Here is a 99,012-nt window from a genome sequence, read left to right as displayed (position 1 = left end):
CCATGAGGACGGCCGCGGGGATGAAGCCCACCAGATAGCCGCCGGTCGGCCCGAGCACTTGTGCCCAACCGCTGGCCCCCTTGGAGTAGAACGGCAGTCCCACCGCCCCGAGCAGGACGTAGGCGAGCTGCCCGGCCACTCCACGCACGGGCCCGAGCGCGGCGGCCGTGAGGACGACCGCGAGCGTCTGGCCCGTGATGGGCACCGGGGAGCCCGGCACCGCGATGGCAACCTGCGCGAGCAACGCGGTGAACAGCGCGGCGCCAAGCACGAGCGCCCCATCATGGACGCGCGTGCGTGCGAAGACGTCGGCGAGGACGCGAGGCGGTGGAGAACCCATGCCCGCGCTCAATGCCGTCCCACCAGGGAGGAGTGCGAACAGCGGGACGACTCGGAGGGGCGTGGAGACACGAACCGATGCTCAACGAGGACGAGCTCCGATGCAAGACTCCACCCGGGCAAGGTGCCGTCCGTGAGCACCTCGGTGGCCAAGTCATCCGGCCTGGCGCTACGTCACTGCCCACGGATGAACTCGAAACGCCCGGCCCCAGAGAGCCTCGAGTACATCAGGTCGATGTGACCGTCGTTGTCGAGGTCGGCAAGGTCGGCATTGGCTTCTGCAAACCCCGACATCGGACTGGCGCCGACGATCGTGTTCGACGCGTCGAGTGAGATGGCGTTGCTCAAACTGGCAACGCTCCGGAAGTAGATCCCGCTCATGTTGTTGTAGAGCAGGCGGTTTTTCGGAGCGAAGTAAACCATCGGGGTCCCGGAGTTGCTGAGGTCCGCCACAATGGGAGTACCGCTGACTTGCTCGACCGGCATGGTGATGCGGCTCGACAGGAAGGTGTCATCCGACGCATTCGACTGCAGATACACGCCGTCAGTCGAGTTCCCTTGGGGAATGACCACGAGATCCGGCTTTGAGTCCTCGTTCAGGTAACCGGTTGAAAAGAACCCCATCTTCGGGACAACGTGGCTGACTCGCTCCGAGTTCGAGAAGGAGTTCGTGGCACTCTGCCTGTAGATGTGAATCGTGGCATCGTCGCTGCTGTCTCCCACGATTCCGACAATGTCGAGACGTCCGTCGTCGTTCATGTCGGCAATGCGAACCTGGGTATAGCGCTGAGCCGTACTGGTCACCAGCTCACTCTCTCGAGAGAATCTGCCACTGCCAATGCCCCGGTAGATGGTGATCCGGTAGGTCGCGTTCTGGACGCCGCCGACCAGGACCAGATCCAGGATCCCGTCGCGGTCGAGATCCGCCACGGCGAGGTCAGTCGCCTGTTTCTGGTAGTCGGCCGTTCCGTCGGTATCCTCGACGCAATCCGGGGAACCGAAGATTCCTCCGAAGTTGAGCATCAGGCAGATCCCTGCCTGATAGCTGCTCTTGCTGTAATAGGCGAAGGCGATGTCGAGGAATCCATCGCCCTGGGCATCGAGAAACTGTAGACCCATGATGAACGGGTAGTCAGAAGCAAGGCGGGCATCGAAGGCGTACTGCTGGGTGCTGGGGTTGTACTTGTAGAGATAAACCCCGGCGCCCACGCTGTTTCCGAAGCCATCCATGCCTGCGGCGTAGATGAAGTCCAGGTATCCATCTCCGGTGTAATCACCAATGGCGCGCGAGAGGTCCGGCCACACGCGATAGTGGCCATACGTCGAAGAGGGGTTGAACGTCTGGGTCGGTATGTAGCTGGTATTGGGCACCGACACTGACGCATGACCATAGGAGCTCCGGGCAAGGCCATTGTCATGAAGCTCTGTCTCGTACAGGCCGGCCCGGGAGGGGAGGCTCACCACGCCAGAGGAACTGACGGCCGAGCTGTGGACGACGGAGTGGGAGTAACGGTCCCGGAACCGCAGCTGCAGGTTCGAGGGGGAACTCGCGTTCCGATAATCGATGGTGACGTTGTCGTCGGGGGCTCCGGAAATGTTTTTCGAGTAGAGCCTGAAGTGGGTGTCGGGTTGGAAATCCGCCGTCACACTCTTCGCTTCATCCATCGTCACGGTGCAACTGCTCGTGCCGCTGCACCCACCTCCCAACCACCCGGTGAAGGTGGAATACCTCCCCGGCGTCGGGCTCAGTGTCACCGTGCTGCCGTTCGGGAACAAGGCCACACTGGCAGTGGCCGGGTGGCTGATTCCGCTTGGTTCGGAGGAGACGGAACCTGTACCGGCCCCTGTCAGGGAGACGCTGAGCGAGTGCAATACCGCACTACAAGCCGCATTGCATGCGGAGCAGCTCGATTGGCCGTTGGGGCATACGGGCTCGGTGACCGTGTTGCCGTCATCGCAGGCTTCAGAGCTGCTCCGCACTCCATCTCCGCAGACAACAGGCGGAGCTGGCGAAGGCGGAGCTGGCGGCTTCTCGTGGGTACAACCTGCTGTGAGCAATGACAGTCCAGCTGCCAGAAAGAAGAGAAGCTGCTGTGCCTTCGGTTTCATCCGGTTGCCCCTTGGTATGAGAAGCCTTGGGTTGAGCCGCCCTTGCCTGGTGTGAGCCGAAGCTTCACGGCGGCAACTTCCCCTCGCCCCTGCCGCGGAAGCATAGTCCCGCCGAGACGCCAGAAGCTCCGAAATGAGGATGTTCGAAGTGTAGGATCTCCAGGGGCAGGCCGCGTCCCAACTCGCCCGCCCCCGCCAGCAGCGTGGCCAGGTTCTCCCTCACCGCATCGTACAGCACCGTCCCCTCCGGCTGCCTCTGCCGGTACTCCCACCCGCGCTCCTCCACCTGCCCCTCCCCCGCCACACCTCGCCAGGGCTCACGCTACGGAACTCTGACGCTCATCGCTCACCCCCCTGGCGCGCGAGACCGTATGAGCCTCCAGGCGAGGGGCATCCCCAAGCCGGCGATGGTTGCCTTGAGCAACCCACCGGGGAGGAAGGGCAGGAAGCCCTTGTGCAGGGCCGTGGCGAGGTCGAGCGGGGCCGCCACGCWGAGCCAGGGCACGCCRATGGCCAGGATGACGAGCTGGCCAGCGAGGAAGAGCGGGATCGCCTTCCACGCCACCCTGTCAAAGCCGTGCCGCGCCGCGAGGCCCATGAGGACGGCCGCGGGGATGAAGCCCACCAGATAGCCGCCGGTCGGCCCGAGCACYTGTRCCCARCCGCTGGCCCCCTTGGAGTAGAACGGCAGTCCCACCGCCCCGAGCAGGAYGTAGGCGAGCTGCCCGGCCACTCCACGCACGGGCCCGAGCGCGGCGGCCGTGAGGACGACCGCGAGCGTCTGGCCYGTGATGGGCACCGGGGAGCCCGGCACCGCGATGGCAACCTGCGCGAGCAACGCGGTGAACAGCGCGGCGCCAAGCACGAGCGCCCCATCATGGACGCGCGTGCGTGCGAAGACGTCGGCGAGGACGCGAGGCGGTGGAGAACCCGTGCCCGCGCTCAATGCCGTCCCACCAGGGAGGAGTGCGAACAGCGGGACGACTCGGAGGGGCGTGGAGACACGAACCGATGCTCAACGAGGACGAGCTCCGATGCAAGACTCCACAGTTGACGGCATTGGCTTCTCCAGCCACGAGGCCACAGGGCGGACTGCGCCGGCGTATGCGTATACTGGGCTCATCAGCGTGGCACACTGATAGGCGATTCGCTTGCGCAGCCGCGCGCGGCCCTATGAAATGCCATTGTCATCCCGCCCTCCATCCAGACCCGGCATGTCCCAGCCCACCTCCCATGAACCGAGCCCGGACCTCTTTCCCGGCCTCGAGATCAGTCCACGCATTCACATCCTGGTCCTGCCCACCCCACCGGACTTCCACTGTCCGCACTGCCAGGCCCATACGCCGTTCAACTTGTACTACGCAGCGCCGGAGGCGCTCGAACCCCAGGTGCGCGCCGCCTTCGACAAGGCGACTCGCGCGTTGCGTGCCGATCGCTGCGATCACCAGGACTTCCACTGCCGGGGCTGTGGCCGCGCCGTCCGCGTGGTGTACATGGCGTGCGAGATCGCGATGTCGTCGTACCTGTACCATCCCCGGCGGGTCCTGATCGGACCCCCGCGCGGGTGAGAGGTCGGGATCGATCTGGTGTGGGCAGGGACCCGTCTGCCCGGACGTGTCCGCGTTGGAGCAACCGTGAGCGGGCGCGCCTCAGGTGAGGCTGAAGATCTTCCGCCCCTTGAGTGGAGTCATGTGCTCCACGTGCAGCCCCGTGCCCCGCGCGAGGAAGGCCAGGGCCTCCTCGAGCCGGGGGAAGCTCGCCCGCTCCTCCCGGACGTACTCGTCCATGGCGCACAGCCGCTCGGGCACTTCCCAGAAGTACGCCACGTAGGAATCGCGCACCTTCTGGAGGGCCATCCCGCCGATCCAGTACTCCCCGTCGCGTTCGAGCTCGAAGTCCTTGCCGACCTGTTTTCCCGCCTCGACCCAGCCGCGCAGGCGTTCAGGGGATTCCATCTGACCCTCCATCACTCCATGTCCTCCAGTTCCTTGCCCTTGGTTTCGCGGATGAAGACGAGCACGAAGACGAACGAGGCCATGGCGGCGGCGGTGTAGAGCCCATAGGCCAGCCCCAGGCCCGCGGTGCGCAGGCTGGGGAACGTGGCGGAGACGAGGAAGTTGGCGACCCACTGCGCCGAGCCCGCGAGCGCCAGCGCGCGGCCGCGAATCCGGTTGTTGAACATCTCCCCGAGCAGCACCCACACCACGGGCCCCCAGGACAGGCCGAAGCAGAAGACGTAGAGGTTGGCGGCCACCAGGGCGATGGGCCCCGCCGGGCCCTGGAGGACGGGATTTCCCGCGGCGTCCTCACCGGCCGTGCCGAACAGGTACGCCATCACCCCGAGCGTCAGCGCCATGCCCACCGAGCCAACGATGAGCAGCGGCTTGCGCCCGAAGCGATCCACCGTGGCGATGGCGATGAAGGTAGTGACGATGTTGGTGACGCTGGTGATGACGGTGATGGCCAGCGAGTCGCTCTCCGAGAACCCGACCGCCTGCCAGAGGACGCTCGAGTAGTAGAAGATGACGTTGATTCCGACGAACTGCTGGAAGACGGACAGTCCGATGCCCACCCAGACGATGGAGAGCAGCCCGAAGCGGCCCCGGAGGTCCGAGAACCGGCTGGTGTGCTCGCTCGAGAGGCTCCGGCGGATCTCCTCCACCTTGGCCTCGGCGGCGCGGCCGATGATGGTGCGGAGCACGTCCCGCGCCTTCTCGTCGCGCTGCTTCGCGACCAGGTAGCGCGGGGACTCGGGAATCATGAGGGCACCGACGCCATAGAGGATCGCGGGGGGAAGCTCGGACAGGAGCATCCACCGCCAGGCCGCGAGCCCGAGCCAGAAGGGATTCCCGGCGGAGCCACCCGCGCCGGCGGCGACGCCGTAATCCACCAGCAGCGCCGAGAAGATGCCGGTGACGATGGCCAGCTGTTGGAGCGATCCGAGCCGTCCGCGCAGGTGGGCCGGAGCGATCTCCGCGATGTAGGCGGGGGCAATGACGCTGGCGATTCCCACCGCGACGCCGCCCACCGCGCGCCACAGGCTGAAATCCACGAGCCCGAAGGCAAGTCCCGAGCCCAGTGCGCTCACGGCGAAGAGGACCGAGGCGACCACCATCGTGCGGATGCGGCCCAGGCGATCCGCCAGCTGCCCGCCCATGAACGCCCCGATGACCGAGCCGACGAGCGCCGAGGACACGGAGATGCCGATGGCCGCGTCACTCGCCTGGAAGGTGGACTGCAGGGCACCGACGGCCCCATTGATGACGGCCGTGTCGAAACCGAACAGGAATCCCCCCACGGCGGCCACCGCGGCAATCATCACGACCTTCAGCGATGAGCCTTCCGCAGCCACCATTTCGGGGCGCACATCCGCCATGCGGACCTCCCGGAGCGCCCCCAACATCCGCACTCCGGGCCCGCCGTCACCCCTCGAAAGGAAGCGGATGTTCTCCGGTGGAAAACGACCGTGAGGCCGCAGGGCTCGAGAGGCCTCCTCGAGAGGGCTCCTGGAGAGGGCTCAAGGTGTCACGGCGGCGGCGAACCGGCGCTTGCCTTCGCGAATCGTGAGAATGACGGCGGGTTTCACCGGGTTGCGGTCCGCGTCCAGGGTGAGGGAGCCCGTGGCGCCGGGGTGGTCCTTGGTGCTCACGAGCGCGTCGCGGATGTCCGGGCCAGAGAGCGACTTCGCCCGCTCGATGGCCGCGAGCGCCACCTTCGCCGCGTCGTAGCCCAGCGCGGAGGCGGCCTCGGGAGAGCGGCCATAGCGCTCGCGGAACGAGGTGATGAAGCGCTGGAGCTCGGGGGCGGGGTTGTCCTCGGCGTAGTGGGACGAGTAGTAGGCGCCCTCCAGCGCGCCGCCCGCGAGCTCGAAGATGCGGTCCGACTCCCAGCCATCCCCGCCCAGCAGCGGCAATGTCAGGCCCATCTCGCGCGCCTGACGGGCGATGACGCCCACCTCGCTGTAGAAACCCGGCAGGTAGAGGGCCTGGGGCTTCGCCTTCTTCACCGCCAGCAACGGCGCGCGGTAGTCCGAGTCCCCCTTCGCGTAGCTCTCCACCGCCACCACCGTCCCGCCCAGCTTCTGGAAGGCCGCGATGAAGGCGTCGCTCAGGCCGAGCGAGGAGGCGTTCTTGCTGTCGTGCAGCACCGCCACGCGCTCGAGCTTCAGGTTCTCCCGGGCGAAGCGGGCCATGGCACCGCCCTGGAAGGGATCGATGAAGCAGGTGCGGAAGATGAAGTCGCCCTTCTTCGTCACATCCGGGTGGGTGGACGAGGGCGTCACCATGGGCACCCGGGCGGCCTGCACCGCGCCGGCGATGGCCAGCGAGCCGGACGACGTCACGTCTCCGAGGATGAGCACCACCTTGTCCTGCGTGAGGAGGCGTTTGGCCGCGGCCACGGACTCCTCGAGCTTGCCCTGGGTGTCATAGGCGCGGAGCTCCACCTGGCGGCCCTTCACCCCGCCCGCGGCGTTCACCTGCTCCACGGCGAACTGGATGCCATCGCGCACCACCGTGCCGAACGAGGCCTCCGAGCCCGTGAGGCTCCCCAGCATGCCGATGACGATGGGCCCTTCCCGTGCCGGCACGCGTTGCTCCGGCGTGGCGGGAGCGGAGGGCGGCGGCGGTGGGGACTTCCGCTCGCAGGCGAGGGAACACAGGGCGACGGCGGCGAACAGGGGAAGGAGGCGGTGCATGGGGCTCTCGAGGGGCGCACTCTGTCACGGACGCCTCCGGCGGGCACGGTCCCGCCAGACTTGTCCAACAGTTGGACAAGTTCGTGAAGAGCGCGGCCGGGAGCACGCTCAAGCGGCTCCGCGTTCGCGACCCTCCGCCTCGCGGGAAGGCTTCTCCGAGAGCCCGTCCCGGTGGATGGGGAACTCGATGCGCAGACGTGCCCCGCCCTCCGGGCGGTTGCTGGCGGAGAGCGCGCCGCCGAACTGCTCCACCAGCTCGCGCGACAGGGTGAGGCCCAGGCCGGTGCCCTTGTCGGGGCTCTTGGTGGTGAAGAAGGCCTCGAAGAGCCGGGTCAGCACCTCGGGGGAGAAACCGGGTCCGTTGTCCTCGACGAGCAGCACCACGCGCTCCTGCTCGGCGCGGCCGATCAACCGCACCTCGCTGCCCGGCACCGGGTGGGACTCCAGCACGTCTCCGGCGTTGATCAGCAGGTTGAGCACCACCTGCACCAGCCGTTGCCGCACGGCGAAGATCTCCGGCAGGTCCGCGGGCACGTCCACCTGCAGGAACGACACGTGCTTCAACCGGAGCGAGGCCAGCTTCAGGGCATCGGCCGCCACGTCCGCCAGCGAGCACGCCATGGGCTCGTTCTCGTCCATGCGGGCGAAGCCCCTCAGGTCCGAGACGATCTGCCGGATGTGCTGGATGCCCACGCGCGTCTCGGCGAGCACCTCGGCCAGCTCCTCCCGGTCGAACTCCCGTGCCTCCAGCAGCTCGGTGTGCACGAAGTTGACGTTGGAGCCCACGTAGGCGAGCGGGTTGTTGATCTCATGCGCCACGCCCGACGCCAGCCGCCCGACGATGGCCAGCTTCTCCGACTGGGCCCGGCGGTGCTCGCTGAAGGCCAGCGCCTCGAGTGACTCGCGGCGGGCCCGCTCGATCCGGGCCTGCTGCTCGGCCCGCAGGGCATGGAACGTCTGGTAGGAGAAGTACGCCGCGAGCAGGACGATTCCCCCCACCACCGAGAGCCAGGTGAACGCCTGGATGGGGGTGTGGCCGTCCCTCCACAGGAGCAGGGCGGTCCCAGTGAGCCCCACCCCGCCACAGACGAACACGGAGCGCACGTGCCGCCGGTAGATGAGGGTGATGGCCATGGGCAGGACGGGCACCATGACGAAGTAGGGGCCGTCCACGCCGCCCATCTCCACGGAGAGCCCCAGGACGCAGAGCGTGGAGAGCAACACGTTCAGGTCGGTGAGCGGGGTCACCCAGGACAGGGGCACCCCACGGATCAGGTACGTGTAGCCCAGCAGGCTCGTGGCCCACGCGACACGGATGCCCAGCATCCAGGGACTGAGGTAGCCCAGGTAGAGGGAATCCACCCCCCAGAAGGCCAGGACGACCGCGCAGAGCACCCAGACGACACGGGGGCTCCACACGCCCCTCCGGGGGACGGTTTCGGGCTGCTCCAGCTCGGTCTCGGTGGCTCGGCGGAGGGAGGTCACGGGGAGGGCGAGGTCCAGGGCGGCGACAGCCGGGTGATCCGTTCAGGTCTCAACAAGGCTAGCACACAGGCAGCCGGGCACCCGCGTCCCTCCCCTGCCCCACGGTGCGCTTCATCCTTCCTTGACTCGGTAGGGGTCCCTCTCTAGGTTGAATCTCTTCTTCACCCAGTACTTAGCGAAGGAAGTTCCCCACCATGGCTCGCGTCACAGTCGAAGACTGCCTCCCCCTGGTCGACAACCGCTTCGCGCTCGTGCTGCTGGCGGCCAAGCGTGCCCGTCAGCTCATGGCCGGCGCCCGCCCCATCATCGACACCTCGAAGAACAAGCCGCCCGTGCTCTCCCTGCGCGAGGTGGCCACCGGTCACGTGAAGTTCGACCGGGACGTGCGCGAGGCCCTCACCGGCAAGTACTCCAAGGACCAGAAGGCCAACGGCGCCTAGTCTCCGGAGCCCTCCGGGCGTAACAGCCCGGACAGGGCGAGGCTGGCTCCCGCGCGCAGCAGCATCCTGGCCGCGCGCGCGGCGATGGCCTTCTCGCCCTTGTAGCCCAGCAGCGCCGCCACCCGGGTCAGCGGTACCCAGCGCGTCTCGTCCACCTCCACCCGGTGCCCCGCGTGCTGGATGTCTCCCAGCACCCCGGACTGGTAACGGAACAGGTAGAAGTGCACGCGCTTGAAGATGCGCTGGCCGCGGAACTGGTAGACGTAGCGGATCTCCCCCAGCGGCGCGACGAGTGTGGCCTTCAGGCCGGTCTCCTCCCACACCTCGCGCACGGCCGTCTGCTCGGGAGTCTCCCCCGGGTCCACATGCCCCTTGGGAAGCGCCCACAGGGAGCGGCCGTGGGGCCGGATGACGGCCACCTCCAGCTCGCCCCCCTGCTCTCGGATGACTATTCCTCCGGCGGACGCCTCACGGGGCATGGCCACAAGTTAACCGATGCCCGGCCGCCGCGGTCAGGAGACTTGTCCGAAGTGCCTCAGCTTGGCTTCTGCCCCCAACCGGTACGCGTAACGCAGGTCCGTCAGCAGCCGCTCCAGCCGCCGCCCCGTCACGTGTCCCATCAGCCGGGTACAGAAGTTGCGCGACAGCCGGTTGGCCTCCTCGTACCGCCAGCGCTCCGCCTTGGACAGCCGCTCCCGGTAGGACACCCGGTCGAACAGCCTCCTCAGCAGCTCCTTCGCCCACGCCCCCACCCCATCCCCCCACCGGTGCAGCAGGCACAGGGCGAACTTGTCCACCTCCGCCTGCGCCTCCAGCTCCAGCAGGGAGACGGTGCGTCCATGTGTGGCAGTGTGCGCCACATAGAGGAAGTGCGAGACGCCCTCGGCGAGCTGGCAGAAGCCGTCCAGCTCGGACTCCAGCAGCGAGTCCACGGGGCCGCTCTCGTAGGGCTTGAGGCGGTGGAGCAGCGCGGGGGCGAGGTAGAGGGCCATCTCCAGCTCCCCCTCCGATTCAGAGACGAGCAGTTCCTCCTCACTGCGCCCGGTGGCGCCCAGCTGGACGGCGGCTTCCCTGTCCACCACGAAGCCCTCCGCCCGGGCGGCGCAGGTGATGCCGTAGATCGCCTCCAGGTGCTCCTGCACGCGGCCGATCATGTCGTGGCTCCCGGCTTCAGTTCGGCAGGCCCTTGGGCATCACCAGGCCGGCATCCACCAGCACCTGCTCCAGCTTGTCGTTGCCGGTGCGCACCCAGCTCTCGTACACCTTGAGGGCACCGGAGGGGCCGTTGTGCACCAGCCCGCGCGCGGCGATCTCCTCCAGCACGTCCACCAGGGCGCGGAAGCGGGCGCTCAGCTCCCGGTAGACGGCGGCGAAGCCCGCGGCGGGCGCCAGGTCCGCCAGCTGCCCGTACGCCGCGCCGCCCATCTGGATGTAGTAGTCCTGGCCCACGGCGCTGTCGCGCAGCGCGCTGGAGAAGAAGCCGGCCTGGTAGAGCGACACGTCCCCCAGCCGGCGCAGGGTGCGGATGCGCTCGTCGCGCTGTTGCTGCAGCGAGCGGTGGTAGAGCACCGCGAGCGGCTCCTGCTCCTTGCGCCCGTCCTCGCCCTTGCTGAACAGATTGTCGGTACAGGCGAACTCGGACAGCAGGTTGACCAGGTAGAACTCAGTCGTCTCCCCGACAGCGAGCTTCTGGCGCCGGATGACTTCTTCCAACAGCGCCTTGAAGAACTCCTTCAACGACGGGGCCGTCACCAGTTGACTCATGGACTCTCGACCTCCAACGCCCCCGAGGGTTTTCGGGCCGGGGACGCCACGTAAAAGTTACCAACGCCCCCCGACACGCGGCAAAGAGACCCCCAGTCATTCCAAGCACTTACGCTGGCACTCGCCCCTCGCGACTGCCAGAAACCGTGCAACGCCACCTCCCTCCGGCCCCCGACGTCCACAGGAAGACAGAGAGGAAAAACCCAATTGTGACGGGGATTTGGCGCGTCCCCTCCCCGCGGTCCCGGCTCGCTTGACGGGTCGACTTCGCTGGTTATTATCCCGCGCGCTCGCTGATTGGCACTCGCGAGGTGCGAGTGCTAACGGCCCGGGCCATCAGGCCCTTATTCCCCAACCCCCAAGAGCGCTCCGTACGCCGGGGCGCCCCAGCTGAAGGAGACAGACCATGAAGATTCGTCCCCTGCAGGATCGTCTGATCGTCAAGCGCGTGGCCGAGGAGAACAAGACCAAGGGCGGTCTGTTCATCCCCGACACCGCCAAGGAGAAGCCCCTCGAGGGCCACGTGCTCGCCGTGGGCAACGGCAAGGTGCTTGAGGACGGCAAGGTCCGCCCGCTCGACATCAAGGCTGGCGACACCATCCTGTTCAGCAAGTACGCGGGCACCGAGATCAAGATCGACGGTGAGGAGCACCTCATCCTCCGTGAGGAGGATGTGCTCGGCGTGATCGAGAAGTAATCCCCTCCCCCGCTCCTCAACCCCTACCAAAGGAAGCATCCAAAATGGCGAAGGACATTATTTTCGACGTCCGCGCGCGCGAGGCCATTCTCCGCGGCGTGAACATCCTGGCCGACGCGGTGAAGGTCACCCTGGGCCCCAAGGGCCGCAACGTGGTGATCGAGAAGTCGTTCGGCTCGCCCACGATCACCAAGGACGGCGTGACCGTCGCCAAGGAGATCGAGCTCGAGAACAAGTTCGAGAACATGGGCGCGCAGATGGTGAAGGAGGTTGCCTCCAAGACCTCCGACGTGGCCGGTGACGGCACCACCACCGCGACCGTGCTGGCCCAGGCCATCTTCCGCGAGGGCGCGAAGCTGGTGGCCGCCGGTCACAACCCGATGGACATCAAGCGCGGCATCGACAAGGCCGTGGCCGCCATCGTGGCCGAGCTGAAGAACCTGGCCAAGCCGACCAAGGACAAGAAGGAGATCGCCCAGGTCGGTACCATCTCCGCCAACGGCGACACCACCATCGGGCAGATCATCGCCGATGCGATGGAGAAGGTCGGCAAGGAGGGCGTCATCACGGTGGAGGAGGCCAAGGGCCTGGACACCACCCTGGACGTGGTCGAGGGCATGCAGTTCGACCGCGGCTACCTCTCCCCGTACTTCGTGACGGACCCGGAGCGCATGGAGGTGGTGCTGAACGACTGCCTCATCCTCATCAACGAGAAGAAGATCTCCTCGATGAAGGACATGCTCCCCATCCTCGAGCAGGTGGCCCGCTCCGGCAAGCCGCTGCTGATCATCGCCGAGGACATCGAGGGCGAGGCCCTGGCCACCCTGGTGGTGAACAAGATCCGTGGCGTGCTGAACGTGGCCGCGGTGAAGGCGCCGGGCTTCGGTGACCGCCGCAAGGCCATGCTCGAGGACATCGCCACCCTGACGGGCGGCCGGATGATCGCCGAGGACCTGGGCATCAAGATGGAGACGCTGACGCTCCAGGATCTGGGCAAGGCCAAGCGCATCACCATCGACAAGGACAACACCACCATCGTCGACGGTGCGGGCGCGCAGAAGGACATCGAGGCGCGCGTGAAGCAGATCCGCGCCCAGATCGAGGAGACCACCAGCGACTACGATCGCGAGAAGCTCCAGGAGCGTCTGGCGAAGCTGGTGGGCGGCGTGGCCGTCATCAACGTGGGCGCCGCGACCGAGACGGAGATGAAGGAGAAGAAGGCCCGCGTGGAGGACGCGCTCAACGCGACCCGCGCGGCCGTCGAGGAGGGTGTGGTGCCCGGCGGTGGCGTGGCCCTGCTGCGCTGCTCCAAGGCGCTGGACACCCTCAAGGTGGACGCCGGTGAGAAGTTCGGCGTGGACATCATCCGCCGCGCGGTCGAGGAGCCGCTGCGCCAGATCGTCGGCAACGGCGGTCTCGAGGGCAGCGTCATCGTGAACAAGGTCAAGGAAGGCACTGGCTCGTTCGGCTTCAACGCCGCCACCAGCGTCTACGAGGACCTGCTGGCCGCCGGCGTCATCGACCCGGCCAAGGTGAGCCGCTACGCGCTGCAGAACGCGGCCTCCGTTGCCTCCCTGATGCTGACCACCGAGGCGATGGTGGCCGAGCGTCCGAAGGAGGAGAAGGAGATGCCGGCCGGCGGTGGTATGGGCGGCATGGGCGGCATGGGTGGTATGGGCGGCATGGGCATGTAGTCGCCCCGGACCCTGGAGCGCGGGTGCCTCCCGCGCTCCGGTGTCTCCGGACGGCCTCCGGTTCCCTCGTGGAGCCGGGGGCCGTTCGCGTTTCGAGGAGCCGGGCATACGCCGGGTGGCGTGGCGTCTCCCTCCCCCTTAGGTTGGAGAAAGACACGAGGAGGACATGTGAAGCCCGTGAAAATCTACACCACCACCTACTGCGGCTACTGCGTCCGGGCCAAGGACCTGCTGACGCGCAAGGGCGTGAAGTACGAGGAGTTGGACGTCACCGGTGACGACGAGATGCGCTCGAAGCTGGTGGAGATGAGCGGCGGCCAGAGGACCGTGCCGCAGATCTTCATCGGCGACACCCACGTGGGTGGCTACTCGGATCTCGCCCGGCTGGAGAGCGAGGGGCGGCTCGAGCCGATGCTCCAGGCCTGAGTCCCGGCCGCGTTCCCCGGGAGCAGGCGGCCAGCCGTGCTCCCTGGGCGTCTCCCTTCCCCCGTGAGCAGGTTGCCCGGAGCAACGGCTCATTGCACGGAGGTGGACGATGGCAGAGACAGGGGAACAGGCCACGGGAACCAAGGACGAGAACTACGACGTCATCAGCGTGCTCTACCACTGTCTCAAGGGCGCCTCGGATATCGGCCAGTACATCGAGGACGCCGAGCAGAGCGGTGACCAGGAGCTGGTGGACTTCTTCCGGGACTACCAGGAGGCCCAGAAGGACCTGGCCGAGCGCGCGAAGAACCTGTTGGGCGCGCGGCTGGCCCGGACCGAGGGCGTGAAGCGCGGCACGGACACGGGCTCCCGCGGCGGCAAGACGGTAGAGGCCAAGGGCACGAAGAAGGCCAGCCGCTCGGCCGGCGCACCGACCAACGCCCAGGTGAAGTCCGGCGGCAACGAGTCGGATGACCTCGTGGACGAGCAGGCCAAGGAGTCCTTCCCGGCCAGCGACGCACCCGCCCGGTATTAGCGGGCCCTGAAGCACCGATGAAGCAGGCGCGCCCGGGAGAGGGCTCTGGACCCTCCCGGGCCGCTTCTTTTCTACAGCCGCTTTTTTTTACAGCGGCCCTGATGCCGCGGCCCGCACAGTCAGACACTAACGCTTGCTCCCGCCGTATTAGCCCCATAAACAGGAAACTCCCGCGACGCTGGCGGAAGTACCCAGTCCGCCGCCCCGGGTGGAGGGTCTACGCCAATGATCGACGACAGGCCGGAGGTCACCCAGACCGTGCAGAGCCCCGAGGGGCGCTCGACACGGATTCAAGTGCGTGACTGGACGGTGGAGGTGGTGGCTGGCCCGGACAAGGGCAAGAAGGTCACCACGCAGGATGCGCTGCTGCGCGTGGGCTCGGATGTGGCGAGCGATCTGGTGCTGAGCGACCAGACGGTGAGCCGCCGGCACATCGAGCTGGAGCGCACGAACAAGGGAATCATCGTGCGCGACCTGGGCAGCCGCAACGGCACCTTCCTGGATGGCCATCAGGTGATGCAGGCGCTGTTGCAACCGGGTGACAAGGTGATGCTGGGCAAGACGAAGCTGGCCATCAAGCAGGAGGCGCGCGCCACCGAGGTGGAGGTGACGGGCGGGGCGGATGCCTTCGGTGCCCTGGTGGCGTCCTCGGAGAAGATGCGCGTCGTCTTCGCGCAGCTGCGGGGCATCGCCCGGGAGGACATGAACCTCCTGCTCGAGGGCGAGACGGGCACCGGCAAGGAGCTGGCGGCGCGCGCGGTGCACGAGCACTCGCGGCGGCGGCATGGCCCCTTCAAGGTGGTGGACTGCAACCTCATCACCGAGGAGAAGGCCGAGCGCGAGCTGTTCGGCGGCCTGCGCTCCAACGGCGATGAGGCCGGCAAGGGCGTCTTCGAGGCGGCCCAGGGCGGCACCCTCTTCCTGGACGAGGTGGGCGAGCTGCCGCTGTCCCTGCAGCCCAAGCTCCTGCGCGTGCTGGAGTCGCGCGAGGTGCCCTCGCTGGACGGGGCGCCGGTGCCGGTGGACGTGCGCATCATCGCCTCCACGCACCGCAACCTCGAGGAGGACGTGCGCCAGGGCCGCTTCCGGGCGGACCTCTACTACCGGCTGGCGGTGGCGCGTGTGCGCCTGCCCCCGCTGCGTACCCGGCGCGAGGACATCCCCGCGCTCGCCCAGTCCCTGCTGCGCGGCCTCAAGTCCTCCTTCGAGCTCACCTCGCAGACGCTCGCCCTCTTCGAGGGCTATGACTGGCCGGGCAACGTGCGCGAGCTGCGCAACGTGCTGGAGCGCGGTGCCCTCATGCAGGAGACGGGCAACGTCAGCTGGCTGGACTTCATGGCCCAGCCCGAGCGCAAGGAGGAGGGCCAGCAGCCCACCACCAGCGTGGCCGCGCTCGTCACCGGCATGCCCTACCACGAGGCCAAGGACCGGGTGGTGGCGGACTTCGAGCGCCTCTACTTCGCCGAGGTCATGCGCGTGTCCAACTTCGACATGAAGACGGCCGAGCAGCACACCGGCCTGTCCATGCAGAGCCTCTACCGCCTGCTCAAGAAGAATGGGCTGCGGTTGAAGGATCTCAAGAATGCCGAGGGCCTTGATAAATAGGCCCTCGCTTTTCCCCAACCCCAAGGGAGTTTCCCAAGATGATGCGCCGTATCGCCATCGCCTCCGTCCTCGCCGTCACCGGCTGTGCCGGCATGCAGGAGGCCCAGAAGAAGCCGGCGGGCCCGACCACCACCGAAGAGCGGATGCGTATCACCAACCAGCCGCCCTTCGACGTGGCGGTGTGCCAGTCCAAGGCCCTCACCCTGCCCCAGCCCCCCAACGAGGGAGTCCTCGTGGGCGCGCTCCTGCTCACCCGTCCCGAGGTGATGGAGTGCCTGGTGGACCCCAAGTCCCGCGGTGAGGCGGAGAACACCCGCGTGGTGGTGAAGACCACCATCAATGATCAGGGCGGCACCCACGCCATCACCGGGGAGAACCTCACCCCCGAGGGCACCGCGTGCATCCAGAAGGTGGTGGACACGCGCGTGCCGCTCACCGCCCTGGCCGCGGGCGCCCAGCCGGTGACGTCCGAGAGCACCTTCGTCCACGAGGTGGGCGGCAGCGCCAGCGTCAAGTTCGGCATCAACCCGGGCTCGGACTTCTCGGGCACCGTGCGGCTCGCGCAGGACTCCTGGTGCGAGTGCTACGCCCCCTTCGGCATGAAGATTCCCCCGCAGCTCAAGGCCACGGTGGACCTGAAGAAGGGCACGCCGACCCCGGCGGAGATCGTCTTCGATCCCGTGGGCACCCCCGAGGGTGACCAGCTCACCGCCTGCCTCCAGGCCAAGATGATGGCCCTGCCGGCCAACATCGAGGTGACGGAGCTGAAGTTCCCCTACCGCTTCACCCACTTCCACTCGCAGGCGTCCGAGATGTCGGCGGACATGTCGCCCGAGCTGCGTTTCTACCAGTTGGATCTGCTGCGCAATCAGCGCGCCGCCAGCACGGCCATGGCCTTCGGCGCTCGCGCCACCGCAGCGGAGATCTACGAGGCGGTCATCGCCAAGTTCCAGAAGACGCCGCAGAAGAAGCAGTACGATCTGCTGCCGGAGCTGACCACCAAGTGCAACACGCTCGTCGAGACCTCCAAGGCGTCGGTGGACGCGCTGTCCGCGCAGCTGCAGGCGGAGCAGCAGTCGCTGGCCAACGTCCAGGAGCTCAAGGCCAAGGACGCGGCCTGGGGTGAGCTGGAAGGCAAGCTGCAGGAGGGCGTGACGGCCACCGAGCAGGACGTGAAGAGCGCCGAGGAGCGCCTCAAGGCCGACCAGGGCGCCTGCCCGAAGGTCAACTACAAGAAGTGACACCCGGGGCCCGGTAATGGGCCTGGCATGACGAAGGCGCGGCGCCCTCCCGACGGGTTCCGCGCCTTCTGTCTTTTCACGGTGCGGAGGCGCCGACGGGCACGTCGCCGAGCTCGAGCGACTGGCCCGCCATCAGCGCCACCGTGCGGTCCGCCCGGGCTCCGTTCAGGCTGAAGATGAACAGCGTGTGAGTGCCCGCGGGCAGGCCCTCGACGAGGAAGCGGCCATCGGCCCCCGAGACCGCATGGAAACGGGATGCCAGGTCCACCGAGACGAAGACGGACGCACCCGCCAGCGGGGCACCTGTCGTCATGTCCACGGCCCGGCCGCTGAGGCGGGCCATGTCGCCCAGGAGGATTTCCACCTCGGCGCTCGCACCGGGCGCCAGCGTTACCTCCGCCTTGCCCCGGGCTCCATCCCGCGAGCGAGCTTCCAACTTCACGCGCTCGCCCGGTACGTCCTTCACCTCGAAGCGATCCGCGGGGAACTCCTGATCGCTCCACATCCACGGGGACGAGCCCGGCTCCCGCGGTAGCACGCTGAGGGTGAAGCCTCGCACGGGAGCGCCGTTGGCGCGCACCACGCGGCCACGGATCGAGGCCGCGGGCTGAAGCCTCACCACCACCTCCTGTCCGGCCCTCGCCTCCTGGACCTGGCCGATGCGCCCGCCGTTGCTCGCGCGCACCGTGAGGGTGGCCCATTCCGAGATGGCGTGCTGGAAGCGTCCCTCCACATCCGAGCGCGCCCAGAAGTGCGGCATGTCCAGATCCGCGGGGCCCTGTCCGATGACCATGGCCGAGGGCGAAGGCGAGCCATCCGGCTCGAGCACGCGCCCGCGAAGCAGGTTCCGCGTGTTCTCGGGCGCCTCGAGCGTCAGCTCCACCCGGACCGTCTTCCCCGGCTCCACGGACACCGTCACCGGCTCGCTCGGAGCGAGGCCGTCATCCTCCGGGTACCCCGCCATGATCTCATAGGGGCCCGGAGGAAGCTGCATGCGGAAGGTGCCCGAGCTCCCCACCTCGGCGGTTCCGCTGTCCCCATCGGTGAGGATGCCCGAACGCTCCGGGTAGGCGTACACCTGGACCGGTTTGTCGGGCCACCGGCCCGAGGCCAGGCGGACCACGCCCTCCAGCGTGCCCGTCTCCTCGAGGGTGAAGTCCGCCCGTGCCGTGCGTCCCTCCTCGAGGAACAAGGAGTGGCCCTGCCCGGCCGACGCCCCCTCGCGATGCGCGAAGAGAGCCACCCGTCCCGAGGCGAGGCCTTCCAGCCGGTAATGCCCTTCGGCGTTGGTGCGGGCCTCGGCAGGGGTGCTGCTCAGCCCCTCGGGCGCCCAGCGATCGCTGACCACCACCCCCACACCCGCGAGGGGATGACCCGCCACATCCCGCACCGTGCCCTCCACCGCTCCCGTGCCCGCCAGCTCGAATTCCACGAGGAAACGCTCGCCGGGTGCCAGCGTCAGTCCCTGCCGGATGGCCTCGGAGAAGCCCTTGGCGGCCACCACCCCGTCGTAGAGGCCGGGAGCGAGGCCCTCCACGGTGAAGCGGCCCTCCGCATCCGTCACCGCGCGGCCCGAGTCCCCATTGGCCCCCGCGGGGCTGATGTCCACGGTGGCGCCCACCACGGGCGCCTGGCTCGTACGAGCCACCACCCGGCCCTCGATGAGCGCGCTCGCGCCGAGTCGCACCCGCACGTCCCGCACCGTCCCTCCAGCGGCCACCACCACCGGCGTGTCCAGCGCGCCCGCCTCGTCCCCCCGGCGCGCGGACACCGCATGCGTCCCAGCCTCCACCTCCGCGGAGAAGCCACCGCCCTGCCCCGTGGTGACCACCCGCTGGGTGACGCCGCCACTGACCCGTACCTCGGCGCCCGGCGCGGGCCGGCCCTCGGCATCCATGACGAAGCCCTCGATGATGCCCGCCCGGGAAAGGGCGATCTCCAGCGGCCCCTCCGCGGGGATGCGCACCTCGACCAGCAACTCCGGTCCATGTCCCGGCGCCTCGGCGCGCAGCATCCAGGTGCCGGCGGCCAGCCCTTCCACCCGGAAGGAGCCCCGGGCATCACTGTGGGCGAAGACCCGCTCCTCGAGCGGCGCCTCCACCTCCTCCCACGGCTTCAGCTTGCGGCCATGGGCGATGAGGGAGAGTTCCACCAGGGGCAGGGGCTCGCCGGTGCCCTTCACCACGGTACGCCCGGAAAGGCTGTGTCCTGCCTCGAGCGTCAGCCGCAGACGCGTGAGGGCCTCGCCCTGGGGGCGCACCACGTCACGTGATTGCGTGGCCAGACCCGGGGCCCGAGCGGTCACGAGGTAGCTCCCGGGCCGCGAGGGCAGCCGCACCTGCCCGCGCGCATCCGTGGAGCCCGAGCCCGCCAGACGCCACGCCGCCTCTCCCAGGTTGGGGTCGCGAGGGCCTCGCCAGTACAGCCGCACGCTGGCACCCGGCACGGGCCGCTCCTTCGCGAACACCTCCACCAGCAAGACGCCATCGGCCTCTGTGGCGGGGTGCTCGAGCGGCGGGGTGCCGGCCTCCTCCGGGATGGCGCGAGTCTCCGGTTCCCCGGAGCGCTCGGGTCGGAACACGCGCTCCGTCCGTCGCGGGCTGGAGGCCATGGCCGGGGCGTCACCGGAGGGTGTCTGGGCGTCTCGCGAGTGGAGGGAGAGGAGCAGCAGCCCGAAACCCAGCCCCAGGGCCACCACCGCCGCGAGCGTGCGCTTGCGCATGGGGCGGTTCTACCAGACCCCACTCTGAAGCCATGGCAACGTGCGCTCGCGGGCACGCGGTGAGCCTCGCGGCCATCGGATTCCACACGAGGATTGTCCAGAGGCCAGCGGTGGTTCAGAATACAGGTCACGGGTGGCGAGGGACGCCGCCCCACGAGTCCCCGGAGGCAACCATGAACGCTCCCATTGATCTTGCCGTGGTTGACGCCCTGTTCGCCCAGGAGGCGCGGGCCGCCTAGCCGGCCGGAAGATCCGACGCAGCGTGGTCCCGCTCCTTGCTGGGCGCCCTTGAATCCCCAGGTGCGCCGCAGGCACCGCTCTGCCCGGAGTTCTTCCCAGTGTTCCTTGAATCCCTCGGTTGGAGTACCGACCTCACCCACGCTTTCTCCCAGTTCCTCACCCAGACCTCTCCTCCCCTCGTCCCCGGGCGCGTCGTGCGCCAGGAACGCGGACTGCTCACCCTGCAGACATCCGAGAAGACCGTGCTCGCGCGGCCCTCGGGACGGGTCCTCCACCACGCGCCCGGCGCCGAGGCCCTGCCCACCATCGGAGACTGGGTCGCACTGCGGCTCCCTCCCGGCGAGGGCGAGGCCCTGATCCATGCCGTTCTCCCCCGCCGAGGCGTCCTCATGCGGCGCGAAGCGGGCCACGAGCACACGGCTCAACCCATCGCCGCCAATCTCGACGTGGTGTTCCTCGTGACGGGGCTGGATGGCAACTACAACCCCCGCCGCATCGAACGGGCGCTCACCCTCGCGTGGAACAGTGGAGCCACGCCCGTGGTCGTGCTCAGCAAGGCGGACCTCGAGCCGGAAGCGGCCACCCGGGTGCTCGAGGTCCAGGCACTCGCTCCCGGCGTGACCGTCCTCGCACTGAGCACGTACACCGGAGAGGGGCTCGAGGCGCTGCGAGCCCAGCTCCCGGCCGGTAGGACGGGCGCGCTGCTCGGCTCCTCGGGCGTGGGCAAGTCCACCCTCGTCAACCACCTGTTGGGCGAATCGCGGCTGGCGACCCAGGCCGTCAGCCTCGAGGACGACAGGGGCCGCCACACCACCACCCACCGGGAGCTGTTCCTGCTGCCGCACGGAGGGCTGCTCATCGATGGGCCCGGCATGCGCGAGCTCGGGCTGTGGGGCGAGGAAGAAGGGCTCGAGCACGCCTTCGCGGACATCCTCGAACTTGCCGAGGGCTGCCGCTTCCGGGATTGCACCCACCAGCGCGAACCTGGATGCGCGGTTCGCACCGCCCTCGAGACCGGAGTGCTCTCGAAGGAGCGGCTCGCCAGCTACGAGAAGCTGCGGCGCGAGCAGGCCTGGCAGGCCCGGCAGTCGAGTCCCACCGCGCAACGCGAACAACGCCGTCACGAGCGAAACCAGACCGTGATGGGGTGGGAGTACTCGCGCGCCAAACGGCGAGGGAAGTGAAGCCCGCCGAGCGCGTGTCCTGAAACGGCGAAGGCGCGGGACCTGGACCCAGGTTCCGCGCCTTCTCACAGAGGGGAATCCGGGAGCCGGATACCCTCACCCCGTCCCTCTCCCGAGGGGAGAGGGGTGGTTTTGACGGCTGGGGTGGTGGGCCGCGGGTGTTACGCCGCCGTGATGTTGTCGTTGGCCGCCTTCGCCTCGCGCAGCTTCACGCTCACCAGCTTGGAGATGCCCGGCTCTTCCATCGTCACGCCGTACAGCGTGTCCGCCACTTCCATGGTCCGCTTGTTGTGCGTGATGAGGATGAACTGCGACTGCTTGCTCATCTCCTTCACCATGTCGTTGTAGCGGCCCACGTTGCCCTCATCCAACGGGGCGTCGACCTCGTCCAGGAGGCAGAAGGGCGTGGGCTTGATGAGGAAGATGGCGAAGATGAGCGCCACTGCCGTCAGCGCCTTCTCGCCGCCCGACAGCAGGTTCATGCTCTGCAGCTTCTTGCCCGGCGGCTGCGCCACGATCTCCACGCCCGGCTCCCCACCCTGCCCTTCGTTCGTCAGCACGAGGCTCGCCCGGCCGCCGCCGAACAGCCGCGGGAAGATGGCCTGGAACTTCTCGTTCACGATGTCGAACGTCTGCTTGAAGCGCTCCCTGCTCGATGCGTCGATGCGCCGGATGGCCTCCTGCAGCTTCTCCATCGACTCGGACAGGTCCTTCTTCTGCGTCAGCATGAACTCCGAGCGGCTCGTCAGCTCCGCGTGCTCGTCGATGGCCGTGAGGTTGATCTCCCCCATCTTCTCCACCTGCGCGCGCAGATCCTTCAGCTCCTGCTCGGTCTCCTCGCTCAGCGACGGCAGCAGGTGGTACTTGTGCACCTCCTCCTGCAGCTCCGCTCCGTGCCGCTCGCGGATGCCCGCCACCAGGTGCTCCAGCTCCAGGGCGATCTCCCGCTCGCGCAGGGTGATCTGCGACAGGCCCTGGGTGAGGCCCTCCAGCTTCGTGCGCAGCTCACGCAGCGCGTTGTCCTGCTCGCGCACCTCGGTGGACGCCGAGCCGTGCGCCATGCGCCGCGACTCCAGCACGCCGGCCGTCACCGCCAGGTCCTCGGCCTTCTTGGCGCGCTCGGCCTCCGTCTCGGCGATGCGGCGCTGGAACTCCTCCACCCGCGCCGAGCCCTCGCGCACCGTGGACTCCAGCTTGCGCACCCGGTTGGCCATCTCCTCCTTCTGGGCCAGCAGGCTCTCCAGCTCCTTGCGGGCGGCGTCGCCGCGCTCGCCACCGGCGGCCACCTTCACCTTCAGGGTGGTGAGGTTGTTCGTGGCCGTCTCGGCACGCTGCTTGAGCGACTCCAGCTCGCCCACCAGCTGCTTCACGCGCTCCTCGCGCGCCTCGCGGTCCGCCTGGCCGTGCGCCACCTCGCCCCGGCTGTTCTCCTCCTCGTGCGCCAGCCCGTCGTACATCTGCGTGAGCTGCGCCTCGTCGGCGTCCAGCGCCCGGAGCCGGTCGCGCACCCGCGCCAGATCCTCGCTCGCCTTGTGCAGGTCCTTCTCCTGGCTGGCGAGGCTCAGCTCCTCGGCGTGCTGGTTCTTCGCCAGCCCCTTGAGGACGTCCTCCGTGTCCCCCATCTGCTTCTGCAGGGTGTAGTGCCGGGTGAGGATCTCGTTGTAGCGCTCCTCGACCCGGGCCACCTCGGAGGCCAGCTCGACGATCTCCCGCTTCTTCTGCAGGGCGCCCACGGCGACGCCCTCGCGCTCGCCGCCAATGATGGTGCCATCCGGGCGGAACACCTCACCGTCCAGGGTGACGAGCGTGCACGTGGAGCCCTCGGCCTCGGCGTACGCCCGGGCCACGGCCAGGTCCTCCACGATGACCACGTCCCCGAGGAGCAGCTGCACCACGGGCTTGAGGGCCTCCTCGCACGTCACCTCGTCGAGGGCGCGGGCCAGCACACCGGCGCGGGACACATCCGGCTGCACGGCGGAGGGAACGCGCTCGGGGACGGGCACCGGCAGGAAGCTGCCGCGGCCCTCGAGGGCGGACTTGAGGTACTCCACCAACTCCACGCCCTTGTCGCGGCTCTCCACGACGACGTGCTGCAGCCGCTCACCGAGCACGGCCTCCACCGCGCGCTCGTAGCGCGGCGTGGTGGAGATGACGTCCGCCACGAGGCCGAAGATGCCCTGCTGCCGGGCGTCCTCACCGGCGCGCACCATCACCGCGCGCACGCCCTTGTCGAAGCCCTCGTAGTCCTTCTGGAGCGCCTCCAGCGAGGCCAGCCGGCTGCGCTTGTCGCTCAGCTCCTCGCGCAGGCCGATGACCTGGACCTCGTTCTCCATGAAGGCCTGGCGCGTGCGCATCAGGGCCTCTTCCTCGTGGCCCTTGCGCTCGGCGAGCTCCAGCGACAGGTGGCGGCTGTCCTCCACCCGGCGGGCCACGTTCTGGCGCGCGTCCTCGAGCTGCTTCTCCTGCTCGCGCAACGCATCCGCCTCGGCGCGGTTGCGGGCGCGGCGGGACTCCAGGTCCGTCTTCTGACGGGCCAGGTTGACGAGGTTGCTCTCGTGGTTGGCCAGGCGGCTCGCCACGGTGACGACGGCGGCCCGCTCCTGCTCCAGGCGCAGGGAGATCTCCGCCTGCAGCTGGCTCACCCGGCGCAGTTCCTCCTGCGCCACCTTCATGGCGACCTCGTCCTCCTTCCACGAGCCGGCGATGTTGCTCAGCTCGGACTCGCGGGAGGCCATGGTCTCGGCCAGCTCGGACTGGCGGGAGCGGACGTTGTGCAGCTCGGTCTCGGACTGCGCCACCCGGGCGCTCGTCTCCTCCAGGTCCTTGCGCCAGTAGGCCAGGTCCTGGTCCGCGCGCTGCACGTTGCTCTCCAGCGTGTGCACCTCGGCGGAGAGCTTCTGCAGTGCCTCGGTCTCGGACTCCAGCGCGGTGCGGCGGTTGGTGATGATCAGCTCCAACTCGCGCATCTTCTCGAGGTTCTCGCGCTCCTCGCCGCCCAGGCTGTTGAGCTTCTCCACCGACACCTTGGACTCGGCGTGCAGCGCCAGGAAGCGGTGCGAGGCCGAGTGCAGATCAATCTCCTTCATGCGCGCCTTGAGCTTCTTGTACTTCTCGGCCTTCTTGGCCTGGCGCGACAGGCTCTCGATGCGGCGCTCGAGCTCGCTGGTGATGTCGGTGACGCGCAGGAGGTTGGCCTGGGTGGCCTCCAGCTTGCGCTCGGCGGCCTTGCGGCGGGACTTGTACTTGGTGACGCCGGCGGCCTCTTCAATGAGGTTGCGCCGGTCCTCGGGCTTGCTGGAGACGATAAGGCCCACGCGGCCCTGCTCGATGATGGAGTAGGCCTTGGTGCCCACGCCGGTGCCGAGGAAGAGCTCGGTGATGTCCAGCAGGCGGCAGGTGGTCTTGTTGATGAGGTACTCGGACTCGCCGCTGCGGAAGAGGCGGCGCGTCACGGTGACTTCCGGCAGGCCCGAGAGGTGGGCCGGGAGCACGTCCGTCTCGTCCACGTGGAAGGTGAGGGACACCTCGGACATGGACAGGGGCGGCTTGGACTCCGAGCCGTTGAAGATGACGTCCTCCATGCCGCGGCCACGGAGGTTCTTGGCGCTCTGCTCGCCCATCACCCAGCGGATGGAGTCCACCACGTTGGACTTGCCGCACCCATTGGGGCCGACGATGCCCGTCACGCCGTCATCGAACGTGAAGACGCTGCGCTCCATGAACGATTTGAAGCCGGTGATATCCAGGCGCTTGATTCGCATGTGAAACGTGCTCCCGAGTGGTGGGCGAGCGGGCGGAAAAGCGTTCCGGAGGCCGAAAAATCGGCCTCGGAGCGATCAGACGAGTAGCACGCTGGATCTCAGCCGATCAAGCATGACCCTGCCATGCGTGACACTATGCGAGCAGGCAAGCATGGCGCCCACCGGCCTGGCGGACAGGGGGCTGTCAGGGCGAGAACAGACCCTACCCTTCCTCAACTGATTCCACAGGCGGCCTGGGTTCAGGCCCCTGCCTGCTCACTCGCTCCTCGTGTGAGCGCTCGCGGCATAGCAGGCCGGTCTGACATGGCCGTTTTCACGTTACGTCCTGCTACAGGTCCGAACATCGAAGGTCGGCTCCCGCGAGCGTCCGCGTGCGCAGTGGGCCCGGGCGCTTGTGCACCACGTTGTACACGGCTCGGGTCCACGGTCCTCAAGTGCCGGGATTTCCAGCAGTGCACATTCCTGGCCCGTCCACTGCAGTACAGGGCGGCATGTTCTCACTCACGACATCCCTCGCCCTGGCGGCCGTGCTGACCCTCGCCCCGCAGGACGCCACGCCCCCCGAGTCATCGGTCCCCGCCGCGACGGAATCACCCGCCCCTTCCATGTCCGCGCCCGCCGAGGCCACCGCACCCGCGGAGTCCGGCAAGCGGGAGCTGTCCCGCATCACCTTGAAGGACGGGCAGGAGCTGCACGGCGTGGTGGTGCGCCAGGACAGCCAGGTGGTGGTGTTGGAGCTCGCGGATGGCGATCGAATGGAGCTGCCGGCCCGGCAGGTGAAGGACATCGCCGTCGAGCGCAACGCCCAGGTCCGCGACAACGGGGAGATCTGGTTCCAGGATCCCAACCGCACCCGCTACCTCTACGCCCCCACCGGGATGATGCTGCGCCAGGGCGAGGGCTACTTTTCCCAGAAGGAGCTCTTCTTCTCGTCGCTCAACTACGGCCTGACGGATCACATCACCGTGCAGGCGGGAGCGGTCGTCCCGGCCTGGCTCCTGGGCGCTCCGGGCTTCAACTTCATCGGAGGCATCAAGGTGGGCGGCTCGGTGGGGGACAGGCTGCATCTGGCCGCCGGTGCGCAGGGCCTCTTCCTTCCCGGGATCGGTGGCATGGGGGGTGCCGTGGGCTTCGTCTTCGGAACGGCCACCTACGGAACCCCGGATGCGCACCTGTCCGTGGGCCTGGGCAAACCCTTCACGCTGACCAACAGCGGGGGGAGCCTCGACAGCACCATCATCACCACGCTCAGCGGCAACCTCCGGCTGAGCCAGCGGGTCGCGCTCGTCACGGAGAACTGGCTGATGCCCACCTTCATCGAGAGCGGCAACAGCCAGCTGCCGATGATCAACTCCCTGGCGGTACGCCTCTTCGGGGAGAGCTGGGCGGTGGACCTCGGCGGCATTCGCGTGCCGGGCCTGTCCCTCCCCATCCCCTGGGTCGACTTCGCCTACAACTTCGGCTGAGCCGGACAGGACGGCTCAGGAGGCCTCGGGCACCGCCGCCGTCACCGGAGGCTTGGGGCTGGCCTGGGGCTCGACGGTCACCCGCACCACGCGCGGCCCCTCCACCTCCTCCACCTGGATGCGCCACATGTCCAGCTTGAGCGAGTCCCCCTTCTCGGGGATGCGTCCCAGCCGGGCCATGATGTAGCCGGCGATCGTCGTCACCTCGACGTCCTCGTCGTCGACCTCGAACGAGACGTCCAGGCGGTCCTCCAGGTCATCCAGCTGGGCGGTGCCCGGCAGCTCGAAGCGGCCGCCCGGCAGGGCGCGCACCTCGTCCACCCGCCGGCCCAGCTCGGCCACGTCGCCCACCACCTCGGCCACCACGTCCGCGAGCGTGACGAGCCCCGAGGTTCCACCGTGCTCGTCCACCACCAGGGCGATCTGCCGGCGGCGGCGGCGGAACTCGGTGAGCAGCTGCTCGAGCGTCACATGCTCCGGGATGTAGAGCACCGGGCGCTGCACCTGGGCCAGACTGCGCAGCTCGCCCTTGGAGAGGAGGAAGAAGAGGTCCTTCACGTTCACCACCCCCTCCACCTCGTCCATGTTGCCCCGGGCCACCGGCAGCCACGTGTGGCCCGCCGCGCGCGCGTCCGCGACGCACTTGTCCAGGGGCTCCTCCACGTCCAGGAACTTCACCTGGTTGCGCGGCACCATCACCTGGCGGGCCGTCTTCTGGGCCATCTCCAGCGAGCGCTCCAGCAGCTCCGCGCGCGCCGTGGTGATGGCGCCCGCCTCCGCGGAGCTGTGGAGGATGACGCGCAGCTCCTCCTCGCTGTGGGCCTCCTGCGACTCGTGGGCGCCGTGCAGCCCGGCCACCCTCAGCAACCACGCCGCCACTCCATTGAGGAGCCAGATGGCCGGGTAGAAGATGAAGTAGAAGAGCCGCATGGGCAGGGCCACCCCCAGCGTCGTGTCCTCGGCGCGCTGGATGGCGAAGCTCTTGGGCGCCAACTCCCCCACCACGATGTGCAGGAAGGTGATGATGGCGAAGGCGATGGCCACCGCGAGCGTGTGCGCCAGCGTGGGCCCCGCGGCCTCGGGCACCACCCGCGTCAGCACCGGCTCCAACAGGTGGGCGAACGCCGGCTCACCCAGCCAGCCCAGCCCCAGTGACGCGAGCGTGATGCCGAACTGCGTGGCGGAGAGGTAGGCGTCCAACTTCTCCACCATCTTCAGGGCGGCGCCAGCACCCGGCCGGCCCTCGTCCACCAGCGCCTGGAGGCGTGTCTGGCGGACCTTCACGATGGCGAACTCCGTCGCCACGAAGAACCCGTTCGCGAAGACCAGCAGGATCGCCAGCCCGAGGAAGACCCATTCCATAGAGAGAGCTCAGACGCTCAGAAGAGCGCCTCGAACTCGGGGTCGCCCTTCAGAGCGTCGAACATCGTATCCGTGGCCAGCCAACCCTGCACTTTCTGGCGATCAGCGGCCACGGCCTTTTGCAGGTAGGACAACGCTTCGGCCCGCCGGCTCCAGAGGGCGTACAGGGCGGCCAGGTTGTAGTTGAGCAGCAGATCGTCCGCGTTGAGGACGCGCGCCTTCTCGTAGGAGCGCTCGGCCTCGGCGTAGAAGCCCTTCTGGGCGTAGCAGATGCCCAGATCCAGGTGGGCCTCGAAGTTGTCCGCCTCCAGCCGCACCACTTCCTTCAGCTGGTTGATGGCCGAGCGGTAGTCCCCCTCGTCCATGAGCAGCGCGGCGAGCTCGTGCCGGGGGAAGGCGTCCTGGGGCTCCAGCTCGATGGCCGTCTGCAGCTCGCGCATGGCCTCCTCGATCCGGCCCTGGTCCGCGTAGGTGAGGCCCAGGTTGAGGTGGGCGTCCGGGTACTCGGGGTCCAGCTCGATGGCCTCCCGGTACTCGGTGACGGCCATCTCGGCCGCGTGGGAGGACAGGAAGCAGGCGAGGTTGTAGTGCGCGGTGGGGCTCTCCGGCTCGAGCTTGAGCGCGGTGAGATACTCCCCGAGAGCCTCGCGGAAGAGCTTCTTCTCCGCGTAGACGGTGGCGAGGTTGTCGTGCGCGTGGGCGGAGTCGGGATCGAGCTCGATCGCCTTCTTGAACTCCTTGATCGCCTCATCCAGCCACCCGCGGTCGGCCAGTTCGATGCCACGCGAGTTGTGCTCGTCGGAGAGCGCGATGTTGTCCTTTTCCCTGGCCATGAAGTCGCGGGGCAATGTACGCGCCGCCTCTCTGGGGGCGCAAGGAAGAGTCAAGCTGCCCCGAGAGGGTCCGCCCCGAGGGAGTACGGCGCTTGAGACGGGTACTCGCCCCCTCCCCTGGAGAGCAAGGGAGGAGGCGGACGGCGAACTACTTGCGGCGCTCGCGAGCGCGGCGGCGCTTGAGGGCCGCCTTCTTCGTGGAAGCGCGATTGGACAGCTTCTTCTTGCTGCGGTTTCCCTTCTGGGCAGGCATCTTCTGGTACTCCGTATAGGCGGAAGTGGGCCGCATTGGCACTGGCGGCAGCGAACCGCCCTTTTTTCACGCTCCCGGCCCGGAAGTCCACGGAATTTCTTGACCCCGTCCGGCCTTGCCTGTGGCCGGACAACGGGGCACAACCCCCACCCAGACCGATGATTGACAAACTCGAAGAGGTGGAGCGCAAGTTCGAGCGACTCACCGCCGACCTGTCCAACCCGGACATCATCTCCGACACGGCCAAGCTGCAGCGGGTCTCCAAGGAGCGCGCCGGCCTGGAGAAGCTGGTGGAGTCCTTCCGCGCCTACCGCAAGGTGCTCGCCGACCTCAAGGAGGTCGAGGCCTGGCTCGGCAGCTCGGACCCCGACGAGAAGGCCTATGCCCGCGAGTCCCTGCCCGGCCTCAAAACCCAGCGCGACGAGATGGAAGCGGAGCTGAAGATCCTCCTGCTGCCCAAGGATCCCAATGACGACAAGAACGTCATCCTGGAGATCCGCGCCGGCGCCGGTGGCGACGAGGCCGGTCTGTTCGCCGAGGAGGTCATGCAGATGTACCTCCGCTACGCCGACCGCAAGGGCTGGAAGGCGGACATCATGGACATGAGCCCGGGCAGCGTGGGCGGCGTCAAGGACGTCTCCATCATGCTCGCGGGAGACGGCGTCTACAGCCACCTGAAGTACGAGTCGGGCGTGCACCGGGTGCAGCGCGTGCCGGCCACCGAGGCCCAGGGCCGCATCCACACCTCCACCATCACCGTGTCGGTGATGCCCGAGGCCGAGGACGTGGACATCAAGCTCAACCCGGCGGACATCGAGATGCAGGTGATGCGCTCGACGGGCTCCGGCGGCCAGAGCGTGAACACCACCGACTCCGCGGTGCGCCTCATCCACAAGCCCTCGGGCATCGTGGTGAAGTGCCAGCAGGAGAAGAGCCAGACGAAGAACCGGGCCATGGCCGAGCGCATGCTCCGCGCCAAGCTCTACGAAATCGAGCAGGAGCGCATCCGCAACGAGCGCGACTCCATGCGCCGCGGCCAGGTGGGCACCGGCGACCGCTCGGAGAAGATCCGCACCTACAACTTCCCGCAGGATCGGCTGACGGACCACCGCATCGGCCTCACGGTGCACAACCTGCCGGCCATCATGGGCGGCGGGGTCGAGGACGTCATCACCGCCTGCCGCACCCATTACCAGGCCGAGGCCCTCAAGCAGCAGATGGGCGGGGGCCCCGGCGCGAGCGCATGAGCGGCGAGAACTGGACCGTCCGCAAGATCCTCACCTGGACGACCCAGCACTTCGAGAAGCGCGGGGTGGACGCGCCCCGGCTCACCACCGAGGTGCTGCTCGCCCACGCGCTGAAGACGACCCGGGTGCGGCTGTACGTGGACCTGGATCGGCCGCTGGAGAAGACGGAGCTGGCCACCTTCCGCGCCCTCATCGAGCGGCGCATGGCGGGCGAGCCCACCCAGTACCTCACCGGCGTGCGGGAGTTCTACAACCGCCCCTTCAAGGTGGACGCGCGGGTGCTCATCCCCCGGCCGGAGACGGAGCTGCTGGTGGAGGCCGCCCTGCACAAGCTGCCCAAGGACGGCCCCGGCCTGGCCCTGGACGTGTGCACCGGCTCGGGCTGTATCGCCATCAGCCTGGCGGCCGAGCGTCCCCAGGCCACCGTGATGGCCACGGACCTGTCCGCGGACGCCTGCGCGCTGGCCCGGGAGAATGCCCAGGCCCTCGGCGTGGCCGAGCGGGTGACGGTGCTACAGGGCAACCTGTATGCCCCCCTCCCCCCGGACGCCCGCTTCGATGTGGTGGTCTCCAACCCGCCCTACATCGCCACGACGGAGATCCCCACGTTGTCGGCCGAGGTGCGCCGCGAGCCCCACATGGCGCTGGACGGCGGACCGGACGGGCTGGTGCTCATCCGCAAGGTCATCGAGGGGGCCCGGCGCGTCCTCAAACCTGGCGGGCTGCTTGCAATGGAGATTGGCGAGACGCAGGGCGAGGCCGTGAAAGCCCTCCTCCAGGCCGCGGGTTACGCCGACGCGCGCGTGGAGAAGGACCTGGAGCGGCGGGATCGCCTCGCATTTGGGACACAACCCGTGGCTGTCTAGCCACGGGGTGAGACGGAGCAGATGGACAAGATCATCGTGAAGGGTGGCCACCCGCTGCAGGGCGAGGTGGTCGTGTCGGGCGCGAAGAACGCCGCGCTTCCCATTCTCGCCTCGGCGCTGCTGGCCGATGGCAAGAGCGTCTACCGCAACGTGCCGGACCTGGCCGACGTGGTCACCATGCTCAAGGTGCTGGAGACCATGGGCTGTGGCACCGCGCGGCTCACCGGCCGCCAGAAGGACATGTGCGAGGTGGCCATCGAGGGGCCCATCACCCCCGAGGCCCCCTATGACCTCGTGAAGACGATGCGCGCCTCGGTGCTGGTGCTCGGCCCCCTGGTGGCCCGCTTCGGCCGTGCCCGCGTGTCCATGCCCGGCGGCTGCGCCATCGGGGCCCGCCCCATCGATCAGCACCTCAAGGGCCTCAAGGCCCTGGGCGCCGACATCACCCTCACCGAGGGCTACGTCGAGGCCCGGGCCAAGCAGCTCAAGGGCGCCACCGTCAACTTCGACGTCATCACCGTGACGGGCACGGAGAACGTGATGATGGCCGCCGTGCTGGCCAAGGGCCGCACCGTGCTGGAGAACTGCGCGCGCGAGCCCGAGGTGGAGGAGCTCGCCCGGGTGCTCAACAAGATGGGCGCCCGCATCCAGGGCGCGGGCACCTCCGTCATCACCATCGACGGCGTGGACGCCCTCCAGCCGGTGGAGCACGCCATCCTCCCGGACCGCATCGAGGCCGGTACGCTCATGGTCGCGGCGGCCATCACCGGCGGTAACGTGCTGGTGAAGCACGCCCAGCCCGAGCACCTCGAGTCCGTCATCCTCAAGCTGCGCGAGACGGGCTGCACCATCACCGCCGAGGAGAAGGGCCTGCGGGTGAAGGGCCCCAAGGTCGTCAACTCGGTGGACGTGAAGACGACCGAGCACCCCGGCTTCCCCACGGACATGCAGGCCCAGCTGATGGGCCTCATGACGGTGGCCAACGGCACCTCCGTCATCTCGGAGAGCATCTTCGAGAACCGCTTCATGCACGTGCCGGAGCTGCACCGCATGGGAGCGGACATCACCATCCAGGGCCACACGGCCGTGGTGAAGGGGGTCAAGAAGCTGTCCGGAGCCCCCGTCATGGCCACCGACCTGCGCGCCAGCGCCTCGCTCGTGCTGGCGGGACTGCGCGCCGAGGGCAAGACGGAGGTGGCCCGCATCTACCACCTGGACCGGGGATACGAGCGCCTGGAGCGCAAGCTGCGCAAGCTGGGGGCGGATATCCGCCGGGTCAAGGCCTGAACCCGGGCCTGGGGGGCTCCCAGGGTTGCGTGTGTGAACACATCGCAGCGCTTGGGTTGCATCTGAAAATTCATGCGACCTATCATTCCCTGAACGCCCTGGGGCCAATGGCCCCGGGACGCCCCAACGGGAGCGCTGCTCCCCCCTACAGGAGAATGACCCGCCCCATGAATTGCCCCGGTTGCAGCGTCGAGATGGCCGATCTCGAAGGGGACCATGAGACGTTGCGAAAGTGTGGAGATTGCGGCGGACTGTGGATCGACGTCGCGGATCTCAACCGGATCCTCCTCCACAACAACCTCCCCGGGCTGGAGAGCCAGGGCGGGAAGGTCGACGCGGAGGCTCTCACCGGCCAGTGCCCCGAGTGCCAGGTAGACCTGATCCGGGTGGACGGCGGTGACCGTCAGCACCCGCTTCACTACGATACCTGCGAGTCTTGCGGCGGCATGTTCCTGGAGTCGGAGTTCGCCGACGCCACGGACGCCAAGGTCGCCGAGCAGGAGATCATCGACTTCTTCCGCCACTTCAGCGCGAAGAAGAAGAGCGCCCTCGGCTGAGGCTCCCCTCCCGAAGGCGTCCCTCCACGCTCCACCCCCTCCGGGCCCGTCGTACCTACGGGCCGGGAACACCTGAGTTCCGTCCTCCCTCCATTCCCGTGCCGGGATGAAAGCGCCAGCTTGTCTGTTGGCGAACCTTGACACCCGGGCGCCAGGGGATTGAGTAGGCACCCGAATGCCAAGAGGGAACGGAATGCGACGTCTGGGGTGGGTGTGGCCGTGGGCACTTCTGCTCGCCGGCTGCCCGAACGGTTGCTCCAACAAGGACACCGAGGTAGCGGACGCCGGACCGGTCGTCACCGGGCCCGAGCTGCTGAACGAGAAGGAGCCCAACGAGCGGCCCGAGCAGGCCCTCAGCCTCGGCCGGGACGCGACGGTGAGCGCCAGCCTGGGCGCGGATCCGTCCAAGCCCGACGAGGACTGGTACCGGCTCGTCCCCGCCAGCCCGCGCGTGGCGGACGTCAGCGTCACCGGCCTCCCCGGCGGAGACGTGCTGCTGGAGGTGTACGACGCCCCCGGCATCCGCAGCGCGAGCATCAACAGCGGAGGCGACGGCAAGCCGGAGCGCTTCCCCAACCTCTACGTGGAGCGCGAGCGCTGGGTGCGCGTGGCCTCGGCCCGCAAGGGCACCGGCGGCGCCTATACGCTCGAGGTGCGCTACCACTCGCCCGAGGATGGCGTGGAGCGCGAGCCCAATGACCGCGCCGTGGACGCCACGCCGATGCAGTTCGGCCAGGCGGTGTCCGGCTTCATCGGGCACGCGGCCGACGAGGACTGGTACCGGCTGGAGCTGCCCGAGCCCCCCGCTGGCGCCACGCCGCCTCCGGCGCCCGCCCCTGCCCCCGCCCCCATGCCGAGCCCGGCGGACCCCACCGGCGCCCAGCCGCCCCCCACCGAGGGCCAGCCTCCGGCGCCCGACCCCACCTCCAATCCCGAGGCAACGGCCAACGCTCCCGCCGCCGAGGGAGACCCGGCCGCGGCCGGTGCACAGGCACAGCAGCCCGGAGGCTTCCAGGTGCCCGTGCCCGTCCCCGGCCAGGGAGATCTGCAAGCCGCGCCGGAGGAGCCTCCCGCGATGGCGCTGAAGATCGAGCTCACCGGCATCGAGGGCGTCCGCACGGAGCTGTCGGTGCTCTCGGCCGCGGAGGCGCCCCTCTTCGTCACGCCCAGGGGCAAGGAGGGCGAGGGCTATTCACTGCGCAACATCGGCGTGAGGGCGAGCGATCGCGTGGTGTACATCGTGGTGAAGAGCGGCTGGGTGGGCACGGGCAAGGAGGCCAAACGGGGCTTCAACTCGGAGAAGCCGTACACGCTCACCGTGACGCAGGAGGAGGCCGGCGCCAACGCGGAGCTGGAGCCCAACGACGAGCTGTACAAGGCCACGACCCTGCCGACGTACGGCTACAAGGAGGGGTTCCTCTCGCCCAAGGGCGACGTGGACAACTTCGTCCTGAAGTCGGCCGAGCCGGTGCTCGCCAAGGTGGAGCTGTCCGGCGTGGAGCGCATGGACCTGGAGCTGTCCGTGGTGGCGCCTCCCGAGGGCGAGGGCCAGAAGGAGACGGTGCTCCAGCGCGCCAACGATGGCGCCATCAAGGAGCCCGAGCGCCTCAACAACGTGGCCTGCCAGGGCACCTGCTACTTCCGGGTGCAGAGCGCCTCGCGCAAGGTGGACAACAAGTGGGTGCGCGACTACGAGAACGCGGACCAGCCCTACCGCATCTCGGTCACCACCGTGCCGGACGATGGCAGCCAGGAGCGCGAGCCCAACAACACCACGGACCGCGCCATGGACATCACCCCGGGCAAGGCGGTGCGCGGCACCGTCTATCCGCTCAAGGACGTGGACTACTACCGGTTGGACCTGTCGGACCGGCCGGTGCGCACGCCCATCAAGGTGACGCTGCTGGGCATCCTCAAGGTGGACGTGGGGCTCTACCTGCACCGCCTGGGCGAGGACGGAAAGCTGTCACTCGTGCAGACGTCCGATCGCGCCCGAGGGGACCAGCCCGAGGTCATCCGCTACAGCGCCGAGCCCGGCGTCTACGTCCTCGAGGTCCGCGACGCGCGCAACCGCGAGGCCAACTTCCAGGATGCCTACCAGCTGACCATTGAGGAGGGCGAATAGCCCCCTCGATCTTCTCGTTGACAAGCCGCGTGCGGGCCCCTACTTTGAGACTGCTTGCGACGCGGTGGTAGCTCAGCTGGTAGAGCACGAGCTTCCCAAGCTCGGGGTCGCCGGTTCGAACCCGGTCCGCCGCTCTGTGAGGCCGGCAATGTCTCGGACGTCCGAGGGATTGCCGGCCTCTCGTTTTTCTGGGCCAGAATGCGCCCCATGCGCATTCCCGCTCTTCTCTCCACCCTGCTCGCGGTGCTCCTGCTCGCCTCCACCGGATGCGAGGACAACGGAGGCAATGGCCCGGGAGACCCATCGGCCGACGGTGGGACCACCGGCAGTGGCGAGCCCCTCCCCGGGCTGAAGTCCATCAGCGTCGAGCCCGCGGACCAGGTGCTCCTCATCGAGGCCGGGAAGACCCCCGCCTCGCTCACCTACAAGGCCATCGGCACCTTCGACAGCGGCGGGACGCGCGACATCACCACGCTGGTCCGCTTCTCGGTGGAGAACGGCTTCATCGGGGGCTTCTCGGGCAGCACCTTCACCACCTACAAGAACCAGGGAGGGGTGACGACGATCTCCGCCCTCGCGGGCAGCGTGCGCGGGACGACGCAGGTGTCCGTGAAGCTCCAGGCGAGCGTGAAGGATCCAGCCTCCACCTCACTGCCCGAGGACCCGGCGGGCCCCTTCGCCGGCCCTCCCAGTGACACGCGCAAGCCGGACTTCGTCTACCCCAATGACGGCGTGCTCATGCCGCCCAACATGCGCGGGGCGGAGCTCCACTTCCTGCCGGGCAGCGGCAACACCCTCTTCGAGCTGTCGTTCCAGAACGCCGTCACGGACCTGAAGGTCTACCTGCGCTGCACCCAGCCGCTGAACGGTGGCTGCATCTACCGGCCGGATGACGCCACCTGGCTGTGGCTGACCCAGACCAACCGCGGCGGCGAGCCCGTCTCCATCACCCTGCGCGGCACCAACGACGCGGGCGTGCAGGTGGGCACGTCCACGCCGCTCTCCGTGTCCTTCGCGCGCGATGACCTCACCGGCGGCCTCTACTATTGGACCACCTCCAACGGCTCGGCCATCATGCGCTTCGACTTCTCGAGCGCCTCGCAGCTCATGGGCGAGAAGTTCGCCGGTCCCGAGGTCGCCAACGGCGAGTGCATCGGCTGCCACGCGCTGTCGCGCGACGGGAAGAAGCTCGTCGCCGAGGCCAACGGCCAGAACTCCGGGCGCCTCGTGCTGATGGACGTGGCCAGCAAGACGCTGCTCGTCCCCTACAACGCGGGCGCCAGCTCTCCGGACAAGAGCATCTTCGAGTCGTGGAACCCGGATGGCTCGCAGTACGTGGGCGTCTACGCGGACTCGGGCGCCACCGACTTCAACCTGATGCTCTTCGACGGCAACAACGGCAAGAAGGCGCAGAGCCTCACGGGCACGGGCAGCAGCACCAACCCGGTCAGCCACCCGGACTGGTCCGCGGACGGGCAGAAGATCGCCTTCGTGATGATGGGGGTGAAGGGCACCAACCAGCGCTTCGGCAAGGGCGCCATCCAGATGGTCAGCCGCACTGGCTCGGGCTGGAGCGCGCCGGTGACGCTCGCGCCCGCCGTGGACGGCAAGAACCGCTACTACCCGGCCATCTCGCCCGACAACTCGTTCCTCCTCTTCAATGAGTCCACCTGCCCGAGCGGCACCTCCGGGATGGACTGCAACGCGGACAGCGATCCCTCCGCGCGGCTCTTCGCAGTGAAGGCCGAGGCGGGGGCTCCGCTCATCGAGCTCGCCCGCGCGAATGCTCCCGGCAAGCGCGACACCGGAACGAACCTCACCAGTTCCTTCCCCAAGTGGGCGCCCTTCCTCTACCAGCGCACGCGGGAGCCGAACTCGCGGCTGCAGTGGTTCACCTTCTCCTCCAGCCGCCGGTACGGACTGCGCAACCCGCTTCCCGGTGGAGATGAGAACCCCAACGGCACGCTGCTGTGGATCTCCGCCGTGGACCCGGACAAGGTGGCGCTCGGCGAGGACCCGAGCTACCCCGCCCTCGTGCTGCCCTTCCAGGACATCACCACGTCCAACCACATCGCCCAGTGGACGAAGGAGATCATCCCCGTCATCCGCTGAGGCAGGACGCTCCCCTCGGGGAACCCGTCACACCTGGCCGGTGTCTCCTCCCTCTCCCGAGGAGGAGTCGCCGGCCATGTCATTTCCCGAGCCCTTTCGAGCATCCACCCTGCCCTGGAGTCCAGCCAGGGAGGCGGGGGGAATTTCCTCTCTCGGCCAGTTGCTCAGAGTCCGCGTGAATTCATCCCGTAGCCGCCTGCCCCTCAGCCGTTCAGCCATCCTCTTCATCGTCGCCGCGCTGCTCCTCCTGGCCCAGTACGCCATGGCCGCCGAACCCGCTCCCGCCGTGGCTCCGTCCACGCCCGTCGAGCTGGTCTCCCGTGGTCACAGCGGTGCCCTGCGCGCCGTAGTCGTGCCTCCGGGCGAGACGCTCCAGCCCCACTTCGCCATTCGCGAGGACGTGAAGGAGGCCCGCTGGTTGGCGCTGGGCTCGGATACCCAGGCTCCCGCGTCCATCTCCAACGAGGGCTGGAAGGCCCCGGCCCAGCCCGGCGTCTGGCGGCTCGCTCCCGCCATGCTGGGGGCGGAAACCAGCCCGCACGCCGTCATCACCCCCGTCCATTTCGACGGCTCGAAGACGCAGCTCAACGGCTACCGCATCGGCCGCTGGCCGGCCCGCACCGCTGGCCGCTCCGGCCGTTATGCCCCTCCCGAGCTCCTCATCGAGGTGACGCGCGAGAACCAGGACTTCGCCGTCTCCGAGCACTTCAAGCTCCGGCACTTCCTCACCAAGGACCAGGCCAACGTCTGGCCCAAGTACCTCGTGCTCGACCTGCGTCTGGTGGACAAGCTGGAGCTCGTGCTCCAGGAACTGCGCGCCCAGGGCCATCCCGCCAAGGGGCTCCATGTGATGAGCGGCTTCCGCACACCCCAGTACAACGGGCCCGGTGAGAAGGGCCGCGCGAAGTTCAGCCGCCACACCTACGGGGATGCGGCCGATGTCTGGCTCGATGACGATGGCGATGGGCAGATGGATGACCTCGATGGCAACGGGCGCGTCGACGTGAAGGACGCCGAGGTGCTCGCCCGCGCCGTGGACCGCGTGGAGCAGCGCGTGCCCGAGCTCATCGGTGGCTACGGCGTCTACCGCGCCAACCGCGTCCACGGGCCCTTCGTGCACATCGACGTGCGCGGCACCCCGGCCCGCTGGAGCAAGCGCTAACCGCGCACCCCTCCGCAGGACGCTGGCGACTCGCCCGCCGCGGGCACCGGCTTCACCGCCAGCGCCCGCCGCACCGCCGCGTCCTGGCGGTACACGTCCGGCCGGAACTGCACCCGGCCCTCCGCGTCCACGAAGCTCGTCCAGTACAGCAAGTACACCGGCACCGGCTCCGGTAGCTCCACCCGCCGCTGCTTGCCCCCGGCCTTCGCCATCGCCGCCGCCAGGGACTCCTCCGTCCAGCCCTCGTGGCCCCGCAACAGGAAGTCCGCGAGCTTCGCCGGCTCGGACACCCGGATGCAGCCGTGGCTGAAGGCCCGCCGCGCCTCCGCGAAGAGCTTCGGGTTCGGCGTGTCGTGCAGGTAGATGGAGAAACGGTTGGGGAACATGAACTTCACCCGGCCCAATGGATTGTCGCTCCCCGGGTCCTGCTCGAAGCGGTAGGGCAGCGACCCCGCCTCCAGCCCTTTCCAGTCCACCGTCGCCGGATCCACCGGTTCCCCCGTGGCCCGGTCGTACGTCGTCAGCCCCATCCGCGCCGCCGCCCCCGGATCCTCCTGGAGCTTCGGCAGCACTTCCTCCGTGGTGATCTGGCTCGGCACGTACCACGTCGGATGCAGCACCAGGTACTCCACCTCGTCCAGCATCACCGGGGTGCTCCACTCCTGCTGACCAATGATGACCGGCATCCGCAGCGCCGTCTGGCCTTGCTCCACCGCCTCCAGCTCGAAGGCCGGCAGGTTCACCATCACGTGCCGCGTCCCGAACTCCCTCGGCGCCCAGCGCCAGCGCTCCAGGTTCACCAGCAACTGCGCGATGCGCTCCTCCACCGGCACCCGCAGCGCCTCGAGCGTCTCACCGCCCACCTTCCCGTCCACCGCCAGGCCGTGCCGCCGCTGGAAGGCCTTCACGCCCTCCTCCACCCGCGCGTCGTAGAGGTCCTCGGGAACGGGCTTCTTCGGAGACTCCGGAGCTGGCGCCTCCATCGCCGCGCGGACGAGGTCCCCCACCAGCGCCGTCACGCCTACTCCCGATGCGCCCGGATAGAGCAACCGCTCCTCCGCGGACGGAGGCAGATCTCCCGTGGCCCGCAGCCGCTCGCGCAGCACTACCACCCGTGGATCTTTCATGCCCCGCTCGAGCGGCATGCCCTCCGGCACCAGCGGCCATCCCCCCGCGGCGGCCAGGGCCCGGTAGCGCGCGAGCGCTTCCCTCAACCGCACGAAGCCCTCGTTGCGCGGGGAGAGGCTCCGCAGCGTGACGGCCATGTCTCCACTCGCGAGCGTTCCCTCCAGCACCGCCGCCAGCACCACCGCTCCCGGTGGCTTCGTGCTCCACCGCGTGCCTCGCGAGGACACCTGCCCGGACAGCAGATGCGTCGCGTAGGTGAGGAAGCTCGACGTCAGCCCCAGCTCCACTTCCACCCATGCGTCCCCCGGCTCTCCGTCCAGCGTCAGTTGGCGCAGGGCCTCCGCGAGCTCCACGCGCCGGTAGCGCTCCGGCCACAGGCCCTCCGTCTCCGCTTCACACAGCGCCGCGAGGTACTCGCCCGCCTGCGGCCGCAACGCACCGTCATAGGAGAACCACGCCGGCAGGAAGCCCCGCGTCTCGTAGAAGAGGAAGAGCGCCTTGGAGGTGTCCCTGGGCTCTCGCGCCAGCCGGGCCCGTACCTCGGCCTCGAAAGGAGCTGGAGCGGGAGTTCCCCCGGCGGCCAGGACGGGCGTCCCGAGGAGCAGGCAGCACAGGAGGGCAGTCCAGAAACGCATGGGACGACGGTAGGCACCCCCGCGGTACGAGGCAGGCGAGCAGGCTCGCCCGCTCGCTCACCTGACCGCCCACGTTGGCCACCACCCGGCCAATCAAGCCTTGACTGAACGTCCTTTCAGTCACACTCTGGGAGTGTGAAGCCCCGTCCCATCTCCAACCCGACCAACCCCTGGGACACCACCGCGGTGGAGTACCTGGACGAGATTCCTCCCGCCAAGCTGGAGGTGCTCGAAGACCACAGCCGCGAGGTGCTCGGGCGCAACGACAGCCCCGACGTCGGCTTCACCTGGAGCGTCAATCCCTACCGGGGCTGCCTCCACGCCTGCGCGTACTGCTACGCGCGGCCCTACCACGAGTACCTCGGCTTCGGCGCCGGCACGGACTTCGAGACGAAGCTGGTGGTGAAGCCCCAGGCCGCGGAGTTGCTGCGCACGGCCTTCGAGCGCAAGAGCTGGAAGGGAGAGACGGTCGCCTTCAGCGGGGTCACCGACTGCTACCAGCCCCTCGAGGCCTCGATGCGGCTCACCCGCGCCTGCCTGGAGGTCTGCGCCGAGTACCGCAACCCGGTGGGCATCATCACCAAGGGGCCCCTCATCGAGCGCGACCTGGACGTGCTCACGACGCTCGCGCAGGAGGCCCGGGTGTCGGTGTGCATCACCCTGCCCTTCCATGACGAGCAGGTGGCTCGCGCCATGGAGCCGTACGTGGCCACGCCCCGGCGGCGTCTACAGACGATCGAGCGGCTGGCGGCGGCGGGCATCCCGGTGGGCGTGGCGGTGGCACCCGTCATCCCCGGGCTCAACGACGAGGACATGGTGCGCGTGCTCACCGCGGCGCGCGAGGCCGGCGCCACCCGCGCCTTCTACACGCTGCTGCGGCTGCCGGGCCCCGTGCAGGCCGTCTTCGAGGAGCGTCTGCGCGAGAAGCTCCCCCTGCGTGCCGAGCGGGTGCTGCACCGCATCCGCGAGACGCGTGGGGGAGCGCTGAACGACGCGCGCTTCAAGGTCCGCATGCGGGGCGAGGGCCTCTACGCGGACACCATCCACCAGCTCTTCAACACCACCGTGCGCCGTGTGGGGCTCAACGGTGAGTGGCCCTGGGATGGGGCGGAGAAGGAGAGCACCTTCCGCCGCCCCATGAAGCCGGGCACGCAGCTCAGCTTCTTCTGAGCGCTACCAGACCTCGCAGCGCTGGGCAGCCGGGCGCACCATCTTCGTGCCTTCCTGGCACTGGAAGGCCTGCTGGAACTCCTTCAGGTTCCCCAACGGGCCGTTCACCCGCCAGTGCGGAGGGGAGTGCGGATCCACCATCGCCATCTGCCGCGCGTACGGATCCCGGTACTTCGAGCACCACGACTGCGCGTAGCCCAGGAAGAGCTGCTGGCTCGGCGTGTAGCGGTAGCCATTCACCTGCTTCGCCGCCTCCGGATCCTTCGCCAGCCACGCCTCCATGGCCGCGTGCGCCAGCTTCAGGCCGCCCAGGTCCGCCACGTTCTCGCCCAGCGTCAGCGCCCCGTTCACCTTCAGCTCGTCGATGGCCGTGTACCCGTCGTACTGCTCCTTCACGCAGGCCACGCGCTCGCGGAACGCCTTGTCCGAGCCCGGCGTCCACCAGTCGCGCAGGTTGCCCTCGGCGTCGTACTGGCGGCCCTCGTCGTCGAAACCGTGGGTGATTTCATGCCCCACCACCATGCCCATGGCCCCGAAGTTCACCGGTGCCGTCGCCTCGCGGTTGAAGAACGGAGGCTGCAGGATGCCCGCCGGGAAGATGATCTCGTTGAGGGCCGGGTTGTAGAAGGCGTTCACCGTGGGCGGCGGGATGATCCACTCGTCCTTGTCCACCGGCTTGCCGATCTTCGCCAGTTGCCGGGCCTGCTCGAACGCCGACGCGCTCACCCACGAGCCCAGGAACGAGCCGCGCTCCACCTTCAGCGCGTCGTAGTTGCGCCACTTGTCCGGGTAGCCAATCTTGTTGGCGATCTTCCGGACCTTCACCAGCGCCTGCTCGCGCGTGGGCGCGTCCATCCACGCCAGCGAGTCCAGGTTGCGCTCGAAGGACTTCTCGATCTCCATCACCATCTGCAGCGTGGTCGTCTTGCCATCCGCGCCGAACGTCTTGGCGATGAAGGGCTGCGCCAGCGCCTCGCCCAGCGCGTTGTTGGTGAAGCGCACGCACTTCTTCCAGCGCGGCACGTCCTCCTTGGCGCCCGTCAGGTTCTGCGAGGTGAAGCGGAAGCGCTCCTGCTGGAAGGCCTTGGGCAGCGCCGGGACGACGCTCAGCACGTAGTGCGCCGTCAGGTACGGCGTCCACGTCCCCGGCTTCGCCGTCTTCACCAGCCGCTCCACCTCCTTGAAGAAGGGAGGGTGCGTGACGTTGATCGTCTGCAGCTCCTTCGCGCCCGCGGCCGTGAAGTACGCGTCCCACGGGAAGGCCGGCGCCTCCGCCTTCAGGCCCTTGCGCTCCAGCCGGTGGTAGAGGTTCTTCGGCTCGCGGCGCTCCACGCGCGTCAGGGACGCCTTCGCCAGCGCCGTCTCCGTCTCCAGCACCGACGCCGCGCTCTTCGCCGCCTGCTCCGGCGTCTCGCCCAGCAGCACGAAGAGGTTCTTCAGGTGCTCCCCATAGGCCGTGAGCAGCCCCTTCGATTTCTCGTCATCCTTCAGGTAGTAGTCCCGGTCCGGCAGCCCGAGCCCGCCCTGGTCCATCTCGCCAACCACCTGGCTGGCGTCCTTCAGGTCGTTGTTGGAGCTCAGATGGAAGAGCGGGAACACGCTGCGCGCGTGCATCGTGCCCACCACCTGGGCCAGATCCTTCGCGCTCTTCACCGCCGTCAGCTTCGCCAGCTCCGTCTTCAGCGCGGGCAGCGAGGCCTCCACCTGCGCCTCGTCCATGCAGGCGCCGTAGTAGTCACCCAGCTTCTGCGCATACGGCGTCCCCTCGGGGGACTTGCCCGTGGACGAGGCCTCGAGGATCTCCCGGAGGATCTCCTCGTTGCGCGCGGCGATCGAGTCGAACCCACGCGACCAGCGCGGGCGATCCGCGGGGATCTCCGTGTTCTTCACCCAGTTGCCGCACGCGTACTCGTAGAAGTCCTCGCACGGATTCGCCTGCTCGTTGAGCGCCGCGCCATCCAGTCCGGGCGGCAGCGGCTTCGCCTCGGGCGCCGGCTGCTCCCGCGGAGGCGGAGGGGCCGGGGGCGTGGGCGCGGGCTCCGCCGTCTTGCAGGCGGACACCACGAGGCAACAAGCGGCGAGCAATGCCTTTCTCATCCAGTGTTTCTCCCTGTGGGAAATCGAAGCGGGCCGCACCCTACCCGGCACACGGCCCGCCGCAACGTCTGGATGACACGGACTTTTCAACCCGGGACGTCCGATACCCTCACCCCGTCCCTCTCCCGGGGGGAGAGGGGTCCTGTGCTCGGTGGAGCGACGGCGCCCGGGTTACAGCACCGGGTTCATTCCTTGCCCAGCATTCCGTCCCGGAGGCTCTCGTCCACCGGGTTCTTCCCCAGCCACACCGAGAAGAGCGCGTCCGAGAAGTCCTTCCCCTCCACCGAAATCTTCTGCCCGCCCTTGCTCTCGATCGTCGTGCCCTTGCCCGGCACGTACGTCAGCAGCAGCTCGTCGCCCTTCTTCACGTCCGGAATCGCCGACGTGAACGTGTCCAGCCGCTGCTGCAACGCCGGCAGCTTGTCCTTCGAGTTCTTCTTGAACCCATCGACGATCGCCTCGGTGATCGCCTTCTTGTCCAGGTCGCGCAGCATCGACATGCGCACCCGCTTCACCTGGTCCGACTCGACGACCTGCTGGGCACTCTGCGACGGGCTCTCCACGTACATGCCGGCCGCGTACACGTTGAAGACCAGCTTCTTGCGCAGGCCCGCGCCATTGAGCTTCAGCTCCTTCCCCTCGACCTTGAGCGTCTCGGGGAACTGCACGCCCGCGACCTCCTTGGCGGCGGCGGGCAGCGCGAGCACAACGGCCATCACGACGGCGAACAGCGTGGTGTTCTTCATGACCCCTCCTGACAGCGTGGAGGGGCGAACCCTAACCGTTCTTCCGGACGAACTCCTCCATGAAGGACACCAGCGCCTTCACGTTGTCCACGGTCACCGCGTTGTAGGTGGACGCCCGGATGCCGCCCATCGTCCGGTACCCCTTGAGGCCCACCATGCCCGCCTTCTTCGCCTCGGCCACGAACCGGTCATCCAGCTCCGGCGTGGGCAGCTTGAAAACCACGTTCATGTACGAGCGCGACTCGCGCTCCACCGGCGCGTGGTAGAAACCCGCGTGCTTGTCGAGCGCCCCATAGAGCAGCTCGCCCTTCTCGCGGTTCCACGCCTCCAACCGTGCCAGGCCTCCCACCTGCTTCGCCCAGGCCAGCACGTTGCGGCACAGGTAGATGGCCAAGGTCGGCGGCGTGTTGTAGAGCGAGTTGTTTTCCGCGTGGGTCGAGTAGCGGAAGATCTTCGGGATGTCCTTGCGGCCGCGGGCGATGAAGTCCTTGCGCGCCACGGCGATCAGTACGCCCGAAGGGCCGAGGTTCTTCTGCGCCCCCGCGTAGATGAAGGCGAAGCGGCTCACGTCCATGGGCTTCCACAGGAAGTCCGAGCTCATGTCCGCCACCAGCGGGACGTTGCCCACCTCGGGCCAGCGGTGCCACTGCGTGCCGTAGATGGTGTTGTTGCTCGTCAGGTGGACGTAGGCCGCGTGGGGGTCCACCTGCAGCTCGTCCTGGCGGGGCACGCGCACGTAGCGCTTGTCCGGCAGCACCGTGGTGGCGGCGATGCGCGCCTGGCCCACCAGCTTCGCCTCCTCATAGGCCTTCTCGCTCCACACCCCCGTCATCAGGTAGTCCGCGCTGGCGCCCGGAGGCAGGAAGTTCATAGGCACCTGGGCGAACTGCTGCGACGCCCCGCCCGTGAGGAACAGCACCTGGTGGGTGTCCGGAATGCCCAGCAGCTCGGTGAGCAGGGAGATGGCCTCGTTATGGACGGACTCGTACTCCTTGCCCCGGTGGCTGTGCTCCATGATGGACATGCCGGAACCCTGGAAATCCAGCAGCTCCTCCCGCGCACGCTCGAGGGCGGGCAGAGGCAACCCGGCGGGTCCGGCGTTGAAGTTGATGACGCGCATGGTCGAGTCCTCACGAAAATGAACAACCGCCCGGACATTGTGCCCCACGCCCCCCCCAGGGGAAGCGGGAAGAGCGGCGTCCGTCCACCTGGCGGCGTGTGGCCGCTGTGCCACCGGGGGGGTCCATGAGCCGGGTAGATTCCTCTCGGGGGCTGACGGAGTGGGTGGTGCGGGCCATGCGAGGGGAGGCACCCGCATTCAGCGAGATCTACCGGCGGACCCGGCCCCTGGTGGCCCGATTGACGGGCAGTTTCGCCCCATTGGACGCGGATGAGGTGGAAGACGTGATTCAGGAGACCTACGTGCGCGCCTTCAAGGCGCTCCCCCGGCTCAAGGAGCCGGCGGCCTTCGAGGCCTGGCTCCTGTCCATCGCCCGCAACCGGGCCCGCACCCGCCTGGAGCGCAAGGGCCAGAAGCGCCGCATGGACGAGGAGATCTCCGATCCCCAGCCGGAGACCGCCTCCGTGGTGCCCGAGGCGCTCCAGCTCGAGCGGGACATGGCCGTGGTGCGCCAGCTCATCGCCGAGCTGCCCGAGGGCGAGGAGAAGAAGACCGTCTACCTCTTCTACGTCGAGGGCCAGCTGTCCGCCCGGGAGATCGCCGAGCAGCTCGGGGTAGGCAAGAGCGCCGTGACGATGCGCCTGGAGCGGTTCCGGGCCCGAATCAAGCAGGAGCTGCTCCGGCGCGTGCTCGCCGGACGGTGGGAGTAGTCCGCATGAGACACCTGGATACCGAAGCCCTGCGCGCCCTGACCGCCGGTGAGCCGGAGGCGGTGGCGTACTTCCGCGAGCACCTGGAGCACCCGTGCGAGGCCTGCATGGACTTCCTGGCGAAGACGCCCGGTCCCGGCCTGCTCGATGGGCAGGTGGACGCCCTGTTGCTCCACCTCGCGCCCGCCCGGCAGGAGGAGCCCCGGCTGGACGAGGTGGGTTACGCCCGCGTCCGCCGGGGCCTGCGCGAGCCCGCCCGGCCCTGGAGCAGGGTGGCGGCGGCCCTGGCGGTGGCGGCGGGGCTCTCGGGGCTCTTCGTCCTCACCCGCGACCAGGTGCGGCCTCCCAGTGAGGCGAAGGGCGCCTGGGATGGGGTGAAGGGCGTGGGCACCCTCGCGCTGGAGACCTCCGTGGTGGCCCGCGAGCCGGATGGCCACCTGCGCCGGATGGATCCGGGCGGCAGCGCCTCGGACCAGGACGTGCTGGTGCTGCGCTACCACGCCACCGAGGCCGGCGAGGCCCTCCTCTTCCAGCGGCGCGCGGACGCCGAGCCCGAGCTGCTCGGCCGCTTCCCCCTCTCCGCCGGTACCCATGAGCTGGAAGGCCCCCAGGGCCTCGTGGGCATCAGCCTGGAGGGCGAGTCCGGCCCCCTCACCCTGTGGCTGGTGGGCTTCCCCTCGGCCCAGATGCCACCTCCCGAGGAGGTGCGCGAGGCACTCACCCGCGGCGACATGGGGGAGCGTCCGGTGCTGGCCATCAGCCGGTTCGATCTCCACGTTCGCGGCGAGACAGGGCAGAATCCTGGCCCACGGTGAGGCAACTCGTCTTCACGTTGCTGGTGGTGCTCGCGGCCTGCGCGAGCCCGGGCTCGCTCGAGAAGGGCGGCAAGGGCGGACTCGTGTCCGTGAAGGTGGACGAGCGCGCGCTGTCCACGGCCTATGCGCCCCGGCGCCTGGCGCTGCTGGTGGGCGTGTCCCAGTTCCAGGACGCGCAGTGGAGGAACCTGCGCTACGCCACCAAGGACGCGGAGGACCTGGCCGCGGCGCTGAGGGACCCTGCGCGCGGCCACTTCGACTCGGTGCGCGTCCTGTCGCGCCCCGAGGAGACGACCCGGGGCGCCATCCTCGCGGCGCTCCGCCAGTTGCGGCAGGAGGCCACGCGGCCGGATGACGTGGTGGTGGTGTACTTCTCCGCGCACGGCACGCTGGCGCGCGACGGCAGGGGCGAGCTCAAGCGCTACCTGGTCACCACGGACGCCTCGTTCCGGGCCATTGCGCAGACGGCCCTGCCCATGGACGAGCTGAAGTCCGAGTTCGACCAGTTGCCCTCGCGCCGCCGGCTCATGGTGCTGGCCACCTGCCACAGCGGCAGCGGCAAGTCGCTGCTGCCCAAGGAGCTGGAGGCCGAGCTGGCCGGCATCAAGTCGGGCTTCTACGCACGTCCGCTCGAGGAGTCGAGCCGGGCCTCCATGGTGTTCGCCGCCTGCGACTGGGGCGAGACGGCCCGCGAGGACGAGGAGCTGCGCAACGACATCTACACCCACTTCCTCATCGACGGGCTCAACGGCGCGGCGGACCGCAACTCCGACGGCGCCGTCACCGCCACCGAGGCACATGACCATGCGCGCCGCCGCACCTACGCCTTCACCCAGGGGCGGCAGCGGCCCTCGGCGGAGATCCTCGAGGTGGGAGCGGATCCAGTGGTGCTCTCCGGCCACATCGACCGGACGGGCCGCCCGGAGCTCTTCTCGTACAACCCCCGGCTGGACGGCTTCACGCTGAAGGTGGACGGAGAGCCGCGCACGGAGCTGCCCGGAGGCACCGCGGTACCGCCGGGCCGGCGCACCGTGGAGCTCACCAAGGGGGACGACGTCCTGCTGCGCGAGGTGGTGGACATCGCCGCGGGCGAGCGGCTGCCGCTGGAGCGCCTGCTGTCGGAGAGCTTCCCGAAGCGCTCGCTGTCGGTGATGGGAGGCATGTTCTCCTTCGTGGACGCGCGCAGCCGGAACGAGCTGCTGCCCGCCTCGCCGGAGCTGGCGCTGGTGCTGCGGCTGGAGGAGCGCCCGCTGCCGGACCTGAGCCTCGTCTTCGACCTGAGCGGTGGCCGGGGGCGCCAGCAGCTCCACCTGGTGCCCGGCACCTCGGTGCCCTTCACCTACACCTCGCTGTCCATGGGGGCGGCGGTGCCCTACACGTGGCGGTGGGAGCGGCTGTCGCTTTATGCGGGCCCGCGTGTGGCCGCTTTGTTCCTCCAGCGGTCCTTTCAGACGGAGGCCTTCTCCGGAGGGCAGCAGTACTTCACCGTCAGCCCCGGCGTGGTGGGTGGCGTGGCGTGGCGGATGGGCGAGCGGCTGGAGCTGAGCGCGCAGACGCAGCTGATGGTGACGTACGTGGTGGTGGATGGGCAGGGACAGGCCGTGGGCTTCGCCGGCGGATGGGCCGGAGTGGGATACCGCTTCTGATGCGTCAGACCACCTACAGCGTGATGATGGCCCTCGCCCTCGTCGCGAGCGCATGCGGGGGTTTCGACAACACCCCCTTCCGGACGGGCACCGTGCGGGGCCAGCTCACCGAGGCCGACCCGGTGGTGGCCCTGGTGTCGCTGGTGGGCTACCCGGACCTGCGGAGCACCGTGGCCTCGGACGGCACCTTCGTGCTGGAGCGCGTGCCGGCCGGCCCGGGCGAGCTCTTCATCGTGGCCTCCGCGAACAAGGCGGTGCGCCTGCCGGTGATGGTGCCCGGAGGCGGCTCGGCGCGCCTGGAGGACGTGGTGCCCCGCGCGGCCGGCTTCCTCGTGCTGCGCGTGCACCCACCCGGGCACCAGCCACTGGTGGAGGGATGGGCGTCCGTGACGGGCATTCCCTTCCAGCGGCAGCCCCTCGCGGAGGACGGCACCCTGCGAGTGGGTCCCCTCCCGGAGGGCTGCTACACATTGGAGGCCTCCGCCACCGGCCTCCCGGTGAGGAAGACCGAGGCGTGCGTGAAGGAGAGTGAGTCCAAGGAGGTCAGAATCCAGCTCCCCAACGCGGACGGCTCGGACGGCGACGAGGACCGCGTCAACCGCGGCTGCGGCATCACCGGCTGCGAGCACGGCACCCTGTGCGCGTCGGATGGCCGGTGCGTGGAGTGCATCACCAACGAGCAGTGCGCGCCGGGCCTCACGTGCCGGGACGCGCGGTGCCAGGCCCCGCTGCCTCCCAACGCCACGGAGCGCGGCCCTTCCCCTCCTCCGTGACGCTCGGCTGACCGCACGGCAGACAACACGATCTGGCTCTCAGGATGTGGGAAACCGTGTGACGACTGCACTCTCTTTGCGGCGGCGTTTCAAGCTTGTGCTGTGGATGGATGCCCAGCAGGGCACCATCCACGAAGCACGCGCCAGACGTCGGAAAGAGAGTTACGCTAGCCGGCCATGTGGAAGAAAACCTGGCTCATCGGCATCCTGGTGGCAGCGGCCACGCTGTCTGGTTGTTCCTGTGGTCCCAATCCCAACGGTCCCGACGGCGGTATCACGACGGACGGCGGACCCAATGACAAGCCGGATGGTGGTGGCAACGGAGCGGACGGCGGCGACGGGGGTCTGGACGACGACCCCACGCTCGGCTCGCTGTCCATCAGCCCCACCAAGCCGCTGGTCACCGTTTCGGGGAGCACCGCCGCCTCGCTGAAGTTCACGGTCATGGGCACGTACTCCGATGGACGCACGGAGGACGTGACGGACAAGGCCACCCTCAGCATCGACGATACGCGGCTGGGTCTCTTCCTCGGGTCTACCTTCAACTCGAGCACCACCGTGGGTGGTACCAGCTTCGTTCGCGCCCGCATCGGCACCAAGTCCGTCTCCACCGACATCACGGTGAAGCTGGACCAGAAGGTGTCGGATCCCACGGTGCCCAGCGGCTCCTCGCCGGTGCCCGCCAACCCGGGAGACCACTTCGGCGGCACGGTGGACGCCTCGCGCAAGCCGCAGATCGTCTACCCCAACCACGGCGTCATGGTGCCGCCCAACCTGGGTCAGTTGGAGATCCACTTCCTGTCGGGTCCCACCAGCAACACGCTCTTCGAGCTCCAGTTCACCAACACCATCACCGACGTGCGCGTCTACCTGCGCTGCTACCTGCCCAGCGGTTTCACGCCGCCCTCGGGCGCGGTGCCGTCGGGTCAGCGTGGCTGCATCTACACGCCCGCGGAGAACGTGTGGAAGTTCCTGGCCGAGAGCAACCGCGGTGGCCTGCCGGTGCGGCTCATCGTGCGCTCCACGGATGACACGGGCTCGGGCACGGTGGGCGTCTCCGACCCCATCTCCATCCAGTTCGCCCGCGCGGAGATCAAGGGCGCCCTCTACTACTGGACGACGTCCGGCGGCACCGGCGTGATGCGCTATGACTTCGCCGGGACCGGCGCCGCGACCGCCACGGCCGCCCTCCGGGCCAGCAACATCAACACCAGCGTCAGCTGCGTGGGCTGCCATGCCCTGAGCCGCAACGGCAAGAAGCTGGTGGCCGAGGTGAACGGCCAGAACGACGGCCGGCTCGCGCTGATCGACCTGTCCTCCTTCAATGCCGCCACGGACAAGGTCAACCTGGCGCAGAGTGGCACGAAGCTGAGCAACTTCGAGTCGTGGAACCCGGCTGGCACGCAGTTCGTCGGCGTCTACGCCGACAGCGGCTCCAGCCGCTACACGCTGAAGCTCTTCAACGGCGACACCGCCGCCTACGAGGGCGAGATCGCCGGGACCGGCACCTCGACCAACCCCGCCAACCACCCGGACTGGAGCGCGGATGGCAAGACGATCGCCTACATGTCCATGGGCCAGGCCGGCACGAACCAGCGCAGCTTCAGGGGCTCCATCAAGATGGTGACGGAGAAGACGGGTGGCGGCTGGAACGAGCCGGTGACGGTGGTGCCGTCCCAGAGCGGCCGCAACCGCTTCTACCCGGCCATCGCGCCCGACAACTCGTTCCTCGTCTACAACGAGTCCGTGTGCCCCTCCGGTGATGCACACACGGACTGCAACGGCGACACGGACCCGTCCGCCAGGCTGTGGGCCGCGAAGCTGGAGACCAACGCGACGCCGGTGGAGCTGGCCAACGCCAACAAGGGCGGCGTGATGGACAAGACGACGACCAACCTGACCAACAGCTACCCGAAGTGGAGCCCCTTCGTGACGCGCGGCAACAGCGGCGACACCAGCCGGCTCATGTGGGTGACGTTCTCCTCCTCGCGTAAGTACGGCCTGCGCCAGCCCGTCACGGCCTCGGGCGAGAACCCCTGGGGCACCCTGCTGTGGATGGCGGCGGTGGATCCGGACAAGGTGGGCTCGGGCGATCCGTCCTACGCGGCCTTCGCCCTGCCCTTCCAGGACATCAACACGTCCAACCACATCGCCCAGTGGGCCAGCTACCTGGTGAGCAACGGGTGCCGTACGGATCTGGAGTCGTGCGGCAGCGGCGCCGGCACCTGCTGCAACGGCCTGCAGTGCGTGCAGCAGAACCAGGATCCGCCCATCCCCTGTGACGTGGATGGGGCCTGCCTGTGCCAGGCGATCCCCGTGTGCAAGCTGTCCTTCGAGGCGTGCTCGACCGCTTCGCCCTGCTGCGAAGGGCTGCGCTGCCTGGACAACGCCACCGGCGGTGATTGCGCGGGCGGCAGCTGCACCTGCACCCCGCCGTGCTCCGGCTTCGGTCAGGCGTGCGGCGCCGTCTCCGCGTGCTGCGATGGTCTGAAGTGCGTGACCGGCACGAGCGGCAACAACGTCTGCCAGCCGGACATCAAGTAGCGGTACCGGCTCCGGTGCACACCGGAGCCACCCCCCACCGGGTGGAAGCCCTCCGCCCGGTGGGGCCTCAAGGCGACAGGACGAGGCCGTCCGCCACGCACGACTCCACCGCGGCGCGGATGCCGGCCTCGGCCACGCCGGTGGCCGCCGAGACCTGGGACGGCGTGAGTCCCTCCAGCGCCATCTTCACCGCCAGCAGCGAGCGGTCGTTCGCGGCCAGGAACATCGTCACCAGCCGCTCCGGATGACGCCACAGCAGCGCCATCTCCTGCCCCGCCTCCGGCTGTCCCCTCCCCTGCCGCCGCACGTACGCGCAGAGCTGGAAGGGGTGCTCCAGCACCGCCAGTGTCGGGTTCACCGTGAGCCGCTCCACCCGCTCCGGCACCGGCTCCAGGGACGTGTACACCGCGAAGTCCGTCCACTCGAAGCGCGCCAGCGCCGGCAGGAAGTCCGGCAACCCCCGCCGTGCCGCCTCGTCCGCGAGGAAGCCCGGGAAGCCCTCGCCCAGGTGGTTCATCTCGAAGGAGCGCGAGGGGCTCGAGGCCTCGTACGCCCGCACCAGTTCCTCCCACCGCCCCGCGTCCACGCCCGCGCGCGTCAGCGGGTAGAGCTTCTCCAGCGTGGACGTCACATGGTGGCGCACCATCCACCCGTAGAGCGCCACCCGCGAGCGCGGCGCGTCCCAGCCCGGGTGCGCCGTGTACAGCCGCTCCAACGCGTCCGGCTCCTGCCGGGTGAGGTACTGCTCCATCGAATGGAAGAAGCCACGCAGCCCCGGTTTCATCGCGCCTCCACCTCCGCCAGCACCGCGCGTGCCCGGTCCGCCTCGTCCAGCACCGCCTCCAGCGAGGGGATGTCCTGGTCCCACTCCAGCAGCGTGGACACCGGGCCCGTGCGCTCGAGCACGTAGCGGTACAGCGACCACACCTCGTCGCAGACCGGCGCCCCGTGCGTGTCGATGATGACGTCCGGCTGCTGCTCGTGGCCCGCCAGGTGGAGCTGCACCACCCGCTCCAGCGGCAGCGCGTCCACGAAGGCCCTCGGGTCATACCCGTGGTTGCGCGCGTTCACGTAGACGTTGTTCACGTCCAGCAGCAGGCCGCAGTCCGCCTCCTCGGCCACGTGCCGCAGGAAGGTTGCCTCGTCCAGGGTGCCCCCCGGCATGAGCGCGTAGTAGCTCGGGTTCTCCAGCAGGAAGGGCCGGCCCACCCGCGCCTGGACCTCGCGCACCCGCGGCACCACGTGCTCCACCGCCTCCTCCGAGAAGGGCAGCGGCAACAGGTCATGCAGGTACGTGCCCCGCAGCCGCGAGTAGCAGAGGTGATCCGAGAAGAAGGGCGCGTCCACCCGCTCCACCAGCGCCTTCAGCCCCGAGAGGTAGTCCTCGGCAAGCGGCTCCGGCCCGCCGATGTTCAGCGCCACCCCGTGCGGCAGCACCGGCCAGCGCTCCACGCACGCATCCAGCGCGCGCTGCGGACGGCCGCCCAGGGTGAGGAAGTTCTCGGGGATGATCTCCACCCAGTCCAGGGCGCGGGAAGTCTCCGGGAGGCGCGCGTAGAACTCGCGCCGCAACCCGATGCCCGCCCCGAGCGGCTTCAGTCCATGTCTGCGCGCGTAGCTCACCGGCACCTCGGCTCCTGGAGAAAGAAACACGGTCGGAAAAAGACACGGGCGGCGGGAAGAGGCCCCAGCCGCCCGGAAGACAACCCCGAGACTCCGGGGGCTATTCGTTACTGCGGCTTGGTGGCGCCACCACAGCCGCCGGCGCCGCACTTGTGCTCGCCACCCTTCTCCTCGGTGGTGCCGGCCTTCTGGCCGCTGCACTGGGCCTCGCCACCCTTCTCCTGGCTGGCTGCCGCGGTGCCCGGCTGCTCGGCGGGGGCCGCCGACTTCGACGTCGCACAGCCCGTGGCGAGCGTGCCGAGGGAGAGGGTTCCAACGATGGCGGCCATGGTCTTGATGTTCATGGTGTGTCCTTTCACTGCGGGGGTGGAACGGCTGCGAGAAGCTCGCGCGCTGTCATACGCACGACGGATTCGCCGGTTACAGGCCCCTCACCGCGGAGCCACCAGGGCGTCCCGCAGCGAGCTGTCGCGGGCACCCGCCAACCTGACTCCGTCCGGCGCGGGCTCCACGCCGAGCGCTTCTAACAGAGGCGCCAGCTCGGCCAAAGCAGGCCGGGGCAGGTGGCGGGACAGCACCTCGCGGAAGAGTGGCCGGCCGGCGACGGCATCCACCGCCGCGCCGAATGCATCGAAAGTTGCAGCCGGGCCGGACTCGGCGAGCCGCTCGAGCACATCATCGAGGCTGCGCGTGTTGCCGGAGACGCGGCGCAGCTCCACGTCCAGGTGCAGGGCGACGAGCGCGCCCGTCCAATAGGTGCCCATATAGGAGTCACCCCGGGTGACGACATCCTCCATGGTCCGCGAGCCCACGGCGTGGCGCGCCCGCTCGAAGCCGGCCAGCAGCTCGCTCCACGCGCGCTCCGGCGTCTGCCTGCCCGAGCGCGCCCGCGCCAGCTCCGTGTAGTAGGTGGCCAGTCCCTCGGACAGCCACGCGACGCGCGGAAGGATGGGCGGATGCGCCAGGTGGAGGAGCTCGTGCACGGCCACCCAGTCGCCTGTGAAGGCGTCCGGCTCCGCGTCCTGGCCCACCAGCAGCGAGATGCTCGGCGGCATGCTCCACAGCACCATGCCGAAGGGAACGGGATCCTCGCGGGCCGGCACGGTGACGAGGCTCACGGTGGCGCGGGGGTACGGGAAGGAGCGCCGCACCGTCAGCACCTCGCGAGCGGACCGCTCCAGCCACGCACAGAGGGCCGCGTCGTCCATGTGTGACGGGCGGCCGAGCACCGCCACCTCCAGCACGCCCCCCGGCAGGCTCACCGTGCACCGCCGCCCACCGAAGGCGTGGAAGCCCGAGTTCACCAGATCATCGCCGCGCAGCTGGTAGACCCCGTTCGCGTCCGGCGCCCAGGGCAGCAGCGCGTCCACGCCCTCCACCACGAGCTCGGCGCGCTGCTCCACGCCCACCGAGCGCGGGCGCAACAGCCAGGCGCGGCCCGCGAGATGCCACGCATCCCCCTCGCCCAGGCCGGTGAAGAAGCCCGCGTGCCGTCCACGGGCCCTCGCGTCCAGCGGGTAGCGGTAGCGCAACGAGCGGGTGTCCGGAGGCACGAGGACGTGGCCCTCGGCGGACACCGGCAGCTCGCGCTCCGAGCCATCCCGTCCGAGAACGAGCACCCGCTCGACGCCGCCCGGCTGGGTGAAGAGGAAGTCACGCGGAGCCCCCTCTCCTACCCGGAGGATGTCCACCTCCAGCGCGTGCCGGGGCTCGCGGACATAGGTGACGTGGTAGCGCAGGAGGCCCGGCTCCTCGGGGGAAGGCGGCGGGCGCACGGGGAGACAGGAGCACAGCACCCCGAGCAGGGCGGCCCATGCCACGAGGGAGAGACCCGGCCTGGACGGAGGCATCGTGAACCCCTTGGACTCCGGGTGAAGCGCGGACCATGCGACCCGTCCACGCGCTCCCATGGAACCACGGAGGGAGACCGTGCAGCCCCTCCGACGCACCGCCCCCGTGTTGGTAAACGCTATAGGTAAAATCTTGACAACCAGCGGCCTGTACTGTGGTACTAGGCACGGCATCACACACCGAGCTCTGTAAAATCAACAGCTTACCCGCTATTGAACATGCGGGGACGTGAGGCGGGGCCCTCGAGGGTTCCCTCGAGAACAGGGGACTCCGCCCCCGAAAACGTTGATTGCAAATCGGTAAAAGCCTCCACACAGTGGCCGTGTCGGAGGGATTGGGTAGTGGGAGAAACACCTCCCCTCCAGGACGCGCAGAGATGAACGAGAACGCACTCAACGCGAACGTGGGCCTGAAGCTGCGCAGTCTGAGGCTCGCGCGGAACATCAAGCAGACGGACGCGGCGAAGGACCTGGGGGTCTCCCCGGCGTACCTGAACCTCATCGAGAAGGGCAAACGGGTGATGCCCTTCCCGCTGCTGTGGAAGGCCCTGCGCTACTTCGATCAGGACCCCGAGCAGTTCATGTCCACGCTCGGCGAGGGCCGGGTGGACGAGGCGCTCGCGAAGCTGCTGGACGAGCCGCTGCTCAAGAGCCTCGACATCGATCCCGAGTCGCTGCAGAGCCTGTCGGCCGAGCCGAAGCTGGCGGGCACGGTGGCGGCGCTCTTCAACCTCTACAAGAACACGCGCACCCAGCTGGAGAACGTGCTGGCGCAGCTCAACGCCGAGGAGCAGGCACGCACGCAGGCCGTGCCGGGCAGCTCGTCCGGAGCGGGCCTGCGCTTCGACTACTCGCCCTTCGACGAGGTGAGCGACTTCCTCCAGACGCACCACAACTACTTCCCCGAGCTGGAGGAGCAGGCCGAGGCGCTGCGGCGCGACTTCAAGCTGGGACGCCTGCTCACCAGCCAGCAGCTGGTTCCGCTGCTGGAGGAGCGTTTCGGCTACCGGGTGCGCTTCGAGTCCGCGGTCAGCGGCTCCTCGGTGGTGCGCCGGTTCGATCCCGAGACCCAGGAGCTCATCCTCTCGCCGGACCTGACGGAGCAGCCGCTCAAGTTCCAGCTCGCCGCGTCCATTGGCCTGATGGTGCTGGACCGGGAGAAGCTGGTGGAGCGGATCGTGGGCGCGATGCGCACGCGGCACGCGGAGACACATCGGCTCATCAAGGTGAACCTGGCCAACTACTTCGCCGGCGCGCTGATGCTGCCGTACGGGGACTTCTTCAAGGAGGTGGAGCGCACGCGCTACGACGTGGAGCTGCTCTCCAACCTCTTCGGAACCACGTACGAGACGGTGGCGCACCGCCTGTGCAACCTGTCGGATCCCAAGCGCAAGGGCCTGCCCTTCCACTTCCTGCGCTCGGACATCGCCGGCAACATCTCCAAGCGCTACAGCGGCACCGGCATCAAGTTCGCCACGGGCGGAGGCTCATGCGGCAAGTGGGCCGTGCACCTGGCCTTCCTCAACCCGTCGCAGATCACCCGGCAGTACTCGATGATGCCGGACGGCACCTCGTACTTCTGCTTCGCCAAGGTGCAGCTGCAGCCGATTGAAGGCTCCATCGTGCGCGGCACGGCCTATTCGATTGGACTGGGGACGCACGCGGAGAACGCCAAGTACCTGGCGTACGGGCTGCCCACCACGGATTTGCGCAAGGACGCGGTGCCGAGCGGCATCTCGTGCCGCTTCTGCGAGCGCACCGACTGCAACCAGCGCGCGGCGGCCAGCTACCGCTTCGCGTTCTCCTTCGACGAATACACCAAGAAGGATTGCTTCTTCTCGCCCCTGCTGGTGCACGAGGCCGGGCGCGGCAATGGCGAGCACCGCAACGGAAACGGGGACCCGGGCCGTGCGGATTCGCTGGACAAGCAGCCCCGGCGACGCAACAAGGGCGAGGAGCACTGAGCCCCACCATGAGCCTCTCCGATTCCGAACGCGCCCACATCCAAGAAGCCCTGAAGAACCAGCGCAACGCGCTCGCCGTGACGCGCATCACCGGAGACCCCGGGGAGATCGGCAAGGGGCTGGTGCACCTGGCCGAGCTGCACGGCATGCTCGAGGACCATGCCGAGAGCCGCCGCCACTACGAGGAGGCGCTGGGCTTCTTCGAGACGGCCAAGGACAAGTACGGCCAGGCGCAGGCGCTCTTCGGACTTGGGGTGGTGAGCGCCAACTTCGAGGACCACCGGCGAGCCATCGAGCACATCGCCGGAGCCACGGCGCTCTTCAACGAGCTGAAGGATCAGGAGAACGAGGCGCTGTGCCGTGCGGCCATCGGCGAGTCGCTGCGTTCCCTGGGCCAGGCGAAGGCGGCCGAGGAGAAGTACCAGGAGGCGCTGCTGCTGTACCGGCAGGCGAAGAACGGGCCGCGGATTGCCCAGCTGCTGCTGGACATTGGAGACATCCGCATGGAGGCGGGCGAGTACGAGGCGGCGCGCAAGCGCTTCTCCGAGGCACTGCCCCTGCTGGAGAAGGAAGAGGATCCGGAGCCGCTGGCGCTGTGCCGGCTGTTGCTGGGCGAGGCCGAGGGCCTGCTGGGCAACCACGAGGCGGCACGTCCGCACCTGCGCGCGGCGGCGGAGCTGTACGAGCAGCTGCACGATCACGCCTACGAGGCGCGGGCGCGGTGGGACCTGAGCATCGCGTGCACCTTCGTGCAGGACTGGAAGACCGCGCGAGCCGAGATCGAGGCGGTGATTCCGCTCTTCGAGGAGCAGGGACGCGCCGACGACGTGGCCAAGGCCCGGAAGGTGCTGGCCCACTTCGACGCGCGCGGGGTGTGACGCGGCAAGCCTGCCGCTCGTGAGCGGGCGATGTCCGTGAGTGCCGCTATCGACTCCCGCGTGGGTTTCCCCTCGCGAGCGGAGCCTGTGCCAGGAGGCGCTGGGTGCCAAGAGGGGTGGCTCTGCTGACATGCATGCTGCTCGTGGGGTGTAGCAGCACCTCCCGGGGCGTACTTCCAGCCACCGGGCAAGCAAGGTTCTGCACCTACCTCCCAAGCAGCGGCTTTGAGCAGGCAGAACAAGGTGGAGCACCTGCCGCAGCGACTGCGCCGGGGATGGGTTCGCCGAGGGCTCCTCTTCCCCATTCCCCATCACCGCTTCGAGGACTTCCTGGCGGAGGCACAGGAGATGGTGTGCCCCGCGGCATGCTCCGCCCCGGTGCCGCAAGGCGGCACGACCGCGGCAGGAGCAGGCACTGGCGCTGCGGCAGGAAAAGCCCTGGTCACGGGCGGCGCGGTCGTCGCGGCCGCGGGCAGTGTTCTGCTGCTTTGCTTCACCATCAAAGCGGTCGTGGACGGTGAGCAGACCCCCATCGACATCGCGGACAAGTTCTACGGCACACATTTCGGAGATGTTTCTGGATGGGTTCAAGGCTGGTATCCCCCAAAGGGCTCCGCGCATCCAGCCACCGTCGAACTGGAGGTCCTCATTCACCAAGCGCCTGACGGCACAGTGGAAGTGACGACAAGCGCGCCCCCGGCCCAACCTGGATCGGTGGCCTCACCCCGCGCTCCTCCCAGTGAATGGCCAGATGCGGAATCCAACAGGGAAAGTAAAAACAAACGCGGTCGTCTCTATGTGACCTACAGGAAGCGCAACAAGAAAACCAACCTTTACTATGCTGGCCGGACCAGCATGATCGTCGATCTCGGCCTGCCCCTTGAACTCCAGGCACAGTTGGCCCTTCGATTCCGAGACAGAAATCATCATATTGATGAGAACGAAGACCCGAAGGATACCTCATTTGCTCAAGCACAACTTGATGTATTCGGCATTGGAACCGCTATCGACTACAATCTGCGGTATGATGATCCAGCGTATTGGCGGATTCGCGGAAGAGAGCAGCAGTTGATGGATTCCCATGGAGGCGCCCAGTCCGACACGGGCAAGCCCCATCGAACCGAGAACGTCGTGCGCGCCGTGGCAAAAGACAACCCGCGGGGCAGACGGTTTCACGATGCTGCCACGATTCGCTGGGGCGAACTTCACCGTTACACAGGATACTAGGAGATGAGACCAAGGCATAAACCAGGTTCATTCTGGAGGATTCCCCTCCCAGACGGCTCCTTCGGCTATGGAAGGGCTCTCGAATTGCATTTCGATGCCTTCTACAATTACAGAACCACCAGTCCAGACTCGGACCTGGACAGGATCGCATCCAAGCCCGTTCTTTTCAGGATCATGGTCAAGCACCCCTATCCAAAATCATGGGAAATCATTGGGCGGAGAGAAATCGAGGAACGCCTGGCGCAACCCATCGTCCAATTCAGAATGGAATTGGGTCCACTCCGGCGCTGTTGGATTTTCGATACCCTCGGCAATTCGAGAGAGGCATCTCCCCAAGAATGTATTGGGCTTGAGCCGGCGGCTGTCTGGGAGTCCCACGGTGTCGAAGAACGTCTGCTCGATGCCTTCATGGGGCGGCCCAACGACGGTTTGATACACATGTGGAAGGAGTTGGAGTAGCAGAGTACCGTTGGAGGCAACGGGCTCCTCCATGTTGCACGTGTCGCAGCCTTGCTTCAGGCGGACTTTGTGCCGCTCTGCCGTGGCTTGGGCCGTCGGCCTCACCACCACGCCCGGATGGCCTGGTGCTCAACGCCTCTCGGCATCACCCGGCCACCTACAAAGGCTTGAGGGCCTCATAGTACACGGAGTGGGGCCGAGTCTTCCGGCCACCCACCTTCGGGTTCCCGGTTTTCACCCCTCCACGCAGGCCGATCACCGGCCCATCGGTTTTGGACCCCATGTCAGCCGAGCGTCTGGTGGTGTCCGCAAAAGCGCGAGCTTCTCAAATGAGCAGAGCGCACAGACAGGCGTCAGGTGTCGCTGAACGGGGAGAAGCACGGGAAGATGAACCAGCCGGAATGAGTGCGCTCCCCTTCGCCGACACTCACCGCCCGATCCCATCACCACCCGCGCAGGAGAAGCATGACAGGCTCCTGAAGAAGGAGCTTCAGCAGCCTGTCAGAGGATGAAGCCCATCCCTCAGGCGTGGAGTCCCGCGCCCACGGCCACCGCGAGCAGACCCAGCACTCCGGCGGCGTAGAGCGCGTACTTCCACTCGCCCCGGAGGCCCAGGCTGGTGCCGGCCACCACCAGCCGCACCACGGGCGTCACCAGCAGCGCCGAGGCCGCGCTCTTGCGCAGCACGTCGATGGCCACGTGCACCGTCTCGGAGTGCGGCAGGAACTCCAGCCCCAGGGACGCGAGAAAAAGCGCTCCGCTACAGAAGGCGCCCCCCCGGAGGAGCCGCGAAATCCACTGCTCGCCCGCCTCCGCGCGCCTCACTCGCGCCGGAGTGTCCGCCACCCCTGGAATGACGGGCACCTCGGAGGCCGCTCGATTCAGTGGAGGTGCCGTCTTCGCTCGGACGGCATCCTCCAGGTTGATGGGAATGGCCCCCGTCACCACGGAGGATGCTGCATGGGTCATTTCGGCAGTATCGGCCACAGTCCCTCCCCCCCCTTCCACAGCATCTGGGCCGCCACCACCAGCAGCACCAGAGCGAACAGACGCCGCAACACCGAGGTGGGCACCCGCGGCATCAGCCGGCTGCCCACGGACGCACCCGCCAGCACCCCCACCACCAACGGCGCCACCAGGTCGAGCTTCACGTGCCCGCGCCAGGCGTAGGCGGCCACGCTCGCCGCCCCCGTCACGCCGATCATCAGGTTGCTGGTGGCGCTGGCCACCTTGAAGGGCACCCCCATGCCGTAGCTCATCAGGGGCACCTTGAGCGGACCCCCGCCCACCCCCAGCAGCGCCGACAGGCTCCCGGCCACGAAGGAGCCGGAGATGCCCAGCGGATAGTTGGTGGGCACGTACGTCTCGGGACACTGCTCCGGCCGCGGGCTCGCCAGCAGCATCTGCGCCGACACGTAGAGGGTGAAGAGGCCGAACACCAGGGCCACCCACGCCGGCGCCAGCAGGCCCGCCACCAGCCCTCCGACGATGGCCCCCATCACCGTGGCCAGCTCCAGCGTCAGCCCGAGGCGGATGTCACTGAGCCGGCGCTCCACGTAGCTGGCCGCCGCCCCACAGGAACTGGCCACCACACACATGAGGCTCGCGGGGACGGCGTCCTCCAGCGGAACCTTGAAGCCCAGTACCAGGGTGGGGACGAGGATGACCCCTCCACCTACACCCAGCAGTGCGCCCGTGAGTCCCGCGAGGACACCGGCGGATATCAAGAGGAGAAGCGTCATACCCACGAAGAGGATAGGGGCCGCCTCGCGGATCGGATAGCGGCATTCCCCTTGACGTCCGATGCTCGATCGGCCGGTTGCTCTTCGTGCGGCGAGCGCTTATGCGGCGCATGCACCAATGGTGCCTTCGGGGAACTCCTGGAGGAAGCGCGCGCGGGCACGCGGAGTGAAGATGCCGCGCGCCATGTACGCCAGCAGACGCCGCAATACCCCGCGGGCCTGCTCCACCGCGAGCTCCACCTCGGCGGCGAAGTCGAACGAGTCGTTGCGGTACAGCTCCTGGAAGCTGAGCTGTGACCAGGCAGGCAGGGCGCGCATCCGCCCCAGGGGGCTGGAGAGATAGAGCCCCGCGAGGTAGAGGCCCCGCGCCCACCCGTCCAGCTGTTGTTTGGTGGGCGCTTGTTGCAGCGTCTCCTGCGAGGCCAGCCGCACCAGCTCGTAGATGCCGCGGCCGATGCCCTTCACCGGGAAGCCGGCGCTCTTGGTCACCTCGAACTTCGCGCGCAAGCGCGGGCTGCCCACCAGATCCACCCCGTGCAGCTCGCGCAGGTAGAAGAGCGTCTGCGTCCATTCGATCTGCCGGTGTGCCGCGAGCGCGTGCTCGCCCCGGCGCCGGTGGCGTACCACCAGACTGTCCACCCGTGGATGGAGCGCGCGATCCAGGGACAGGTGGGTGAAGTAGCCGGCCAGCAGCGCCAGCCCGGCCTCGGTGCCCACCAGCGCGCCGGCGGCCACGAGCTCGGCCATCTTCAGGCCCATGCCCACGGGCGCCTTCTCATGGTACAGCCGCGCGAAATGGGGCCACTCCTGCCCCGAGTAGCAGGCGCTCAGTCCGCCCCGGATCCCCTCGCACAGGGGCAGGTCCGGCAGCGCCGCGCCGAAGCGCGCGTAGGCCAGGTCCTCGGTCAGGGCCCGCGCGAAGTCCTCGGGCAGGTCTCCCGGGTTGGCCGCCAGTCTTTCGATCGCCGTGAGGTGCAGCAGCAACGAAGGCATGGGCCACGACGTAGCCACCCGGCCGCGTCCATGCAATGACGGAATGCTCGACCGTTCTTGCCTGAAACACTCATGGCGCTACAGTCGCGACCCCCTATTTCCAGGAGCCCGTGTCCCTCATGAACTACAGCTTCATCTCCGGCGAGGCCGCCCGCGCGAGCGGTGAGCTGCTCGTGATTCCCCTCTTCGAAGGCGAGACCGGGGACAAGCCGCCCGCGGCGCTGGCCGGTGCCGACACGGCCTTCGAGGGCCGGCTGCTCACCGCCGCCACCCAGGAGGGCTTCAAGGGCAAGGGCGAGCAGAGCTTCGTGACGCATGCGCACGGCAAGCTCGAGGCCGAGCGCGTGCTGCTGCTGGGCCTGGGCTCGCGCAACAAGTACAACCCCGAGGTGCTGCGTCTGGCGGCGGGCCGTGCCGCGAAGACGGCCCAGCGGCTCAAGGTGCGCACGCTCGTGTTCTCCGTGCCCGAGACGCAGGACGCCATCGCCGCCCTGCGCGCCGTGGTGGAGGGCCTGGAGCTGGGTGCCTACCGCTTCGAGCGCTACAAGTCCTCGGCGAAGGAGGAGAAGAACGCGCCCAGGCTGACCACGGTGCGTCTGGCGCTGCCCGGCGGCGTGGAGAAGACGAAGGAGCACGATCAGGCGGTGGCGCTCGCGCAGCGCGTGGCCGAGGCCACCAACTGGGCGCGTGACCTGGTCAACGAGCCCCCCAACGTCGTCAACCCGGAGGCGCTCGCCCGGGCCGCGCAGGAGATGGCGAAGGAGGCCGGCATCAAGATCACCGTGGGCGGCCGCAAGGAGATCGAGCGGCTGAAGATGGGCATGTTCCTCGGGGTGGCGCAGGGCAGCATCAACGAGCCCAAGCTCATCCACGTGGAGTACACGCCGAAGAACGCGAAGCACGCGAAGAACGCCCCGGTGGCGCTGGTGGGCAAGGCGATCACCTTCGACTCGGGCGGCCTGTCGCTCAAGCCCTCCGACTCCATGATCGAGATGAAGACGGACATGGCCGGCTCGGCCGCGGTGCTGGGCGCCATGCGCGTCATCGCCACGCTCAAGCCGCCCTTCCCCGTGCACGCCTTCATCGGCTCCTGCGAGAACATGCCCTCGGGCAACTCGTACCGGCCCGGCGACATCCTCACGTCGCGCCTGGGCAAGACGGTGGAGATCACCAACACGGACGCCGAGGGCCGCCTGGTGCTCGGTGACGTGATGGCGTGGGCCACCGAGCACAAGCCGGCGGTGCTGATCGATCTGGCCACGCTCACCGGCGCGTGCGTCGTCGCCCTGGGCAACTACATCGTGGGCGCCTTCGGCGATCACGACGGCACGATGAACGACGTGCTGGACGCGGCGCGCGCGGCGGGCGAGGAGATGTGGCGTCTGCCAGTGAGCGAGCTGCAGAAGGACGCGCTGCGCTCGGATGTGGCGGACATGAAGAACTCCGGCGAGCGCTGGGGCGGCTCCATCAACGCGGCCCTCTTCCTCAAGGAGTTCGTCGGTGACACGCCGTGGGTGCACCTGGACATCGCCGGCCCGTCGGTGAGCCCCAAGGAGCGGGGCTACCTGGGCAAGGGCGGCACGGGCGTGGGCGTGCGCACGCTGGTGGAGTACGTGCGGCGCCGCGCCAGCCAGCTGGAAGGGAGCGAGGCCACCGAGGCTCCCGCTTCCAAGCCGGCACGCGGCGGCAAGTCCAAGGCCTGAGCCGGACTCAGGTCTGCTCGGGGGCGATGGGCAGCGGGCGGACGCTCTCGAAGAGGGCGTTCACCACCTGCGGCACATCGTCCGGCGCGGTGGCCGGCCAGGTGGCGAGCATCATGAAGACGCGATCGGCACCGCCGTCGCGCACCACCACCCGGCCCCGCACGTTGTCACCGACGGAGAAGTGGAAGCCCACGGCGCTGTCGGACATGGGCAGCGGCTCGGGCTCGCTGGTGACGAAACCGGGCTGGCTGCGCAGGCCCATCGTCAGCCGCTCGGCGAACTGGGCGGGCGAGGCCACCGCGGGCGCCACCTGCAGCACCACCTGCGCGCCGCTGCTCGGGTCACGCAGGACGACGGGGATGGCGAGCCCCTCCGGGGTCTGCTCGTCCGTCTGATCCAACTGCCACGTCCCGCCGGGCTGGATGAGCTCGAAGCCCATCGTCTGGTCCACATAGCGCCGGGAAGCCAGGTCCTCGGCGTCCATGGATTGACGCTGGGCCGACACACCGGAACCACCCGTCCCCGGCCCGGAGGGCTCACGCACCGCCTGCTTCGCCCCGCTGCACGCAGTGCACAGCGCGAGCAAGCCCCACCCCAACAACCGCCTTGCGTCCATGTGTTCTCCCCCGGCCGGATGGCCTTGGGAGCAACCTGGGGACGGTGGCCAGGAGCGGCCAGGGGATTGTCCAATCCCGAATGGGCCGCTGTCAGACTGTGGAAACTTCCTCGGCGATGGAACGCGCGGCGCTCAACGGATCGGCCGCGGTGTGGATGGGGCGTCCCACCACGAGCAGATCCGCGCCCGCGCGCACCGCGAAGGCCGGCGTCTCCGCGCGGCTTTGATCTCCCTTGGCGGCACCGGCGGGGCGGATGCCGGGCGTGCACAGGAAGGGCGTGGGGCCCAGCTCGCGGCGGAAGGCCTCGGCCTCGCGGGGCGAGCACACCAGGCCATCCACCCCCGCGCCCACGGCCAGCCTCGCCAGCCGCAGCGCCGCCACGTCCGGAGCGCCGGAGAGGCCCACCGCCGTCACGTCCTCGGCGGACATGGAGGTGAGCACCGTCACCGCGAGCACCCGGGGCGCCTCGTGGCCCTTCGCCCGGGCTCCCTCGCGAGCGCCCTTCACGGCGGCCTTCAGCATGGCCTCGCCCCCGGCGGCGTGCACGGTGAGCAGGGACACGCCCAGGGCCCCGGCGCGCGCGGCCGCCAGCTCCACGGTGTTGGGAATGTCGTGCAGCTTCAGATCGAGGAACACCCGGGCGCCCAGCTTCTGGAAGGCGGCCACGGCGGCTGGGCCGTGCTCGACGAAGAGCGAGAGGCCCACCTTGGCGTAGCCCACGTGGGGCGCCACCTGCTGGTAGAGGCGCAGGCCGTCCTCCAGCGGGAGATCCGCGGCGAGCGCGAGCTTGTCTCGTGCCTGGGAAACGTCCGTCACGAGAGTCCCTCCTGGAGCTCGCGGTAGCTGCGGTAGAGCCGCTCGGACATCTCGCCCGGCAGCACGTTGCGCGCGGAGAAGAGCGCGTAGGAAACGAAGGCGTCGAGTGCTTCGAGCGTCATGGCACGCGCCAGGGCCTCGCCGCCCCCGGAGACATTCTGGCGGATGCGCTCCACGTCCACCCGGCCATCCGGGCCGAGCGTCACGCCCTCATAGGCGGACTCCAGGCCCTGCTGGGGCGACTCGAGGAAGCCCTTCATCAGGTCCGGGTTGGCGCCCGCGAGGCGCAGCGCGGTGTGGATTTGAGCGAGCAGCGCGTTGAAGCGATCCTCGGGGCCGAGGGGCGCCACGGGCGGCGGGGGCACCGCCAGGAAGGTGCCGGAAGCGCGCCGGGGCATGGGCGGAGTCATGGCGCTCTTCTGCTGCACGAGGAGCGCCCCATCCCGCGTGCGCTCCTCCACCCAGGTGAGGAAGGAGTAGAGGCTGCCCTCCCAGACGGAGCGCAGCGCGCCCAGCGTGGTGCCGTGGGCGGCCGTGGCGAACAGGGCCTCCTCGCCGGGAGGAGGAGACTCGGGGCCGGCCACCACGGGCGTGTCGTCCGGGAAGTGTTTGCGCAGGCGCGTCACCACCTCGCCGCGCTTCATCCCCTGGAGGACCAGATCCCGCGTGCGCTCCTGGAGCTTCACCGAGTCGCCCTCGGGCGGGCGGCCCTCGAGGAAGAGGAAGCTGCCCTCGGACATCTCGAAGAGGTTGAGCACCACCTCGCGCACCAGGTACGTCATGGCGCTGTAGAGGTTGGCCTCGGAGAGGAATCCCTCGCGGGTGAGCACCGCGCCGATGCGCAGGGTGGGCGTCACCTTGCCGAGCGCCTGGTGCAGCTGCTCGGGGGTGACGAGCCCCAGCTGCACCACCACGGCACCGAGCCGCTCATGGTGCACGCTGGAGACGGCGAAGATGGGCTGCCCGTCGCGGAAGCTGACGGTGCGCTGCACCATGCCGTGTTGAAGGATGAGCTGGCCGCTGCGGATGCCGGAGAGGATGTGACCGAGCACCTCTTCCACGGACAGGGAGCTGAGGCTGCCGGCGAAGAAGCCGGTGAGCGCGGCGGGCTCCCGCAACAGAACCATCCCCTCGGGTGCATGGAAATGCGCCACGAGGGGACGGCCGGGGGACAGGCTGGCGGCGAGGGGGCGCTCCAGCTCGAGCACGCCCGGCTCACCGCTCAACCCGACACGAGGCGTGGCCTTGGGACGTTGCGCCACGCGGTTCTCTCTCCCTACTTCTTCGCCTGGAGCTCGGCGTCGATGACGCTCTTGAACTCGTCGAAGGGCTGCGCGCCGGACAGCAGGATGCCGTTGATGAAGAAGGCCGGCGTGCCGTTGACGCCCACCTTCTTGCCCTCGGCCAGGTCCGCCTGGACGATGGCGCCCTTCTCACCCGAGTCCAGGCACTTGTCGAACTTGCCGGTGTCCAGGCCCAGCTCCTTGGCGTAGCCCTTGAGCGCCGGCACCTCGAGCGCCTTCTGGTTGGCGAAGAGCTTGTCGTGCATCTCCCAGAACTTGCCCTGGTCCTGCGCGCACAGCGAGGCCTCGGAGGCCTTGGGCGCCTGCTGGTGGAAGTCCAGCGGGAAGTGACGGAACACCAGGCGCACCTGGTTGGGATAGGCCTTCAGCACCTGCTCCACCGACTCGTTGGCGCGGCTGCAGTACGGGCACTGGAAGTCGCTGAACTCCACGATGGTGATGGGCGCGTTCTCCGGGCCCTTCGCGGCGCCCGTGGCGGCCACCGTCTTCCGCTCGCGGGCCGGCTCCGGCAGGTTGAGCTGCACGTTGGCGTTCTTCTTCAGCTCGGCGAAGAACTCACGCGCGCGCTCCTGCTTCTTGGAGCCGGAGAGGAAGTCGACGATCTGCGGCTTCACCTGCTCGTAGGTGGTGCCCGGGGGCAGCCGCTCCTTGGCCTCGTCGTACATCTTCTTCAGCTCCGCCTCGGGCGGCTGCGGAATCTTGTCGTCGACCTCGGCCTTGATCAGCTGCTCCTCGGTCAGGTTGCGCTTCTTGGCCTCGGCCTGCACCAGGCGCTCCACCACGAGCCCCTCCAGCCCCTGCTTGCGCAGCTGGTGCTTCTGCTTGTCCAGGTTGGCCAGCTGGTCCTTGATGCGATCATTGAGATCACCAAACGTGATCTTCTGACCATCACCAAAGGTGGCCACGACCGCGTCCGGGCTGGGCTCGCCCGAGGCGGCGGTGGGGGTGGGAGTGGTCGCCGTGGCGGCGGCGGCCGGGGCCTTCTCCTTGTTGCATCCGGAGAAGAGAGAGGCCGCCAACAAGGCGGCCAGAAGAGTAGAAGTGGAGCGCATGAGCATGGGTACGGGTCCTTAGTCGAGAAAACCCCGCACTCGCAAAGAAATTTCTCATGCCCTCCAGGGGCCGCGTTTTGTCAGGCGACCAGCGGCTCGAGGGCGATTTCCGGCAGGCGCAGCTCGGGCAATTCCAGGTGCTTGCGGGCCGGGACGATCTCGTAGCTGGAGGGGTCCGCCAGGACGGCCTTCACCAGCTTCTGGTTGAGCGCATGGCCCGTCTTGAAGGCCTTCAGGTGGCCGATCACCGGGCGGCCGAAGAGGGAGATGTCTCCCACGGCGTCCAGGATCTTGTGGCGCACGAACTCGTCCGGGAAGCGCAGGCCGTCCGGGTTGAGGATGGAGAACTCGTCCACGACGATGGCGTTGTCCAGCGAGCCGCCGCGGGCCAGGCCCATCTTCTTGAGCATCTCCACGTCCCGGAGGAAGCCGAAGGTGCGCGCGCGGGAGATCTCCCGGTGGAAGCAGCGATCGGAGAACTCCAGATCGAAGGACTGCTCGGTGATGAGCGGGTGCTTGAAGTCGACGGTGCAGGAGATGCGGAAGCGGTTGGCGGGCGAGAAGCTCGCCTCCTTGTCCCCATCCGTCACGGAGACCGTCTTCTTGATGACGAGCAGACGGCGGGGCTCCTCCTGCTCGCGCAGGCCGGCCTCGGCGATCAGCGCGGCGAAGGGAGCGGCGCTGCCGTCCATGATGGGCACCTCGGGCCCGTCCAGCTCCACGCGCACGTTGTCCAGCCCCATGCCGGCCAGCGCCGACATCAGGTGCTCCACCGTGCTCACCTTCACGCCGTCCTTGCCCAGGGTGGTGGCCAGCGACGTGTCCACCACGTACTCGGTGAGGGCGGGGATGGAGACCGGACGCGGCGTGTCCGTACGGACGAAGACGATGCCGTGGTTCACCGGCGCCGGCAGCAACGAGAGGTTCACCGGCGCGCCGGAGTGGAGCCCCACGCCCTGGCAGCGGACGGGGTACGAAAGGGTGCGCTGGTTGTACGAGGTGTAAGCCATGTTCGGTGTCGCCTCTGAATCGATGCGGGTGCTGCTCGCCCTCCCCTCCCGGGGATGGGCCCGTCAATGTTCACTGCCCATCTGACGCGCCGCGTATCGATGCAAACCACACGCCACTGAAGCCCCCCTCCCGAGGACAACCCATGGGGTGCTCTCGGCTCCCCAAGTATTGGAATCCACTGGAGTTTCTGGCTGGTTTGCTTGGGAGACCCAAGCCACCGGTCCCCCGTCCCCCCTCGACTCGCTGTGCACCTACCCCGTCACCGTGACAAATGTGTCAGAACTTCCACACGCCGCACCCCGTCATGGCGCATCATTTGGCGCGTCCCAATAACGCAAGCGGCTGCCCGGAATCAAACGTTTGGCGAACGAATCCGTGACAGAAGGCGCACTTACGGTGACGGATTCACGACAACGGCGTCACCGGGTCGCCGCGAGGAAGCGATCCCGGAGCAGCTCGGCGTCGGCCCGGTCGAAGTTGAAACCCCGGAGCTGGGCGCGGCGGCTGACGGCGGCGAAGGTGTTCTCCAGCACCATGGAGAAACCGCGCAGGTCCTCGATGAGGCGCGTGCGGACGGCGGGGCCCTCGGGCGGCCAGGGCAGCTCGGTGAGGAGCGCGCTGAAACGATCGAAGGCCTCGTAGTCCACGTAGCGCAGCAACTGGTAGCTGCCGTCCTGGAAGTAGCCGAGGAAGGCCACGATGCTGGAGATGACGGCCTCGGCGGCGGGGACGTCGTCGTTGCGCAGGTGCCCCTCGGCGGAGCGGCACAACTGGGCGAAGACCCACAGGTCCTTGCGCAGACGCTCGGCGGCCTCCATGGACGAGGAGAGCTGCTCGAAGGGGGCCTCGCCGGTGGCGGAGCCGGGGGAGAGCGCCTCGGTGAGGGCCACCACCTGGGTCTGGAAGAGCAGGGTGAAGGAGTAGGAGGCGCGGGCGGCGGCGGCGCGATCCCGGTCCAGCTCGACGAGCACGTCCCGGGCGATGCGCTCCGTCTCACGGGCGATGTCGCGGGCGGCGCGCAGACACGTGGCCTGGAGGGGCTTGGGGCCGGCCCTGGGGGCCAGCTCGTTCTTCAGGTAGCCCGCGAGGCCCAGCGCCTCGCTGCGCACCAGGGCGAGCAGCACGCGCACGCGGCGGGGGATGGGGCCCTGCGAGTCCTGGCTCACGTAGGCCAGGTAGTGCAGCAGGCGGAACAGGCCCAGGTAGGCGGTGGTGAAGAGGGGCCGCGTCTCCGTGGGCACCGTGGCGAGCAGCGACAGCAGGCGCACCGAGCGCAGCCGGTCATACTCCAGGCGGAACTCGGTGAGGCGGAAGGGCCGGAAGTAGCGGTTGAGGACGATCTCCCGCAGGACGAGGTTGCCCACGTCGTTGAAGAGGCTCAGCCCGCACACCGGCAGCTGCAGCAGGTGGTCGATGAGGTTGCGCAGCGACTCGAAGGACTGGCGCAGGACGAAGAGGCTCTCCTGGGGCGTCTCCTGGTCCAGTTCCCCTTCGATCCGCGTGCGGCGCATGTTGTCGTCGGCGAGCTGCGTCTCGACGTAGCGGCGGAACTGGAGCTTCTGGTCCGAGTCCGGATCCAACAGGTGCCGGGCGAGGCGGATGGCCTGGCTCAGGGTGGCGCGGACGTCCTTGAGCTCCTCGCGGAAGTCGCGGGTGACGAGCGGCTTGTCCTGGGGATCGATGACGCCGTTGTCGTAGAGGTGGACGTAGCGCTCCACGCCACGCAGGAGCATCTCGAACTCGAAGAGGAGCTCCTCGCGGGCCTCCACGGGCAGGGCGCGCAGCCAGCGCTCGCGCTCGGAGAGGAAACCGGCGCGGTTGCCTTGCGAGGCGCGGACGAGATCCTCGTAGAAGTCACGGGGAACGCGGGACATGGAAGGAGCCGGGACGGCGGTGGCGGTGGTGCTCACCAGAGGGACCCCTGCCCACCGGAAGTGGGCGCCTTCTTGTTGAAATAGCTGTACGCATGGTGCGTGGCCGTGCGGCCGCGCGGCGTGCGCTGGAGGAAGCCTTCCTGGAGGAGGAAGGGCTCGTACACGTCCTCGATGGTATCGCGCTGCTCGCCCACGGCGGCGGCGATGGTCTCCACGCCCACCGGGCCCCCGCCGAACTTCTCGAGGATGGTGAGGAGGATTTTGCGGTCCATCGCGTCCAGGCCGGAGGCGTCCACGCCCAGACGGGTGAGCGCGGTGGAGGCCAGCTCCTGGGTGATGCTGCCATCGCCCTCGACCTGGGCGAAGTCGCGCAGGCGGCGCAACAGCCGGTTGGCGATACGGGGCGTGCCGCGGGCGCGGGTGGCGATCTCCCGGGAGCCATCGCGGTCCAGCTTCACGCCGAGGATGCGCGCCGAGCGGTTGAGGATCTGCTCCAGGTGCTTGGGCTCGTAGTACTCGAGCCGCTCTTGAATCTGGAAGCGGTCGCGCAGCGGCGAGGTGAGGAGGCCCGTGCGGGTGGTGGCGCCGATGAGGGTGAAGGGCGGCAGGTCGATCTTCATCGCCCGGGCGGCGGGCCCGGTGTCGATGGTGATGTCCAGCCGGAAGTCCTCCATGGCCGGGTAGAGGTACTCCTCGATGGCGGCGTTGAGGCGGTGGACTTCGTCGATGAAGAGGATGTCTCGCTCGTTGAGGTTGGTGAGCAGGCCGGCCAGGTCGCCCTTGCGCTCGAGCGCGGGGCCACTGGTGACATGGATGCCCACGCCCAGCTCGTTGGCCATGATGTAGGCCAGCGACGTCTTGCCCAGACCGGGAGGACCGGAGAAGAGGCAGTGATCGAGCGCCTCGCCGCGGCTCCTGGCCGCCTGGACGTACACCTTGAGCTTCTCGACGACGGCGCTCTGGCCCACGTACTCGTCGAACGAGCGCGGGCGCAGGGAGGCCTCGACGCGGACCTCGTCGGTGAGCGCCTCCTCTGAGAGTGTGTCGTCGGATTTCCGCTTCGCCTTCGCCATACCCCTCATTCCTCTGCCGTCACCCTACCAGAACGGCCCTGGTGTCGCGGCTCCTCTCGTGGGGCTAGAGTCCATGACCCCCGCCGTCAGCCCGCCTGCCCAGGGAGCTTGCCCCGTGAAGGGACTCGTTTTCGACCTCTCCATCCCCCGGTACGTCCTCGCCAAGGGGGTGGGGGGGATGTACCCGAAGCTGCACTACGGGCGTGGGAGCTGTCTCTCCCTGCGGGAGCTGGCCTCCCCCACCCTGCCTGGACCGGACTGGGTGCGGCTGCGGCCCCTGCTGACGGGGTTATGCGGCTCGGACATGGGGACGATCTTCTTCAAGATGAGCCCCCAGATGGAGCCCTTCAACAGCTTTCCGGCGGTGCTGGGGCACGAGGTGCTCGCCGAGGTGACGGAGCTGGGGCCCCAGGCGCGCGGCGTGGAGGTGGGGCAGAAGGTGGCGGTGAATCCGCTGCTGCCCTGCCGCCTGCGGGGCATCCAACCGCCGTGCAAGGCGTGCGCGGCCGGCCAGGAGAATGGCTGCGAGCACACGGCCGAGGGCTGCCTGGCACCGGGCCATCTGCTGGGCTACCAGAAAGATCTGCCCGGGGGCATGGGGACGGAAATGGTGGCGCATCCCACGCAGCTGCACCCTCTACCCGAGGGGGTGGGAGACAAGGCGGGCGTGCTGGTGGAGCCGCTGGCGGTGAGCCTGCACGCGGTGTTGAAGGTGCCGCTGAGGGACGAGGACAAGGTGCTGGTGATTGGCGGCGGGCCGGTGGCCTTCGCGTGCCTGTGGGCGCTCCGGGCGCTGGGCTCGCGCTGCCACGTGACGCTGCTGGCGGCCGAGGAGTACCAACTGCGGCTGGCGAAGCAGCTCGGGGCGGACGAGGCCTTCCGGGTGATGCGGGACGACACCGCCGAGGCCGAGGAGGTGGCGCGGCACACGGGGGCGAAGGTGTACCGCCCCATCCTGGGCCCGCCGGCGCTCACGGGTGGCTACGAGGTGACGTTCGACTGTATCGGCAGCGCGATGTCCGTGCAGGACGCGCTGCGCTACACGCGCTCGCTGGGGAAGGTGGTGCTGGTGGGGGCGGCGGGGATTCTCGAGCGGGTGGACTGGACAACGGTGTGGCGCAACGAGCTGACGCTGCTCGGCTCCTACGTGTACGGGCCGGAGAGCTTCCGGGGCGTTCGCCAGCACACCTTCGACGTGGTGTTGGAGTTGCTCGCCCGCCGGGAAGGCCCGGACCCGAGCATGCTGGTGACACATACCTTTCCGCTCGCGCGTTACCAGGAGGCCATCGAGGCCAACCTGTTCCGTGCCCGCCATCAGTCAGTGAAGACCGTTTTCGATCTCACGGTGAACCCATGAATACGTCCTTCCGTCCCCTCCCCTTCCTCAACGAGGCCCGTGCCGAACTGGTGTCCGGCGTGCGCTTGCAGAAGCTCCGCCGGGCAGCGCAGGAGGCGCGAGACGCCTTCACGGCCGGCGGTCCGGTGGCGGCGGTGGCCACGTGCGACCTGGTGACGTTCCCCTACCCGTCCCTGTTCGCCTTCAGCGGAGGGGCGCTGTCACCGGCGCCCTACGTGATGATGACGAACCGGATGCAAGTGGTGCAGTACATGGAGGACGGAACGACGCGCACCCTGCTCTTCAACCCGAGCGACTACGAGCGCGGCCAGGAAGCGCCCTTCTTCAAGTCGCTGCGCGAGAAGTACGGTGACTTCGTCTCGGACAAGGTGATGTCGCGGAAGTACGGGACGGTGCAGAGCCACCTGAAGGCGCTGGGGCTGAAGCCGGAGGACGTGGACTACATCGCGTTCGATCACCTGCACGTGCAGGACGTGCGGCGGTGGCTGGGCGGGGATGGGGAGCCGGCGTACTTCCCGAGGGCGAAGCTGCTGGTGCAGCGGGCCGAGTGGGAATCGGTGAAGAACCTGCACCCGTTGGAGAAGGTCTGGTACGTGCCGGGAGGGACGGACGGGGTGCCGGAAGAGCGCGTGGTGCTGCTGGACGGGGACACGTGGCTGGGCCGGGGCGCGGCGATCCTGTCCACGCCGGGGCACACGATGGGGAACATGTCGCTGGCGGTGGCCACGGACCGGGAGGTGTTCGTGGTGAGCGAGAACGGCGTGGCCTCGGAGAGCTACACGCCGCTGCAGTCGAGGATTCCGGGGGTGCGCGCCTTCGCCGAGCACATGGGCTGGGAGGTGGTGCTCAACGGCAACACCCGGGAGAACTCGCTGGAGCAATACTCGTCGATGGTGGTGGAGAAGGTGTTCGCGGGTCCGTCGCGAGTGGAGGGGGCGTTCGTGAACTTCCACCCGTCGTCGCTGCTGACGGGCTCGCTGGTGGCGCCGGGCCTGTCGCCGACGATCACCCTGCCCGCGCCGAACCACGGGGACATCCGCCCCACGGCCGCCGCCCGCCGCGCGGCCTGAGACCACCTCACTCAGCCCTTCCGGCAGTCGAGGAAGATGCCGGGCAGGTGGCGGAGGTAGTCCTCCCAGAACGCGCTGCCATGGCTGGCGCGTCCCTGCTCGGACAGCTCCGGCTGGAGCCAGCGTACCTGGGTGAAGCCGGCCTCCTCGAATGCGGAGCCGACGGTCTCCAGGCGCCAGTAGGTGTTGGACAGCTTCGGCGTGACGGTGTCGCCCAGGGTGAGCGTGAAGTGCATCAACTCGCCATCCTTCACGTTCTCGGGCACGAAGAAGTCGATGCCGTACTTGCGGTAGTAGCCCGGCGTGCGCGAGAGCCCCGGGTTGACGAAGTACGTGAGGAAGCGGCCACCCGGCTTGAGGTTGCGCGCGATGCCCCTGCCCGTCTGGACCAGTTCCTCGCGCGATCGCATGTAGCCCAGGAGATAGATGGCGACGGCGCAGTCGAACTGCCCCAGGCCCCCGAGCGAGACCGCGTCCCCCACCGCGTATTGGATGCCAAGGGGACTGGCGGCCTCGTGAGAGCGGGCGACCCGCACCATGTCCTCGGAGAGATCGACGCCCACCACGCGCGCCGCCCCCCACCTGCGGATGACCCGGGTAAAGATGCCGGTCCCGCAGGCCAGATCAAGCACCGAAAGGCCACTCAGATCGCCCAGCGCCCGGTAGAGCGAGAAGGCTTCGATGTGCTCGCGATACGGCAGCAGCTTGAACGTCTGATCGTAGCTGTCCGCGACGCCTTCGTACTGGTCACGCCTGGACTCCATGAACTCCTCCGCTTCCCGCTCTGGCATCGTCGATGCGTTGCTCGGGATGTTGCCTGAATGCTCGAGCGCACCCTATTGCCGGAAACGGCTTTTGTTCGACTTTTTTAGATAACAAGTCTTTCCGGTTTTGCGGCTTGACCCGGCCGAAAAGGCCGTGGTTCCCTGCCCCGCCATGATCCCTACCTCCATCAGGCAATCCCGGTTACCGCGAGGGTTCGGCCTTCTTGGCGCGATCGCCATTGCACTCGCGTGCCTGCATTGGCCAGCCACCGCTCATGCCCAGGCATGGACACTGACCAAGGCCCAGCGGCAGGCATACCTCCACTACTACGCCCCGATCGTGTTCAAGCGCGCCAACGCCAATGATGGCGACCATGGCCGGGACTGGATCACCCACTTCAACTTCGATCAGGACAACGACTTCTCGAACAACAAGCTCAACTGGAAGAACATCGGCGCCTACGTCGATGCTTCGCGCAACGGGCCGAGCAGCTATGAGAACTGGCGCATCCGCCCGACGCTCTACACCTCGCTCATCGAGTTCATGGATGGAGGGAAGAACCTCGTCCTGATCTATCACATCTATCATGCGCTCGATAAGAACGCCGCGGGGGACTACCAGTTGCACGACTGGGAGCGCGTGGAGATGCTCATCAAGAACGTGACCGGCTCACCGGGCAATGGTGAATCTGTCGCGTATTCCGTGGTGACCCAGCACAAGCGGAACGTCATCCGGCACCAGGGCAGCCCCCAGCTCAACTTCATGGAGACCTCGACCGGCAAGCACCTGATGATCTGGCAGGCCGAGTGGTCAGACAAGCTGGCGGCGGCCCACGGACAGGAATTGCGATTCGTGGTCGATCCGTACTCCTGGATCGCGGGCCGGATGGCAGGCTCCAATGCCGAACTCGATTTGAACAACGATGACGGCAGGAAGAACGTGCATTACGTGTTCGTGCCACAGGGCTCGGCTGGAGCGGTCTCGGCGTTCAATGCGAAGGTGCTCACCTATGCCACGGCGGATCAGCTCGCGAGCCGTTACGACAATGGCAAGACCGTCACCTGGCCGAACGTGAAGCGAATCTCCTACGAGCTCCAGGACCTGGCGGACATCCTGCCGACGCATTGGCAATACGGCGGCTACCAGACGCACTGGCTGACCGCGGCCCAGCAGGACTTCCTGCTCGAGAGCCCGATCCTCAATGAGTTCGGGCTGGCCGAGGCCGGCACGGGCATGCAGCGCTTCTACGCCAAGACCCGGGACATCGAGAACGAGGACGATCGCGAAGGCTATATCGCGAAGAAGTGGTTCTACGGCACCTATGAGCTCAATGCCGATGCCTCGGACTGGGGTGGCGGAGGCTCTGGCGCCTTCCATGACAACGCATGGGCCAGCACGGTGGTGGACTCCCGCGGACAGACGCGCGCGAGTGCGAGTGGCTATACCGGCTCGCCCTCCGCCTACTGGTGGCAGCACGACTACTTCGTCCACTCCGGACAGCTCGATTCGACCGAGGGGGTGGAGACGGGCTTCTGGCTGCCCGGACAGTGGTATCTGCCGTCGAACGGTGGATTCGACGGACGCTGGGTTCAGTTGTTCGACGATCCTTGACGCGCTGAGCACATGCCGAGGCCGGAAGTCGCTGATTTGTCATTGACTTCCGGCCATGGTGTTTCCGTCACGCTCCGCTACTCGCAGGCGATGGACTCAGAACGCGGGCGTGTAGAGCTCGCAGGACGAGTCAGGGGAGTTGTAGCCGTTGCTCCCGGCGACCAATACCTTGCCGTTGGGCAACAGCGTCGCCGAGTGCGCTCTGCGGTGCTCGAACATCGGTGACGTCCGAGCCCAGGTTCCCGTCACCGGGTCGTACAGCTCCGCATCCCGGATCAGCCCGTTCGCGTCTTCCCCTCCCGTGAGGAGCACCCGATCTCCGGACAGGAGCGTCGCCGTATGGTTGGCACGCGCCACGGACAGATCGCCCTGCTGAGTCCAGTTCCCCGTGGAGGGCGAATAGAGCCAGGAGTGCTGCGAGCCTCCCGCCACCAACACCCGGCCATCGGAGAGCAGCGTCGCCGTATGGGACATGAGCGGCTCCCCGGGGGGATTGGTCACGCTCCAGGTATTCGTCGTGGGATGGAAGAGCGCGGCCAGCGGGGTGTTCCAATTGCCTCCCACCACCAACACCCGGCCATCCTGCAGCAGCGTCGCCGTGTGTTGCCCCTGGTTCCAGGGAGCCGCCGGCAGGGAGGACCACGTGCCGGCCGCCGGGTCATACGCCTCCACCAGATCGCCATACCCGGTGCTGTTGTCGGCATAGCCGCCGACCACGAGCACCCGCCCATCCAGGAGCAGCGTCGCCGTGTGATACTCGCGGCCCCGGATCATCGAGCCGCTCACGGTCCAGGTGCCGGTATCCGGATCATACAACTCGGTCTCGGTGGGCTTGTTCTGGAACGTCGCGCCTCCCGCGATCAGCACCTTGCCGTTCTGCAGCAACGTGGCCGTGTAGTTGGCGCGGAAATGCTTCGCGCCGTCGGTGTAGCTCCATTGCCCCGTGGCCGGCTCGTACAACTCCGTGGTGGTGAGACTGTAGGTGGGGCCCACCAGCACCTTCCCGTTGGGCAGCAGGACGGCGCGGTGATTCATGCGTCCCCCGTTCAGAAAGCCCGTCCTCACCCAGTGGTTCTCCGTCTGGAACCGAAGGAAGAGAGGGACTCCGCCCAGGCCGCTCCCGTCCGCCCCGCTGAAGGGCGTGGCCACCAGCGTATGCGTTCCGGGCGTCAGGAGGACACCCGAGCTCAGCGTGTAGGGAACGGCGTTGTCGTATTGAGTGACGCCGTCGCAGACGATCCTCACGCTGCCCACGGCCGCCGGGAAGGTGTTCACCTGGAGTCTGCAACCATGCGGCAGGTCGACCGCCCGCAGCGTCATGCCATTGCGCAGCTCCTCGTAGCCAGGCACGGGCTGCCCATTGCCATCCACGATGGAGAAGCCAGTGACAGCACTGACGTGGTTGGGGAGCACGGGCGTGGTGGCGTGAATGGTGAGGACATTGCCGCCGAAGGTCCGCACCTGGAAGCCGGAGAAGTCCTCGTTGTAGGTGCGCGCCAGGTCCTGCAGCACCCGCAGCGCGATGAGCTCGCCCAGCCGCACCGCGTTCTCGTGGTCGGTGCGCCAGTGGACGCCCCCGAACAGCCGCCCCACCCCGACGTTCATGGCCAGCTTGTCCAGCTCGTTCTCGATCGTCAGCGCTGGCCCGGTGTAGGGCACCAGCGACAGCCCGTCCGCGCTCGGCACGACGGGGTTCTGCACCGGCAGGTCCGTCTTGAAGAACGCCTTGAGCATCGTCACGCCCGCTCCCACGTAGGTGGAATGGCCCGAGCCGTACGCCGGGTGCACGGGCGAGCCCTCGGGGAAGGCCTGGGCCAGCAGGTACGTGCCCCCCGTGCCACCGTTGAGCACCTGGTTGCGAGCGAACATCCGCTGCAGCACCAGCGAGCCGAGCAGCTCGGTGTTGACGGGATAGGTGCGCGCCCCGGTCTTCGTGTTGTGGACGCGGCCGCCGAACTCCTCCGGGCGCAGGCGCCGGTGCACCTGCCACTTCTGGAACCAGACCCCCACCAGCGCCAGCTTCATGATGCGGCCGATGAGATCCTGCCCATCGGCGTTGCCGAACGTGGCGAAGGAATCCTGCTTCAGGTACTGGCGGTACGGATTGTTCGGGTCGTGCACGGGCGGCGAGGACTTGCCATCCCCGTCCGTGTCGTTCCGCCCGCTGATGATGAGCGCGGCGTTGAGGCTGGATTGCAGTGGGAAGTCGTGGTGGACGAACTCGGCCAGGTCCCGGCCGTTGCGGAGGTAGCGCGGCGTCGGGTCCAGCGTTTCCTCCTGCGAGGGAAGCTGGCCGTTCTGGATGCGCAGCCACTCGGCGAAGCTGGAGACGCGGTCATCCCCCGCCACCCGCGTACGGATGCGCTGGGAAACGGTCTGCGCTCCGTAGGGAACATCCTGGAGCAGGAACTGGGAGATGAACGGACCCACCGTGCTGCCGGGCAGCGTGTCCCGGAACAGCGTGTCCACCGTCACCTGCCCGGAGGCCCGGGGGCCGCGAAAGACCCCGAGCTCATTGAGGCGCTGAAGGGTCTCGGTGATGACCGCGGGGGACGCGGCATAGTCCAGGAAGGACACGTCGCGGGCCAGCGCCATCCAGTACAGCTCCTCCATCTCCCCGGCGATCTCCCGGCTCGCGAAGGCCGGCGCGGGCGCCACGGCGAGCGAGTGGTTGTCCGCGCCCTCGAGCTGATAGGCGTACGCCGCCTGCGGGTTGACAAGCTTGCGGCTCCCTCCCAGGGTGATGGCCTCGAAGTCGAGGGGATTTCCGCTGGCGATGGCGGCCAGCAGCTTGTCGTACTCGAGCGTATCGACATCCCCGAGCCCGTCGTGCGGCAACCCCTTCGAGTAGCTGGCGAAGCGGCTGGGATAGCGCGCCTCGTCACCATTGCCGGGGTGCTCGGGCAGGGGAATGCCGCGCTGAAAGGCCGCGGCATCCACACGGACCTGCAGGGCCTCATCCGCGCGGGCCGTGCCAGGGGCTGGGACGGCCCATGAAGCATCGGATTCCCGTGGAGCGGCTGGTTTCTCTTCCTCTCGAAGCTGCGCGGCGGACTCCTGAGATGACATACATTCCTCCTTGTTGGGGCTGCGCTGCGGACGGAGGATGCGAGACGGGTCTGACACAATCACATATGTCTGATGATGGACCCACGCCCTGTCCGGTAAGCAACCCAATACATTGCATCCGCGAGAGGGATTCCCCTTATGCGGTGGCCAGCATGTCGTGGACCCGACACGCCCTCTCGGCTATGTTGACGCCGCGCCGAAAGGCCACGTCACGAACCCTCAACGCAGCACCTTCCCCAGGAGGATGAAGATGTTCGGAAAAATCGCCGCCGACGCCCTCGGACTCAGTGACATCGGCTCGGTCATTGCCCCGGCCGACTACGACAAGGTGGACGCCGACGACTACGTGATGCACGAGGACCAGGAGAAGATCTACTTCCTGATCAAGTCCAAGTCGGACGAGTACTGCTTCACCAACAAGGCACTCGTCCACCTCGACGGTACCAGCGCCACCAGCAAGAAGCGCATGCTGCGCCGCTACAGCTACAGCAGCAACCCGGTCTCTCACGTGCTGCTCGAGACCGCGGGCAACATCGACATGGACGTGGAGATCAAGTTCCGCCTGGGCGGCAATGACTTCTCGATCGACGTGCACAAGAAGCACCTCGAGCAGGTCAAGGACCTCTACAAGGCCCTGTTCCGCATCTCCGAGATGATGCACGAGAACGAGATCGCGCTCGGCCACGCCAAGACCAGCATCGATGTCGCCTCCACCACCCTCGGCCGCGGCCAGGCCGGTTCCACGCCCATCGTGGAGTCCTTCAAGGAGCTCAACCAGGCCGCCTTCGCCTGGCTCACCGGCGCTCAGCAGAAGTATTGGGTGAAGGATTTCGGCTCCGTGTTCGAGCGGTATATCAAGGCGTAAGCAGCTGAAACACCAGACGGGCGGCTCCATGTGAGCTGCCCGTCTTTTTGTCTGTATTTGCTGAACCTTCAAAGACCCTTTTTCTCAAAAAGCAAGACGCGGCCTGACTGTCCGCACGGTGGGCATGTGTGCTCTTGAGCGCACGCTGACGAGACTTTCCAGTTCAAGGCTTTTCAGGTATTCCTGTCTGTCTTGAGCAATCCCATCACAAGGAGGTCAGGTGCTTCGACGACTCATTCTAGGGGCCGCCCTATGTCTGTCGGGGGAGGCGTTGGCCAAACCACCCGCGGGCAATGTGTTCTGCGCCACCTACCCCACGGCACCCGCGTGCACCGGGCAGCAGCCAGCCTGTACCTACTGTCACGTCGCGCCGCCGCAGCGTAACGCCTTCGGCACCGCACTCGAGGCCCAGTTGGCGCCCGGTGCGCCGCGCCCGCTATCCGATACGGATTTCACGTACGCACTTCCCACAGCGTTGAGGGCCGTCGAGGCCCAGGACGCGGACGGCGACGGCGTGTCGAACCTCGTGGAGCACCAGCGAGGCACCCAGCCGGCCGATCCCAACAGCGTGCCCGTGGAAACGGGCGGCTGCGTGGCGGGCACCAGTCCCCACAACTCCCAGTACGACGTGTGCGGCTATGACACACGCTTCGCCTACCGGCGCGTGCTGCTCGACTTCTGCGGGCAATCCCCCACCTATGCGCAGCTCAAGGAGTTCGCCGCGTTGAACGCCGATGAGCAGCGCTCGCGGCTCGACGCCGAGCTCGACCGCTGCACCACCAGCGAGTTCTGGCGCGGCAAGAACGGGCAGCTGTGGAAGCTGGCGCACCCGAAGATCCGCCCGGTGGGCTCGCTCAAGGCCGGCGAGGACAAGGGCGCCATTCCGCTCGCCGACTACTATGACGACTACAACCTCTTCGCTTACTCGCAGCTCGACGACCACGACGCACGCGAGGTGATGACGGCGAAGTACTTCGTGCGCCGGGACACCAACCCCACGCGCTACTCGGTCGCGGCGACGCTGCCGACGCAGTTCGTCGACGAGGCGCACCGCGCGGGCAACATCACCTCCTCGTGGAGCCTCATCTACTTCGTGATGTTCACCGCCCTGCCCCGCAACGCCGCGTCACAGGCCTACCGCGCGTACCTGGGCCTCGACATCGCCAAACAGGAGGGCCTCTACAGCATCCCCGGCGAGCCCCGCGACTACGACGCCAAGGGCGTGACGGCGCCGACCTGCGCCGCCTGCCATGCGACGCTCGATCCGCTGAGCTACCCCTTCCGCAACTACCAGGGCCTTTCCCTCACGGCCCGCAACACCTCGGCCCGCTACATCCCCAGCCGCCTCGAGACGTACTTCAGTGACGTCGCGCCGGACATCACCCAGACGCCCGAGGCCGGTTACCTCTTCGGCAAGCCGGTGGCGGATCTGGTGGAGTGGGCACAGGTGGGCGCCAACAGCGACGCCTTCGCCATCGCCACCGTCACCGACTACTGGAAGCTGCTCATCGGCCACGCCCCGAAGCCCGAGGAGCAGGCCGAGTTCGTCTCCACCTGGCAGCGCTTCAAGGGCACGCACGGGTACCGCGTGCAGCGCATGCTTCACGATCTGATCCGCACGGAGGCCTACGGTGCGCCCTGATTCTCTTCGCGTGTTGCTCCTGTCCGCCGCCTGCACCCTCACCGCCTGCCCGGCGCCCACCCCCTCGGGGCCGGACGCTGGCACGCCGGACTCGGGGACCCCCACGGAGGTGACGCGCTCCTCGCGCAACAACCTGCGCTTCAAGGGCCCGGAGCGGCTGGCGCTCGACTTCGCCACGGCGCTGTCCCTGCCCGTCGAGCAGGTGTGCAACGAGCTGGGCCAGTACCCCTGCACGACCTATGTGCACACCGTGGCCCTGGGCGGGGTCGAGCCCTACGGCCTCGGCTTCTACGAGCCCCTGCCCTTCACCGGCGTCACCACGCCCATCGCCGTCGATCGCGTGGCGCTGGCGGCCTGTGGGCAGCGCGTCACGCTCGACACCACCACACCCTCCACGGCCGTCATCTTCGGAGGCATCGGGCTGGACGCCCAGGGCCGCCTGGCGAACCGCGAGGGCGAGCCGGTGAAGAACGCCATCACCGCGCTCTACCAGCGCGCCCTGCTGAGAGATCCCACGGAGGCCGAGGTGGGCACGTTGGTGCAACTGGCCACCGACATCGAGTCCACGGGAAGCACCGCGCCCGGCCGCGACTGGATGAAGGCCGCCTGCTTCGCCGTCCTCTCTTCCGCCGAGTCCGTCTTCTTCTAAAGGGAAACGCCATGTCACTCCGCAACAATGGCCGGCTCTCGCGCCGGGAGATGTTGAAGGCGCTGTCTCTGTGCGCCGCGGGCTCCACGACCCTGGGCTCCCTGCTGACGGGATGCCGTGATTCGCTGCGAACCCCCGAGTCCCTCGAGCGCCTCGGCGGCCCGCGCCGCGACCGCCTCGATGGCAAGCCCCGCTTCCTCATCGTGGTGGGCGCCGCCGGTGGCGCCTCCATCGTCGACAGCTTCCTGGCGGTGCGTGCCTCGGAGGCCGGTGCCAACGCCTCGAAGCTCAACACCTTCGCCGACGCGCAGGTGCAGGGCGTGGACGGCTCCCCGTTCCGCGCCGTGAAGGTGAGCAGCCCCCGGCTGGGCAACATCCCCCAGGCGGTGAACACGGATCAGCTCCCCTTCGTGCTCAAGCACAAGGACTCCATGCTGGTGGCCACCTCGGTGGGCACCTCGGTGAACCACGTCATCGCGCAGAAGCGCAGCATCACCGGCAACGCCGTCTGGCGCGGCCGGACGCTGCAGGAGTGCGTGGCCCTCCAGTACGGCGCGGGCGTCCCCATCCCCAACGTCAACATGGCCATGGGCGGCTACTCCGAGCGCGGCACCGACCACTCGCTGCCCTCGTACTGCTACGGCGAGGTGGTGAGCAACGCCTCGCTCTGGCCGCTGGGGCTCGATGGCAGCAAGGGCCTCAAGGACGCGCCCCCGCGCGACGTGGTGGAGCTGGCCCGGCGCACGCGCAACACGCTCGACTCCCGGTCCGTCTTCGGGAAGACCTTCGAGAACGCACCGGCGCTCCAGCGCTGGAACGAGCAGCGCATCGTGGGGCAGCCCGCGCTGGAGGCGAGGGACCTCATCAACCGCCTCAACGTGCTGCCCAACCAGCCGCCGGCGATTCCGCTCTCCGAGTACGGCCTGTCCAGCTCTCCCGATGGGGAGCGGCTGCGCGCGCTCTTCCCGGACTACATGACCGATCCCGTGCAGAGCCAGGCGGCCCTGGCCTTCCTGCTGCTCAAGTACCGGGTGTCGGTGACGGTGACGCTGGGCCCGTCCTTCAACGTGGCGGTGGGCAGCACGCGCGAGCAGTTCATCGCCAGCCCGCCCCTGGCCTTCGACTTCAGCCACACCGAGCACCGCTCCGGCCAGGCCTTCATGTGGTCACGGGTGATGGGCGTGGTGGACAAGCTCATCGATCTGCTCAAGGCGGAGCCCTTCGATGAGACGAGCGGCGAGAGCATGTGGGACCGCACGTTGATCTACGTGGCGACCGAGTTCGGCCGGACGCGCAATCGGCCCAACGACGCGGTGGAGTTCAGCTCGGGGCATGACCTCAACAACGGCTTCCTGATGCTCTCCCCGATGCTCAAGGGCAACACGGTGCTGGGAGGCATGGACCCGCTCACCGGGCTGACCTACGGCTTCGACCCGCGCACCGGAGCGCCCGAGCCCGGCAAGATGACGACGAACGAGCCCGACATCTACTCGGGAATCCTCACCGCCCTGGGCGTCGACACCTCGGGCAGCGGGCTCCCCGACGCGAGCGCCTTCGTGCGCACCTGAGTTGCTCCACCCGGGACCCCGGAGTCTGACGGGGTCCCGGAGTCCAGGGGCAGAGGACCGCCGGTCTCACCGGAGTTGGACGCCACAGTCTTCGCAGGCCACCGGGCTGCTGAACGGCACGTGCCTGTCCTTCCCCCCCTCGGCGAGGGTCTTCGGTGTCCCCGAGCAGGCCGGGCACTGCGTGACACGGGCAGCGAACCACCACGAGAACAGCGTCACGGCCATCCAGGCACAACACCACTGGTACTTGAAGCTCTTGCTCCAGGGAGCGACCATCGTCGTGGCGATGGCGGCGCCCAACGCAACGAAGCTCAACGCGCCAAACCCCAGCCCATAGATGCGCGCCCGCCGCTCGTAGGTCTCTCGCACCCAGCCGGTGGACTCGAGCGCTTCCGAGGCCGCCGTCCAGCCCGGTGCCGGACCCGACTCGGAAACCTGGGCCCGAGAGGCTCCAGCGAGTGCCTGGGCAGCCTTCGAGGCCCGCTGTGCCGCCAGGGAGAGGTGCTCGTCCCCCCACAGGGCGCTCGCCGGGAGGTACACCTCGCCCCCCGCGATTCTCGCCCCGGGATGCTCCGCGAAGAGTTCCCGCAGGGGTGCTCGGAGCGCCGGCTCACGCAAGAAGCGGATGGTGCCCGCCGGGTGGGAACTCTGGACATGGAGGACCTTGTCGAGCTCGGGGACTCCCACCTGGATGTCCTGTCCCCTGGGGCCAGGGCGGCGCAGCACGAGCCCGGCCGGCAGCGGTGCGTCCACGGTGATGCGGATGTCACAGCCTCCCAACGGTCCCACCAGGAGCTTCACCAGGCTCCCGCGAGAGCGCCCCGTGTAGCGCCCCTGTGTGTCGGAGACGTCCTGATCCGACACCTCGAGGCGGAGCGCCGCCGCCATCACGTCCAGCTTCCGGCGCCGGACCGTCTTCATCCACCTGTCCCAGAAGAAATGAAGGCCATAGAGCGAGAGGAAGAACCCGGCGACGATGAATGGCGTCCAGTCCATATGTGGCACCTCCTATAGCGCCCACCCGCGGCGTGCTCCATAACTCCGCAAGCCACACCCGCGAGCCCTCCTTGTTGCTCCACCGTCGACAGCACGGGGAAACACGGTGTGGCCACACTCTCCGAGAAGACGGCGAAGACGGCGCTGGTACGCACCGTGCAACTCCCGCCGCATCCACCCCCCGGAGAACCCGATGATGCGACGCTCGTCCCTGCTGGTGCTTCCCGTCCTGTTTGGCCTCGCCTGTGGCGAGGGCGGCACCGATCCCCTTCCCGCCGAGGAGCTCCAGGCCAGCTCCGCCGCGCTGTCCGCGGTCTTCTCGGGCACGGTCGTCGATGCCAACAACCGGCCGATCGCCAATGCCCGCGTGACGGTGAATGGCATCACCCGCATCACCAGCAGCACGGGGGCGTACTCCCTCTCGGTGACGGAAGCGCAGACGGGTTACGTGCTCGACATCCGCAAGGACGGCTACGGCCCGGTGAACAAGCTCCAGATGACGGGCCAGCTCAGTCAGGTGCACGTGCTCCGCAAGGCCTATACGCTGCAGATCAGCCCCACGGTCAACACCGTCGTCCAGGACCCGGGCTCCGGCATCCGCGTGGACGTGCTCGCGAACACCCTGCGCACCGCGACGGGCGCGCTGCCCTCGGGCGGCGTGCTGTTCTCCATCGTGCCGCACGGCCCGGACACCATGCCCGGTGACTTCACCGCGCGCAACGCGGCTGGCCAGACGGTGGCGCTCGAGACCGTGGGCGCGGTGACGCTGTCGGCCGTGGATGGCCTGGGCAACACGCTCGCGCTGGCCCCCGGGGCCTCGATGAACGTGCGCCTGCCCGTGCCCGCCGTCCTCGGCGGCACCATGCCGGCCTGCGTGCTCAACGGGAGCTGCCGGACCGTGATGTGGCGGTTCAACCCGTCCACGGGTCTGTGGATCGAGCAGAGCACCAGCCGCCAGTTCTCCACCACGGCCACGACGTTCCAGCTCACGGGCGTACGCCAGGGCGGCACCATCGATCCCGCGGATGGCCTGGGCACCTGGAACACCGACATCGAGAAGGTCAACCCGTCCTGCTCCATCATCGAGTTCGTCAGCATCCCCCTGCCTTGCTACAACCCGCTGGGCGCGAGCACCGAGCCCGGGCTCACCCTGAGCCTCTCGCAGACGTCCTCGGGCGGCGCGGTGTGGACGAGCAACGGGACCGTGCGCTCCACCGCGACGTTCATCGCGCAGTACAACCTCCCCGCGAATGCCCCCCTGCAGCTGGCGGTGGCGTTCCCGACGGGCGCTCCCGCCTACTGCGCCGCCAACCTGTCCCTGAGCGCGACCCCGGGGCCGTTCACGGTCGTGGGTAACGCCATCCAGTACAACTCGGGCGCGCCCGCCTCCGCTCCGGGCTATCCGAAGGACCTGAGCGGCAACCCGGTCGACTTCACCGACGTGGCCACCGGCAATCACACGTGCAACTCGCACATCTACATCTCGACGCACCCGTAAGGCCGCTCACGTAACACCCCGCGGCGTGCGCGAGCCGAGCGCACGCCGTGCCCCCACCCGCCTCAGCGCTCGAAGCGGATGATGCGCTCGATGCGATAGGTGGAGGGCTTCTCCAGGGGCTTGAGCAGCATCAGCTCCGCGGGCTGGCCGGTCTGGACGGTGTGTTGCCTGGGCTGAGCCAGCTGGAGGGTGTCGCCCTCCTTCGCCGTGGCGGACAGCGGCACGGCGAACAGCCCGCTTCCGTCCACGGTCTCCAGGGCCCCCAGGACGCGCAGATCGCCCAGCTCGTCCACCTTGCCCACGAGGGCGAGCGCGGGCCCCTGGCCGTGGTCGCGCACCGCGCGCGTGGCGGAAATACCCACGTCCGCGGTGAAGGGCTTTCCGTCCGCGCCGAACAGGCCCACACCCTTGAGCATGAGGTAGACGATGCCCGAGGTGTCGTTCTCCGGAATGGACTCGTAGCGCGCCACCTCCGCCTTCTCGGCCCTCCCGCTCGCGAGTGCATCCAGCGCGGTGGCGAGCGCGACGAAGTTGAGCTGGATCAGGGGCGCATCCGGGGCGCGCGAGGGCCACGGTCCCGTCTCGATGAGGACGGAGGGCGTGCCCCAGCGCGTCATGTTGTCGCCGAAGGCACGCACCTCGAAGGAGTCGTCGTAACGGCCCACCTGTCCGGGTGCGATCGGCTCCAGCGCATCGCGAATCACCGCGCACACCTTCTTGGCCAGCACCCGGCCCGGGTTGTCGCTCCGGGGCTCGTCGAAGGCCGCCGCGAGCAGCGAGATGGAGGCCGGACGGCCTGTACTGCCCACCCCGTAGCGCCAGCTCTGGTTGTGCAGGTTGAAGCCGATGAAGGGCTGGAGCCTGTCCCGGAGCGCCTTGAGGGTCCGCGCCTCGGGCGTCTGCAGGGCGAGCGCATCCCGGTTGATGTCGATGCCCTGCGCATTGCGGCGCTGGTAGCGCTCGGCGCCATCGGGGTTGAGCATCGGCACGGCGTGGAGGGTGAGCTCGGAGAGGATTCGCGCGACCCAGGGCTCCTGACGGTGCGTCCGGAGGTACTCGATGAAGTCGAGCAGGGCCGTGGTGGCGGTCGGCTCGTCTCCGTGCATCTGGGACCAGAGCAGGACGTGCCGGGGGCCGGTGCCCAGCGAGAGATGGTAGAGGGCGCGCCCCTCCACCGACTGCCCCGCCACCTCGAGCTGGAAGAGGTCGGGGGACTTCTCCCGCAGACGCTTCAGGTGCTTCTCCACGTGGGAGTGCCGCACCAGCGGTGGAAGGGGAAGGTCCTTGGAGTGGACCTGCTCCCACAGCTTCGTGAGCGCCTGGGGTCCCGGGACCACGGCGGTGGAAGAAGAGCTGGCCGGAAGGGTGGCGAGCAGGGCAGAAAGCAGCAGAGCGGTCGTCATGGTGTGCACCGCCGGACTGTAATCGAAGAGAGGCTCATGCACTCACGACGGCTCGCCGGACTGGCCCTGTTCCTCACCACCTTCGTGGCGCCGGCCCAGCAGAAGACTCCGGACACGGATTGGGTGGCGCGCAGCAATGCCCACGCGCAGGTGCTGCTGGAGACCCTCGCGCGGTTCAACCCGGAGGAGGCGTCGTCCCTCGGCGTCACCACCGTGGATGAACAGGTGGTCGATCTCGGCCCGCGCGTGGGTGAGCGCAGCCGTGCCGCGCTGGCCCAGGCCCAGGCCGAGCTGGAGAAGCGTCTCGCCGAGGAGAAGGACCCCAACGTCCGCCAGGACCTCCAGTTGCTCATCGGCACCGCGAAGGACGCCATCCAGGGTTCCACGCTCAACGAGCGCTACCTCCTCCACTGGGCCGACCCGCCGAAGACGATCTTCGAGGGCCTGCAGAACCTGCTGCAGGAGGACGTCGCCCCGGAGCGCCGTGCCAGGGCGCTGGTCCGCCTGCAACGCTACGTGGGGCTCGCGCCGGGCAGCACGCCGCTGACGGTGCTCGCCAGGGCCCGTTTCGAAGAGAGGCTGTCGCAGCCTCAGCTGCTGGGTCCGGTGAAGGCCGGGCTGGAGCAGGCGATGGCCAACGCGCCCACCTACGTGAAGGGCATCCGGGAGCTGTTCACCGAGTACAAGATTTCCGGTGCCGGGCCCGCCCTGGCCGCGCTCGAGCAGCAGTTCTCGGACCATGTCCGCTGGCAGCGCGAGGTGGTGCTGCCCCGGGCACGTGAGGACTTCCGCCTTCCGCTCGAGCTCTACGCCTTTGGCCTCAAGGAATACGGCATCGACATCCCTCCGGAGCAACTGGTGCGCCGCGCGCAATTCGAGTTCCTGGAGATCCGCGCGCAGATGGAGGCGACGGCGCCCCTCGTGGCGAAGGCCCGGGGCTTCCAGGTCACGGACTACCGGGGCGTGCTGCGCGCGTTGAAGAAGGAGCAGCTCGGCCGTGACCGCGTCGAGGGGCATTACCGCAAGGTCATCGGGGAGATGGACCGGCTGATCGCGAAGCACCGGGTGGTGGAGCTCCCGAAGCACCCGATGCAGATGCGCGTGGCCTCGGAGGCGGAGAGCGCCGCGAAGCCCGCGCCGCATCTGGATCCGCCCGCGCTGGCCGGCAACACCGGGCAGCGGGGTCAATTCGTGCTCTCCCTGGGCAGAGCGGCGGCCGGGGGAAAGGGAGAGGCCTACGATGACTTCACCTTCGGCGCGGCGGCCTGGTCCCTCGCAGCCCACGAGGGCCGGCCCGGCCACGAGCTGCAGTTCTCGGCCATGGTCGAGCGAGGCGTGTCGCTCGCGCGGAGCCTGTTCGCCTTCAACTCCGTCAACATCGAGGGCTGGGCGCTCTACGCCGAGGCCGAGATGGTTCCCTACGAGCCCATTGACGGCCAGTTCATCGCGCTGCAGTTCCGGCTGGTGCGCGCGGCGCGGGCCATGCTCGATCCCATGCTCAACCTGGGGCAGATCTCACGCGAGGAGGCCAGCCGCATCCTCACCGAGGAGGTGGGACTCTCCGCGCCCCTGGCCCGCCAGGAGCTGGATCGCTACACCTTCCGCAGCCCGGGGCAGGCGGGCAGCTACTTCTACGGCTACACCCGGCTCCTGGAGCTGCGCGCCGAGACCGAGATTGCCCTCGGCTCGAAGTTCGACCGCCTGGCCTTCAACAACTTCATCCTCGGCCAGGGACTGCTGCCGCCGGACCTGTTGGCGAAGGCCGTGCGGGAGGAGTTCATCCCGGCGCGCAAGGCGAAGGGGCCCTGAGGAGGGACCCACAGTTTCTTCGCACGGCCCCCATCTCCGTGCATGATGCGCCGCATTGGAGGAGCCGATGAAGAACCGGATTGTGATGGCAGTGGCGGCCCTGGGCCTGGCGATGACCCTGGCCGGTTGCAAGAGCGAGTGCCGTGTCGCGTGCGAGAAGAAGCAGGAGTGCGTGTCCTCCGGCCTCGACGTGGCGAAGTGCACGGACACGTGCGAGCAGAAGGTCAAGAAGGACAAGGACTTCTCGGCCCAGGCGCAGGAGTGCTCGCAGTGCGTCAAGGGCCGGACCTGCTCCGAAACCATGAAGCAGTGCCTGGACGACTGCATCACCGTCGTCGGCTTCTGAGCTCCCGTCCAGCACCGCTACTCGAAGGCACGCCGTGCCCAGAGGCCTTCGCTTCCATGAGCCTGGGGGTGGGCAATGCGCGCTGACTCGCCCGGGGCAAGGGGAACGGGGCTGTTGCTCGCCCTGGCCCTGCTGTCCAACGCCTGTGCGTCGCTGGGGCCACCGCCCGGCCGGGGGATGAGCCTGCACTACACGCCGCGTGAGGCCACGGGGCGTGCGGTGGGCCCTGGCAGGGTTGAAAGGGATGCAAGGTCGAGCACCCTCGCGGCCCACGTGGCGTTTCTCGGTGCCGTGAACGAGGTGTCCACCTCCTCGCGCCACGTCTCCCGCGAGCTCTCCAGGCTCAAGGCCAGCTCCCCGGGCATCGCCAGCGCGGGCAACGACATCTTCGTCCGCTACGTCGACTACGGCGAACGTCAACAGCGATGGATTGACGCCGAGCTCGCGGCCGCCACCCGGCTGGCCATCGCCGCCTCGGAGGTGGAAGACCCGGACACGCAGCTCGCCCTGCTGCGCCTCGCAGGCCCACGATTGGAGGCAGCCATGATGGGCTCCCTCCTACTGGCCGTGTGGTTTGACTTCCTCAACCTCACCGACGCCGCGCTCTCCCGGCACCTCCAGAGTGTGGAGTCGCTGTTCATGAACATGGACCGCGTCCAGAAGATGCTCGAGCCCACCCTGACGGCGCTCTCGTCGTTGGAGCCAGAGCAGGTGGAGGCAGCGGCGCAAGACGTCCCCGCTCTGGTAGGCCACCTCACCAGCGAGTTCGCCGCACTCCGTGAGGGCATACGCAAGGGGGCGGAAGTCCTCCAGAAGGCGCTAGCGCTGAAGGAGGCCATGGAGGCGCTCACCCTGGTGTCCGCGCTGAAATTCTCACTGCCCCGGCTGCTGCCGCGAGCCGGTCCCGCCACACTCGGCGTGGGCTTCATGGTGGGCTCCAACGGCGTGATGATGGGCACGCGGATGGTCGTCTCCGCCGAGTGGGTGGAGATGATGCGCCAGTTGGTGCGGGCAGGCGTCCTCTCCGTGCCCGTCGTCAGCGCCGCCGTTCGGATTCAGGCCGGCCAGGTGATGATGGCCGAGGCGCACGGAGAGCTTCCCAGGGGCGTGCGCGAGGCGCTCGGCGATGGGCCCGAGGTGCGGGGCATGCACGTGACGGGCAAAGCGGGAGCCGGCATGGCAGAGCCACCACGGCACCACGTCATGCCGAAAGAGTTCCGCGAGTGGTTCGAGAAGCGCGGCTTCACCGGCGAGATGGACATCGACGAGTTCTGCGTCAGGCTGGAGCGGGCTCACCACGAGGCCATTCACGGTGGAGGCGACTGGAGGCTGGGACGCACATGGCCCGGTGAGTGGAACCGGATGATCATGGAGACACTGCTCGAAGCCGAGACAACGGTCGGCCAGATGTTGACGCGAAACGAGGTCCTGAAGATCGTTGCCGAGCGTATGAAGCTGTACAGGATCCCGATGAGCTTCACCCCCTGGAGGGGACCATGAGCGACGGTCGTGCCTGGCAAGGCAACGTGAAGGTGCGCCTGTACGAGCGGGTCCGCGAGCGCGGCTACGATTCGCTCACCTCCTTCGCCGAGGCGCGCCCGACCGCCTCGCTGGTGGCGCTGGCCGAGGAGCTTGGTCCGGACGACGTCGCCGGAGTGCAGGTGTTCAGCGGACTGCTCGCCGAGGCGGAGCGGAGTCATCGGGTCACACGGTTGGTGCGCAGCCAACTCGTGCGCGAACTGTCTGAACACCTCCCGAATGGCTGGCCGGCCGTGCTGGACCACGCAAACCGGTTCAATGTCGCCCATGCACTCGGCGCGTGGATTGCGTTCACCCCAGAAACCCACAAGGAACGTGCCAGACAGGTCAGGACGTGTCTCCTCGCTACGCCACCACCACCCGGGTGGCGTCCGCTCGGACCTGACGATGAGCTGCTTCTCTCGCTTCTGCCTGACGAGGAAGCCTGAACGAGCGTCCGGCCGCTCAGGTTCCCGGCGGCTTGCGCGGCAGGTCCACGCTGAGCGCGGCCTGCATCAGGTCCACCAGCCCGGGCCACGCCTCGGCCGACAGCCACACACCCTCGATGTCGTGCTCGGCGTTCACCGCTAGCGAGGAGGACTCGAAGAGCCGCGCCGGCACCGCCCCCTCCTTCGGCAGTGCCCCGGACACCCTGAGGCGCTGCCCGTCCCAGCTCAGCCCCTCGGGCATCACCTGATCCAGCACGGTGCGCAGCGCGGCCTTGCCTCCGCCCACGCGCAACACGCCCTGAACCAGCACCGAGGCCGCCCGGGACTCCTCCAGGTCCACCCGGCCCGGCGTGAGCAGCGTCAGGTGGTAGCGGCCCGAGGCGAGCTCCAGCCGCTCGGGGGTCACCTCCACGCGCAGCTTCCAGCCGGAGACCTCCAACCTCACGTCGTAGGTCCGGGGCCCGTACGCCCACTCGCCCACCGAGAGCGCCTTCACGTCCTTCAGCGCCCTGCGCGCGAGGGCCTCCACCCGGGCGTGCGACAACCGCAGCCGCTTCCGGGCCACGTCCACCGTCACCTGGCCGGACAGACCCGAAGGCAACTTCCCCACCCACTCCCGCGCGCTCTCCCACCACCGCGAAGCACCGGACATCCCAGAGCCCTCCTGGCAGTACACCCTGGTCCCTATCTGGCCCCGGACATGCCCTGGATTCAAGCGGAGTGAACAGCCCCCCGCTTGATACGGTCCCCGCCATGATCCATTCCCGCGCCCCGCTCGCCGCCGCGCTCGTCTCCCTGGCCCTGCTGGCCTCCGGCTGCGCCCTGTTCCGGCCGAGCCACGCGCCCCCTCCCGCGCCACCCGCCTCCCCTGCCCCGCCCCCCCTGGCCCCGGCGGCTGGCTCCGATGCCATCCTGCTCACCATCTTCCTGCGCCACGACCAGTCGTGAACCTGGCCATCGAACGCAGCGCGTGGGGCGCGTTCCACACGGAGTTCTACCCGACGTGCGACTTCGTCCCCGTCTGGAAGGACCTCCGGACCCGGGCGCTCTCCCCGGAACCGGCTCACTGAACGGCCAGGCCGGTGTGTCCCCGGGCCCCGTGTGATTAGATGTCCCCAGGCATGACGATCGGTTCCAAAGAAGGCCCCCCACCCCCGTGGCCGGACATCCACCGGACGGTCCTCTCCACGCTCGATGCGCTGGCATCGTCCACTGGATGGATTCCCACCGCCGCCACGGTCGGCATCGAGCCCGTCTTCGAGCGCGTGCTCCAGCAGATCTGCCAGCCCCAGGGATTCAGCCCCGAGGCCTACATCGACGTCATCACCCGGGACGCCGGGATGCGGCGGGAGGTCCAGAAGCGTCTGTCGCGCCTGATGGAGACCCCGGCGCTGGTGAACATGCGCCGAGAGGCCCAGCGCCGCGAGGCCGAGCACCAGCTCCACGTGCTGCACTTCGTCCTGTCCGGCCAGGAGCCGCCCGACTGGGTCCTGTCGACGATCGACGAGGAGCAACAGCAGCAACTCCGGGACGCGGCGGAGTCCGGCGAGGAGAGGGATCCGGTGCTCCTCCCGCGGGTGCAGCGGGCGCTCCAGAAGCTGGCCGCGACCCCCACGACGTACGGCCAGTGCGAGGACTGTGGCACCGCCATCCTGCTCGAGCGCCTGCAGCTCGTGCCCTGGGCCGAGTGCTGCGCGGCCTGCCAGCGCAAGCGCGAGGGCATCCCGGACGAGGCGCCGGAGCCCCCGGTGGCCGTCACCTACTTCTGACCGCGCGCTCCTTCCACCACGCGCCGGGCGATGGCGTGGCTGATGGGGTGCCCCAGCTTCAACTCGACGTCCAGGTAGATGGGTGAGCTGTTGAGCTCGAGGAACACCCACTCGTCGCCCTGGTGCTTGATGTCGATGCCCGCGAAGGTGAGGCCGCACGCACGCGCGGCCTCCCGGCAGAAGCGCTGGACGGTCTCGGGGAGCTGGACCTCGCGGTAGGAGGCCCCTCCCCCGCTGTAGACGGGGTCCGCCCGGAAGTCGAGGTGCTGCTCCGGCGTGTCGATGGCCACCGAGGAGACGATCTCGTCCCCCACCAGCATGATGCGCAGATCCTCTCCCGGGGCGCGCTCCTGGAAGATGACGGGCGAGGCGGTGACGTCCTCGAGCCGCTCGAGCGCCTCGTCATCCAGCACCCGGGTGATGGCCCCGCCCATGATGGGCTTGAAGATGACGTCCTTCACCTCGGCGTGGAAGGCGCGGATGGCGGCCGGATCGTTGGAGATGAGCGTGCGCGGCACCCGGGCCCCGACGCTCCGCAGCGCGTGGAGCTGGAAGGGCTTGTATTGCATGACGCTCGCGGCGTGCGGGGCGTTGACCAGCGTGGCGCCCCGGTGGGCGAGCTGGAGCAACCACGCCACGAAGTACGAGGCCCGCTCGCGCGTGTGCATGAAGGTGGTGAACCAGTCCTCGTAGAGCACGAGCTCGCCATCGCGCTCCATGGAGGGGGCATAGGGGGCGGGGATGGAGCGCAGGTAGAAGCCCCGGACGTCGTCCACCGGCTCGCCCCGATAGAAGGTCCGCCCGTCGAGCATGGACAAGGGCAGGCCCCGATCGAGCGCATCGGGCTCGATGAACACCGTATCCGCGCCCAGCACCGAGGCCTCGCGGGCCACTGCCTTGCATTGCACATCCGCCGCCGCGCCAAAAACGCCGATCCTCAAGCACTCCCCCCGGGTCGTGGACACATAGGTGCTCCAAGCCGTGCACACCTTGAAGATGGACACGCGAGGAGGACGTCGTGACGAAGACGAAGAAGGGCCTGCCCTTCATCAAGTTCGAGCTGCCCAAGCGCAAGAAGCCCGACGACAAGCAGGCGAGCAAGCCCGACAAGCCCAAGCCCTCCGACCGCGTGACGACCATGGCGGTAGGAGAGGAGGGCGGCGACCCCCGGTAGGTATTCCCTAGGCGCTGGAGCGCAGGGCCTTGAGGGCCTCGCGGAAGAGGGCCTGGAAGGCGGCCTCGGCGCCGAGCCGCTCGCTGGCGGACTCCGCGGCCTTCTCCGCCTGCGGCTGCTTGTAGCCGAGGTTGATGAGCGCCGAGACGAGATCCGCCATCTGCGCGGACTCGGGAGCGGCGGGCTTCGCCTGGGCGGCCACCTGCTCCAGGTGCAGCGTCTTCACCTTGTCCTTGAGCTCCAGCACGAGCCGCTCGGCGGTCTTCTTCCCCACCCCGTGAATCTTCGTGAGGCGCGCCACCTCGCCCCGGCCCAGCGCGGCCACCAACTCCGGCACCTCCATGCCGGAGAGCACCGCCAGCGCGAGCCTCGGCCCCACGTGGGACACCGAGTTGAGCAGGAGGAACAACTCCTCCTCGGAGCGGCTGAGGAAGCCGAACAGCTCGAAGGCGTCCTCGCGCACCACGGTGCGCACGCGCACCTGCACGGGCTGGCCCTCCGCGGGCAGCCGCCCCAGCGTGAGCGAGGAGAAGAACACGCGGTAGCCCACTCCCCCCACGTCGATGGTGGCCTCCTCGAGGCTCTTCTCCAGAACGTTGCCACGCAGTGCCGCGATCATCGCGCTTCCGGCCTCCTGTAGGACGGCGTCAGCTTGTCCGCGAGCTGCGCCTGCGCCGACTTGCGGCGCGTCTTCGAGGGCCTGGCGCCCGACACGGGAACGCCGGACCGGCCCTGGTTGAGGTGGCAGATCGCCACCGCCAGTGCGTCACTGGCATCCGCGCGCTCCAATACCTCGACCTGGAGGAAGGTACATACCATGCGCGCCACCGCGTCCTTGCCGGCGGCGCCACCGGCGCCCACCGCGCGCTTCACCCGGGCGGGCGGGTACTCGTGCACGGAGAGCCCGGCCTGGGCGGCGGCCAGCAGCGCCACCCCGCGGGCGTGCCCGAGGATGAGGGCACTGCGCGCGTTGCGGAAGGTGAAGACGCCCTCCACCGCCGCCACCTGGGGCTTGTAGAGCTTCACGGCCGTCAGCAGCCCGCCGTGCAGCTCCTTGAGCCGCAACTCCAGGGGAGCGTCGGGATCCACCTTGATGACGCCATGGCCCACGTGGACCAGCCGGCCTCGCCGCTCCTCCACCACGCCATACCCCATGAAGCGGCTGCCGGGGTCGATGCCTAGGACGCGCAAATTCCTCTCCGGGGACAACGGAACAGGGGTTCAGCCTGCCCTATAACGCGCGGGCCGCCCCCGTGTCGATGTGCCCGTCTCCCCCACTACGCGGAGAGCGACTCCATGAGCGACTCGTCCATCTCGAAGTTGGCGTGCACGTTCTGCACGTCGTCGTTGTCCTCGAGCAACTCCATCAGCTTGAGCAGCTTCTTCGCGTTGTCGCCCTCGACGCGGACGGTGTTCTGCGGGAAGTACGTCCACTTCTGCTCGCCCAGCTTCAGGCCGGACTGCTCCAGGCTGGAGGCCACGGCGTGCAGATCCGCCGGAGCAGTGCGCACCTCGAAGCCCTCGGCGCCGTGGTTGATGACGTCCTCGGCGCCGGCCTCGATGGCCTTCTCCATCACTTCGTCCTCGGAGGGGCCGGGCTTCACGGTGATGAGGCCCTTCTTGTGGAACATCCAGTTCACCGAGCCTTCGGCGCCCAGGTTGCCGTCCTCCTTGGAGAACATGGAGCGCATGTCGCTGGCGGTGCGATTGCGGTTGTCGGTGAGGCACTCCACGAGCATGGCCACGCCGCCGGGGCCATAGCCCTCGTAGACGATCTCCTCGTAGCTCTCGCCCTCCAGCTCGCCAGTGCCCTTCTTGATGGCGCGCTGGATGTTGTCGTTGGGCATGTTGGCCTCGCGGGCCGCGAGGATGGCCACGCGCAACCGGGCATTGTTGTCCGGGCTCCCGCCCCCCAACCGAGCCGCGACGGTGAGCTCCTTGATGAGCTTGCTGTAGAGCTTGCCCTTGCTCGCGCCCATCACGGCCTTGTACCGCTTGAGCTTCGACCACCGATTGTGACCGGACATGGCGCGTCTTCTAACCTCCGGCGTGGGGCCGGTCCAGGCCCGCCTCAGGCCGCCCGGGAGGAACCCGGCGTCTCGAACGCCTCGGAGAAGGGCTCGTCCTCTTCCCGGGGGGCCTCCGGGGAGAGCACCGGCTCGAAGAAGGGCGGAATGGACTGGGGCACCGTCTCGCGCTCGGCGATGAGGTTGGCGGGCACCAGCACACCCTGGGCGTAGAGGCACGTCACCACCTCCAGGGTGGTGACCTCGGGCATGCGGCACTCCAGCAAGGCGGTGTGCACGGTGCGCTGGCCATCGAAGAGGCGGAGGACCTGGCCCACGTCATCGGGCAGGGACTTGAGGACGTCCGCCAGCCGCTTGAAGTCCACCACGAGCCGGGCGGACAGGGGGATGCCCAGGGCGCACAGGGCGGCGAAACGCTCGGCGGCGGGCATCAGCAGCGAGGCGTAGATCTTCAGGTTGAGCAGGAGCTTCCCCTCGGCGAGCACCTCGGCGAAGGAGACGGCGTAGGCGCCCGAGCCGAAGAAGAGCATGCGGCGGATGGCGGTAAGGCCACGCTCGCCCTCGAAGGACGCGTCCACCACGTGGCCCTCGTGGAAGGAGAGCCAGCCCTCGTTGTCGCGCAGCTCGATGCGGCCGGAGCGCGAGCCACACAGCAGGGCATGGAGCACCTGGGCCAGGGGCATGCGGACGGTATGGGCCTCGTAGGCGGGGGCGAAGGCGCTGCGGCCGGCCTTCATGCGGGCCAGGGACACCACCACCTGCGGAGGCAGGGGCTGGAGGAGGTAGTCATCGGCGCGCACGGCCTCGGCGCGCGAGCGGTGGTGGGGCTCCTCGCGGCGCGAGAGGAGATACACCGGGAGATGCTCGGTGCGGGCGTCGGCGCGCAGCCGCTCGCAGAAGGTGAAGCCGTCCAGTCCGTCCCCGTTGGGCGCGGCGGGGACGATGACGAGGTGGGGCAACGGGCGGCCCTCACCCAGCTCTCCGAGGACGTCCTCGATGGAGGGGGCGGCGAGCACCTCGAAGCCGGCGCCGACGAGGCCCAGGGCGAGGGAGGAGCGCGTGTCCTTGTCGGGCTCGACGAGCAGGACGCGAGGGCGGAAACGGGTGGAGCGCCGCCGGGGACTGACGTCGGCGGAGACGGACGAAGGTGCGGGCTCGAGGATGGTGGCGCGGTGCGGGCTGTCGGCCATGGAGAACCCCTGGAGCGGCGATCCTGGGAGAAACCGGGCATCCACTACGGGTGAAGAAATATAACTTTCCGAGAAAGAAGACTACCACGAAACGAGAGTGCTCCCCGTCATACCAGTCGGGGAACACGAAACAGGAAGCCAAGGGCTTGAAATTGTTGGGTAAGCGTCAGGGGGAGGGACGAGGAAACGCTCGACGGGCCGGGGGCGAGGCGCCAGAGTGGGCGGCCTATGACGCGACTGATGCTGGTGTGTGTGCTCACGCCGCTGATGGCGGCGACGCAGGAGACGACGGCCCCGGCCACGGAGACGACGGCGGAGGCGGTGAGACTGGAGGAGAAGCGGGAGAACTTCGGGGCGGTGGTGGCTCCGGCGGCGTTGCCCGATGGGGCGACGGCGGTGTCCGGGTGGGTGGGGGTGCCGGAAGTGGGGGCGGCATACCGCCAGGGGACGGGGGGCTGG

85 protein-coding genes, 1 tRNA gene and 2 pseudogenes are annotated in these 99,012 nt (G+C 68.4%); 45 read left to right on the top strand and 43 right to left on the bottom strand.

The window, feature by feature from the left end:
• The 4 genes and pseudogenes from BO221_RS50700 to BO221_RS50685 form a co-directional block, all read right to left on the bottom strand.
• A partial coding sequence (locus BO221_RS50700) for a biotin transporter BioY (protein WP_233166637.1) occupies positions 1-340 on the bottom strand: 340 nt, incomplete at its 3' end.
• Positions 341-513: 173 nt separating this feature from the next.
• Positions 514-2,004, bottom strand: a complete 1,491-nt coding sequence (locus BO221_RS50695; RefSeq protein WP_073568160.1) for a VCBS repeat-containing protein — start codon at positions 2,002-2,004, stop codon at positions 514-516.
• 270 nt (positions 2,005-2,274) lie between these two features.
• Positions 2,275-2,448 (bottom strand): annotated as a pseudogene (locus BO221_RS57780) (hypothetical protein); the annotation flags it as partial.
• Positions 2,449-2,794: 346 nt separating this feature from the next.
• Positions 2,795-3,394: a biotin transporter BioY gene (locus tag BO221_RS50685; protein WP_233166636.1), complete on the bottom strand. Its 600-nt coding sequence runs from the start codon at positions 3,392-3,394 to the stop codon at positions 2,795-2,797.
• A 268-nt stretch (positions 3,395-3,662) separates the two neighbouring features.
• On the opposite strand from BO221_RS50685, the gene BO221_RS50680 reads away from it, so the two are divergent.
• Complete coding sequence (locus tag BO221_RS50680; RefSeq protein ID WP_073568157.1) at positions 3,663-4,016, top strand: hypothetical protein; 354 nt, start codon at positions 3,663-3,665, stop codon at positions 4,014-4,016.
• A gap of 81 nt (positions 4,017-4,097) precedes the next feature.
• On the opposite strand, the gene BO221_RS50675 is transcribed toward BO221_RS50680, so the two are convergent.
• From BO221_RS50675 to BO221_RS50660, 4 genes are all read right to left on the bottom strand, one after another.
• Positions 4,098-4,403 (bottom strand): hypothetical protein, encoded by a 306-nt coding sequence (locus tag BO221_RS50675; RefSeq protein ID WP_143196170.1) that lies wholly within the window; start codon positions 4,401-4,403, stop codon positions 4,098-4,100.
• An 11-nt stretch (positions 4,404-4,414) separates the two neighbouring features.
• Positions 4,415-5,824, bottom strand: a complete 1,410-nt coding sequence (locus tag BO221_RS50670) for a sugar porter family MFS transporter (protein WP_073568168.1) — start codon at positions 5,822-5,824, stop codon at positions 4,415-4,417.
• Between the two features lie 141 nt (positions 5,825-5,965).
• Positions 5,966-7,144, bottom strand: a complete 1,179-nt coding sequence (locus tag BO221_RS50665) for an ABC transporter substrate-binding protein (RefSeq protein WP_073568155.1) — start codon at positions 7,142-7,144, stop codon at positions 5,966-5,968.
• Between the two features lie 108 nt (positions 7,145-7,252).
• A complete protein-coding gene (locus tag BO221_RS50660; RefSeq protein WP_073568154.1) occupies positions 7,253-8,629 on the bottom strand; it encodes a sensor histidine kinase in 1,377 nt (458 codons plus the stop codon).
• A gap of 194 nt (positions 8,630-8,823) precedes the next feature.
• Between BO221_RS50660 and rpoZ the strand changes: the two genes are divergently transcribed.
• Positions 8,824-9,069: a DNA-directed RNA polymerase subunit omega gene (gene rpoZ / locus BO221_RS50655; protein ID WP_073568153.1), complete on the top strand. Its 246-nt coding sequence runs from the start codon at positions 8,824-8,826 to the stop codon at positions 9,067-9,069.
• Here rpoZ and BO221_RS50650 read toward each other — a convergent pair.
• Genes BO221_RS50650 through BO221_RS50640 form a run of 3 tightly spaced genes read right to left on the bottom strand, consistent with a single transcriptional unit; the run spans position 9,066 to position 10,833 of the window.
• Positions 9,066-9,548 (bottom strand): NUDIX hydrolase, encoded by a 483-nt coding sequence (locus BO221_RS50650; protein WP_073568152.1) that lies wholly within the window; start codon positions 9,546-9,548, stop codon positions 9,066-9,068. The genes rpoZ and BO221_RS50650 overlap by 4 nt on opposite strands.
• 33 nt (positions 9,549-9,581) lie before the next feature.
• Positions 9,582-10,223, bottom strand: a complete 642-nt coding sequence (locus BO221_RS50645) for a hypothetical protein (RefSeq protein ID WP_043396078.1) — start codon at positions 10,221-10,223, stop codon at positions 9,582-9,584.
• A 16-nt stretch (positions 10,224-10,239) separates the two neighbouring features.
• Positions 10,240-10,833, bottom strand: coding sequence for a hypothetical protein (locus BO221_RS50640; RefSeq protein WP_073568151.1), 594 nt, complete (start codon positions 10,831-10,833; stop codon positions 10,240-10,242).
• A 406-nt stretch (positions 10,834-11,239) separates the two neighbouring features.
• Here BO221_RS50640 and groES point away from each other — a divergent pair, with 406 nt between their 5' ends.
• The 6 genes from groES to BO221_RS50610 all read left to right on the top strand — a co-directional run bounded on the left by groES (position 11,240) and on the right by BO221_RS50610 (position 17,031).
• Complete coding sequence (groES, locus tag BO221_RS50635) at positions 11,240-11,530, top strand: co-chaperone GroES (RefSeq protein WP_043396073.1); 291 nt, start codon at positions 11,240-11,242, stop codon at positions 11,528-11,530.
• A 44-nt stretch (positions 11,531-11,574) separates the two neighbouring features.
• Positions 11,575-13,224: a chaperonin GroEL gene (gene groL / locus BO221_RS50630; RefSeq protein WP_073568150.1), complete on the top strand. Its 1,650-nt coding sequence runs from the start codon at positions 11,575-11,577 to the stop codon at positions 13,222-13,224.
• Positions 13,225-13,392: 168 nt separating this feature from the next.
• Positions 13,393-13,650 (top strand): glutaredoxin 3, encoded by a 258-nt coding sequence (gene grxC, locus BO221_RS50625; protein WP_073568149.1) that lies wholly within the window; start codon positions 13,393-13,395, stop codon positions 13,648-13,650.
• Between the two features lie 109 nt (positions 13,651-13,759).
• On the top strand, positions 13,760-14,185 hold the full coding sequence (locus tag BO221_RS50620; protein ID WP_073568148.1) for a hypothetical protein: 426 nt from the start codon (positions 13,760-13,762) through the stop codon (positions 14,183-14,185).
• Positions 14,186-14,410: 225 nt separating this feature from the next.
• Positions 14,411-15,790: a sigma 54-interacting transcriptional regulator gene (locus tag BO221_RS50615; RefSeq protein WP_198956351.1), complete on the top strand. Its 1,380-nt coding sequence runs from the start codon at positions 14,411-14,413 to the stop codon at positions 15,788-15,790.
• Between the two features lie 38 nt (positions 15,791-15,828).
• Positions 15,829-17,031 carry a hypothetical protein gene (locus BO221_RS50610; protein ID WP_073568147.1) on the top strand — a complete coding sequence of 401 codons (1,203 nt, stop codon included), beginning with the start codon at positions 15,829-15,831 and terminating at the stop codon, positions 17,029-17,031.
• 76 nt (positions 17,032-17,107) lie between these two features.
• On the opposite strand, the gene BO221_RS57550 is transcribed toward BO221_RS50610, so the two are convergent.
• Entirely contained in the window at positions 17,108-19,753 is a 2,646-nt protein-coding gene (locus BO221_RS57550; RefSeq protein ID WP_073568146.1) for a carboxypeptidase regulatory-like domain-containing protein, read from the bottom strand.
• Between the two features lie 338 nt (positions 19,754-20,091).
• Here BO221_RS57550 and rsgA point away from each other — a divergent pair, with 338 nt between their 5' ends.
• Positions 20,092-21,177 (top strand): ribosome small subunit-dependent GTPase A, encoded by a 1,086-nt coding sequence (gene rsgA, locus BO221_RS50595; protein WP_073568144.1) that lies wholly within the window; start codon positions 20,092-20,094, stop codon positions 21,175-21,177.
• A 161-nt stretch (positions 21,178-21,338) separates the two neighbouring features.
• Here rsgA and smc read toward each other — a convergent pair whose 3' ends face one another.
• Positions 21,339-24,938 carry a chromosome segregation protein SMC gene (gene smc / locus BO221_RS50590; protein ID WP_073568143.1) on the bottom strand — a complete coding sequence of 1,200 codons (3,600 nt, stop codon included), beginning with the start codon at positions 24,936-24,938 and terminating at the stop codon, positions 21,339-21,341.
• 491 nt (positions 24,939-25,429) lie between these two features.
• On the opposite strand from smc, the gene BO221_RS50585 reads away from it, so the two are divergent.
• Positions 25,430-26,404 (top strand): hypothetical protein, encoded by a 975-nt coding sequence (locus BO221_RS50585; protein ID WP_143196169.1) that lies wholly within the window; start codon positions 25,430-25,432, stop codon positions 26,402-26,404.
• 15 nt (positions 26,405-26,419) lie between these two features.
• On the opposite strand, the gene BO221_RS50580 is transcribed toward BO221_RS50585, so the two are convergent.
• Together BO221_RS50580 and BO221_RS50575 are read right to left on the bottom strand one after the other, a co-directional pair.
• Positions 26,420-27,766, bottom strand: a complete 1,347-nt coding sequence (locus BO221_RS50580) for a hemolysin family protein (RefSeq protein WP_073568141.1) — start codon at positions 27,764-27,766, stop codon at positions 26,420-26,422.
• Between the two features lie 17 nt (positions 27,767-27,783).
• Entirely contained in the window at positions 27,784-28,599 is an 816-nt protein-coding gene (locus BO221_RS50575; RefSeq protein ID WP_073568166.1) for a lipopolysaccharide assembly protein LapB, read from the bottom strand.
• Between the two features lie 411 nt (positions 28,600-29,010).
• On the opposite strand from BO221_RS50575, the gene prfA reads away from it, so the two are divergent.
• From prfA to BO221_RS50535, 8 genes are all read left to right on the top strand, one after another.
• Entirely contained in the window at positions 29,011-30,099 is a 1,089-nt protein-coding gene (gene prfA, locus BO221_RS50570; protein WP_073568140.1) for a peptide chain release factor 1, read from the top strand.
• A complete protein-coding gene (gene prmC, locus BO221_RS50565; protein ID WP_073568139.1) occupies positions 30,096-30,965 on the top strand; it encodes a peptide chain release factor N(5)-glutamine methyltransferase in 870 nt (289 codons plus the stop codon). The genes prfA and prmC overlap by 4 nt, the downstream gene beginning before the upstream one ends.
• Before the next feature lie 21 nt (positions 30,966-30,986).
• The gene (murA, locus tag BO221_RS50560; RefSeq protein WP_073568138.1) at positions 30,987-32,252 is read left to right on the top strand and encodes a UDP-N-acetylglucosamine 1-carboxyvinyltransferase; all 1,266 of its coding nucleotides are present in this window, start codon (positions 30,987-30,989) and stop codon (positions 32,250-32,252) included.
• A 167-nt stretch (positions 32,253-32,419) separates the two neighbouring features.
• A complete protein-coding gene (locus BO221_RS50555) occupies positions 32,420-32,809 on the top strand; it encodes a zf-TFIIB domain-containing protein (RefSeq protein WP_043396334.1) in 390 nt (129 codons plus the stop codon).
• A gap of 193 nt (positions 32,810-33,002) precedes the next feature.
• The gene (locus BO221_RS50550; RefSeq protein ID WP_073568137.1) at positions 33,003-34,934 is read left to right on the top strand and encodes an ABC transporter substrate-binding protein; all 1,932 of its coding nucleotides are present in this window, start codon (positions 33,003-33,005) and stop codon (positions 34,932-34,934) included.
• Between the two features lie 61 nt (positions 34,935-34,995).
• Positions 34,996-35,068 (top strand) — tRNA-Gly (locus tag BO221_RS50545).
• Between the two features lie 73 nt (positions 35,069-35,141).
• Entirely contained in the window at positions 35,142-37,046 is a 1,905-nt protein-coding gene (locus tag BO221_RS55265; RefSeq protein ID WP_158080059.1) for a hypothetical protein, read from the top strand.
• A 175-nt stretch (positions 37,047-37,221) separates the two neighbouring features.
• Positions 37,222-38,208: a D-Ala-D-Ala carboxypeptidase family metallohydrolase gene (locus tag BO221_RS50535; protein ID WP_073568135.1), complete on the top strand. Its 987-nt coding sequence runs from the start codon at positions 37,222-37,224 to the stop codon at positions 38,206-38,208.
• Here the strand turns inward: BO221_RS50535 and BO221_RS50530 are convergent.
• A complete protein-coding gene (locus tag BO221_RS50530) occupies positions 38,205-39,971 on the bottom strand; it encodes a murein L,D-transpeptidase (RefSeq protein WP_073568134.1) in 1,767 nt (588 codons plus the stop codon). The genes BO221_RS50535 and BO221_RS50530 overlap by 4 nt on opposite strands.
• A 135-nt stretch (positions 39,972-40,106) precedes the next feature.
• On the opposite strand from BO221_RS50530, the gene BO221_RS50525 reads away from it, so the two are divergent.
• Positions 40,107-41,141 (top strand): PA0069 family radical SAM protein, encoded by a 1,035-nt coding sequence (locus BO221_RS50525; RefSeq protein WP_073568133.1) that lies wholly within the window; start codon positions 40,107-40,109, stop codon positions 41,139-41,141.
• 3 nt (positions 41,142-41,144) lie between these two features.
• Here BO221_RS50525 and BO221_RS50520 read toward each other — a convergent pair whose 3' ends face one another.
• The 3 genes from BO221_RS50520 to serC form a co-directional block, all read right to left on the bottom strand.
• Positions 41,145-43,238, bottom strand: a complete 2,094-nt coding sequence (locus tag BO221_RS50520) for a M13 family metallopeptidase (protein ID WP_073568132.1) — start codon at positions 43,236-43,238, stop codon at positions 41,145-41,147.
• 185 nt (positions 43,239-43,423) lie between these two features.
• The gene (locus BO221_RS50515) at positions 43,424-43,984 is read right to left on the bottom strand and encodes a chalcone isomerase family protein (RefSeq protein WP_073568131.1); all 561 of its coding nucleotides are present in this window, start codon (positions 43,982-43,984) and stop codon (positions 43,424-43,426) included.
• A 31-nt stretch (positions 43,985-44,015) separates the two neighbouring features.
• Positions 44,016-45,104 (bottom strand): 3-phosphoserine/phosphohydroxythreonine transaminase, encoded by a 1,089-nt coding sequence (gene serC / locus BO221_RS50510; protein ID WP_073568130.1) that lies wholly within the window; start codon positions 45,102-45,104, stop codon positions 44,016-44,018.
• Positions 45,105-45,229: 125 nt separating this feature from the next.
• Here serC and BO221_RS50505 point away from each other — a divergent pair, with 125 nt between their 5' ends.
• The 5 genes from BO221_RS50505 to BO221_RS50485 all read left to right on the top strand — a co-directional run bounded on the left by BO221_RS50505 (position 45,230) and on the right by BO221_RS50485 (position 51,592).
• Complete coding sequence (locus tag BO221_RS50505; RefSeq protein WP_073568129.1) at positions 45,230-45,814, top strand: RNA polymerase sigma factor; 585 nt, start codon at positions 45,230-45,232, stop codon at positions 45,812-45,814.
• A 5-nt stretch (positions 45,815-45,819) separates the two neighbouring features.
• Entirely contained in the window at positions 45,820-46,629 is an 810-nt protein-coding gene (locus BO221_RS50500; protein WP_073568128.1) for a hypothetical protein, read from the top strand.
• Positions 46,626-48,275 (top strand): caspase family protein, encoded by a 1,650-nt coding sequence (locus BO221_RS50495; RefSeq protein ID WP_073568127.1) that lies wholly within the window; start codon positions 46,626-46,628, stop codon positions 48,273-48,275. Before BO221_RS50500 ends, BO221_RS50495 begins: the two co-directional genes overlap by 4 nt.
• Positions 48,275-49,048 (top strand): hypothetical protein, encoded by a 774-nt coding sequence (locus BO221_RS54620; RefSeq protein WP_073568126.1) that lies wholly within the window; start codon positions 48,275-48,277, stop codon positions 49,046-49,048. The genes BO221_RS50495 and BO221_RS54620 overlap by 1 nt, the downstream gene beginning before the upstream one ends.
• 177 nt (positions 49,049-49,225) lie before the next feature.
• Positions 49,226-51,592 (top strand): hypothetical protein, encoded by a 2,367-nt coding sequence (locus BO221_RS50485; RefSeq protein WP_073568125.1) that lies wholly within the window; start codon positions 49,226-49,228, stop codon positions 51,590-51,592.
• A 67-nt stretch (positions 51,593-51,659) separates the two neighbouring features.
• Here BO221_RS50485 and BO221_RS50480 read toward each other — a convergent pair whose 3' ends face one another.
• The 4 genes from BO221_RS50480 to BO221_RS50465 all read right to left on the bottom strand — a co-directional run bounded on the left by BO221_RS50480 (position 51,660) and on the right by BO221_RS50465 (position 55,065).
• On the bottom strand, positions 51,660-52,376 hold the full coding sequence (locus tag BO221_RS50480) for a DUF2063 domain-containing protein (protein WP_073568124.1): 717 nt from the start codon (positions 52,374-52,376) through the stop codon (positions 51,660-51,662).
• Positions 52,373-53,221: a DUF692 domain-containing protein gene (locus tag BO221_RS50475; RefSeq protein WP_073568123.1), complete on the bottom strand. Its 849-nt coding sequence runs from the start codon at positions 53,219-53,221 to the stop codon at positions 52,373-52,375. The genes BO221_RS50480 and BO221_RS50475 overlap by 4 nt, the downstream gene beginning before the upstream one ends.
• Before the next feature lie 101 nt (positions 53,222-53,322).
• Complete coding sequence (locus tag BO221_RS50470) at positions 53,323-53,559, bottom strand: hypothetical protein (RefSeq protein WP_073568122.1); 237 nt, start codon at positions 53,557-53,559, stop codon at positions 53,323-53,325.
• Positions 53,560-53,646: 87 nt separating this feature from the next.
• On the bottom strand, positions 53,647-55,065 hold the full coding sequence (locus BO221_RS50465; protein ID WP_073568121.1) for a hypothetical protein: 1,419 nt from the start codon (positions 55,063-55,065) through the stop codon (positions 53,647-53,649).
• A gap of 377 nt (positions 55,066-55,442) precedes the next feature.
• On the opposite strand from BO221_RS50465, the gene BO221_RS50460 reads away from it, so the two are divergent.
• From BO221_RS50460 to BO221_RS50450, 4 genes are all read left to right on the top strand, one after another.
• Entirely contained in the window at positions 55,443-57,029 is a 1,587-nt protein-coding gene (locus tag BO221_RS50460; protein WP_043395996.1) for a short-chain fatty acyl-CoA regulator family protein, read from the top strand.
• Positions 57,030-57,037: 8 nt separating this feature from the next.
• A complete protein-coding gene (locus BO221_RS50455) occupies positions 57,038-57,907 on the top strand; it encodes a tetratricopeptide repeat protein (protein WP_073568120.1) in 870 nt (289 codons plus the stop codon).
• Between the two features lie 225 nt (positions 57,908-58,132).
• Positions 58,133-59,134 carry a hypothetical protein gene (locus BO221_RS54610; RefSeq protein ID WP_143196166.1) on the top strand — a complete coding sequence of 334 codons (1,002 nt, stop codon included), beginning with the start codon at positions 58,133-58,135 and terminating at the stop codon, positions 59,132-59,134.
• 3 nt (positions 59,135-59,137) lie between these two features.
• The gene (locus tag BO221_RS50450) at positions 59,138-59,593 is read left to right on the top strand and encodes an immunity 26/phosphotriesterase HocA family protein (protein ID WP_073568119.1); all 456 of its coding nucleotides are present in this window, start codon (positions 59,138-59,140) and stop codon (positions 59,591-59,593) included.
• Between the two features lie 522 nt (positions 59,594-60,115).
• Here the strand turns inward: BO221_RS50450 and BO221_RS50445 are convergent.
• The 3 genes from BO221_RS50445 to BO221_RS50435 all read right to left on the bottom strand — a co-directional run bounded on the left by BO221_RS50445 (position 60,116) and on the right by BO221_RS50435 (position 62,328).
• Positions 60,116-60,562 carry a hypothetical protein gene (locus tag BO221_RS50445; protein ID WP_073568118.1) on the bottom strand — a complete coding sequence of 149 codons (447 nt, stop codon included), beginning with the start codon at positions 60,560-60,562 and terminating at the stop codon, positions 60,116-60,118.
• Positions 60,559-61,335 (bottom strand): sulfite exporter TauE/SafE family protein, encoded by a 777-nt coding sequence (locus BO221_RS50440; RefSeq protein WP_043395988.1) that lies wholly within the window; start codon positions 61,333-61,335, stop codon positions 60,559-60,561. Before BO221_RS50440 ends, BO221_RS50445 begins: the two co-directional genes overlap by 4 nt.
• Positions 61,336-61,434: 99 nt before the next feature.
• On the bottom strand, positions 61,435-62,328 hold the full coding sequence (locus BO221_RS50435) for a zinc dependent phospholipase C family protein (protein WP_073568117.1): 894 nt from the start codon (positions 62,326-62,328) through the stop codon (positions 61,435-61,437).
• A gap of 119 nt (positions 62,329-62,447) precedes the next feature.
• On the opposite strand from BO221_RS50435, the gene BO221_RS50430 reads away from it, so the two are divergent.
• Positions 62,448-64,031 (top strand): leucyl aminopeptidase, encoded by a 1,584-nt coding sequence (locus BO221_RS50430; RefSeq protein WP_073568116.1) that lies wholly within the window; start codon positions 62,448-62,450, stop codon positions 64,029-64,031.
• A 7-nt stretch (positions 64,032-64,038) separates the two neighbouring features.
• Here the strand turns inward: BO221_RS50430 and BO221_RS50425 are convergent, their stop codons facing one another.
• From BO221_RS50425 to ruvB, 7 genes are all read right to left on the bottom strand, one after another.
• On the bottom strand, positions 64,039-64,647 hold the full coding sequence (locus tag BO221_RS50425) for a hypothetical protein (protein ID WP_073568115.1): 609 nt from the start codon (positions 64,645-64,647) through the stop codon (positions 64,039-64,041).
• Positions 64,648-64,738: 91 nt separating this feature from the next.
• Complete coding sequence (gene pyrF / locus BO221_RS50420; RefSeq protein WP_073568114.1) at positions 64,739-65,464, bottom strand: orotidine-5'-phosphate decarboxylase; 726 nt, start codon at positions 65,462-65,464, stop codon at positions 64,739-64,741.
• Positions 65,461-66,726 (bottom strand): DUF4388 domain-containing protein, encoded by a 1,266-nt coding sequence (locus tag BO221_RS50415; protein ID WP_073568113.1) that lies wholly within the window; start codon positions 66,724-66,726, stop codon positions 65,461-65,463. The genes pyrF and BO221_RS50415 overlap by 4 nt, the downstream gene beginning before the upstream one ends.
• Positions 66,727-66,740: 14 nt before the next feature.
• Complete coding sequence (locus BO221_RS50410; protein WP_073568112.1) at positions 66,741-67,826, bottom strand: thioredoxin domain-containing protein; 1,086 nt, start codon at positions 67,824-67,826, stop codon at positions 66,741-66,743.
• Positions 67,827-67,900: 74 nt separating this feature from the next.
• Positions 67,901-68,830: a UDP-3-O-acyl-N-acetylglucosamine deacetylase gene (gene lpxC, locus BO221_RS50405; RefSeq protein ID WP_073568111.1), complete on the bottom strand. Its 930-nt coding sequence runs from the start codon at positions 68,828-68,830 to the stop codon at positions 67,901-67,903.
• Positions 68,831-69,250: 420 nt separating this feature from the next.
• Entirely contained in the window at positions 69,251-70,705 is a 1,455-nt protein-coding gene (locus BO221_RS50400; RefSeq protein ID WP_073568165.1) for a hypothetical protein, read from the bottom strand.
• A gap of 32 nt (positions 70,706-70,737) precedes the next feature.
• A complete protein-coding gene (gene ruvB, locus BO221_RS50395; protein ID WP_073568110.1) occupies positions 70,738-71,778 on the bottom strand; it encodes a Holliday junction branch migration DNA helicase RuvB in 1,041 nt (346 codons plus the stop codon).
• A 115-nt stretch (positions 71,779-71,893) separates the two neighbouring features.
• Here ruvB and BO221_RS50390 point away from each other — a divergent pair, with 115 nt between their 5' ends.
• On the top strand, positions 71,894-73,135 hold the full coding sequence (locus BO221_RS50390; RefSeq protein WP_073568109.1) for a zinc-binding dehydrogenase: 1,242 nt from the start codon (positions 71,894-71,896) through the stop codon (positions 73,133-73,135).
• Positions 73,132-74,205, top strand: a complete 1,074-nt coding sequence (locus tag BO221_RS50385; protein WP_073568108.1) for a hypothetical protein — start codon at positions 73,132-73,134, stop codon at positions 74,203-74,205. The genes BO221_RS50390 and BO221_RS50385 overlap by 4 nt, the downstream gene beginning before the upstream one ends.
• A gap of 11 nt (positions 74,206-74,216) precedes the next feature.
• On the opposite strand, the gene BO221_RS50380 is transcribed toward BO221_RS50385, so the two are convergent.
• On the bottom strand, positions 74,217-74,969 hold the full coding sequence (locus tag BO221_RS50380) for a class I SAM-dependent methyltransferase (RefSeq protein ID WP_073568164.1): 753 nt from the start codon (positions 74,967-74,969) through the stop codon (positions 74,217-74,219).
• A gap of 340 nt (positions 74,970-75,309) precedes the next feature.
• Here BO221_RS50380 and BO221_RS50375 point away from each other — a divergent pair, with 340 nt between their 5' ends.
• On the top strand, positions 75,310-76,581 hold the full coding sequence (locus BO221_RS50375) for a hypothetical protein (RefSeq protein WP_233166634.1): 1,272 nt from the start codon (positions 75,310-75,312) through the stop codon (positions 76,579-76,581).
• A gap of 96 nt (positions 76,582-76,677) precedes the next feature.
• On the opposite strand, the gene BO221_RS50370 is transcribed toward BO221_RS50375, so the two are convergent.
• A complete protein-coding gene (locus BO221_RS50370; RefSeq protein ID WP_083682748.1) occupies positions 76,678-79,650 on the bottom strand; it encodes a kelch repeat-containing protein in 2,973 nt (990 codons plus the stop codon).
• Positions 79,651-79,900: 250 nt separating this feature from the next.
• Between BO221_RS50370 and BO221_RS50365 the strand changes: the two genes are divergently transcribed.
• From BO221_RS50365 to BO221_RS50350, 4 genes are all read left to right on the top strand, one after another.
• A complete protein-coding gene (locus tag BO221_RS50365; RefSeq protein ID WP_073568105.1) occupies positions 79,901-80,515 on the top strand; it encodes a PH domain-containing protein in 615 nt (204 codons plus the stop codon).
• Between the two features lie 271 nt (positions 80,516-80,786).
• On the top strand, positions 80,787-82,157 hold the full coding sequence (locus BO221_RS50360; RefSeq protein ID WP_233166633.1) for a hypothetical protein: 1,371 nt from the start codon (positions 80,787-80,789) through the stop codon (positions 82,155-82,157).
• Complete coding sequence (locus BO221_RS50355) at positions 82,147-82,806, top strand: hypothetical protein (protein ID WP_073568103.1); 660 nt, start codon at positions 82,147-82,149, stop codon at positions 82,804-82,806. Before BO221_RS50360 ends, BO221_RS50355 begins: the two co-directional genes overlap by 11 nt.
• Positions 82,807-82,817: 11 nt before the next feature.
• Positions 82,818-84,374 (top strand): hypothetical protein, encoded by a 1,557-nt coding sequence (locus tag BO221_RS50350; protein ID WP_073568102.1) that lies wholly within the window; start codon positions 82,818-82,820, stop codon positions 84,372-84,374.
• Positions 84,375-84,440: 66 nt separating this feature from the next.
• Here the strand turns inward: BO221_RS50350 and BO221_RS50345 are convergent, their stop codons facing one another.
• Positions 84,441-85,370: a hypothetical protein gene (locus BO221_RS50345; RefSeq protein ID WP_073568101.1), complete on the bottom strand. Its 930-nt coding sequence runs from the start codon at positions 85,368-85,370 to the stop codon at positions 84,441-84,443.
• Positions 85,371-85,563: 193 nt separating this feature from the next.
• Between BO221_RS50345 and BO221_RS50340 the strand changes: the two genes are divergently transcribed.
• A complete protein-coding gene (locus BO221_RS50340; protein WP_233166632.1) occupies positions 85,564-86,868 on the top strand; it encodes a carboxypeptidase-like regulatory domain-containing protein in 1,305 nt (434 codons plus the stop codon).
• A 62-nt stretch (positions 86,869-86,930) separates the two neighbouring features.
• Here the strand turns inward: BO221_RS50340 and BO221_RS50335 are convergent, their stop codons facing one another.
• Entirely contained in the window at positions 86,931-88,271 is a 1,341-nt protein-coding gene (locus tag BO221_RS50335; RefSeq protein ID WP_083682761.1) for a M14 metallopeptidase family protein, read from the bottom strand.
• A gap of 36 nt (positions 88,272-88,307) precedes the next feature.
• On the opposite strand from BO221_RS50335, the gene BO221_RS50330 reads away from it, so the two are divergent.
• The 4 genes from BO221_RS50330 (at position 88,308) to BO221_RS50315 (ending at position 92,393) form a co-directional block, all read left to right on the top strand.
• Positions 88,308-90,080, top strand: a complete 1,773-nt coding sequence (locus BO221_RS50330) for a DUF885 domain-containing protein (RefSeq protein ID WP_073568100.1) — start codon at positions 88,308-88,310, stop codon at positions 90,078-90,080.
• A gap of 67 nt (positions 90,081-90,147) precedes the next feature.
• A complete protein-coding gene (locus tag BO221_RS50325) occupies positions 90,148-90,426 on the top strand; it encodes a hypothetical protein (protein ID WP_073568099.1) in 279 nt (92 codons plus the stop codon).
• A gap of 75 nt (positions 90,427-90,501) precedes the next feature.
• A complete protein-coding gene (locus BO221_RS50320; RefSeq protein WP_083682746.1) occupies positions 90,502-91,926 on the top strand; it encodes a DUF2380 domain-containing protein in 1,425 nt (474 codons plus the stop codon).
• Positions 91,923-92,393, top strand: coding sequence for an NUDIX hydrolase (locus tag BO221_RS50315; RefSeq protein ID WP_073568098.1), 471 nt, complete (start codon positions 91,923-91,925; stop codon positions 92,391-92,393). The genes BO221_RS50320 and BO221_RS50315 overlap by 4 nt, the downstream gene beginning before the upstream one ends.
• A gap of 16 nt (positions 92,394-92,409) precedes the next feature.
• On the opposite strand, the gene BO221_RS50310 is transcribed toward BO221_RS50315, so the two are convergent.
• On the bottom strand, positions 92,410-93,045 hold the full coding sequence (locus BO221_RS50310; protein ID WP_073568097.1) for an Hsp20/alpha crystallin family protein: 636 nt from the start codon (positions 93,043-93,045) through the stop codon (positions 92,410-92,412).
• 101 nt (positions 93,046-93,146) lie between these two features.
• Here BO221_RS50310 and BO221_RS50305 point away from each other — a divergent pair, with 101 nt between their 5' ends.
• Complete coding sequence (locus BO221_RS50305; protein WP_073568096.1) at positions 93,147-93,341, top strand: hypothetical protein; 195 nt, start codon at positions 93,147-93,149, stop codon at positions 93,339-93,341.
• A gap of 173 nt (positions 93,342-93,514) precedes the next feature.
• Complete coding sequence (locus tag BO221_RS55755; protein ID WP_073568095.1) at positions 93,515-94,162, top strand: TraR/DksA family transcriptional regulator; 648 nt, start codon at positions 93,515-93,517, stop codon at positions 94,160-94,162.
• Here BO221_RS55755 and BO221_RS50295 read toward each other — a convergent pair.
• Complete coding sequence (locus BO221_RS50295; protein WP_233166631.1) at positions 94,153-95,103, bottom strand: RimK family alpha-L-glutamate ligase; 951 nt, start codon at positions 95,101-95,103, stop codon at positions 94,153-94,155. The two genes, BO221_RS55755 and BO221_RS50295, sit on opposite strands and share 10 nt — an antisense overlap.
• Positions 95,104-95,180: 77 nt before the next feature.
• Here BO221_RS50295 and BO221_RS55260 point away from each other — a divergent pair, with 77 nt between their 5' ends.
• On the top strand, positions 95,181-95,336 hold the full coding sequence (locus tag BO221_RS55260; protein ID WP_158080058.1) for a hypothetical protein: 156 nt from the start codon (positions 95,181-95,183) through the stop codon (positions 95,334-95,336).
• Positions 95,337-95,343: 7 nt separating this feature from the next.
• On the opposite strand, the gene ruvA is transcribed toward BO221_RS55260, so the two are convergent.
• The 4 genes from ruvA to BO221_RS50275 form a co-directional block, all read right to left on the bottom strand.
• The gene (ruvA, locus tag BO221_RS50290) at positions 95,344-95,955 is read right to left on the bottom strand and encodes a Holliday junction branch migration protein RuvA (RefSeq protein WP_073568094.1); all 612 of its coding nucleotides are present in this window, start codon (positions 95,953-95,955) and stop codon (positions 95,344-95,346) included.
• Positions 95,952-96,527, bottom strand: coding sequence for a crossover junction endodeoxyribonuclease RuvC (gene ruvC, locus BO221_RS50285; RefSeq protein ID WP_073568093.1), 576 nt, complete (start codon positions 96,525-96,527; stop codon positions 95,952-95,954). The genes ruvA and ruvC overlap by 4 nt, the downstream gene beginning before the upstream one ends.
• An 86-nt stretch (positions 96,528-96,613) precedes the next feature.
• Complete coding sequence (locus tag BO221_RS50280; RefSeq protein ID WP_073568092.1) at positions 96,614-97,363, bottom strand: YebC/PmpR family DNA-binding transcriptional regulator; 750 nt, start codon at positions 97,361-97,363, stop codon at positions 96,614-96,616.
• 44 nt (positions 97,364-97,407) lie between these two features.
• Positions 97,408-98,553: a response regulator gene (locus BO221_RS50275; protein WP_073568091.1), complete on the bottom strand. Its 1,146-nt coding sequence runs from the start codon at positions 98,551-98,553 to the stop codon at positions 97,408-97,410.
• 228 nt (positions 98,554-98,781) lie between these two features.
• Between BO221_RS50275 and BO221_RS50270 the strand changes: the two are divergent.
• Positions 98,782-99,012, top strand: a pseudogene (locus tag BO221_RS50270) (hypothetical protein); the annotation flags it as partial.

Source organism: Archangium sp. Cb G35 (genome assembly GCF_001896145.1).
In the GTDB taxonomy this organism is placed as follows: Bacteria; Myxococcota; Myxococcia; order Myxococcales; family Myxococcaceae; genus Archangium; species Archangium violaceum.
This window is presented reverse-complemented; position numbering and strand designations above follow the sequence as displayed.

What these genes read in the sequence shown, in the direction of transcription:
- BO221_RS50325 (WP_073568099.1), top strand. Translation starts at nt 90,148, where the DNA reads ATGAAGAACCGGATTGTGATGGCAGTGGCGGCCCTGGGCCTGGCGATG.
- BO221_RS50440 (WP_043395988.1), bottom strand. Translation starts at nt 61,335, where the DNA reads ATGACGCTTCTCCTCTTGATATCCGCCGGTGTCCTCGCGGGACTCACG.
- BO221_RS50615 (WP_198956351.1), top strand. Translation starts at nt 14,411, where the DNA reads ATGATCGACGACAGGCCGGAGGTCACCCAGACCGTGCAGAGCCCCGAG.
- serC (WP_073568130.1), bottom strand. Translation starts at nt 45,104, where the DNA reads ATGCGCGTCATCAACTTCAACGCCGGACCCGCCGGGTTGCCTCTGCCC.
- BO221_RS50515 (WP_073568131.1), bottom strand. Translation starts at nt 43,984, where the DNA reads ATGAAGAACACCACGCTGTTCGCCGTCGTGATGGCCGTTGTGCTCGCG.
- BO221_RS50555 (WP_043396334.1), top strand. Translation starts at nt 32,420, where the DNA reads ATGAATTGCCCCGGTTGCAGCGTCGAGATGGCCGATCTCGAAGGGGAC.
- BO221_RS50320 (WP_083682746.1), top strand. Translation starts at nt 90,502, where the DNA reads ATGCGCGCTGACTCGCCCGGGGCAAGGGGAACGGGGCTGTTGCTCGCC.
- BO221_RS50575 (WP_073568166.1), bottom strand. Translation starts at nt 28,599, where the DNA reads ATGGCCAGGGAAAAGGACAACATCGCGCTCTCCGACGAGCACAACTCG.
- BO221_RS50370 (WP_083682748.1), bottom strand. Translation starts at nt 79,650, where the DNA reads ATGTCATCTCAGGAGTCCGCCGCGCAGCTTCGAGAGGAAGAGAAACCA.
- BO221_RS50650 (WP_073568152.1), bottom strand. Translation starts at nt 9,548, where the DNA reads ATGCCCCGTGAGGCGTCCGCCGGAGGAATAGTCATCCGAGAGCAGGGG.
- BO221_RS50480 (WP_073568124.1), bottom strand. Translation starts at nt 52,376, where the DNA reads ATGAAACCGGGGCTGCGTGGCTTCTTCCATTCGATGGAGCAGTACCTC.
- BO221_RS50505 (WP_073568129.1), top strand. Translation starts at nt 45,230, where the DNA reads ATGAGCCGGGTAGATTCCTCTCGGGGGCTGACGGAGTGGGTGGTGCGG.
- BO221_RS50620 (WP_073568148.1), top strand. Translation starts at nt 13,760, where the DNA reads ATGGCAGAGACAGGGGAACAGGCCACGGGAACCAAGGACGAGAACTAC.
- BO221_RS50305 (WP_073568096.1), top strand. Translation starts at nt 93,147, where the DNA reads ATGATCCATTCCCGCGCCCCGCTCGCCGCCGCGCTCGTCTCCCTGGCC.
- murA (WP_073568138.1), top strand. Translation starts at nt 30,987, where the DNA reads ATGGACAAGATCATCGTGAAGGGTGGCCACCCGCTGCAGGGCGAGGTG.
- BO221_RS50520 (WP_073568132.1), bottom strand. Translation starts at nt 43,238, where the DNA reads ATGAGAAAGGCATTGCTCGCCGCTTGTTGCCTCGTGGTGTCCGCCTGC.
- BO221_RS50330 (WP_073568100.1), top strand. Translation starts at nt 88,308, where the DNA reads ATGCACTCACGACGGCTCGCCGGACTGGCCCTGTTCCTCACCACCTTC.
- rpoZ (WP_073568153.1), top strand. Translation starts at nt 8,824, where the DNA reads ATGGCTCGCGTCACAGTCGAAGACTGCCTCCCCCTGGTCGACAACCGC.
- BO221_RS50455 (WP_073568120.1), top strand. Translation starts at nt 57,038, where the DNA reads ATGAGCCTCTCCGATTCCGAACGCGCCCACATCCAAGAAGCCCTGAAG.
- BO221_RS55265 (WP_158080059.1), top strand. Translation starts at nt 35,142, where the DNA reads ATGCGCATTCCCGCTCTTCTCTCCACCCTGCTCGCGGTGCTCCTGCTC.
- BO221_RS50365 (WP_073568105.1), top strand. Translation starts at nt 79,901, where the DNA reads ATGTTCGGAAAAATCGCCGCCGACGCCCTCGGACTCAGTGACATCGGC.
- BO221_RS50610 (WP_073568147.1), top strand. Translation starts at nt 15,829, where the DNA reads ATGATGCGCCGTATCGCCATCGCCTCCGTCCTCGCCGTCACCGGCTGT.
- BO221_RS50550 (WP_073568137.1), top strand. Translation starts at nt 33,003, where the DNA reads ATGCGACGTCTGGGGTGGGTGTGGCCGTGGGCACTTCTGCTCGCCGGC.
- BO221_RS50530 (WP_073568134.1), bottom strand. Translation starts at nt 39,971, where the DNA reads ATGCGTTTCTGGACTGCCCTCCTGTGCTGCCTGCTCCTCGGGACGCCC.
- ruvB (WP_073568110.1), bottom strand. Translation starts at nt 71,778, where the DNA reads ATGGCGAAGGCGAAGCGGAAATCCGACGACACACTCTCAGAGGAGGCG.
- BO221_RS50460 (WP_043395996.1), top strand. Translation starts at nt 55,443, where the DNA reads ATGAACGAGAACGCACTCAACGCGAACGTGGGCCTGAAGCTGCGCAGT.
- BO221_RS50335 (WP_083682761.1), bottom strand. Translation starts at nt 88,271, where the DNA reads ATGACGACCGCTCTGCTGCTTTCTGCCCTGCTCGCCACCCTTCCGGCC.
- BO221_RS50695 (WP_073568160.1), bottom strand. Translation starts at nt 2,004, where the DNA reads ATGGATGAAGCGAAGAGTGTGACGGCGGATTTCCAACCCGACACCCAC.
- BO221_RS50680 (WP_073568157.1), top strand. Translation starts at nt 3,663, where the DNA reads ATGTCCCAGCCCACCTCCCATGAACCGAGCCCGGACCTCTTTCCCGGC.
- BO221_RS50450 (WP_073568119.1), top strand. Translation starts at nt 59,138, where the DNA reads ATGAGACCAAGGCATAAACCAGGTTCATTCTGGAGGATTCCCCTCCCA.
- BO221_RS50485 (WP_073568125.1), top strand. Translation starts at nt 49,226, where the DNA reads ATGTGGAAGAAAACCTGGCTCATCGGCATCCTGGTGGCAGCGGCCACG.
- BO221_RS50500 (WP_073568128.1), top strand. Translation starts at nt 45,820, where the DNA reads ATGAGACACCTGGATACCGAAGCCCTGCGCGCCCTGACCGCCGGTGAG.
- BO221_RS50470 (WP_073568122.1), bottom strand. Translation starts at nt 53,559, where the DNA reads ATGAACATCAAGACCATGGCCGCCATCGTTGGAACCCTCTCCCTCGGC.
- BO221_RS50435 (WP_073568117.1), bottom strand. Translation starts at nt 62,328, where the DNA reads ATGCCTTCGTTGCTGCTGCACCTCACGGCGATCGAAAGACTGGCGGCC.
- BO221_RS50400 (WP_073568165.1), bottom strand. Translation starts at nt 70,705, where the DNA reads ATGTCCCGCGTTCCCCGTGACTTCTACGAGGATCTCGTCCGCGCCTCG.
- BO221_RS50380 (WP_073568164.1), bottom strand. Translation starts at nt 74,969, where the DNA reads ATGGAGTCCAGGCGTGACCAGTACGAAGGCGTCGCGGACAGCTACGAT.
- prfA (WP_073568140.1), top strand. Translation starts at nt 29,011, where the DNA reads ATGATTGACAAACTCGAAGAGGTGGAGCGCAAGTTCGAGCGACTCACC.
- lpxC (WP_073568111.1), bottom strand. Translation starts at nt 68,830, where the DNA reads ATGGCTTACACCTCGTACAACCAGCGCACCCTTTCGTACCCCGTCCGC.
- BO221_RS50425 (WP_073568115.1), bottom strand. Translation starts at nt 64,647, where the DNA reads ATGGACGCAAGGCGGTTGTTGGGGTGGGGCTTGCTCGCGCTGTGCACT.
- BO221_RS50465 (WP_073568121.1), bottom strand. Translation starts at nt 55,065, where the DNA reads ATGCCTCCGTCCAGGCCGGGTCTCTCCCTCGTGGCATGGGCCGCCCTG.
- BO221_RS50645 (WP_043396078.1), bottom strand. Translation starts at nt 10,223, where the DNA reads ATGATCGGCCGCGTGCAGGAGCACCTGGAGGCGATCTACGGCATCACC.
- BO221_RS50585 (WP_143196169.1), top strand. Translation starts at nt 25,430, where the DNA reads ATGTTCTCACTCACGACATCCCTCGCCCTGGCGGCCGTGCTGACCCTC.
- BO221_RS50310 (WP_073568097.1), bottom strand. Translation starts at nt 93,045, where the DNA reads ATGTCCGGTGCTTCGCGGTGGTGGGAGAGCGCGCGGGAGTGGGTGGGG.
- BO221_RS50445 (WP_073568118.1), bottom strand. Translation starts at nt 60,562, where the DNA reads ATGACCCATGCAGCATCCTCCGTGGTGACGGGGGCCATTCCCATCAAC.
- BO221_RS50340 (WP_233166632.1), top strand. Translation starts at nt 85,564, where the DNA reads ATGATGCGACGCTCGTCCCTGCTGGTGCTTCCCGTCCTGTTTGGCCTC.
- BO221_RS50410 (WP_073568112.1), bottom strand. Translation starts at nt 67,826, where the DNA reads ATGCTCATGCGCTCCACTTCTACTCTTCTGGCCGCCTTGTTGGCGGCC.
- BO221_RS50315 (WP_073568098.1), top strand. Translation starts at nt 91,923, where the DNA reads ATGAGCGACGGTCGTGCCTGGCAAGGCAACGTGAAGGTGCGCCTGTAC.
- BO221_RS50280 (WP_073568092.1), bottom strand. Translation starts at nt 97,363, where the DNA reads ATGTCCGGTCACAATCGGTGGTCGAAGCTCAAGCGGTACAAGGCCGTG.
- BO221_RS50580 (WP_073568141.1), bottom strand. Translation starts at nt 27,766, where the DNA reads ATGGAATGGGTCTTCCTCGGGCTGGCGATCCTGCTGGTCTTCGCGAAC.
- BO221_RS50275 (WP_073568091.1), bottom strand. Translation starts at nt 98,553, where the DNA reads ATGGCCGACAGCCCGCACCGCGCCACCATCCTCGAGCCCGCACCTTCG.
- BO221_RS54620 (WP_073568126.1), top strand. Translation starts at nt 48,275, where the DNA reads ATGCGTCAGACCACCTACAGCGTGATGATGGCCCTCGCCCTCGTCGCG.
- BO221_RS50670 (WP_073568168.1), bottom strand. Translation starts at nt 5,824, where the DNA reads ATGGCGGATGTGCGCCCCGAAATGGTGGCTGCGGAAGGCTCATCGCTG.
- ruvA (WP_073568094.1), bottom strand. Translation starts at nt 95,955, where the DNA reads ATGATCGCGGCACTGCGTGGCAACGTTCTGGAGAAGAGCCTCGAGGAG.
- smc (WP_073568143.1), bottom strand. Translation starts at nt 24,938, where the DNA reads ATGCGAATCAAGCGCCTGGATATCACCGGCTTCAAATCGTTCATGGAG.
- groL (WP_073568150.1), top strand. Translation starts at nt 11,575, where the DNA reads ATGGCGAAGGACATTATTTTCGACGTCCGCGCGCGCGAGGCCATTCTC.
- BO221_RS55755 (WP_073568095.1), top strand. Translation starts at nt 93,515, where the DNA reads ATGACGATCGGTTCCAAAGAAGGCCCCCCACCCCCGTGGCCGGACATC.
- BO221_RS50665 (WP_073568155.1), bottom strand. Translation starts at nt 7,144, where the DNA reads ATGCACCGCCTCCTTCCCCTGTTCGCCGCCGTCGCCCTGTGTTCCCTC.
- BO221_RS50430 (WP_073568116.1), top strand. Translation starts at nt 62,448, where the DNA reads ATGAACTACAGCTTCATCTCCGGCGAGGCCGCCCGCGCGAGCGGTGAG.
- groES (WP_043396073.1), top strand. Translation starts at nt 11,240, where the DNA reads ATGAAGATTCGTCCCCTGCAGGATCGTCTGATCGTCAAGCGCGTGGCC.
- BO221_RS50385 (WP_073568108.1), top strand. Translation starts at nt 73,132, where the DNA reads ATGAATACGTCCTTCCGTCCCCTCCCCTTCCTCAACGAGGCCCGTGCC.
- prmC (WP_073568139.1), top strand. Translation starts at nt 30,096, where the DNA reads ATGAGCGGCGAGAACTGGACCGTCCGCAAGATCCTCACCTGGACGACC.
- BO221_RS50675 (WP_143196170.1), bottom strand. Translation starts at nt 4,403, where the DNA reads ATGGAATCCCCTGAACGCCTGCGCGGCTGGGTCGAGGCGGGAAAACAG.
- BO221_RS50640 (WP_073568151.1), bottom strand. Translation starts at nt 10,833, where the DNA reads ATGAGTCAACTGGTGACGGCCCCGTCGTTGAAGGAGTTCTTCAAGGCG.
- BO221_RS50350 (WP_073568102.1), top strand. Translation starts at nt 82,818, where the DNA reads ATGTCACTCCGCAACAATGGCCGGCTCTCGCGCCGGGAGATGTTGAAG.
- BO221_RS50345 (WP_073568101.1), bottom strand. Translation starts at nt 85,370, where the DNA reads ATGGACTGGACGCCATTCATCGTCGCCGGGTTCTTCCTCTCGCTCTAT.
- BO221_RS57550 (WP_073568146.1), bottom strand. Translation starts at nt 19,753, where the DNA reads ATGCGCAAGCGCACGCTCGCGGCGGTGGTGGCCCTGGGGCTGGGTTTC.